We start from the raw sequence: 86,821 nt of genomic DNA on the forward strand, positions 1-86,821 counted from the left end.
GCTGCACTCCGCAACCAGTTATCAAACATCGCTTCAGACATAACATGTGCTTCAGATTTTTGTTTATCAGGTGTCTTACGATCGGTGGGATTATTAAAAGGTGGATTCATAATCGCAAAATCAAAGCTATTATCTATCAAACCTGCTCTTATACGGGCATTCCCTTTGAAGGTAACATCTGCTTCTAGCAAACAAATTCGGCTAGCAAATTGTTTATTTTGTTTTAGCATAAGCGTTTTTTGAGCGTAAGATACCATAAAAGCTGAACGTTCAACTAAGGTAACATGAACTTTCAGACAACGCGAAGCAACAGCCAACCCTGCAGCTCCAGCACCTGCCCCTAAATCAACAACCTTGCCCTTTAAATCACTTGGAACCAAACTAGCTAATAACATCGCATCCATTCCAGAACGATGACCATATTTATGGGGTTGAACCAAATAAAATTTTCCGCGGTGAAAACTGTCAATTGTTTCACCAATTTGATTCGCTGCTTTATTCATTTAAAAGCCTAATGTTCATCTTTATAAACTGCATTTTTGCCATTCAGCTGCTATTTTAAATTTTTTATTATTTCATAACAATAAGATTACACTCGCTAAAGAACATTTCTTGCCAATAACATTCCAAGCTAACACTTTTAAACGACATCAAAAGCTTGAGTAAAAACCAAACCCCCTTTATGCTAATGAATAAAGTAATTTTTATATATGTCCATTGCAATACTCTAGGAGTAAACACATTGAGTGCAGCTATCAAACTAAAACAAATAAGAAATAATCAAATTTCTCTTCAATCTCTTGTCAATCTTACTCAAAAAGATATGGATTGCGTAAATCAATTTATTCTCTCTATGGCAAAATCAGAGGTTGAGATGATCCCTGAAATTTCTAACCATCTTATTTCATCAGGTGGAAAGCGATTACGCCCAATGATTACGCTCGCTTCTGCTCATATGTTCGGTTATCAAAGTGACGGGCATATAAAACTCGCAACAGCTGTTGAATTTATGCATACAGCAACATTACTACACGATGATGTGATTGACGAAAGTAATTTACGACGTGGAAAATCTACAGCACGGATGATTTGGGGGAATCAAGCAAGTGTACTTGTTGGTGATTTCCTATTGGGCCAGGCCTTTAAAATGATGGTCGATGTCGGTTCCATAGAAGCGCTCTCTGTCCTAGCCAACGCTGCTGCAATTATTGCTGAAGGAGAAGTTATGCAACTTTCTGCCGCAAAAAATATAAAAACCAGCCCTTCAGAATATCTCAAAATCATCAATGCAAAAACAGCAGCACTTTTTTCAGCAGCCGCTGAAGTAGGACCCATTATTGCTGGCTATGGAAATAACGAGCGTTCTTCATTACGTGAATATGGAACATCCTTAGGTTTAGCTTTCCAATTAATTGATGATGCACTTGACTATAGCGGTAGTGCTCAAAACTTAGGAAAAAATATAGGGGATGATTTTAGAGAAGGAAAAATCACAATGCCTGTTATTCTCGCATATGAGCGTGGGAATATGGCAGAAAAAGATTTCTGGAAAAAAGCGCTTGAAGATGGCAATAATAATGATGAATCCTTTGCACACGCGCAACACTTAATGGAAAAGTATGATAGTATCATAGATACAATAGAACAAGCACGCATCTATGGAAAATATGCAATTGATGCTCTTGTTCCCATGAATGAAAATCTTGCTTACAATGCTCTCGTTGAGACTGTTGAATTTTGTATTTCACGCGTAAACTGAATTCTTTGCAAGAATCGCAGTATTTCTCAACAAAGTAATGAGATATGATTTATAAACAACACCATCAATTGATTATCTTGAAAAGGATTAGCTCCATGTGCTCTGCAACGGTATCTCGACTTTTTGCCCTTTTTATCGTGGGTATCATGCTGATGCCATCCCCCACCTACAGTAAAATAAGTGCAGCAACTCATACAAGCTCATTTACAGGTGCTTATTTAGCTGGAAGGGTTGCAAATCATGAAAATAAAACAGAACTTGCTATCAATTATTTTAAACAAGCACTGGTTTATCAACCTGATAACATTGAAACACAAAAAGAGCTCCTTGAAGCTATGCTCTCGGTCGGAAACTTTAAAGAAGCTGTCCAACAAGCCCAAAAACTCAAAGAGAACGATGTTATAACTCCCTTTGTTTCCTTAACTTTGTCAGTAGAAAGTCTCATCAAAAAAGACTATAAGAATGCCAAGACTCTTCTCCAATTAAAAGAACTTCCTACGTCCAATAATCCAATACCTGAACTCATCGGCGCTTGGATTACATTTGGATCTGGACAAAAATCTCAAGCAATCGCTGATCTTAAGAAACTCAAAGGTCCTGTCTGGTATGACCTTTTTATATCTTATCATCTAGCACTTATGAGCGACCTTGCAGAACGGCCAAAGGATGCAAAAAAATATTTCATTAAAGCACTGAGTAACAAACAGGGAACTCTTATCGCTCCTAATACTTATGAGCGTATTATCATAGCCTATGCCTCATTCCAATTGCGCCATAGTATGCGCAACCAAGCTCTTCAAACAATCCAGCATGGCGAACAAATGTTGTCAGGTCGCGAAGTCCTTAAAAACTTTCGAGAAAAAATTGAAAAAAATGCTTTCTTAGAGAGAGTTATTAAAACACCTCAACAAGGAGCAGCCGAGGTATTATATAATTTTGGAACAGCCCTCAACTACAAAAACTCAGGGCGAATTGCACGTATTTTTAAGCAATTATCTTTCGCATTATACCCTCAAAATGACGCAACACTGTTTCAGCTCGCACACATTTCTGCTAAATTGAACGATCCACATCAAGCAATTAAACTTTATCGCGCTTTATCCCCTAAATCTCCTTATTATAAAGATGGACAACTTCATCTTGCATTCCTTCTTGCCAATAACAACAATTACAAAGAAGCAATAAAATTACTCACATTGTTAAATAAAAAATTTCCCAATGATCGTAATATTTTGATAACGCTCGTTGCTTTTTATATGCAGGACAATAAATTTCTTGAGGCCATTAAAACTCTAGACTACGCTATTACAAAGATAAAAAACTTTCAGCAGGACGATTGGAAACTCTTTTATCAACGTGGTATTGCTTTTGAACGTTTAAAGCAATGGCCAAAAGCAGAAATTGACTTGCGAAAATCACTTGAATTTTTCCCAAACCAACCGCAAGTTCTTAATTATTTAGCCTATTCCCTTGTGGAACGTGGTGAGAAGCTTGAAGAATCGCTCCGTATGCTGCAAAAAGCTTCTGCTTTGCAAGCTCACAACAGTCATATTCTCGATTCTTTAGGATGGGCTTATTATAAACTAAAAGAATATAATAAAGCAGTGCAAATATTAGAAAATGCTGTCAGATTACAACCTGAGGACCCAACACTGAATGATCATTTAGGGGATGCCTATTGGAAAGTTGGACGTAAACGTGAAGCAATCTTTCAATGGAACCACGCAATTGACGGAAAACCAGAAAATTCTGAACAAATTCAAGAAAAGTTGAAATTTGGTTTGCAATAAATGATGCTTAACCATAAACCACATGAAATAATAAATAGAGAAACTAAAATTACTTTGGTTTTTTGTTTAGTCCAATATAAAGAGTATAAAGCGTGAAACTGCCTGAACATCTTAACCCCAAACGTTCTTTTCAGGGACTAATCTTAACTTTGCAAAATTATTGGGCACACTATGGATGTGCAATTTTGCAACCTTACGATATGGAAGTCGGAGCTGGGACTTTTCATCCAGCAACAACATTACGCTCTCTAGGTCCACGCCCTTGGAAAGTTGCTTATGTCCAACCCTCTCGACGTCCAACAGATGGCCGATATGGTAAGAATCCAAATCGTTTACAACACTATTATCAATTCCAAGTGCTTCTCAAACCCTCTCCGCTCAATCTACAAGAACTTTATATAAAGTCGCTACAAGCTATCGGGCTTGATACAAAACTGCATGATATTCGCTTTGTTGAAGATGATTGGGAAAGTCCCACTCTTGGTGCTTGGGGGCTCGGATGGGAATGCTGGTGCGATGGAATGGAAGTCTCTCAGTTTACTTATTTTCAACAAGTGTGCGGCATTGAATGCGCTCCAGTTTCAGGGGAACTCACATACGGTCTTGAGCGTCTAGCGATGTATATCCAAGGGGTTGATAACGTCTATGACCTTAACTTTAATGGTTTGGAGGGAGACAACAAAATAAGTTATAGAGATATTTTTTTACAGGCAGAACAGGAATACTCATATTATAATTTTGAATTTGCTGATACAAAACTGCTCCATCAGCACTTTATCGATGCAGAACGCGAATGCAGCGCACTTCTTGATGCTGGAAAACCAAATAAAGAAAATGTATTCCATCGCTGTGTTTTTCCTGCCTATGATCAATGTATTAAAGCGAGCCATATCTTTAACCTTTTGCAAGCACGTGGCGTTATTTCTGTAACCGAACGACAAAATTACATTCTTCGCGTTCGTAATCTCGCGCGCCGTTGTGGGGAAGCCTTCTTACTCACAGAAGCTGGACAAATATACACTGGAGAAGCCTAATGTCTGATCTTCTTCTTGAACTTTTCAGTGAAGAAATCCCCGCACGTATGCAACGAAAAGCTGCTGCTGATCTTAAAAAATCTGTTACAGATCAACTTGTGAATGCTGGATTGATCTATGAAGCTGCTCGTGAATATTGGACACCTCGTCGGCTAACATTGGACATACGCGGACTTTCCACACGCTCAAAAGATATCCATGAAGAACGCAAAGGTCCCAGTATAAAATCACCACAGCATGTAATTGATGGTTTTCTACGTGCAACAGGATTAAACGATATTTCTGAAGCGCATATTGGACATGATGATAAAAAAGGTCATTTTTATATTGCTAAAATTGTTAAAAAAGGTCGAGCAGCAGAAGAAATTATTGCCGATATTTTACCGGATATTATCCGCAACTTTCCGTGGCCGAAATCTATGCGTTGGGGAAAAGATTCAGCACAAAGTGGTACTTTGAAGTGGATTCGACCTTTACAAAACATTCTTTGTATTTTCGGACCAGAAATTGGTGAAACACATGTTATTCCATTTACAATTGGTTCTCTTAAAAGCAATAATTTAACTTATGGTCATCGTTTCTTAAGTGATGGAAAGCCATTTCAAGTGCGCCGCTTTGATGATTATGTTACTCAACTTGAAACTCATAAAGTCATTCTGGATGCCGAGAGACGAAAGAATATTATTTTAGCTGATGCCCAAAATCTCTGCTTTGCAAACGGTTTAGAACTGGTTCAAGATAATCCTCTCCTAGAAGAAGTTGCTGCTCTTGTTGAATGGCCTGTTATCCTGATGGGTGATTTTGAAAAATCATTCCTTGATATTCCTCCAGAAATTATTCGCTTGACCATTCGAGCCAATCAAAAATGTTTTGTCACCCGTAAACAAGGAGAAAACGTAAAACTTTCTCATCATTTTATTCTCGTTTCTAATATTCTTGCAAATGATGAAGGCAAAGAAATTTCGAAAGGAAATAGTAAGGTTGTCCGTGCCCGTCTTTCCGATGCACTTCATTTTTGGCAAACTGATCAGCGTGATTTGCCTGATCTTCAACAATTGGAATCTTCTATAAAAAAATTTGAACTTGATATAAAAAAACCTCTCGATCAAAGAATGGCGCGACTTGATCATTTGAATGTAACTTTTCATGCTAAATTGGGTACGCAAGGTGCAAGGGTAGAACGCATTGCTACACTCGCACAAGAAATTGCCCCTTTGATACAAACAGATCCTCTTTTAGCAAAACGTGCAGCCATCCTTGCAAAAGCTGATTTGCAAACAGAAATTGTCGGAGAATTTCCTGAACTACAAGGTGTTATGGGGAAAAAATACGCCCTTCTTCAAGGGGAAAATCCTCGCGTAGCTGTAGCAATCGAAGACCATTATAAACCTCAAGGTCCAACAGATCGTCTTCCACAAGAACCACTTGCTATAACCGTTATGCTCGCCGACAAAATTGACATGCTCGTTGGCTTTTGGCTCATTAATGAAAAACCAACCGGCTCAAAAGATCCCTATGCGTTAAGACGAGCAGCATTGGGAATTATTAGGCTTGTACTTTCGCGAGATTGGAAAATCAATCTTATGCCACTGTTTCAGTTAGCAACGAATCTTTTCTTACAACAAAAAAACAAACATGAAATCTCTCAAAGAGAAAATTCACAATTGCAGAATCTGCTTCCAGAAAAAACAGAATATATTTTATCAGATCTGTTATTCTTTTTTCATGACCGTTTGAAAATCTATCTAAAAGAGGAAGGCGCTCGTTACGATGCCCTTGAAGCCGTTTTAAATAAAGATTCTGATGATTTTTTATTGGTTGCACGTCGTGTCGAATCGCTTATCGCTTTTATCAATACCCATGATGGAATGAACTTTGTAGCCTCTGTAAAACGTACTGCCAATATTCTTGAAAATGAATTTCAAAAAAGCACAACAATAGCGAATGAAATTAATCCTGAGCTCTTTATCGAGAAAGAAGAAAAGCAGCTCTATCATGCAATCTGTGAAGTAGAAAGAAAGGTTCTTGCTCCCATCAATGCAACAAATTTATCATTTGCACTCAGTGTGCTAGCGCCACTTGGAAAATTGATTGATATATTTTTTGAAAAAGTATTGGTGAATGATAAAAAACCTGATGTTCGTGCTAACCGTCTTGCTCTTCTCAAACGCACTCACATTGTTACACAATCAGTTGCAGACTTCTCAAAACTTGTCATTTAAAATCAAAGAGCCTATTAACTGGTAAAAACAATAAAGATAAATTTTTCTTTTTTATGACTTTTATTAATTAATACTGAGAAAATTATGCAACCAAAGAGAGTGTTCTTTATCTCTCAAATATCATTAATTAAGATATGTTTTCATTTTGATAAACGATTCTTTCTCAAGAGACTCTTTAATAAGTTCATCTGCCTTGTTAGAATCTATTTCCCTTGCAATAAGGGTACGTGCTGTAGAAATTGCCAAATCAATAGCCGATGAAGAAACCATGCGTATTGCATCCGCTTCTGCTTGAGCGATTTTTTGTTCTGCCAATTTATTACGGTTTTTTACATATTCTTCTGCTTTTGCACGGGCCTCAGCAATAATAGATTCAACTTCATGCTTTGCTGCTGCAACAATTTCTTGCGCATCTTTTTCTGCTTCTGCATGTTTGCGTTGATATTCAGCTAATATTTCCTGTGCCTCTTCACGAAGACGCAGAGCCTCATCCAGTTCATCTTTGATACGCTTCGCACGCGCATCAAGATGGTGTATAACCCTTTGTGGAATTTGGAAATAGACTAAAAGAGCCAAAAAAAGAACTAACCCAACAAATGCCCAAAAAGTATCAGTCATCTTTGTCTTCCTCAATAATCCGCAGTTTTAACAACTGAACGAACAGCCTCTTTGCTAATATCAACGTCAATCAATTTTTTCACAATTTCAAGAGCTACTTCTTCAGCGATAGAACCAACATTTTGCATCGCTTTATCCCGAATTTTTGCTATCTGTTTTTCAGCATCTGCGAGTTTTTTCTCTAAACTCTCTTCAATTTCTTTCCGTTCAAGCTCTGCCTTTTCTTTTAATTCTTCACTAGCTACCTGCGCTATAGCCTGCGCATTCAAACGCGCTTCTGCTAATTTCCGCTCATAAGTTTCAACGACAATGTCTGCTTCCTGCTTCATGCGCATTGCCTGATCTAAATCAGATGCGATTCGATCTCGCCGTGTTTCAATAACACCACCAATACGTGGTACAATTACACGAGAGATAAAAAGATAAAAAAGACCGAAAGAAATTGCCAACCAGAAAAAATGCGAACCAAAATGCACAAAATCAAAAGGCGGAAACACACGATTTGCATGCTCTGCCACCTTTTTAATATGTTCTATCGACGTTTCAGTGTTCTGTGCATAAGCGCTTGAAACAAACATCTTCTTTCATCCTTTAAATAGCTTAGTTAAAGCCCTCTATAACCGATGATAACTGACTGACATCTCTCTGGCATCTCTCTGGTTAAGAGCTAAAAGGGTAAATCTTTCCTCATGCAAGAACAGATATACCCTTTTGATGATGATCAAACCCCAAAAAGAAGTAATAAAGCAATGAGCAATGAAAAAATTCCCAAAGCTTCTGTTACAGCAAAACCAAAGACGAGACGTCCAAACTGACTATCTGCTGCTGATGGATTTCGTAATGCACCAGAAAGATAGCTACCAAAAATATTACCAAGTCCTAAAGCTGTTCCAGCCATACCAAAGCAAGCAAGACCAGCGCCAATATATTTTGCTGCAAGCACCATTTCCATGTTATTCTCCTTTAAAGCGAAATTGCATTATTCGACGGAATAACCGCCAGTTTTATTAATGTCCTGGATGAATTGCATCATTAAGATACATACAAGTTAAAACCGTAAAGACGTAAGCCTGAAGGAATGCGACCAAAAACTCAAGTGCAGTAATTGCTACAGTCATAATAAGCGGTAAAACCGAACCACCCACACCTACGAGTCCTACCCCAATCATTGAAACAACAAACCCAGAAAACACTTTAAGCGTAATATGACCAGCAAGCATATTCGCAAAAAGACGAAGAGAAAGACTAATTGGACGGGAGAGAAAAGAAATAACCTCAATCATTGTCACCAGAGGCAAAACCACAACAGGAACTCCACTGGGAACGAACAGTTTCAAAAAACTGACCCCATGCTTATAAAAGCCATAACCAATCACCGTCAAAATCACCACCATTGCTAACGAAAACGTGATCATGATTTGAGATGTAACCGTATAAAAATAAGGAAAGAGACCAATAAAGTTAGCAACTAAAATAAAAGTAAACAGAGAAAAAACTAAAGGGAAAAACTGCATCCCCTGCACACCAGATGATTCCCGCAGAGTCGATGCTACAAATTCATATGCCATTTCCGAAAGAGACTGCATCCGCGTTGGAACCAATCCACGACTCGATGACGAAATGAAGAGAAAAATAGAAGTTACAACAACCGTAAGGACTGTAAACAATGATACATTTGTAAACGATAAATCCATATTTCCTATGGAAATCTTAATCAGCCTTGAAACCTCAAACTGATGAATAGGATCTGGAGCGTGCGTTGTCACTTCAACCTCATTTATCGGACCTCTCATTGGCCCCTTTATCTTGTTTTTGGCGCAATGCGCCTTTTTTTCCTAATTGACTGGAGGAAACATACCCCACAGACCGAAGAATACTCAATACACCAGCAGCAAACCCAAAGAAGAGAAAAAATACTAATCCCCAAGGCCATGAACCTGCTAACTTATCAAACCCCAACCCCAAAACAATACCAACTATAACACTTGCCAGAAACTCACTGGAAAGCTTAATTGCGCCTGCCATCCTTCCTTGTGATTTTTCCCGCTTATTCTTATGCTCCCGCTTCTTTAATGCTTGCTTGCGCACTAAAGCTACGCTTAAATTCCTACTACGACATTCCAAATCCTCTGAATGAAGACACTCTCCTTGCTTTTCCTCTTCAGCCTCCTTACGGCTCATAACGGGTTTCTCGCCCATCGCCATCATTGGCTCCTTAATTAAAAAGCAACGTAAGAATACATTTCATAAAACCGTGTGCATCATATTGTTCCCGAATTTATTCGTCAAGATACTAAAAAAATCTATCACAAGTTATCGTATAAATTTTATTGCAGAAATAACGTATTTTTCAATTTACATGCTTTCTTTAAAAGATATTCTGAGCACCTAAATCGATTTCACGACAGCACCCGTGAATGTATAACAAAAGTTCCCGTGAATAATATAAAACTCATAGAACAACCATTTTTACGCTTAACGAAAGGTGTCAACTGATACCATCTTATTTTCCGGCTCCCAATGTTATATCAATCCTAGTTTTGAAAGAGAACATAGAAAGCTAAAAAACAGTATGAGAGCGTTAGTTTACACCTTTTATTCAAATAAACTTGCACTTTTTATTTTATGAAAATAATAATCAATGGTTTCTATATGATCCTATTCGCAAAGTATTTTACATATGCCATTACAGGCCCCATCACGAAATGAGCTTGAGGGTATTAAGAGAAGTTCCTTTAAATACAAGATATTAATAAATCTAAAATTTCAAATAGATTAAGCCAATAGAACACAATAAAATTTAAATACGATTACCATACCACTTTATACAATTTTAATCCACTTTTATGAACTTCGCTCTTTACAATTGAATATCGGTAGATTTAGCAAGTATTTTTGCTTTTTATTCAGACAAAACTATCGTAAGCAAAAGCGCTTATTCATAATCTTTATTTTTATGAAACGATAATCTAATACTGCTTTTCACACAAGCATCATAATTATATTCCCCTACCCTCATATTGCATCTATTCTTGCACTTAAATAACCCATTAAGAGGATTATGTACTCTTTCTTAAATACTCCCTATCACACTCTTCTCATGACATGCAAATAAATGATCATCAATAAAATTAAAACTTTAGCAAATAAAATTTTAATTTTATGAAAAGAAAGATCATTGAAAAAACTTACTTTTAAGATTCTTAAGTATAGATTTCATTCACTCAAAAAATTAAAGAGTTATCATTTCTTCTTGGAACGTGTCGCAAAAGGATTATCAGAGGCTCGTAATGATATGCGAACGGGTATACCAGACATATCAAATGTTTCACGTAACCCATTGACAAGATAACGCAAATACGACTGTGGCATACTTTTGGGACGCGAGCAAGAAATCATAAATCCAGGAGGACGCGTCTTAACCTGTGTGATGTATTTAACCTTAAGTCGACGTCCAGAAACCGCAGGAGGTGGATGATGTGCCACAACAGTTCCAAGCCATTGGTTCAATTTAGCCGTCGAAATGCGACGATTCCATACACGGTGCATCATCATGACATTTTCCATCAGTTTATCAATCCCTTGACCATATTGTCCTGATAAAGGAACGGCTCTCAAACCACGAACTTGAGGAAGAAATCGAGCACATTTTTCATGCAAATCAATCAATGTAGTCTGACTGTTTTCAATAAGGTCCCACTTATTGAAAGCAATAACTGGAACACGCCCTTCACGAATCACAAGATCAGCAATTTGTAAATCCTGCTTTTCAAAAGGTATCGTTGCATCAAAAACAATGACCACCACTTCTGCAAAACGAATAGCACGCAAAGTATCTGCAACAGATAGTTTTTCTAATTTTTCTTGAATTCTCGATTTTCGACGTAAACCCGCAGTATCAAAAAGTTTAATATGACGACCACGCCATTCCCAATCTACAGAAATAGAATCACGCGTGAGTCCTGCTTCTGGTCCTGTTAACAATCGCTCTTGTTTCAACATACTATTAATAAGAGTGGATTTTCCTGTATTGGGACGCCCCGCAATCGCAATCCTAATGGGCTTACTTTCATCGTAAATAAGCTCCTCTTCTTCCAAATCCTTTACATCATCACCAACAGATGCAGGCTGTATCATCCTATTTTCTTCTTTGTTGTTGCCAAAAGCATGCTCTGACCCAACAGCATCTATAATTGCATCACGCAGATCACTAAGTCCCAAACCATGTTCAGCCGATATTGGGCACGGCTCTCCCAAACCTAATGACCACGCCTCATACTCTCCTCCTGTTGCCGCTCTTGACTCAGACTTATTGGCAACAAGCACAATTGGCTTTCCTGATTTGCGAACCAATGAAGAAAAATTTAAATCACTTGGTGTTATTCCGCTCTTTGCATCAAATACAAATAAAATAAGATCCGCTTCATCAATTGCAACTTTTGTATGAGAACGCATACGCCCCTCGAGTGTATGATCACCTGCTTCTTCCAGCCCAGCCGTATCAATCACATCAAAACGTAGATCTTGAAGTTTTGCCGCATGAATACGCCGATCACGTGTTACACCAGGCTTATCATCAACCAAAGCCAATTTTTGCCCAACCAAACGATTAAATAGTGTCGACTTCCCAACATTGGGACGACCAATGATAGCAATGGTAAGGCTCATCGATTTATTCCTTATTTGCCTTGCCCTCAGCTTGTATAAGCTCAAGCATCATTCGAGCCCGATCTGTTATTTTTGAACCCAAAGCACCTTCTTCAGAATTTTTTTTAAAATAATAAACCGCCTCATCCATTTTATCCGCCTTATAGGCAGCTAAGCCTAAAGCTTCTCTTGCAGACATACGCATAGGATCGGTATCACTTGCCATATCTTTGATGCGCTTTTCAACATCAGCTAATGTCCCTGTATCAACCAGAATATAAGCCGCCCGAATTTTTGCAACTTTCTGCAAAATCTGCGGTGCTTTCTCATCCGCTGCAATAGAATCAAAGATCTCCACTGACTTAATAATATCACCTTTCTCCATGAGTAAAGAAGCCTCACGTAAACGAGCAAGAAAAGGATACCCCCCAAAATGAGAGGTTTTAACAGTTTCTAATTGCTTTATCGCTTTATCGAAATCACGTGTATTCGCAAGATCAAGACTCTTTACAAATGCATCACCAATATAACCAGCTTTCTTTATTTGCGTATGATGATAAACTTGATAAGCAACTATCATGAATATAAAAAGAATAACTGCTCCAATAATTGAAAAACCATACCGTCTCCAAAAAGCAAGCGCCTTTTCCTGACGAAATTCTGCATTCACTTCAGCAATAAAACTATCATACGACATATATCATACCTTGAAAAAAGTTACTTTATCTGTGCTTTTACGCATAAATGGATAAAGATGGTAGTCCTAATTAACTAAAAATCTTTAAATTGCTCGTTTATTTATTTTAAATCAACATGTAGCCAATTCAATCGGATTTTTGCAACAGTCTTAATCGAAAATGATATAAGCACCCTGTTTGTACATATTACAGCTTTTACATATATTGAGTCTTATGAAAAATTCACTGCCTTAATATTTATCATGATTGCCTATCATCTCAAGCAGATTTTCTCCCCATTATATAGAGAGATAATCTTTTAAAGTCTTCAACCGCAATCGTTGGTTGTATTGGATTATAGAATTATAATAGAAAAACCACTTCTTGAAAAAAGGTAAATTTCCATGAAAGTCCCTTAAAACCCAATAAATAAATTTTTATCTGTATCAAAAATACCGAAGCGCCATGATTAAAGTGTGGTATAATTCCAAATCTTCAGTTAAAGCTCTTTATATAAAGTGTATCCCTTCAACTTATCTTCATACGATTAACAACCTTTTGTAATTGATCCTTAAAGTTTCTAAAAATATCCTATTGTAAGGGCCAAACCCACATAAGCATTGGAACAGCAATAATAACGATCAACACCGCCAATGGAGCACCCAAACGTGGATAATCACTAAAACGATATCCTCCTGGCGCCATCACGAGCATATTACTTTGATGTCCAATAGGTGTAAGAAACTCACATCCCGCACCAATTGCAACAGCCATCAAAAAAGCTTCAGGCTTATAATGAAGGGAATGAGCAAAACTTGACGCAATTGGTGCTACCATCATCACTGTTGCTGCATTATTCAAAAATGGCGTAACCAACATAGCTGTCACCAACATAAGCGCTAAAGCACCAGATGGCGGGAAAAATATTGCCAATTGGCTCAGCCATTGACCAATGAGATCCGTACATCCTGTTTTCTCTAACGCTTCACTCACTGGAATAAGAGCCGCTAATAGTACGAGTATTGGACCATCTAATGTCTGATACAGATCACGCGCGGGCAAAACACGAAAGATCACCATTGCTGCAGCAGCAGAAAAGAAAGAAAAAGCAACTGGAACAATATGAAAAGCTGTAAAAATAATTGCTATAAATAAAACAGCTAAAGAGATGAAACCATGTCGTAAATTTCCAAACACAATATTTCGTTTTGCTAGGGGCAAGCATTTCAATTCTCTTAATAAATTGGGAATAATTGCATCCTGTCCTTGCAAAACAATCACATCTCCAAGATGGAAAATAATATCATCAAGTCTTCCCCGCACCCTTTCATGTTGACGACTTAACGCAAGTAAATTTACATTATAGCGATCAAATAGGGAAAACTCTTTCGCACTAATACCAATAAGAGGTGAATTATGGGTAATGACTGCTTCAATAATATCAATGTCACTGTCCTTATCACCTGCAGCAATAGTTCGCCCCTTAGAAAACTCTAAACGAGCAGAGTTCATCACGCTATCTAACCCTGTATGTGACCCTTCCAGCAAAATAATATCATTTTCAGACAAAACAAAATCTGGTAATGGTGAAATAGATACTTTGTTTCTGATAATTTGAATTACCATAACATCACCACTTGATGGCTTAACCAAATCAACAATATTTTTCCCCACAATCGGTGAATTTATTGGAATATGCGCTTCTGCAACATAATTACGGATATCAATGGCATCATCAAATGATACACCTGAACGCACACGCACAGGCAAAAGCCAATAAAAACAGACCAAATATACAACACCAGCCGTCGCAATAACCGCACCAACTGGTGTAAAATCAAACATAGTAAAAGGTGTTCCTGCTAAACGCTCTTGCATCGCTGAAATAACAACATTAGGAGATGTTCCTATCTGTGTCATAAGCCCTCCCAACAAAGAACCAAAGGCCATGGGCATCAAAAAGACAGAAGGAGAAACCTGAGAACGACGTGCAAACTGAAAAGCTATCGGAAGCATAATCGCCAAAGCACCAATGTTTTTAACAAACATTGATAATACGACAACAGAAAGAACCAAAAAAGCTAATTGAAGACGCACCGATTTCACATCGGGCCATATCCGTTGAATAATAAATTCCATTATACCAGAGCGAGATACAGCAGTACTGACAACAAACACACTCCCCACGATAATAACGATATCATTACTAAAACCGCTAAACGCTTCCTTCGGGCTAACAAGACCAAGGACACAAGCTATTAATAATGTACAAATAGCAACAAGATCATAACGAAATCGATCCCAAATAAAAACAACCATCATGAGACCAATGATCGAAAAGGCCATTATTTGATTTTCTGTCATAACACTCACTTCTCCCCATTAAATTATAATGAACAAAAACATATCTTTTATGTTTTAAATATTCCTATAAACAGCAGCAAGATAAAAGCAGACATCGGAATATTTTAGGATAATTTTAAAGTGATAAAAAATTATGATGCGCATAAACTCACCTCTCCTTATTATGCGTGCTTTTCTATAAAGTGCTGAACCCAAAGAAAATTGATAAAAGTTGATAAAGCTATATTGCAAAAAAGATGAGAATAACTCTAATATAGAGCGTAGATAATTGTTGAAACTGGTACACGCTATATTTAAACCTTTGTCGTTGCTTAAAAGAATTTATCTTCACTCTCAATTCACAGAGTGATAAAAATGAAAGAAGAAAGAATGGTCAATCTTAATAGTGGGTATCAAAGTAACCTCAGATATTGGCTCACTTGCATTATTGGATTTGTTGCTATCTTGGCAATTATAATTGTTGGTGGATTTTATATCGCAAAACCCTATCTTGACAGTTTTGTAAGACAAGAAATAGCCCGTCGTGCCATAAAAGCCGAAACATCTGAAGTAAGCATTCTAGGTAAAGTCAACTTGAAGAATGTGACATTACCCGTTCCAGCTGGTACATCACTTAAAATTGGTGCCATTTCTGCCCGTCCTCCTCTTTCCTTTATTCCCGGAACTTTTACATTTTATAATGTTGATTTAAAGCATAATAATATTCATGTGCAAATTCCCCAAATTTCTCTTCGGAGTGTATCCCTAAAAGAAAAAGATAGAACGATAACATCACGTCTTTTACAATCAATGATGCGTATTGAGCTTTCCTCAATTATTGCTCCCAATATACAACTTTCTATAGAAAATAAAAATAACCAAACAGAAACGGTTGAGATCAAGAATTTCCAGCTTTCTGATTTTAGAAATAACCATATCCGTTCAGTTAGTATCAAAAATATGGATCTTAAAACGGTCGTAGCAAATGGTGCCAAACAGATGCAACTTATGGCTAAAAGTGATACAATAAAAGCCCATGATATCGACATCAACTATGCCTATTCTATCATTTTTGGAAAAAACAATGCTCTCAATCAAGGTAAAACCGTTACTGGCCCCATTTCTCTGAATAATATAAGTGTTGATATTTTTGAAGAAGCAGAAAAAAATAGCTCTTTCTTCCTTGGGCAGTTTAAAACATCTGGTTTAAAGATGAAACCGCTTGAACAAACTCCTGAAAAATTAATCAAAGCTTATCTTAATGCAAGAAAAGAGAATAATAAAATCGCTGAAAAAGTTGCACAAAATGGTCTTCTTCTAAACATACTGCTCGCCATTACCTCAGCGGATGCCAAAGTTGATAATATCACCGTTGATATACCGCAGTTGAAAGCAACGCTCGAATCATTCCAATTCAAACCAAGTTTGTGGAAACAACCTATCCCTAAAAAGCTTTTTCTTTCTCTCAACAACCTTTCCATTCTACCTAAAAAAATGAATGAAAAAGACTTAGAGTTTTTCAAAAATCTGAACTTTGAGCGCTTTAATGTTTCAGGAAAAATTGATATTTCTTACGATGAAAAAAAACGTATGCTCTTTCTTGATACAATGTCTTTCAATATGAAAAACGTTGGATCTGGGAACATCTCGGCTAAGGTTATTGATGTTGATGAAAAGCTTTTTTCTGGTCAGAAAAATATAATGATTGCTGCGTCTCAAGATCTTGGCATTAATGAAATTGATATACAATATACTGATGCAGGTTTCATTGATAAGCTTTTTTCTTATCTTGCGCAAAATCTTAATGACAGCCAACATGATCTTAAAAAGGAACTTTATGACGATTTCTATCTAATGATGACGCAGACCCCAAAAATTCTGCTAAAAAATCATGACGAAGCAGAAAAAATTTCAAAATCCTTAGGAGAATTTGCTAAAAATCCACAAACATTGATCGTGAAAATTAAAGCAAAAGATAATAAAGGTCTCGCAATAGTTGATCTCGAATCTGCTCTACAAAATGATCTATCCAAGGCTTTAAGTAAAGTACATCTTACTATTAAAAATGAAGCATCGCCTTAAACATTTTGTGCTTTAAACATGATGATCTTGTCTATAAATTAAGAACTTTATTCCTCTTTTTTCTTTTATATGATACAGAAGGTATCATACAGAGTTATTTATACAGAGAATATAGAATCTAAAATTGTCGATGCTTGGAGTTGTTCATGTCTGGTTTATCTTCAAATCGCCTGCCTAATCGCGCTTCTCGTGTCACCAATCAAGCGCTTTCTGCTATCGAGCGTTTTCTCCATATTGAAGCTCTTAGTGGTGTTGTTCTTTTATTAGCTGCTGCTTCTGCACTTATTTTTGCCAATTCTAAATATGCAGCTTTCTATGAATCTTTTTGGCATACACCTCTTGGCTTTAATTTGGGTCATTTCACTCTTTCATGGGATTTACATTTCTGGGTTAATGATGCCCTTATGACTATTTTCTTTCTCGTCGCAGGAATGGAAATTCGACGAGAAATTCATGAAGGTGCTCTTGCCGATTTTAAACAAGCAATCTTACCAATTGTTGCTGCAATAGGGGGCGTTTGTGTTCCTGCAATTATTTACTTTATCTTCAATTTTAACGAGGGACATATGCGCGGTTGGGCTGTGCCAACAGCAACAGATATTGCCTTTGCTCTAGGTATTCTAGCTCTTCTCGGAAAAAAAATTCCTTCTAATCTTCATATTATTCTTCTATCATTAGCGATTATTGACGATATTATCGCTGTTCTTATTATTGCTTTTTTCTACTCAACAAACATTGATCCTAGCGGTTTAATGATTGCAGGAGCGGGTATTGCTTTGGTACTATTTTTTCAGTGGATCGGGCTTGCATCAGCATGGCTTTACATTTTACCTGGTGCAATCATTTGGTGGGGTTTAATGGCAACAGGCGTTCACCCATCGCTTGCTGGCGTAATCTTAGGGATGATGACTCCCGTTCTTCCTACCCGTACTCTTGTAGCGCCACTCACCATGCTCAGTAACGCTATGCAAATTCTTCAAGAAAAAAATACAAAAACAGATCTGCATCATATTTCAACAGCATTAAAAAAGATGCGCAAAGGACAACGGGCCATGATTGCCCCAGTAACTCGTGTTCAAAAAGCATTGCATCCATGGGTTGCATACGTTATCATGCCAGTTTTTGCCTTCGCAAATGCAGGAGTAAGTTTTGCAAACTTTGATCTTTCTTCTGACAAATCATTCTTGATTGTTCTGGGTGTTGTCATTGGTCTTTTCATCGGTAAGCCTCTTGGTATTATCACTGCCAGTTATATAGCTGTAAAATCAGGACTATGCCGCCTACCCCCTCATATGACCTGGACAGGTGTTTTACTCATTGGTTTTTTAGCAGGAATTGGCTTTACAATGTCTATCTTTGTTTCAATGCTCGCTTTTAAAGATATTATTCTGCTTGATGCGGCAAAAATTGGAGTCCTTTGTGGCTCTGGTTTATCTGCCCTTATCGGTCTGGGATATGGATTTATTTATATTAAGCGCAATAAAGGAATTTCTCATAGTTCCTAACAAACTAACTGAAAATACATTTTTATGCAGAAATTCTAAAAAGTAATTTTGCCCATTTGTTCGATTCGGACGATATTTAATGTAAAATCCGTTGTCTCGCCTCATCTTTACACTTATGAAGGAGAAAACTAACGTCATCATACTATTTACTAGCCTCTAATGTTGCAACAACCTTTGACACTCGAGAGGAATCATAAGAGATATTTTTATTCCTTTCTTCAATAATCTTTTACTCATGTACCAGCTCCACTCATGATATACACAGAAATGGTTTTAATTGTTTCAATAAAGGCTTCGTGGTTTCAGAAAAGCTGTTTTTTATTGGGACTATGATTCACTATAAAGAAGAATTTAATTATTATAAATCAATATCTTATGTTTAATAATAAGAAAAAGATAAGAATAAGCAAAGTTCAATAATCAGTTAAGTAATTCCATGGCTTATTTTTCCCAATAAACCACCCTCCTCGTTATTGATTTTATTGCCGGTATTCTAAACAACTTTAATTTTTATCTTCTTAAAAGCACATTATTTTTGGATAAAAATATTCCCGTTTTTTATCATCGACACATCACTTGTCTCACTCCATGAAAGAATTAAACTTGAAGCATGCTTCCATAGGAAGCACTCTAGTTTACGTAATTAACTCGCGGGAAAAAAGAAAACCCTAGTCATTTAGACTATTCTAAAACATATGATTGGTGGAAAAATAGAGCATGTATATCGTTGTTCTCCCCTTTTCCCGCTCTTATTTGATATTTATTTTCTTTTTGTTTAAAGAGCTCGCTCTATATTTCTTGATACCATAAAATACTCTTCACAGATAATTTAAAAAGCAATATTTCCGAGACTTTCGAATTTATACAACGCCACATAAAATACAAAAAGAGTAAAATAATATGGCTATATTTCTCACAAGAAGAGTTTTGCTTACAAAGACCACCATTTGCAAAATATGTAAACACGATAAAGAAACTAGCACGATATACTGAAAAAACGGAAGAATGTATTTCATGCGTGGTTGGCAGTATGACACAGAAAATACTTATAATAGAGTAGTTAAAGGAAGAAAGTTAACCTAAAGAACATATGGAGGTATCAAAAACTTTGAAAATCTTAATTATAATTCAAAAAAGAGAAATAGACATGAAAAAAAATTTAATTAATAAAAGCAACACACTTGTAACATTATCATTAATTTTGATCTATAGTTACATAATTTTATGAAAAGTACTTCTGAAGAAGCTATAAACGCATAAGATATAGTAATTTTATAACGTATAGCGTAAACATAAATATTGTCTATAGAGATAGATTTTTTTATTGCCTCATAATATGGAAAAAATTAAATTTTCAAGATACACATAAAGTCATAACAATCATTTGAAGATAAACTAAACATCTATAGAAAATACATCATCAATTTTATTTTTGGTAATTCCATCACTAATCTAATGAGCTCTAATTTCTCTAAGATTTATAATATTAAATCTGTATTGACGGGGCTGTCCCTCATGCAACATGCATCTTTTGAATAAACACTGTGCACTGCTCCTTATTCCATTAAGGCTTATCGTAAAGACTTCTCCATCCCTCTCTATAGGCTCTAAAACGTTTATAGACGGCATATTTTTTATCCCTTCTTAAACAATTTTTTACCCAAACATCTTTCTCTTGTAATGTATAAGTGACCATTTTTAAATTCATCATGAACAAGTTTAAAATGAGAGAGTTTTGCTGTATTAAATATTCTATTTAAGTTAAAAATATAAATTGTTCTTAACAAAAATTATTAACATATATTAAAGCTTTATGTTATTGAAACTTTGTTGAAACTAAAAAATACTTATCCCTTATCAAGAGCATAAACAGCATGTAATGTTCTAACCGCAAGTTCAGTGTAAGCACTATCAATCAAAATAGAAATTTTAATTTCTGAAGTCGTAATTGCTTGAATGTTAATACCCTTTTCAGCCAAAGCCTTAAATGCTGTAGCGGCAACACCTGCATGGCTACGCATTCCAATACCAATCACAGATACCTTGGCGAGATCGCCTTCAAATTGGAGAACATCAAATCCAATTTCTTTGCGATTCTTCTCAAGAAGTGTAACGGCTTTTTCTACATCTGATGATGGTACAGTAAAAGTCATATCAGTTTTTGAGCCATCTTCAGAAATATTTTGCACAATCATATCAACATTAATGCGTTCTTCAGCCAAGGGACCAAAAATTGCTGCCGAAATCCCTGGACGATCGGCAAGCCGACGAAGGGAAATTTGTGCTTCATCTTTAGCAAAAGCAATACCAGTAACATTTTGTTGTTCCACAATTTCATCCTCATCGCAAATAAGTGTTCCAGAAGAACTCATTGAATCCTCCATGCCTAACGCATCAGGATCCTCAAAACTTGAACGCACAAAGGTACGAACCTTATGAACCATTGCTAATTCAACAGAACGAACCTGTAAAACCTTTGCACCAAGAGAAGCCATTTCTAGCATTTCTTCAAAAGCTACTTTTGGTAAACGACGCGCTTTCGGTTCTATACGTGGATCCGTTGTATAAACACCATCCACATCCGTATAAATATCACAGCGATCAGCTTGTACAGCAGCGGCTATAGCAACAGCACTTGTATCTGATCCCCCACGCCCTAAGGTAGAAATCCGGCTATCCGGAGCTAACCCCTGAAAACCAGCAATAACGGCAACCTGACCTTCCTGAAAACACTCGATTAAAAAAGATCCATCAATATTAGTAATACGTGCACGGCCATGCGCATTGTCTGTATGAATAGGAATTTGCCAACCAAGCCATGAACGTGCATTCACCCCCATTTCTTGAAGTGTCAAAGCCAACAATCCTGAAGTAACCTGTTCACCAGAAGCAACCACAACATCATATTCACGAGCATCTCTATGCATGGAGGAAGCATCACTCGTCCACTGAACAAGTTCATTTGTTTTACCAGCCATCGCAGATACGACAACGGCAACCTCATTGCCTGCATCAACCTCTCTTTTGACATGCCGTGCAACATTATGAATACATTCAATGTTTGCTACAGATGTTCCACCAAATTTCATGACAATGCGCGCCATTAATAACACTCTTACCTTTACATCTCTTATCTCAAACAGTAATGAGAATTAGATGCTGTATCAACTAACCATTTTCTCGACATAGCGAATATCTATCATTTGTGCAAGTTTCATTATGATTATATTAATTTCTCTTGACTTTGTATAAAATCTACTTGACCTGATCATTAAAAATAAAAGGAAGGCAACATGATCGATGAAACACAAACAACTATTGATCAAAGTGAAATTGATCACTTTTCACGTATTGCTACAGAATGGTGGAATCCACAAGGAAAATTTCGACCTCTTCACCAATTTAACCCAACACGCCTTGCTTACATCAGAGAAAAAATCTGTTTAGAGTTTAATCGTGACCCTTCTTCACTTACGCCCTTTCACAATTTGAAAATTCTTGATATTGGCTGTGGAGGAGGCTTGTTATCTGAACCAATGGCACGTCTTGGTGCTATGGTTGTAGGCGTTGATGCTGCACAAACAAATATTGAAGTCGCAAAAACCCATGCTGCTCAAAATGACCTTTCCATTGATTACCGCACGACGACAGCAGAAGTACTTGCCAATGAAGGAGAAAAATTTGATATTATCCTTAATATGGAAGTTGTTGAACATGTCGCTGACGTTAATCTCTTCATAGCAGCTACAGCAAAAATGTTGAAACCACAAGGGTTGATGTTTGTCTCAACACTCAACCGCACATGGAAAGCATGGGGGCTTGCTATTGTAGGCGCTGAATATATTCTACGTTGGCTTCCTAAAGGAACCCACGATTATAAAAAATTCCTAAAACCTCTAGAACTTAAAAATTTCTTATCAAAAAACGCTCTGACTGTCATTGATGAGATAGGTATTACTTATAACCCTTTAAACGACAGCTGGAATCGCTCAAAAGACATGGGTGTTAACTATCTCCTTCTCGCAAAAAGGTCGTAAGGATATGTAATTTACAAATATTATATGCCTTGTAATAAAGAATTCAGCTTTCCCTCAGCCTCTAAAGCATAAAGATCATCACAACCGCCAACGTGATAATCATCTATGAAAATTTGTGGAAATGTATTACGTCCATTTGCACGCTGTACCATTTCTTGGCGAAGGGATGTGGAAGCATCAATATCTGTATACTTTACGCCTTTTTTATTAAGCAAATCACGTGCTTTTGTACAATAAGGACAGTTAGGGCGTGTATAAATTATTATCTCTTTCATAGTATTATCCTCCAATATTTTTTAATAATATTCATTTTAAATTCCTCTTAAGAAGAGGGAAAAATAGAATCTTCTTTGAGAACACGCGAAAATGTTAGCACATCAACCTGTCGTGCACCTGCATCTTTTAATGCAGCAGCTGCTGCTGTAACTGTTGCACCCGTTGTAAATACATCATCAATCAGCAAAACAGAACATCCTTTGAGATATTTTTTAACTTTATGCGAAACCTTAAAAGCATTTTTTACGTTAAGTTTTCTCTCTCTTGAAGAAAGACTAACCTGCGGACGGGTATGCCGACAACGAACAAGCCAACTCGGTTTTAAAAGCTTTTTTTGTGATGCTGCAATATAACGTGCAAGCTCAGCAGATTGATTATAACGCCTCTCCCAAAAACGACGAAAATGCAATGGAATGGGAATAATAACATCACAATCATCAATAACCTCGCGTCCAGCAAACATCATCCAATTGGCCATAAATGATGCCAATTCTATATGATCACCATATTTTAAGCGCGTTACTAAAGTTCGTGCAAGCCCTTTATGAACAATGACTGAGCGAACACGTGAAAAAGGATGAGTATTACGGAGTGCTTCACCACTAAGAAAACCATCCCCCATATCACAAACAAAAGGAGTCCCCATAACAGGACAATAAGGTTTCGTGATAAATTGAAGGTCTTTCCAACATTCGGAGCAAATCGTACCATAAGTAGAAACATTTTGCTTACATCCAGGACAAATTGGTGGATAAAGCATCGTTTTCAAGCGTTCAACGAACTTACTTAGTATATCCCCGCTATTTAACGCCGCTTCTCGAAAATACAACATTATAAATTTAGGCTTTTACAAGTTTCCCTCAGAACAAAAGTTCCTTTGTATTTCCTCAATTTATAATTTTAATTCCTTTAAAAACTCTTACCTTCTATAAATTTATTTTCTTTCATATTATAAACTTGACAGAGCTTGCACAAATAATGAACCTTTTCAAAATATATTCTTTCATAGATCGAAAGTGTTCCACAATATGTCGCATCCTTTAATTTTTGATCATAACCGCATTGAACAATTCCGAAAACGTGCCTTTCAAAAAGCAAAAAAAGGATGTGACTTTTTACTCTCTCACATGGCAGAAGATCTCTATAAACGCCTTAGCACTGTTGATCGCCTCTTTACATTAGCTCTTGATTTACACAGCCATACAGACCTTGCTGCGCAAGCTTTAATGAAATCTGGAAAAGTTTGTTCCATAGAACGCATTGAAACCGATACGCTTTATCAAAGCCATGATAAAAAATTCTATTTACGTCATCGAGAATTTCTTGATTTACCTCAAAGTTACTGTGACCTTATTGTTTCACTTCTTTCATTACAATTGACCAATGATACCCCTGGTGTTCTAAGCCAGATAAAAAATACCCTTAAACCAGATGGCTTATTTCTTGCTGTTATGGCAGGAGCTGGTACATTAAGAGAATTGCGGGAAAGCATGCTGCAAGCTGAAAGTGAAATTTATGGTGGAGCAAGCCCTAGGATCTACCCTTTTGCCGACATTCGTGATGCAGGCGCTCTTTTACAGCGTGTTGGCTTTGCCCTGCCTGTAGCAGACGTTGAAGATATCACAATACGTTATAATACAATGTTTGACCTTATGCACGATCTTAAAGCTATGGGAATGCAAAATGCACTCATCAATCGTTCACGACGCCCTGTATCCAAACGTTTTTTTCTCCGCGCAGCTGAAATCTATGCACAACAATTTAGTGATCCTGATGGACGTATTCGTGCACATTTTTCTTTCATCTGGCTCTCTGGTTGGGCTCCTCATCCCAACCAACAAAAACCCCTACAACCTGGTTCAGCGCAAATATCTCTTACAGATGTTTTACAGCCAAAAAAAATATAACCTAAAATTATTTTTTTAAAATACTTTTATCTGTTGTCCGTAATATTTGACTAGTGACCGTTCCAGCTATCATTGAATCGCTCACGTTTAGAGCAGTCCGTCCCATATCAATTAGCGGTTCAATAGAGATAAGTACAGCAACCAAAGTAACAGGAAGCCCCATAATTGGTAACACAATCAATGCAGCGAAAATAGCACCTCCCCCCACACCAGCAACACCAATAGAACTCAATGTTACAACACCAATAAGCGTAGCAATCCAAGTAGGATCAAGAGGATTAATACCCATAGAGGGTGCAATCATGGTCGCAAGCATCGCTGGATAAAGACCAGCACAACCATTTTGTCCAATTGTTGCCCCAAAAGAAGCTGCAAAACTCGCAATGGATTGTGGTACACCTATCCACTGTGTTTGCGCTTCAATATTCAAAGGAATACTTGCAGCACTTGAACGACTGCTAAAAGCAAATGTTAAAACTGGTAAAACCTTTTTGAAAAAACGAAAGGGATTAATCCCAGAAATACCAAGCAATACACCATGAATTCCAAAAATTAAAATAATACCGACATAAGAAGCAATAATAAAAACCAGTAAATTTAAAATATCTGCAATACGCGATATTGCTCCTACTTTCGTCATAAGTGCAAAAATACCATAAGGCGTCAAAGCAATCACAATACGGACTAACCGCATAATCCAAGCTTGTGCCACTTGAATAAATAAAAGCGCTTTTTCTCCTTTTTCTGGCTCATCTTTCTTTAAAAGAAGAACCGATGCACCTAAAAATGACGCAAAAATAACAACACTGATAATTGACGTACGTTTAGCTCCACTCAACTCAGCAAATGGATTTTTAGGAATCATAGACAAAATCATCTTTGGTATATTCATATCTCCAAGTTTAGAAATATGACCTTCAAGAAGAGCAGAAACATTTTGCCCTTCATGCACCAAACCCTCGGTTGTTAATCCAAAAAAATTAACCACAAGCACACCAACCAATGCTGAAAGAGCCGTTGTAAAAAGCAATATTGAAATTGTTATTATACTCATCTTTCCAACAGCATAAACAGAATGTAAATGAGCAACTGCTGAAACGATAGAAATAAAAACCAGTGGCATAACAATCATTTGCAACAATAAAATATAGCCTTCACCGACAATGTTAAACCATTCAACGGATTTCAATAAAGTGCTTTCACCCTCTCCATAAATAAACTGCAAAACACTTCCAAAAATTAAGCCAAGGATAAGCCATAGCATAACACGTAGTGAAAGACTCCATTGCATTTTCTTACTTTGAGAAACCAATAATAAAAAAATAACAAATAGAAATAAATTGACGAAAAAATTAAATGTCATTGTCTATGCTCACTATTATTATGGTTGACATAAATAATCTGCATAATTCAAAATCAATGCATGATATTTAAAATTAACCTATAAAGCTTACAAGGCTTTTACAAAATCATTATTTTTTTAATTTATAGATTAAAAGAGAATTTTTTATCTACTAATAACTGTTTAAAGAAAATAAATAAAATTATTTTCTTATTCTTTAAATTTATGCTCTTATAAAATAGTTAAATAAGAAAAATATAAACAACATTCATTGCATCTTAATACTGAATAATTCCAGCGTATCTTATCCTATAAATGTCCTTACCACTCTCTTTTGCTATTTGAACTGAAGCGAGCTTTCCAAGAAAAGATGAATTAACAATCGAACATTCATGATTTTTCTAGAAAATACACCAACAAGCTACTTCTGCTCATTTTATGGACTGCACTCTCAATAGCTTTGATCAGCACTTCAAGTATAATTATTTTATTGAAAATACCTTTTATACATTCTTTCTTTGCTCTCAATGAAAGCTTTTTTATTTTTCAAAATTCTTTTTATAGTCATAAAAAGGTTTTGAAAGACAACATGTTGATTTATAGTCATAATTTACTGTTTGCATATTAAATGAGAGTCCCGAATCACATAAGATTCTCTCATTTCAAACCTGTTTATCTTGAATCAATCAAAATCATTTGCTTGCACATCACAAGCAGGGCTGTCCGTATGGGTAAAAATGTATAAGAAAGGAGTAGAAATACCTCTTATGAAACGTCTTAATGCAAGAGTTGTCAAAACATTGAAGGGCGGAGCTTGAGCAGCAAATATAAATAATATGATTGCTTTTTATAATAGCGCAGTAAAACTTTTAACGATACCTATTCATATGCTGATCGAACAACACGTGCACGTGCTGTAGATAATTTTGTCATTTTAGATACAAAAAAGATAAGTTGGAGTTATAATGTTAAGCAAGGACTAATAAGAGGAAGGTTTTTGAATTTGAAGAGGCATGCCTCACGCAAAGTTCGTATCGCCCTTTTACACGACAATGGCTTTATTATAGTTGTATCTTCAATGATGGAGTTTATCAGATACCACATATATTCCCTATGGTGCCAGTAGTAGAAAATAGAGTAATACAAATTATAGGCATAGGAGCACGAAGCGTTTTTTCTGTGTTGATAGCTAAGAATTTGCCTAATCTAGATGCAATAGATACAGGTCAATGCTTTCCACGGTATCTTTATAAAAACGTTGAATCTCTGTAACTGATCGTGATGAGAAACAGTCCCTTTTATTTACAAATTCTACAGAAGAAAACACAACAGCTGGTTTACAGAGGCGTGATGCCATTACGGATGCACTTTAAAGCTGCTTATCCTAGTGAGAGCATAACAAAGGCGGTTACAAATTTCTAGATAATGAAAACAATGGAAAAGACTGAGGGTATATGATTAAAATGAGAGGCTTTAAGCCTACAAATATTATAAATTTTATGAATAGTACAGTTATAAAGCATTAAAAGAAGCTTTAAAGTAAATTTACAATATATGGGAGATAATTAATCGTCTATAATAAATTGCGCTCATACTGATAAAAATTATTCTGCTATAGAAATGTTGTTCTTTTTTGAATTTTTATGCGTATTCAAACACTCATTCGTTACAAGCTCAATCTCTTTATCTCTTTCATCTTTATCAAGAATAATAGTATTTTAATATAATAACCCCTTTGCATACAAATAGTTATTTCTTATCTATGAATAGCTTATAATTTCATATAACCCTATGAAGATAATATTTTTATTTATTAATATTTAATGATGTAATTAACACATTCATTCTATATATTATCATCTTTATTTCTATCTATTTATATAATATATTTCTTTTTTCTATAAAAATAAGCTTGAGTTATACATACATAGATCTATCGGTATTTTTTCTACTGTCTTTTTAGCGCACTGAAAGATTGATATCATAATTTTTGTATAATAAAATGCTCTTTCATATAAGCATCGTATATTGAATTATAATAATTGACTATTAACCGCAAATTATATTTTTTTATCCCTTTTAAAAGTGAAAAATATTATTTTCAGACCTATTCATAAGTAGATGAGCCAAGTGAATAAAAAATGTTTGATAATAAGCTTTATCTCTTATGAACTATCTTTAGTACAAAGGGACAACATTAAGATTACGGAAATATCGTGATATTATTGGGTATAAAAATCACACTGCCCAAGAGATTTTTGTATTGTATCCTTTCTGTTATGAGAAATGTTAAAAGCAAGGTAGGATATGCTCTCTAGAGCAAATGAGTGAATGAACCACCACGGTTATATGCATTTTTAAAAAAGTAGGAAGTATCTTTGCTTCAAATTTAATAGGCACATTCTAAAAATAAAGGTTCTACCGACTCATTCCAAATAGAATAGTAATGGGACAAAAATTTTTCAGCATCTGTTTGTCCCATTGCAACAACCTCTTCTAGAGGATTAAGAAAATTTGTTTCATCAAAACCATTCGTATCATACTGTTTGCGATTTTTTAAGCCTTTGCGAGCAATAGCGAGAGATTGACGTGCTAACTCTAAAAGAATAGTTTGACGAAAAGGAGTTCTTAACCCTTCTTTAGGAACGCGTTGGCGCAACTCTAAAACTTCTTCAAAACACCAATCTTTTGTCAAAGCCTCTGCCTCATTAAGTGCTTCCCTATCATAAAGAAGCCCAACCCAAAAAGCCGACAACGCACAAATGCGCTTCCAAGAACCGCAATCAGCTCCCCTCATTTCTAAAAATCTTTTTAAGCGGACTTCAGGAAATAACGTTGATAAGTGATTAATCCAATCTCCCATGTTTGGAATTGAATTTGCAACTTGTCCTTTTAATGCTCCATTCATAAACTGACGAAACGTTATGTGTGTACAATCATAGTAACGACCATCACGCACAACAAAATACATTGGAACATCAAGGGCCCATTCAACATAATCAACAAAACCAAAACGCTCAGAAAATATAAAGGGAAGAACGCCTGTCCTCTGATTATCCGTATTACGCCAAATTTCAGAACGCCACGACAAAAAGCCATTTGGGCGCCCTTCTGTAAAAGGTGAACTTGCAAATAATGCTGTTGCAATGGACTGTAGCTTCATGGACACTTGCATTTTTCGCCGCATATCACTTTCAGATGAAAAATCAAGATTAACCTGAACTGTTGATGTGCGATACATCATATTAAGACCATTATACCCCACTTTAGGCATATAATCAGTCATAATCTGATAACGTGATTTAGGCATTCGCGGCGTTTCAGCTAAAGTCCACTTTGGACTAGCTCCAAGACCTAGAAAACCTATACCCAATGGTTCTGCAATTTTTTTGAGAAGAGTTAAATGCTCCATCAACTCGTAATATGTATGGCCTACTGATTTTAATGGTGCACCAGATAATTCAAATTGTCCCCCAGGTTCCAAAGAAATGGCTCCCTGATCAACGGATCCTACGAGCCCAATAATATTCTCTTCATCTAAAATAGGTTTCCATCCTAAGGCGCTTTGCATCCTCTCTAAAAGCGCTCGGATTCCCCTCTCTCCTTCATAAGGAACAGGGTGAAAACCATCTCTATAAAACGGAAATTTTTCATGTTCTGTACCAATGCGCCAATCATCTTCTGCTTTATACCCCCCTTGGAAATAGCTAACCAAAGAATCTAAGTTATAAATTTCACTTTCATCAGTTATATCAAGCGCCATAACTCATCGTATCCTATAATTGGTATCATCATCTTAAATGAATTGTTTAGAATGATTTTACAGATTTCTCAATCCATTGCCCAATCCCCCACGGTAGCATTAAGAAGAGCCAAAGCAGCAACAGCGGCAGTGTCAGCGCGTAAAATACGCGGACCTAATGATATTGGAACCACAAAAGGATGTTTTTTTAAAAAGCTCCGCTCTTCTTCACTAAAGCCACCTTCCGGTCCAATAAGAATACCAGGTGTTGTAACGTCACGCTTTTTAAAAGAAGCTAATGGATTATGCGATTTATGCTCTTCATCACAAAAGAATAAAGGCTGTGTCTTATCCCACCGTGCTAAAAGTTCTGCTAATGATAGAGCAGAGACGCATTCAGGAAGAGATAAAATTCCACACTGTTCAGAAGCTTCAATAACATTGGCTTCCATACGCGCCATATTGATACGCGTAACCTGCGTATGATGCGTCATAACAGGCTGCAAAATCGACACCCCCATTTCAACAGCTTTCTGCACCATATAATCCAACCGCGCGTTTTTGAGTGGAGAAAAGCAATAAATAAGATTGGAATGCGTCGTTTGTAATCTTTCTTGATGGATAAGCTGAACCACAACAAATTTTTTCTTAATAGCGATAAGTTTAGCAAGCCACTCACCATCCTGTCCATTAAAAAGTAAAATTTCTGCTCCTTCTTTCATACGCAAAACATGCACAAGATAAGAAGCTTGTGCCCCCTCTATCTTTATTTCTTCATTCAAAGCCAATGTCTGTCTGATAAATAATCTTTTAAGTTTATAATTTATGCGCATAAAAATTTTGCCAATGCTCACTATCGTCATCGAGAAAATGAAGAAAAATATATAGCAAAAAGAAAAAATTATATCTATAGAACTGTAATATATTAAAGAATTATAGAGTTTTTTTAGCTTTATGAGATAATAATAGGAACTTATAGATCCTTAAGTGATTCTGCTTTCATAAAAGTTTAAATAATACACCATTCATCTTTGCATTCAGTCATTGATGCATCCGTGGAGGAAAAATATGTCTGCTAAAAAAGCTACAATTATTACGGTTACAACCCTCTTAGCCTTTATTTTGATTACAGTGGGAATTGGTTCTGTTGGAGCAGACGGGAAGCATACAATTACCAAAGATGGCTATGGTATTTCTTCTGCGATTCAATAAGCACTGGCCAACATCCTCCTTAAAATTTTAATGTTTTTTAGCAACTTTTCTAAGATTTGCATCAATATTATGAATCTCTTGTATTTGAGAGATTCCATAAGAAGGATTTTTATTCTTCTCTTCAGTCATTTATCTATATCAACCACACTTATTATGACGGAGAGGACGGTTTTTACTGCTTCACGACGAACGGACTTAAAATGAGAGAATCTTTCGATAATGGGAGCTCTGATTTAAATTTAAAAGACAATTTTAAGTTGCAAAAAAACGAATTACCATTATAGGATAGAATATTATACAGATGAAAAACGATACTCAATCTGCGTCAATGTCTTTTGTAACCCAAAAATTACCATGATTTTGTCCTTTAGAGCTTAGAGAAAATGTAAAAGGCCATGCAAGGCTATTAGCAAGACATTGGACGTCTTTACATAAAGTTTCTGATCTATAGTTTTTGTCTAGTTGTGCCTGTAATATCAGTTCATTTTGCTTCCCTTGCGCAATAGCAGCTGCAATGGTTCCTTGAATGGATAAGCTCAAGTCTGCTGTACGCATTAATGACTCTGTCACCTTCATCATACCTTCTGAAAAGCTTGTCTGAATATCCCAGTGATCAAATGTTGTTGAAAAAGTATCATTATTCATTAAAAGAAATTGTTGTTTATTTGAAAGTCTTGTTTGTAATTCATTCAGATCATACCCTAATAGCCGACCAGAAGACATCTTCAGTGTTAATTCACCCTGCATTTTCGTGAAAATTTCTGGCCAAGAATCAGCAAGTGTTCGTACCGTTGCAGTAAAATTCGTTTTGCTTTGTATAAATGGAATAAATCCCAAGGTTTCTAAAGTCTCCTGCATATCAATAGAAGCGCCTGAAATATTTCCTCCAATACGCACTCTCTGTCCAGCTGACGTAACTTCAATATTACTTTGCACGGATCCACCAAAAATATTAGCATGTCCAAGATCAAAAATACCATGCCCATCTCTTATTTGTATTGCAGCAGCTAAATTTGTGAGTGAAATATTTCCTATTTTAGCTTGTGGCGCAGAAAGTCGTATATCCACGCCAATACGATCAAAAGTTCTCATGTCAAAGCAGGCATTTTTCTTTTTGCCTGAAAAAAATATTGAACTCAAGAGGCTAAGGTCTAGGTTATCAAAAGCTAAAGAGCCCATGACATTTGGTACATAATCTTGAAAATCGAGTTTTAAAGCTCCTCGCGCATTGGCTTTTCCCATCGTAAATGTAACATTGTTCATTTGGATATGCATTGGCTGCGCTAAAAAATGAGATTCCCATACAATGGGTATTTTTAATTTATGTCCCCAAAACTGATTTCCACCAACCCAAGACAATGTCTGATTCCATCCAGGAGAACGCATCGATACTTTTCCGTCAAAAATATAATATTCAGATAACCGAGCCTTTCCTGTAAAAGTTATTCCCCCACGTACAGAATTGAGACTTGCCCTAATATGACTTTTGCCTCCTGCAAGAAGCAACAATGCTTGAGAAGCATCAATTGATAACTTTGTAAATTCTCCACGCCAACGCGCATCTGCGCGTAACCGTACTTCCTGAGTTGATTTCGGACAATCTAAAGTTGCATTTAATCCTGTTATTTTTTCTGCTGCTCCTGAAAAACTATCGTGATACACAAGAACACCATTTTTAATGACAATCCGCCCAAAAGGTTGTTTTAAAAGTTGCTCTATCTCTGGATGTTCAGGATTATGTTTTAATATTTCACGCGTATTACGTATTGCCAACCCTAATGCACCTTGTGAGCGAGAAAACCGATCAAAAAAATCTGCTATTGTTTTAACAGGCTTTTCCATAACAAATTGAGGACGCATAATCCGCGTCTCTGAAAAAGAAATATGTCCCCAAAGAAGATCGACGACAGAAAGATCAACTTCTATTGATTCAGCTTCCATTAATGGCGCAACATCATCCATTTTTGATGTTAAAGTAACGCCAGAAAGAAATGCTTTAGGATAAGGAAAAAGATGTAATCGCGGTGGATCACGCAATTGCACATTGTAACCCGTCCATGCACTCAAATCCTGCGCTAAACGAATACGAATCGCATCTGTAGAGATAAGATAAGGTAAAACGAGAATCCCCACTCCCAATAAAAAGATAATTGTAATAAAAATTCCGCTCAAAAGTTTTATTATTCTGATGCGCACAATATCCCTCTATACTTATCCCCCTATAACAGATTAAAAACAAACTTAAATGATCATAAAAAGTTTTTATAACCCTATAATTCACTATATCCACTTTGTATCTTCATTATTTTTGTTCTTTATCCAAAATTTATTCAAACAGCAATGTTGCTGCTTCTTTATAAAGCAATTATTTAAAAGTCTTCAAAACTATAAATCCACAACATTATAAAACCATTCTTACTGTTCTCATATGAATATTGCTATAAAACTCTATCGTATTATTAGAAAATGCTTTACAAAAAAAAACAAACAGCCTTACCGAAAGGATCTCTGAATGAATAATATTATCGACGGAAAAAAACTTGCTGAAGAGATTATTGTGAAAGTTAAGGCCGAAACAACAAAGCTCCGCCATCACTATAATATACAACCTAGTATCGCTGTTATTATCGTTGGAGATGATCCTGCAAGTCAAGTATATGTCGCCTCAAAAAATAAAAAAGCCGAAGAATGTGGGTTTCTTTCAATCAAACATGCCGTTTCCAAAGAAACACAAGAAAAAGAACTCCTTCAACTTATTGCAACATTAAATTCTGATCCCAAAATTCATGGTATTTTGGTACAGCTGCCTCTCCCTGCTCATATGAATACAAATCGCATAACACAAGCCGTTGCTTTCCAAAAAGATGTTGATGGTTTTCATTATATTAATGTAGGAAAACTCGCGGCAAATGCACTTGACGATGCAATTATTCCCTGCACTCCAGCTGGTGCCATGATGATGATTGAACAACACTGTGGGCAAGATTTATCTGGACTTGATGCTGTCGTTGTTGGACGCTCTAATATTGTTGGAAAACCTATGGCTGCCCTTTTAACAGCAGCCAATGCCACTGTGACAATTGCCCATAGTCGTACCCGTGACCTTGATGATGTGTGTCGAAGCGCTGATATTCTAGTAGCAGCTGTAGGCCGTCCACAAATGATTAAAAAAGACTGGATAAAAGATGGTGCAATTGTTATTGATGTCGGTATTAACCGCGTTGCTGCACCAGAAAAAGGTATAGGGAAAACACGTCTTGTTGGTGATGTCGATTTTGAAAACGTAAAAGAAAAAGCTGCTGCGATCACCCCTGTTCCAGGAGGCGTTGGACCAATGACAATTGCCATGCTTATGGTTAATACACTCAAAGCTGCTGCGCGATCACACAATCTGCCTATACCAAAATTCTAAGAATTGTAACAATTCCTTGTATATGGTTTCATTGTATATGATTCAGCTTATTATTTTTGCATTTTTCATGTCATAAAAACAGATGCCCCTTGATCTGCACGATTAACGGATTGACGAAAAACATGAAAAAGTTCGCGTCCAACACCATGTTCGTTTTTTGAAAGATCTGGAGGTATGATTTGTCGCGCGTTAAATTTTGCTAAATCCTCCAAAAGAGTTAATTTACCCTCATGAGCATCAAGAAAAACAATATCACCATCCTGCAAACGTGCAATGGGGCCATTATCCACTGCTTCTGGTGTCACATGGAGGGCAGCAGGAATTTTTCCTGACGCTCCTGACATACGCCCATCGGTTATCAATGCTACCTTTTGACCGCGATCTTGTAAAACGCCTAAAATGGTCGTTAATTTATGAAGCTCTGGCATACCATTGGCTTTTGGTCCTTGATAGCGAATAACAGCGATAAAGTCTTTATTATGCAACACTCCAGATTTAAAAGATTTTTGTAGTTCCTCTTGATCATTAAAAACAAAGACTGGTGCTTTAATCTGCCAATACTCTGGTTTAACAGAGGAAACTTTTATAATAGCTGTTCCCAAATCTCCTGATAAAACACGAAGACCACCATCAGACTGAAATGGCTTTCTCCACCCTGCTAACACCTTATGATCACCACTTTCCTTAAGAGCCGCTTCACGCACCACATGACCATCAGTAGAAAGCTTTGCTTCAATTGCATAAGCATTGAGATCTTTACCAAAAACCGTAGAAACATCTTCATGGACCAAGCCTGCCTCGATAAGCTCGCGAATAATAAATCCCATTCCCCCCGCAGCATAAAAATGGTTAATATTTGCTAAACCGTTAGGATAAATGCGCGCTAAAAGAGGCACAACGGATGAAATTTCTGCAATATCATGCCATGTCAATTTAATACCGCAAACAGCAGCCATAGCAATCAAATGAATCGCATGATTGGTAGAACCTCCTGTTGCATTTAATCCTACAATGGCATTCACAAAAGAACGCTCATCAATGATCATACCAAGTGGACTATAATGATCACCAAGATCTGTCATTTCAAGTACACGTTTCGTAGCTTCTTTTGTTAAAGCATCACGCAACGGTGTATTAGCATTAATAAAAGAAGCTCCAGGCATATGAAGCCCCATCATCTCCAGTATCACCTGATTAGAGTTAGCTGTTCCATAAAATGTACATGTTCCTGGCCCATGATAAGAACGTGCTTCTGATGCTAGAAGTGTTTGGCGATCTATTTTATTTTCCGCGTAAAGTTGACGTATCTTCGCTTTTTCATCATTACCTTGACCACTCGTCATGGGACCAGCTGCTATAAAAATTCCTGGTAAATGACCAAATGTTAGTGCACCAATCAATAAACCTGGTACAATTTTATCACACACCCCAAGATACAATGCTGCATCAAAGACATCGTGTGATAAGCTTATAGCTGTCGCCATTGCAATTACTTCACGCGAAAAAAGGGAAAGCTCCATCCCCGCATTTCCCTGCGTAACACCATCGCACATCGCGGGAACACCACCTGCAACCTGTGCAACACCACCAACCATACGGGCCGACTCTTTAATTAAGTGAGGAAATTTTTCAAAAGGTTGATGCGCTGAAAGTATATCGTTATATGCCGTGATAATGCCAATATTCCCAACAATATTTCCCTTCAAACGCTCTTTATCTATTGCACCACAAGCAGCAAAGCCATGCGCCTGATTGGCACATCCTAAAAAACTCCGTTTGGGGCGATGAACTTGTGCTTTTGCAATACGATCTAAGTAAATTTCTCGTGTTGATTGAGACCGTTCATAAATCCTTCGTGTAACTGTGGCAATTGTCTTGGAAAGTGCCATATTTCTCTCCCCCTTTCATTGTTGCTGCCCCTCATTCATTGAGAGAGATTACGTTTTTATTCACCTTGTGTCGCATATTTTGATTCACTTATTTCATTTTCTGCAGGCGACCAATAAACCTGAACGAGATGAGGGGAATTACGCAAAATTGCCCGAATAGGCATTTCTATTTCAGACCCGTCTTGACAAGCCTCTTCAAAACAATCGCGTTTCTGAAAACCTTCAAAATGGAGAATAATACAACGAGATTGCATAATAACTGGCAAAGTTAGTGAGAGTCTTGGCTCAACAGCACTCTTAGCATGAAGGGGTAAAACAAGTGCTTGTGTTCGTAAATCAAGCGCTTGCTTTAAACGATCAGCATCAGGAAAAAAAGAAGCCGTATGTCCATCCTGCCCCATTCCTAAAACAACAACATCAAAGGGTTTAGGCAAAGTATTAACACGACTCGCCGCTGAAAAAGCAGCAAGTTCAGCAGTAATTGCTTTATGATAAAGCCCTACAAAACGTGCTTTTTCGGCAAAATTTTGTAACAAATGACACCGTACCATATGTTCATTTGAACGTTCATCGTGTGTAGGGACAAAACGTTCATCGACCAAAGTGATAATAATATTTTGCCAATCAATATCCGCTTTTGACAAATAATGAAAAAACAATGCTGGTGTTTTACCACCAGACACCGCTAAAACTGCTCTCTTGCGCTCAAGAACAGATACACTAAGCTCTGCGGCTACTCGATCTGCCAATGCCAAGGCTAAAGTCTGAGGGGTTTCAAAATCTAAACGGTCAATATTCATTCTATACATACTTATTGCTCTAAACTAAATTGTTCCATATACGCCCATCACGTTCCATGAGGCTCATCGAAGCAGACGGCCCCCACGAACCAGCATTATAACTGTGAACAGGCTGTTTTATTGCTTCCCACCCCTCAATGATTGGATCAATCCAACGCCAAGCAGCCTCAACTTCATCACGACGCATAAACAGTGTTTGATCTCCACGAATAACATCCATTAATAAACGTTCATAAGCATCAGGATTACGTTCAGAAAATGCGGAAGCAAAACTCATGTCTAATGGAATGTGACGAAACCGCATACCGCCATAACTTGGATCCTTAATCATCAACCATTGTTTTACACCTTCATCAGGTTGGAGACGAATTACAAGCCGATTAGAAAAAATTTCATCTAAATCCACATTAAAAATATTATGAGGAATAGGTTTAAAAACCACAACAATTTCAGACATTCTCGTGAACATGCGCTTACCTGTTCGTAAATAAAAAGGCGTATTAGCCCAACGCCAGTTATCAATCTTAACCTTAAGGGCTACAAATGTTTCGCTCTTACTCACTCTTCCCAAATCATCAAAATAAGACTCTACAGATATACCATTTGATAGACCAGAAAGATACTGCCCACGTACAGTATGCTGCCCTACATTATGGACATCAAGCGGTGTTAAAGAATGTAAAACTTTAAGTTTTTCATCACGTACAGCATTAGCACTGTTGGTAAATGGTATTTCCATCGCAACCAAACAAAGTAATTGTAGCATATGGTTTTGAACCATATCGCGTAAAGCACCAGTGCTTTCATAATATTCTGTACGCCCTTCTAACCCTAAAGATTCAGCAACGGTTATTTGAACATGATCAATATAATTGGAGTTCCATAGCGGTTCATAAAGTGTATTAACAAACCGCAATGCCATTAAATTTTGAACAGTTTCCTTCCCAAGATAATGATCAATACGAAAGATCTGCTCTTCATTAAAGGCGCTTGCAAATACATCATTAAGTGAAACCGCTGTTTTTACATCGCAACCAATTGGTTTTTCAATGATAATCCGTGTTTGTGGTGTCACCAAATCATTTTTTTCCAACTTCATCGCAATATCAGCAAAAAGTGACGAACCAACAGCCAAATAAAAAGCTCGAATATCCGCTGAATCTTGTGACAGAAGGAGAGCTAAATCCTCCCACCCTCGATTTGAGGAAACATCAACAGAAACGTAAGTTAAACGTGCAAGAAAATGATTGAGTTCTGTTGAATTTAGATCTTTTGGATGGATATGTTTTTCTAAAGAAAGACGGATAGAATTTTGATATTCTTCACGACTTAAGGAAGTGCGCGAAACCCCAATAATACGTGTTGGCTCACTGAATTGCCCAGCACACTGACAATGATACAAAGCCGGCAAAAGCTTGCGCAACGCCAGATCACCATTGCCACCAAAAACAATACAATCAAAGGAAGAAACTGGAATAATTTTACGCACCATGAACTTGTTTATTTTTCTATTCGATTATGAAATCCCATATCACTTATAAAAGCTTTCATCATTAAAGCAGACAGATACTAAATAAGCCATTAATTTTCTTCATTTCAAGCAATGTTTCCATTAAAGGCGATCCAATAAAGAAAACCAACGCATTGCTAAAAATATAAGCGGATAACGCAAAACTCTTCCCCCCGGAAAAGATGAAATCTTTAAGTCTTGGAAATAGGAAAAACGTTCATATTTTCCAGTTAACCATTCTGCGTATAATTTTCCCACGAAAGGAGCCAGCATAACGCCATGCCCTGAATAACCACCACAATAAGTCATCCTTGAAAAAATTTGGCGAACATAAGGCATGCGTTCAACTGTGATGGCAACCGTTGCTCCCCACCGATGGCTTAAATTGATAGAATGTAATTGAGGATAAATTTCAACAATTTGCCGTTTTATACGTTCATCTAAATTTAGAGGATGCTTATTATCATAACTTTCTACACCACCAAATAAGAGGCGATTATCAATGCTTTTGCGAAAATAGCGAACCATAAAACGGGAATCATCAACCGATTCCCCCCCTATAAGAATTGAACTATGCTTTGGTAATGGGTCCGTTGCTCCAATATAAGAGCGAATAGAAACAATATTTTTTTCAATAAAACGCTCCAGACCAAGTTTATACCCATTTGTTGCAAGTAAAACATGCTCTGCTGTTACACTGCCTTTTTCTGTTATTACTTTCCAATGTGCTCCCTTGCGCCTTACGGTCGTTACTTGTGACTTCTCATAAAGCTTAGCACCAGCATCTTGTGCTCTTTTTGCCAACCCAATAATCAATTTTAAGGGATTTATATGACCGGTATCCGCATCATAAATACCACCACAATAAAAAGTTGATCCAAGTCGCTCAAATGTTTCAGCCTTATCCATAAAAGTAAGCGCGTGATAGCCATAACGCTGCATCGCCTCAATATGCCGTTGATAAGAGAGAAGCTCACGCCTTTTATGAGTTACAGAAAGCTGTCCTCCTATCAAATCACACGGACAATTAGGCATTGTGCATAAAGCTAAAATATCTCTTTTAGCTTCTTCTGCCAAATCAAACAGAGCCTTACTTCGCTCAAAACCATACTTTTTTTCTAATGTTTCTACCCATTGCCGTTGCCCTGTTCCCAGCTGTCCACCATTGCGCCCTGAAGCACCATCACCAAAACGTGATGCTTCAAATAAAACAACATCTACTCCAGCTTTGGCTAAATGATAAGCAGCCGAAAGACCCGTAAATCCGCCTCCAATAATGACCACATCACACTGTCTGTTTTCACAAAAAGAAGGATACGATGGACGTTCTCTTAAAGCATCTTCATACCAAGAAATTCCTGGAGAAATTGAATTATAATCAATCATCGTCATAAAATTTAAACATTCAGCAGGAGATATTCACGCTCCCACGGACTGATTACTTCCATAAAAGTTTCAAACTCTTGGCGTTTGATTGCAGCATAAGTACTGACAAACACATCCCCTAAAATAGCACGTATCACTGTATCTTGTTCAAACAAATTGACTGCCTCAATGAGTCCACGCGGCAACTCAATATTATCAGCGTTTACATTATTTGTCGCTGGCTCATCCGGCTCAATTTTTTGTTGCAAACCAATAAGACCACACGCTAAAGAAGCTGCAAGGGCTAAATAAGGATTCGCATCTGATGAAGGAAGTCTATTCTCAACACGCCGCGCTTGAGGAGCAGAACGAGGAACTCGAAAAGCTGTAGTACGATTATCATATCCCCATCGCAAATTAACAGGAGCCGAATTATCAGGAACAAGACGTCGATAAGAATTCACATAAGGTGCAAGCATCACAAGTACCCCTGGCATATGTTTTTGCAATCCACCAATAAAATGGCGAAAACAGATACTTTCTTCACCATTTTCCTGTGTAAAAATATTCATACCGGTTTTCTTATCAACAACCGATTGGTGAATATGCATAGCAGAACCCGGCTGCCCTTGAATGGGTTTTGCCATAAAAGTTGCATACATATTATGTTTTAGTGCTGCTTCACGAATTGTTCGTTTAAACATAAAAACTTGATCCGCTAATTCAATAGGATCACCATGACGTAAATTAATTTCAAACTGTCCTGCTCCTTCTTCATGAATGAGGGTATCAATTTCCAATCCTTGTGCCTCTGAAAATTGATAAATATCATCAATCAAATCATCAAATTCATTCACACCAGCAATGGAATACCCCTGTCCACCACCAATTGAACGTCCAGAACGACCAACCGGTGGAACTAACGGATAATCAGGATCGGGATTTTTTTGTACCAAATAAAACTCAATTTCTGGTGAAACAACAGGGCTTAAACCCATTTTTGTGTAAAAGTGAACCACCGTTCGTAAAACATTGCGTGGTGTGTAATCCACAACCTGACCATTTTGATACACAAGATCACAAATCACCTGTGCCGTAGGAGCATCTTCCCATGGAACAATGCTTAACGTAGAAAGATCAGGCTCAAGGCGTAAATCACCATCTGCTTTAGGATATTCAAAACCATGACCATCTTCCGGATAATCCCCTGAAATTGTTGCCATAAAAACTGCTGAAGGCAATGCCAATGATGTTTCCGATGTAAATTTTTTAGAAAGCATCATCTTGCCCCGTGGTACCCCTGCTTGATCAGGCGTAATACATTCAATATCCTCTACCTTACGGAAAGCAAGCCATTGTGAAACTTGTTCCCAATTGTGCACACCACGTAAACTTTTGAGAAAACGAGAAACAGGTTTAAAATTCTTACTTTTCGTTTGTTTACCATTTTTTACATCCATAACATACCAACTTTAAAAACAATCAAGTCCTATTCTTATTGTATCAGCCCATGCATAAACGACACGAAAAAAATTTATCAACTGATATTTTGAATAATACTATAAGATCCATCAAGGTAAAAGAACTTTACGCTCAACAAGCTATCCTATCACCATAGTGAAAAAAATGATATTGCACGCGATACATCGGTGCTAACCTTCTCCTTATATAAAACAGCGAGAAATACCATATTGTACGTAATCTAATTCCGATTCAAATAATCATATATAAGCAAACATTGGTGAGAATAATAAAGGCGAGATATTTAATTTCCTTTTGGTTGTCGCAATGCTTAATTAAAAGAAAGGAAACTTTTCTTTTAATATGAAGCAAGTTTTGTAACTCTATTGTTATCCACATAGAAGTAAACACCCTAGGCATGGTGAGTAGCCTTTACAGCTGTGCTTACAAACACTCACCCCGCCATAATATGCGTAAATGTATTTTCAGGATAAGACATACGCTCAACATTTCCGACATGAAACTTAACCATCGCCTGCATAACAGAGCTATCAACCTTGTTCTGAGCGAATGGTACAAACTCTGCACTTATATCAATTTCCACCGCTTGACATTGCACTTCGCACACAATATTTAGAGCTGAGAATCCAGTAGAGCATACCAAATCCAATAGATAGGAATTTTTGCTAATTGCGCCATGCGTGATCCAACATTTGATAGTCTCCAGCCCACTAGGAGGTGTGTTATTTATATCTAAAAAGCCAAAAAATCAGGATATGAGAACACAATAATATCAATTTCCTTTGAACTAAAGTCCTTCATCGTCGATCTTCCACCATCGTAAAATCTTTTTTGTATCAGTTGCTTTCACATACTTTGACTTATGACCTAGTGATACTGTGCAGATTGAGTACACATCCCCAGAGCCCAGATTGTAATTAAGTTCGTACCACTCTGCTCTTTTATAGAAAATAAATAACCATAATCTTCAGATATAATACGCCTAGATTCAATAATTACCGTAAGCTTATGTAAATCACAACCCAATTGTGATAATGCCTCATAAATTTTACGAGGGTATTCGTCATTGATCGTCACGGCATCGCAGAACGCTGTGGAAGTCGGATATCCCCCGCCTAGACTGATAAAACTTTTTTGATCCTTCAATGCGTAAATATCCTTTCCAGCCTTAGTTAAGGTGGATACTATTAACTCAGTCGAATTCAAATTAGAGCCCACATGCAAAGGCGCCCCATTAAGCCTAATCCTATTGGATTCTAGCAAAGATAATGCGGCACGTAACTCCGCCGCAGTCATACCAAAACGCAATCTATCCCCGTTTGCCAGTACATGGCACAATCTCAATGAGATTTTAGGCAATATGTCAAAATGGCGGGCAAGAGCGATGATGTCATGTAATTCGATAATATTATCACACTGGACATTTATATGTTTTCTAATAGATAATTCTATCTCTTCTCGAAGTTTTACAGGGATATCAAAAAATATATATCTACCTTTAAAATCATCTTTTTGCACTAATGATATTTCATAACCAGACGCAAATTCCAAGTCCCAGCAACATAACAATGATGCCCCGCACGTCCATTAAAATACCCTGCTTTTTCTCGCCCTAGGCATTCATAGCCCGACCACGTAAAACAGGATACCAATTACAATATCAGACCATAAGGCTGCAAGAGAAAGTTCTTTTATATTTTTATCTTTACATTGCCTCTTAAACAAGCTCGCCTGTTCATATAAGAAGTTATATGTATAATACATATAACTTCTACAAAAGGAGGATTCATTATGTTCCGTAAAAATCTTTGGTAATACACTAGGGTGATTGGGTCACCAGTCGCCCGTCAATAATATAGTGCGAGTTAAGAAATTGGGGGAGGTAAGTTATGCAACTCGTGGATCATCCTTTTGTGAAGTTCGACCAACTCAAGACGATTTACAACTTCACATATCCGTTATTTCGCACTATTTCAAATGAATTTTACGATTACCTAGACTTTAATAAACTAGCGCACAGTAAGAAAATTCCATAAGCGCGTACCATTTCTCTTTATTTGCATATTCCCTTTTGCGAAACCATCTGTTCCTTCTGTCCCTTTCAGAAAGGAGCCTACAAGCACGTTAAGCAAATCGAATCTTATATGTCAGCGCTTACCACAGAGATCAGAAACAAAGGAAATTTCATTCGCTCGCTTAGAGGGCACATCCGCAGCATCTATATAGGGGGCGGCACACCGTCGCTTTTGTCCGCAGATAATATCCGACACATCGGAAAAGTATTGCATGCCGAATTTGAGCTCTCTTCCTTAGCCGAATTTACACTGGAAAGCGAACCGAAGAGCGTCACACGTGATAAACTTTATGCTGCCCGTGAGATCGGCGTTAACCGGATCAGCTTCGGTATACAGAGTTTCATTGAGCGTTTCCGATCATTGTTTAACCTCACCTCAACACGTGAACAAATCAACAATACCGTGGCTTGGTCACAAGAGATAATTGGACATGTCGGTTTCGACCTACTATATGGCATGCACAGCCAGCAAGCCGAAGAACTATTATACGATTTGAAGCAAGCCAGCGAGCTTCACCCTGAAACCATCAACCTCTATGCAATCAACAATCTGGCTATCACGTCGCAACTGCATAAGTCTTACGCACAAAAAGGGCTAAAGCCATCCAGCCTACAGCATCGACAGATGCTTCGCTTATTTAGCGACATCGTTATGCGCAGCTGCGGCTATGCGCCGTGTAATGGGCATTCCTATATCAAAATTGCCAACAACACTCCTCTAACGCTCGCTAAAACGAGTTCAGCTAATTATTTCCGCTATCACAAATATTTGCATGGTTATCATGACGATTATGTGGTTGGCTTCGGGGCGTCAGCAATGTCGATTCTCGGCTCACTCGTCACACGAGCCAATCCCAGTCGAAGCGGATACATTACCGACATACAACTTAAAGGCAAATCCAAAGTATACTACAATTGGGTATCAGCGGAGCAACAAGCCTCCAAGGCTTTGTGTATGAGGCTACCTTATAACGGTTATGCCAAAAAAGAAAGAATTGACTGGACCGCACCCCCCTCTTTCGTATACAATAACCTACAACAGCTCATAGGTGCAGGTCTCATCGTAGAAAGTGATAACGATCTCCAGCTGACTCAGCGTGGTTGGCAATGGTATTCCAACCTTATGTATTTTCTTCTACCTCAGGCAGATAGGAATATCTTGGACGGCTATGTCGCAAACATGCTGAATACAACCGCCGTACTTGATGGAACAGCGGAAACCTGTATGGCATCTTAAGGAGAAAAGAATGTTCACGCTTTTTGCCAACAGGAACATACGCTATTTTTGCCTAACCGTTAGTCTGCTCGCCTTACTCAGCGGTGCTTTGCGCACTGCCATCCCGCTATTAGCAAGACAATCTGGATATGGCGTAGTCGGAGTAAGTTGGGCGCAAGGTCTCTTCTCATTAGCGTGGCCAATTTTCGGCATCCTTGCAGGCGCTTTACTTGATCGCTGCGACAAAATAAAACTTGCCACCACAGCTCTCCTCATCTTCATGCTACTGCATATTGTCCTGTTCATACTGCTCATGATACAGATTGCTCCAGCCGAACAAATTTTCTTCTATGCAACCATTGCTGGATTCATCGTCGTTTCTGCCGAAGCTTATATAATGACGATTCCACCACTTATCATGGAGGGAGAGCGATTGATGACCTTCTACTCAATTGTCTTGTTTTTAGATTTCGGGGTCTCCTATTTTCTTGCCCCTGTCATAACAAGCAGCATTTTAGGGCATGGCACACTGCTATTTCTTGGCTTGTTAATCGTGCTTTTTATCACATTGATTTTTACCGCTCGCCGTGCTGTTCCGACATCGCCAACACTTGATAAAGAAAACATCACTTTCCGTTATATTATTGCCGGCTTTCGTTTCATTTTTTCAAATCGGCATCTTACCTCCCTTACATTACTCACATTCTTTCTATCGGTGGTATTTGGAGCATTCCTAACCTCGTTCATCTTCTTCGTTACCGACAGTCGGTATCTGGGCCTACATAGCAGCCAATATGGCGTGATGTTTGCGGCCTACGCGCTTGGAACAATGGCAGGTGCCCTATTTGCGCCGCGTATACGTTATGCACCGGTGCGCCTAGCTGTTCTCACTGACGGTTTAGGAACGGTTGTCTTGCTGCTGATTCCAGCCTTTTCAAAAAGTGCTGTCGTCGTATGGGGCGTCACCTTTATCGCTGGCGTTGGAGCAAGTTTATGGTTTATTGGTGTTACCGCCTTCAGGCAGCGCCTCACACCAAAGCAACTTCTCGGGCGAGCTAATTCTGCTTTTCGGGTGATAGGCTATGCTGGAATGCCGGTCGGAAGCTTTTTGGTCGGCGTCCTTGGTTCTTTTATATCATTGCAGTTTGCTGCCGCCTTTATCGCTGGACTACTATTGGTGGCTATCGCGATAACGCTTCCATTTCTTTGGCAGGCTGATCATATAAACACACCCAATCCTGCCACGAGGTAACAGCTGCTTTTTAAAAAAGACACGGTCAAAAAAGGCACACATACCCTATTACGCAATCGATTGATCTGTTCTTTGGACGAGGAAATTATAACCATAATGGCTGATAGAGCCAGCGGCACTATAGAAGCAGCCAAACAAGCGCTAAAGACAAAACAGCCCCTTTACGTTGCATTGGGCGATGATCCAACGCCTATATGAAGGATGCAGAGAGCTTATAGCGCACAGAGCGCAATTCTTAACTAAAAACTCCGCCCTAGCAATGCCTACTTATACTCCAGTTAATCCGTCACCCGCTGGACATCAAATGCCTCACCCCTTTACCGCTCCTCAAAATACATTTTGTTGCACTTACGCGCCGTATTCTTCCTTTGTAATTAAAAGACCAGCCCTCCTTTCCTAATTTAGGATCTCTGCCTACACAACGAGCAACAGATGCGACCATATATGCAATCACGCCTTAGGGCCTGCATAATAGGAAGCTTAGTTCGAGAGATTCATAAAGCCTATATCCCAATAAATTTTCCACCCAATCCACCTTTTAAAAGGGCGGATTTATATAAACCGTTAGAGCAAGCTATGAAATCCTTAGGTGTATTAGAAATAATTGGCTGTTTTTACCTCAGACCAATGTTGATTGACTTTTACTCGTGCATATACGCAAGCGGTGCTACTCTTTTCTCAGATAGAAAGGACATAATCGTTACCATCTGACCTATTATTGTTTGAAAATAAAGAACAAGTATCAGTGCGACTGATGATATTGAAGAGCTATCTCATTTGTGGCTGTACTTAATTACGGCATTGGGAAGCTAGACACGCAATCCCCCATTTCTGCGCGCCTTCTGCATGATATTCATAAGATTTTACGCGGTACGTCCAAAAGCCTTGGCTAATTTCGCAAAGCACAAAATTAGCTTGGCGGTACGCAATTAAAGACAGCGTCATTCGTGCCGCCCACTCCTACCACAGCCCCCCACTCTTTCTACCACCATCCCCCGCTTAGAATCGCGCCAACTCATCACCGGTGCCTCGTTAAACACCACACCAGTCTCAAGGGCGGTAAAATGCGCCTTGCCACATTTAATCTTCAGCATTTCTTTAAGGCGCAAATCAAACTCGCTATTCGTTCCTTTTGTTTCCAGTACAAAATAAAGCTTTTGCGCGCCATCTCACTCTAAAACACCCCCAAATCCGGCGTGTAAGAGCCTATGAGCGCCACGATTTTAAAGCTCCTTGGCAATTTAAAAAATAATTTTACTTCGGAGGCATTATCATTAATTTTGCGCAAATTCTTTCTCAATATTACTCTTATAAACCCCACATGATCATATACACTCTTCTCATTGACCACCGCCGGCCATATGATCGCCTTTTCCGACCTAATTTTACAGATATGGGATCAATCTCATTGTGATGCGCACATCCAGAGATTATTTTATCCTCTGCATTAGAACCAAAAACATGAACAATACGCAGAGGCTTCGGTAAGAAGGCCAACCGCTCAATCTCAACCTACACGAAAATGCATGTGCAAGCGAATGCCCCCCCATAATATGCAATATTTCAAGCCTGTCCAGAGGGGTACCCCTTTTAAAAATTGTGCCTATGGCTTATAATAATCTCCAAAATATACATTTAGCCCTTGTCTGAAATAACTCAATTTTGGATTGATGAGAACGAAAACGCGCTGCGATAATCACGTTGTTCAGCCCTAATAACCGGCGAAGGGAGCCAATATTCCTGCACCACCAATGACTAAATAACGGTATTTCCTATCATTTTTGATCATATCCTCCACCCTTATTGTACATTTTATCAGCAAGATGTGCGCAGCAAGCCCGTACATTTACGCTGCTAAGTCTCCGTGTGCGGTTTTCATTCTCAAACGCAAAATCATCTTTAGCCGAAGCAACTTGATATTGCAGCGCCTGTCCATAAAGCGTATGCACAATTGGTACCAAATATACACAGGGCAGTGCGCATTTTGGGTTATATTGTCATGAGAGAGATGACCAAAAACTTTATCCCAAAAGCATTATACTCTAAATTATCAAGAGCATTCTTCAATCCCCCTGAATAAGACCCGTGATAAACAGGGCTTGCAAGAATAACATCGTTAGCGTCTGCGATTGTTTTGACAAATGCATGCGTTTTAGCATCACAATGGTAATGACTTATAAAAACAACAACTTTTTTAAATGCCTCCTCAACGGCGTATGAATATAAGCACGTTTTTTCTCGTCATTTTTTAAGGTATTAAACTCTTCCAATCTACCGAACTTACTCTTAAATTGTAGCCGAATGATTTTAATAAACCCATATTATTTTAAAAACTCAACAAATAATATTGAGGCTACAATCAAAGACACTTCTTTTCAATATTAAGCAAGTTTTGTAACCTATATTGTTATCTCCATAGAAGTAAAAACAGCCTCTATGGATGGTGAGTAGCTAAGCCTTCACAGCTAGTGCTTTACAAGCGCTTTTATAACACTCACTCTGCCCCAAACATAGGATTGCATTTTATTAAATAACCCACGCGCATATAATTAAAGAGAGAAACGATTAAGCTTGCACCAATCATGCCAAGCCAATAGCCAATAAAGTCATATTCAAAAAAATTTGCCATTAGCGCTCCCCCAAATAGGCCTAACCCCCAATAACTTATTGCTACAACAATTGTTGACCAAAACGTATCAAGCAAACCCACAAGTATGCCATTGAGCATAGCTCCTAAAGTGCCAAAAGCAAAAGACAATAAGATGAACGGAAGCAACTTCCAAGAGAAAACAACAACGCTGTCTTCAGAAATATTAAAGATGGTTGTAAGGATAAATTCATAAGAGAGATAAACAACCACTGATAAAAATAAGACATAAGCTACAGCAAAAACTGTGACACTCATACGCAGCTGTTTTAGAGCCATATTATTCCTATCTGCTCTATACCACGCTGCTATTGTCGCGGCTGCGCTGGAAATCCCCAAAGCCACCACAGAAATAAGCATATCGAGTCGCATCCCTATCGTATGTGCGGCCAAAGATTCGATCCCATAAGCCGTAATCATGAATGCAATAACCGAAGGAAAGCCCTCCGCAATAAGAATACGTATACCAATAGGTAGCCCTACTCGCAGCAATTTTATTATTCGTGAAATCTCTAACTTTGGTCTCAAATAATTAAAGCAAAAAGAATGAAAAGCAGAATTGCGGGACAAAATTATTGCTGCTGCAATAACAATTAAAATACGGATCAAACTGCTCGCAATTCCTGCACCAAAGACACCTAATCCGCTTGCAGAACCTATACCAAAAATAAGCAGCCAAGAGATAAAAAAGTTCACGATGATAGCCGCAAGCATAACCCAGGTTAAGGGCTTTGGATTACCAATTGCTGACAGTAATCCCCGGCTATTCACATAAAGATAAAAAAACACCACTCCTATAGCAGCACCACTATTATATTCCTGCGCTATATTGGCAATTGTCCCATCTTGGCCGAGAAAACACAAAATATTCCTCGTGTTGAGTAAAATGATCGCACTCATCATTCCAATCACAAGGGAAAGCCATATTCCTTGATCAAACCATGCCTTTAATGCATATCTATCTTGTCTACGAAAACTTTCCGCAAGTTTTGGTGCAACCGCGGTAATAATACCTAGCCCAAACAACATAACAAAACTAAATATACTCAGAGCTAACATTGTACCACTCAAGGCTTGCACGCCTAAATGCGCTACAAGCGCTGCATCTGTGAAGGAAATCATCATCTGAAAGATAAACCCAACAGCCAGAGGCATGCCAAGAGAGAGCAATTGCTTCATCACAACAAACATTGTGAAATATCTTTCCATATTGAAGGGCATATTAAGCTCGGATCTTTTAAACAAAACACATTGATTTTTTCCGTAAAGTCTTTCCATCGCAAGTCTTGTGTAAAGGATGCATAATGAGAACGCATTAAGGTAAGAGGAGATGCCCAGTTCTTAAAAAAGAAGCGCAATGCACCTTTATTGGTTTTTTGGACTTTATGCCATGCGTTTTTTTGTACAATATTATGCCCCCAAGCAACTACAGTCATTGATAAAAGATCCTCAGCGAGCCGTTTGTTCGTCTTGTATATCCATTTTTAGTATTTTTAATCAAACTTTTTGGTACTGCAAGTAATACACCTGTGCTAACCTTTGCTTACTCGCTGCTTACATACGTAAAAAAACAAAGCCGACCAAGTTGTCAAAAAACACAGGCATTAGCATTTTTACAATCCATTGTGCCTATACACCAATTAAAAAAGAGCATTTATGATACATAAGGCACCTCGATGCCCCACCGCTTTACGATCTAAAATTATGAAACTTTATTTCAACAACCAACGCACAATATTTTACGGACGCAAAAGCACCATCTAGCACTCACTAGGAGAGCATTCTATAACTATACGCACCATGTCCACATCACAAAACTATAGAGACTTCATATGAATGATTGCCCTCTCCAAAAATAATAATTTTGTCCACCTCCGAATCCAATCTGAAGTATTCATTTAACAACACATCAATATCATATCCTCTTGATATGCTCGTTCGCGATATTTCTGGCTAATAGCCGCACAATCATTTGATGTATTCAAATCGGTAAGCATCTCTACTAAAAACGATGGACAGCTATTAATTTCGACTCAATCCATATAAGATGACCCACACACTATTCTTTCCTGTGTCTTTATGTAAGTCACAGGCAAGGCCCTATTCAACTGTATCTTCACTCTCAGACCTCTTCGTTTTTTATTAACTTTTTATCAGTATAAAGCCAGGCCAAATTAAGCGGGATAATTGAACATATACACACCAAGGCAAAACAAAAAGCTGCTTCTATACAAACATTATTTGCCAACCAACCAATCAGCACAAGCGCTAAAATACCCAAAATACGCGCAAGAAAACTAACAATGGATAAAACCGTATTTGCATTCTTTTGTTGAATATGTTTAAAAAACTCTGCTTCAAACTGCGTCATAGGAACAGAAAAAAAACTATGAAATACGGTGAATAAAATAATAGGAGCCCAACTGTTTGCAACGAGGAGCAGAGCAAGCATAATAACAGCACTCAGGACGAGTGAGCACAAAGTTATCGCCATAGGAGCGTATTTTTGCATAAGATATTTAATTACAAAGCGATTAAATAAGTATTTTACGAGAGTATAAGACACAAAGCACAGGCCAAGAATAAGAATTTTAGTCTTTCCTGTTGCATTGTCTAATACTCCTGTCTGTCCCAAAATAAAAGGTTGCCAAAAATGAAATATTGGCTGCAATGCAGCAACAATAAAACCACATATCAATATATAATATAACCCGATTTTTGAGGTAACTAAATAAGTAAAAGCTTCTGTTGCATGCAACAAAGAACCCGATTTTATTGGCTGACTACCCGAAACGGATGCAATAGCTATCCCCGTCACCCGACTAAACAAGAATACAAGCACGAGAAACCCGAAAGAACAAAAATAATATGCCGACTGATAATTATCCATACACAAAACAATAAGAACACCTAGCGCACCAGCAACCATATTCATGAATGCCGTTAGTTCCCGTTTATAGGCATTTACTTGGTGGTAGATCAAACTACCCTTGTATCCACCGCCGTCGATTAAGCCTTTAATCCATGTGCTATCAGCGCCAGAGCATAAAGCAAAGCCTAAAGCATAAATAATTTCTGCCGGAATTAAGACAGAAAGATTAGGCGCGTAAATACATAAAAAGAAGAAGAGCGAAAAAAAGAAACATGATAAGATAACATTTTTTTTAACGCCAATTTTATCTCCTAAAATTCCACAAGGCACTTCAAAAATACAAATAGCCGCGCTAAATACAATTTGTAATAAGGCTAACTGTGCTATACTAACGCCCATAGACAAGAAAAAAAAAGCATGGAAGGAACCTGTAATCAGCCGAACCCCGCTCATTGCCCCACAGCCATAGAGCAACTTTTTAACTTCATAATCTATCGTCATTAATATATCCAAAAGCTATAAAGCTGGCAGCTTTTTTGCCGCCAGCTTTGTATATTTTAAAACTTCAATTCATAGAAGCGCCTCAAGCAGCCATTTTCTGCTCACTTGCTCGGGCTTTGAGCGCAGCAACATCAACCCGTTTAATTTTTTTTCAGGGGTTTATACATATCTTTAGTTTTCATAACTTTACCTCCTGTATTAAATGAAAACAATTAAATTCAACATGAAGTGTACATTATAACTACCTTTTATCAATTTATTATTTTGATATAAAAAGCTTTTCTCCCCTCCCCCTTAAGTATTTCATGCTCCAATCATTCTGTAACAACCACCGCAGCACTTGGAAACTCATGCGCCCCTTCGGGCAAAGTACGCTTATATTCACGCCAATTTATCACCGGCTGGTCGTTAAACGCAACGCTCGTTTGCAGTGCAGCAAAATGCGCTTTGCCGCATTTAATCTTCAGTATTTCTTTAAGTCGCAAATCAAACTCGCTATTTGCCCCTTTTGTCTCCAGCACAAAGTAAAGCTTTTGTTCGCCATCTCGCTCTAAAAAAACTGCCCAATCAGGCGTATAAGAACCAATGGGAGTGGCTATTTTAAAACTTCTTGGTAGTTTAAAAAACAATCTGACTTCAGGATCATTTTCAAGACTTTGTGCAAACTCTTTCTCCACACTGCTTTCATAAACCACATGATCATACACACTCTTCTCACTCACAACAGCTGTACGCTCTAAATTTGCCACAAGCTCTTCACTGGTAAAAAGCTCTTGCACACTATATTCTTGCCCGACCAGCTTTAAATATTTAATGCCATCAATTGTAAGATTAACATGGGTTTTATTGAGTATTTCTTCTATGCGCTCTAAAAAAGCTTGTGGATTTTTTACAAACTCATGCTCACGGCCACTCTTGGTCAAAATACCAATAATTGTCTTTGTGGTTAATTTCAGCTTTAAGGTCAAATAATGTACAATGTTCGGCAGTGCACAAAAACTATAATCAAGCGCACTCTGCTTTAATAACTGCTCTTCATAGGTCACACCAGCACTATCCAGTTCTATCTCTGCTGTCTGATAAACCAAATGCGCGGGCGCAACTGGCGCCATTTTTTCCACTGCATCCACTGCTTTGGCAACAAACTCTGTGCGATCAAGCTTTGCACGATAAGTGGTCTTTTTATTGATCTTTTCCCACAAGGCCAAAAACTCTGGTGAAGCCACTGTTTGCTTTTTAAGCTTAACCCGCACCTCGCGCGTAGCATTACGAATAATCGGCATGGCTTGGCTCGCTTCTAGCGCCTGCAGCACAGCCTGCTTCTGCCCTTTACTAAAACGTTCACTTAAATCTAACGTCCCAGTCGCCCATTGCGCTTTTAATGTATCTGTGATTTTTCCTGCTGATGTAAGCAAGGCTTTTTCACGCAACTCAACCAATATATCAGCAGCCTCTTGCGAAGACAGAATTTTTGTTTCTGTCACAGTTGTCATATAAATCAGATCTTGCAGCGTCTCAACATTAATAAGCGCGCCCGCATCAGTTTTTTTCACAATTTCTTGACGCAATTCGCGTGGCATTTCCTCCGCCCCTATAGCATCAAATTCGCTCGCTACTAAATCTTGATCTACTTTAACGACACCTGCCTCATCAATAAAATCTTTTGCAACAAGTATTTTAACAATTTTTTGTGCTTGCGATACTTCCACTTTAGCGGCCACATATTTTACATCTTCATAAATACGGCCAACCAAATGCTCCATCTGCAATGTACCAAGTTTATAACCAATATCCGCCTCTAATTCTTTTTGCAATGTACTCACAAACTCAGCAAAGCTTTCATTCACCATGACATGCAGCACATTTATATCTTTATCTTCTACCTGTTCACCGTGTTGGTTTACGCACAAGCGCAAACCGCGGCCAATCTTTTGCCGTACGGTAAAATTCGATTTTTGCTCAATCAACATACACACTTGAAACACATTCGGATTATCCCAGCCTTCTCTCAAGGCCGAATGCGAAAAGATAAAACGCAAGGGGCATGCAAAAGATAATAACCACTCCTTATCACGCATAATCGTGTTATAAGTGTCATCATCAGCTTGGCTGTCACCCTTTGTATCCTTATAGACGCCTTTTTTGTCTTGCGAGAAATAACCGCCGTGCACGTTTCGAACATTTTGTGCAAACTTAGTTCGCAAGGAGGCATATTTCTTTTTCGCCAACAGCTCTTCATAACATTCTTCAAACATACGCTCATAAAGTGCTGGCTCTTCATCAGAGCTACGATATTTAGCCACCTCATCAATAAAAAAAAGTGATAAAACTTTAATCCCTAAAGGCGCAAGCCGCAATTCTTTATCTAAATGTGTTTCTATAGTGCGATAAATTTGCGCGCGTTTAAGCTCTATTGTATTCACATCACCAAGGGCGTGGCCAAATTTGACAATTTCAGTATCAGAAAACTCAACAGCTTCATCCCCCGCCATGCAATTGATACCCGAAACAATATAACCCCTATAAAGCTCACGCCCGCCCGTAACGCGATACAGATCATCGCCTTGTCTCACTGTAACTGTTTTGCGGCTCACAGTGCCATTCTTTCCCGCAATATCCAACTCTAAGCGCGCCTTAAAGCCATGTTTGTGAGATACGGATTTCAAGGCAATATAGGGACGGTTAAAATTTTGCTCTATCTGATTAGAAGAAACACAAATTTGCTTTACCAGTCCTTTTTTATAAGCATCAACAGGTGTTAAACGATATAAAAGATTAATCTCATCTTTATGCGTGGCACTATAGCGGAAAACACAAAGCGGATTAAGGCTCGCAATAGCCTCCTTCGCTTTTGCTGTATTATCCACCGATTGCGGTTCATCTATGATCACAATCGGATTTGTATCTTGGATATAGCGCATAGCACTTTCGCCATTCAGTCTATCTTGCGGAAGGTTGATAATATTTTCTGCTTTTTTAAATGCATCAATATTGATAATCATAATTTCAATATTGGTAGAGCTTGCAAATTGGCGAATTTGCGAAAGATCTTTTGAATTATAAATAAAATAACGATAGGGCAGATTATCAAACTCTGCTTGAAAATGCTCCCTTGTTACCTGAAGTGATTTATACACCCCTTCGCGAATAGCAACACTTGGTACGACAATAATAAATTTGGTAAAGCCATAGCGTTGATTTAACTCAAAAATCGTCTTGCTATAAACATAAGTTTTGCCTGTTCCCGTTTCCATCTCAATAGAAAACTGCTTTTGCTCTAGCGTCTTACTCGCCAAGAGTTTATTGTTCTGTTGCACCTCTTGTAAATTTGCTAATATGCTTTCATCACTGATCAATAATTGATTACCATAACCAAATTCATTTAACGCTAATTGTCCTTGTTCTGAATGCAAGAAAATAGAAGAATTCCGTCGTGGTTGGCCTTTAAATAAATCAATGACGCTTTTAACCGCATCATTTTGAAATTCTTGTTGTTTAAATTTAAGTTTCATATCGCCGCCCCAATCGTCTCTCTATAGTTTAAATTTTATCAAAACTTACTTCATTGTCTTTAAAGATAAAGTCGCAATTAATAAGCGCCTCATCACTTTTAAAGGCCGCATCAAGCGCTACGATTTTTACGGGCAAATACTTTATCATCTCTTCCGCATCTTCGGGTTCAAAGGGCGGGTCTATGGCTATAATTACCAAGACATCGCCTTCGCTCTCGCCTATATAATAGAATTTTTTGCCATTGATTGGTAAAGGGTAAATTTTTAAATCCAGTGGCCAACCATATTTAAGTATGATTTCGAAGATAATATCTTGATGAGAGCGCTCGGGATTCACCCCCTGCAAAATATGATCCAAGCGCATTTGCAATTGTTCTTTAACATCAAGTGCATTCGGATCAATCGGGCTATCGTCCCATATGGAAAAGTTGGAACTATCGAGCTCTAGAACGCGAAATCCGGTGTCTAGAGGCTGCTCACTTGTGAGTTCTGCTTCATGCTTTTGCTTGATTTGTGCACCAGCGCGGCGAATACGTTCAATACCTATATCGCAGATAGTTTTATAACCAGTTTTATAGGCTTCGCTCTTTTCATCACATAATTCAGGCAATTGCACCATGATGAATTTGCGATTACCACCATCTTCGGCATTCAAAGCCATCACTGCATGCGCTGTTGTACTAGAGCCAGCGAAAAAATCGAGAATGATGTCGTTGTTTTGAGAATCAGTTGCAAGAAGCAACATTTTTTTTAACAAATCTACTGGCTTCGGGCTATCAAAATAAGCCCCCCCTAATAAAGCTTTTAAAGCTTTTGTTGCCTCTGCTGTATAAAATTTTTCATCCCACCAAGATGTAGCTACTCTCCGCGATTGCAATGCTTTTTCTTTATAATATTTTTGTTGGAGACCATTTGCTGTTTTTACAATCAACCCTTGATTGTATTTTTCTTGCATTGTTTCTTGGGAATAGCGCCAATAACCCGTTACCCCCTCAAACGTATAATACGGATTCCCCTTAGCTGCCCCACCAGGTCCATCTACGGGAATCAGCTTATATTCGCCAGTAGCGTCTTTCTGGTTGAAGCCTTCCGTTATAGGAGGTAGACCAAACTTATGTCGTTGAGAAAAAAGCGTAGCTATGTTTTTTGCGTATACTAAAATAAAATTGTGACTAGACGATATTATTTTATCATTAGATATAGACGCTCGGGACTTATGGCAAATTTGAATAACAAAATTCTCTTCGCCAAAAACCTCGTCGCACACTTTGCGCAAATTGTGCACCTCGTGATCATCTATTGAGATAAATATCACCCCATCGTCACGCAATAAGGTCTGTGCCAAACGCAAGCGCGGATAAATCATATTGAGCCAAGCCGTGTGAAACCGGCCCATTGTCTCAGGGTTCGATTTTGTCGTTTGGCTCGTCACTTCCTTATATCGCGCCAATGGGTCTTTAAAATCATCACCATAGATAAAATCATTACCCGTATTATAGGGCGGGTCTATATAGATCATCTTCACTTGGCCAAAATAAGCCCGCTGGATAAGTTTTAACACTTCAAGATTATCGCCCTTAATATAAAGATTATGTGTATTATCAAAGTTTACGCTCTCCTCGCGCTTCGGGCGCAATGTCGCAAATGAAGGCTTTTGAGCAAGCTTTAAACTTGCTCCTTTGCCCTTCCATTCAAATTTGAACTTCTCAAAATCATTATCAATATATTCGCCGCATAGATTAAGAAGCTGATCTATATTGAGCTTTCCCTCAGAAAAACATTGCGGAAAGGCTGCTTTTAACTTTTCTATGTCTGGATTAACTGGACTTTGACTCATGCCCTCTATTTTATCTTCACCTGCTATTATACTCATCTTTGCGCTTCTCCGTTACGCTTAGTATAAAATATGTCTATGAATATTTCTTTTGTACGTCGCAATTCCTTTTATCCTATTTATTTCTGTATCCTCTGCAAATTTACTTTCATGAAAAGTGTCGTATAAGCTGTTCTCTTTATTTTTTAAAGTTTCTTGTGCTTGTTTTATTTCTTTTTGCTTACGCAAGTCAGCTAAATAAATTCGCATTACCACATTTTGATCATTTTGCTTTTCTTTGATTTACTTTGCAAAAGCAATAATTTCGCGCTCTAAATTAGCCGCTGTTTGGCATAATAAAGACAGCGATTTTATATTTTTTCTTGTGTGCTATTATGGCACTTACAAATATTATCAATAAGCTTATCAATTGGCACAAGCACATCCAAGTACTATCACTGCCAACGAAAACATAAATTTCTTCATCATTTATTTCGACGCAATAAAAACCATTTCACAAGGGATTATGTCAGCATCCACTTCTAGTTTTCCCTTGTCCGCACAAGCAAGATTTGCTAAAATACCTTTTACGGAAGGTAAAATAAAAACACCCTCAAACGCCCACCAGCAGGCTGAAAATCCTTCCCATGCCATAAAACGCTTTGCCTTTATAGGTTTTATACTGTGTGTCAGATTCATAATAAAATATAGCTCTTATCATTTTGTCCCTGAGTGATTTGTATTGCCTTATCAATCATATAATTAGGCTCATGTACAAACCATGCTTTTACAATCTGCCATAGGAATGTATTAATCTCTTGCACTCGCTCCTTAAATATATTGCGGCATGATTTTTACATTATCAGCAACGTTGGTATTAATTGCCAACCTTCATGACGGTAAGCTTTAACAAAGCTTTCGTCTGCTTCTTTTTGTCGTCCCGTTAGTTAAACTCTTGCTTTAAACCTTCTTCGGTTTTACGTCTATATATAGCGCCGCGTATTGGTTTTATCGCTTGTTTAAGCACCTTTCTTGTCCCCTGTCATCCTCTCATCCCCGCCTTACAAGGCCAAAAAACAAATGGCTATTCCAATTGATGCCGGTAATATGCTTGGCAATAACTTTCAAGCTTTTGTAAATCTTGCCCTCATTGATAGCCTTTTGGCACCACAAGCACATGCTGGGTTTGTCCTAAATAATCGTCACTGAAATAAGTGTGCCATAAGGCTTTGGGCTCCTACATTGACGTATACTTTACTGTGGCTATTTCTTGCTCTAATTGTTTACAACTCATTGTCTAATCCTCTCAAACACATGAATGTTCTATTTCCTCGATTAGTCCAGAAAATAGTGTGTGTTCACAAAGTCAGACAAAAGTGCAATTTATTCTTTTGCATTGGATAGCTCAACTCCCTCCACGCTTAGAACCAATAAACCTAAGCTTATTGCTGCTATAAGTTTACCGCGCACCCAAAACGAGAAATTTATATCCTATTGAAAAAATAAATTTAGAAGATCCCTTCTTAAACAAAGTCTCGACTAAATAAGATGGTTTGGGCATTTTTAGCAAAAGAGATAAAAATTCACTATCTCAAGGATCTTAACTACGTTATCGATCATACGCAAAAAAGGTGAGAAGTGCAGATTTCTAAAAGAAATGATAATAGTCTTATAAAGAGAAATGGTACTGCAAGCGATACATCGGTTCGAACGTTCTCTTTAAAAACACACCGTAATTACAAGCGGCTTCAAAAAACAGCCTTACTAATATAATATTAGCTAGAGGGTTACATGTATATCGCAATAATAATGCACTCATTCCCGCAAGAGTGCTCCACATATTATGGCGTAGACTGTACAAACTCTGCCGCTCTTGCATACTCAGGCGTAAGGCCACTTAGTCGTATAGCAGCCGCAGTTTCAACGTAAAATAGCGGACGCTTCTGTATCATAATACTTGACAGAAGCATCAACAGCTAAGGATATAGGAACTAATTTGGATTCTTTCGAAATGCTATATATAAATTTAATGTGCCGCCCCACAACACACCACCAGTAAACCCACTTAAAAGACCAAAAAGAAGGTTAAAATCAAATGCATATTTCAAATCAGGTACAACCTTGAGAAAAACAATCAATGTGAATTTGATGACAAAAGCGATAAGAATAAATGTCAGCGTCAACGGCGTACCAGGCAGAATAATGAAATCCGTTCCCTCTTTGATTTTTAAACGCGCAGTAGCACGCCAGAGCAACCAGCCAACGCCAAAGCCGATCATCAGCCCTGCCAACATTGCGATTGCTCCCCAGCGTGGGAAAGCCAGCTGGTTAATCACATCGCTTGCGCCCAAAAAAAGAAAGACTAACGGCAAGAGAAAAAGGCGGTAAACCTTCGTTTCCCTATCTTTCAATGCGATTATTCCCCTCGCAATGAGAAAAATAAGCAAAATCCAAGCCCATAAAGGGGTTCCGGTCAGAATGTTAAACAATGACATATTATGCTCCATGATGTTTGATGCGATAAAAATATTGCATGATGTTAGGAAGATATTTAGAAAAAAGAATACCAGTACAAATTAAACCCATAGTGACCAACCAAATCTGCGGGGTCCATGTAAAAAAAGCCACTAGAAGGCCATTGGCAAAAAAGATGATTACCCAAATCCATGTAATATATTTATTGATGAGATAAAATAGGATATGTTTGCGTTTTTCTTCAGAAACACCAGCACTGGCATAAAAAATGGTAAAGGGTTTCTTTACCAGCAAGCTAATCAATGAAACCAGAGCAAGTGACAGATAGCAAAAAACTGTGGGGTAGTTCAGTAAAAGTGTAGACCATCCAGCGAAATAATTAACAAACAGGACAATAACTGTCAGAATGTTAGTAATCATCACGGGTTCTCCCTGCCGGACAATTTTAATATTCACAGCAATAATGAACAATGAAATCACAGTTAAGATGAGAGAGCGTTCGACCAGAGTTAAAAAGTTTCCATTGATAACCCAGGAGTAAATACTCCACGGAATAAAAGAGATTATTATGTTAAACATGGCGCATCCTCCTTTTTATATTTGATAGAAAACTTACCGCAAGTGCTTCGTTTTTTAGTTTCCGTATGAATATAAAAAACGCCACCCGGTTCATACTCTGTATCCTGTTTAATGGTCAACTGATAGGTATCTCCCGGATAAACTGCTTCAATGAACTTTACTTTTTTCAGCGCAACAGATGCGATATTTTTTGTCCTACCCTGCGTGGCTAAAGCCAGAACCATCTCAATCAATAGTGAACCAGGACATACGGCGCGGGAGGGGAAATGTTCCTCAAAAAGCGGGTGATGCGCATTAAAGGAAAAAGTACAAGAATCTCCGGTTACGGAGGAAATCTTACATAAATCGCCTAGTAATGGAAGAGCGGCTTTCTCAGAACACGAGCTAGGGAAGCAGACCTTACTGACAATGATGATTGCCTGCGCAATAACGGCCCTGCCATTGTCGCATGGGCTGGACTTACAGTGAATACGGTAGGCCTCATTAATGCGTTCAATATGTCCTTCAACGCATAACCGATCGCTATCAAAATGGGTGGTAGAGAAAAACTGTTCAACCATAACAGGGAGATAGCGATAAGTGAGATCCGAGTTTTTAGCCACCACGGTGGCGAATCGAACTGAAAACTGATGCAAGGCTTCGAGTAACAAGCCCTGTTTCAAATAGTTATGGGCTAAATTCCAGTGAGAAATATCGATTTGCCCGCAAGCACGCATCGGTGCGGTTAAGGTAATACTCTGACATATACCCAAGAAATTTGGCTCGGTGTGATGCTTTATAGCCATAATTGGGAGACCTTTTTATATTTTTCTCTTAAATCCTTTGATGATAAACTGAAGGAATGAGTGCTAAACCGCGCTTGATAGTGCGCGAGAAGTATCGGCATACGACAAACGAAAAAAGCCAACAATCCCAGCTCAGGAGCAGCCCGATGTTTGCTCATGATGCTTGCAATTAGAAAATCGACATTGGGTTGCTGTCCTGTATTGTCCGAAATAGATCGCGCAAGCGAACTGAAGGGGCGCATAGGCGCCTGAAAGCGTAAAAAAAAAGAAATCAACCCAGACATCCCGTTGCATAATCGGATGACCAAACCCTAGCCAGGGTTTGTCTTTGCAATAATGCGTTACCGCCACCTCAAGATTCTCGATTTCAATCTCATGGAGGACACTAGAAAGTCGCATGGCAGCATATTTGCAGGCTCCTATATGCGCGAGACCAGTAGCACAAAATCCACCGATTAGTGCAGAAATGACGTCTCTCTTGGTACGGTTGGTGGGATTTGAACCTACGACCTCTGGTGCCACAAACCAGCGCTCTAACCAACTGAGCTACAACCGCATAAAAAGAAAATGTATCATAAATGTTCACGATTTCGTAAACATTTATTCTTACGCTTATGTGACATAAGGAAAATCAACAAAGTTTGCAAGCCCCTTTAAAAAAATCTCGCAATTTTTTGTGAAGAAAAAAGCGTTTTTTTACAAAGGAAATTTTGCCCAATGTTCAAGACTATGATCACGATAGCTTTTTATGTTATCAACTCCATCTTGTTGCATCATCTGCAAAATCTCTTGCAGAATAGTTATGACAAGATCTGGACCTTCATAAACCATCCCACTATATAATTGAATTAAATCTGCACCAGCTTTTACTTTTTCCAAAGCGGTTTGTGCGTCCTTTACACCGCCAACACCAATAATTGCAATCTCCTTCCCTAATTTTTGACGCATTTTTGCAAGCACAATAGTAGAACGCTCAAAAAGTGGACGTCCAGAAAGCCCACCCTGTTCATTACTGAAGTGACTATTGCTAAGCCCCTGGCGTGAAAGAGTTGTGTTAGAAACAATCAGTCCATTAAAATCAGAAAGTTTTATTTCTTCAGCAACATCATCTAATTCTTTCTCTGATAAATCGGGAGCAATTTTTAAAAAAATAGGAATGGAGAATCCATGCTTGTTCTCTTGCTCATTTCGCGCTTTCGAAACTGCACTCAACAAAAGATGCAAACTGTCACGGGCCTGTAAATCACGTAAACCTGGTGTATTAGGAGAAGAAATATTAACCGTAAAATAATCAGCAACATCATAAAAATGAACAATACCAACAGTATAATCATCAATCTTATCGACCGTATCCTTATTGGCTCCAATGTTGACTCCTATAACACCAGTTTTTTTACACGCACGCAATCTATTGTAAACAACTTGATGTCCGTCATTATTAAAGCCCATTCTATTAATAATCGCTTCATCTTCTTTTAAACGGAAAAGCCGTGGTTTAGGATTTCCAATCTGAGGCTTTGGTGTCACTGTCCCAATTTCAGTAAAACCAAATCCTAAACGAAAAATACCATCTACAACCTCTGCATTTTTATCAAACCCCGCTGCAAGACCAATAAAATTTTCAAACTCAAGACCAGCAACAGTTACACACAAACGTTTGTCGATAACCTTTTGATAACCATTTAATCCACTTTTCAGCCCGAGAATCGCTAAACCGTGTGCTTGCTCTGGATCCAACATAAATAAGGCAGAACGGCCAATACAACGAAAAAAACTCATTAATCCTTCTCCACAACATAAAAATGATCCATCGCACCTCACCTATATCTTTTAACACAAAAGATTTCCAATCAAAGAGAGCATATTATCCAAATAATATTCCCCTTCTAGAAGAAAAATCATCATATAATAGCCATACATGTTTATATTGATATATACTGTGTAAAGAACTTTTTATTCTTTAAAAATGTTTCTCTTTTTCGACATTTTTTAAAGATTAAAATATGAATCCTAATCTTATAAAATGCAGCATGAATTGAAACATCAATGGCTCTTTACCATAGTCATGGTTTTGTGGCATCTTATGCAGGCAAGCTCATAATTCTCTTAAATATGCATGCAAATGCCCTCTATTCCCAAAGTTCCTCTGTGTAATATTGTTTTCAACAGAAACAAAGCTTGTTCTATAAAGCTATTTTTTTCCTAGCATTTATAGGATACATGGTTCATAAAAACATCTAAATTCATACTATTGTTGCACCATTTATTAGCAACAGAATGTTCAATCAATTTGTACTCTATTAATAGAATTTTGAAGAATCTGCGTTGTTTCCTTTGCCATTTCTGATGCGTTAAATACAATTTTGCATCTATTAAGTGCTCTGTCTAACATATATTTTAAGTAATGACAGTTGATTGTTGAACTCACACCTATCATACCAACGACTTCCAAACCAAAATGATCTTGCAAACCCTAGAGCTCTGCTATTTATAAACTGATACAATCTTCCAGCAGATGAAATGTCTTTCTTCCATCGGAATTATCTCCATTTTAGCTCATGCAACCCAGTACAAATAGCTTTTAGATAAGCCATAATGCCCTCCTAATTTCTATTATCGCTTACTAAATTAAGAGGAATTAAATTATAAGTTTTACTGTGGTATTGTGTAAAAATCTCTCTTTTTAATGTTAACATAAAAATCTTGAGGCAATTATATAAATTAAGCTACAGTTTTCTACTTTCTGTTGAAAAAGCAGATATAGTTTTTATTAAAAAAGCTTTTTTCTAGGAAAGGTTCTATGTAAATTCAAATAGAGCCCTAAAATCCAAATAGAACCCTAAAGCTCTTTATTAAACCTTATAAAGTCTTTGAAAATAATATTAATATTGTAATATAATCATAAAAACAAAATCTGCCCTTTCCTTTTTCATCAAAAGCGGTAAGTAGATTACCGTATATCACTTACATAAAGGGGAAAATGCAATGCTTAAAGAATTCAAAGAATTTGCCCTAAAAGGTAATATGATTGATCTTGCTATCGGTGTGATTATAGGGGGTGCTTTTGGTAGCTTGGTCAACTCAATTGTCAATGATATTTTTATGCCAATCATTGGATTGATTACAGGTGGAATTGATTTTTCTAATATGTTTATTCAACTTGCTGGCGAAAAACAAGCAACATTGAGTGCCGCCAAAGCAACTGGAGCAACCATTAGCTATGGACACTTTATTACTTTACTTATCAATTTTCTCATTATTGCTTGGGTGCTTTTTTTATTCGTTAAAGCTATGAACAAAATCCGTAGAAAAGAAGAAGAAAGCCCCCAAAAAACGTCTTCAGAAGAACAACTGTTAACAGAAATTAGAGATCTTTTGGCTAAGAAAAAATAATTTTATGCAAGATTTACATCATGGAACACGAGGAAAAAACATTTCCACAGTTGTTCCGTAATTGGGTTTGGAGAACAGTAAAAATTGTCCCCCTCTTTCTTCCACCATTGCTTTACACATTGGGAGCCCTAAACCTGTTCCCATAAAAGCGCTATCACCAGATCGGCCATCCTTGCGCTCTACTTGACCATAAGGTTGCAGTGCCTGTATAATCTCTTCTTCGTTCATCCCTATACCATTATCACTCACTGAAATTTTTACACGTTCTTTTCTATAAGAAACGTGAACAATAATCTGTCCACCCAAAGGTGTAAAACGAATAGCATTGGAAAGAAGATTCCATATAATCTGGCGAAACACTTGTTGTGATACAGGAATAAATGGAACATGAGGTGGAGCAACAATACGCATGATAATGCCGTTCTGATTGGCTTGTGTCTCAAGAAAAGCTATCGTCGCACGTAAACAAGATATCACATCAAATGTTTCAGAAATAAGGGAAGAATCAATCTGGTTATCGGAACCAGAATAATTTATCTTCGAGCACTCTAGTAATTGATTAATCAGCAATAATATATGTTTTCCAGAGGAAATAATATCGCGTAAATATCCATGATAGCGCTCATTTTCTATCGAACCAAAACGACCTTCTCTCATAATTTCTGCAAAACCAATAAGAGCATTCAAAGGTGTTCGTATTTCATGAACAACTCCAACGATTTTATCCTCTTCTGCTTTTTTTTCTCCTGATGGAACTGTTTGTGTCCTATCACGCAACATAACAGCATAATTTCCTTGCTTTGCCAAAAATACAATCGTTATCAAAACGGTTATATTTTTATGATTTTTCGTCATTAAATCAGCTGTTTCTCTGCGATTTAAAACCTGATTTTTTCCCTCCATGCGGATTGATTTAAAATATTTTTCAACCAAAAGTCGGCTTTGAAAAGTAAATAATGAAGAGAGTGGCTGTCCTCGCAGTTCATTTATTTCATAACCCATTAATGCTAAGGCTGCCCTACTCGCTGATTGAATAAAGCCTTCTTCATCCAACCATAAAACACCATCTGTTGCTGTATCCAACAATGATAAAACTGCAGCGGGCTCTTTTACGAGAGCTTGTTCTATAGCATTTACCGGCAATGTTTGTGCATATGGTAACTGAATAGCTGTTTCTTCAACTAAATTTTCTTCTTTTACCGATGAATTCAATTCATCACGCAATTGCTCTGCAATTTCATGAAAAGCTGAGCGTTCTATCTCCGTAAGACATGGTATTTCTGTTGCTAGCTTTTCATTTCTTTTTTCTTGGACTTTTTTTTGTATTTTTAAAACACCAAAGCCACGAAACCCTTTAAGCTGCTTTGTAACATCAAAAATTGGCAAAGCCGACAATTCAACATCAAGCCATTGTAAGCAACCATCAACAGGCCATTGAACAATCTCTTTACTCCAAGGCATAGCCGCTTCAATAAAACGACTGAGAACCAGATATCGATCATCATTAAATTGATGAGCAAGTTCATGAAAACTACACCCTAAAATAGAGGAAGAGAGAGGGCCAACAACTTCAGCTAGCTCTTTTGAGACTTCACAAAACAAACCATTGTGATCGATTTCCCACGTAAAAGGCCGTGGCAAAAGCTCTGGTGTAAAACGAAAAGCTTCTTGCTGAGATTTTAATTCATTTGTATTTAACTTTAACTCATCTGCTTTTAATGGCATAACTAAAACTAAAAAGTGTTGGATTTACTCTCAAATGAATAATGCTAATTTGTTTACAATTATCTGTTCTGGTTAAAATAACTTGATATCTCATATAAATTGTCTGTAGCAAAATTTTGACTGTTTCATCAACAAAACAAGAATAAAAAGAAGCTTCCAGCTCTTGTTGCTTATTCACCCATTATGTAATAAATCTTGTTACAATAATGGTAACATCTCCCTCGCATAAATAGTACTCAAAAAGAATACACTTATTTTACACATTCATGCGCCTTTTTTGAAAAGATATCGCCCAAGATCCCCAAGCTTATTTTACGACGTCATCTGTAAATGGTGTAATGTAAAAGTCCCTATAGAGGATATCAAGGCATTGTGCATTACCATTTTTATACTTATAAAAGAGCTGGTTAGCACCATCATTATACTAATTTCAGCCCCTAATGTTACCAATAGTTCTTGGCATTTGAAGGCATTCATACAAAGATCTTTCTTTCATTAGAATCGCTACAAAAGAAAAAATATACCACCGCACTATTTTATTAAAAATTTTCTCTGTAAAAAAGAGAACACAAATTATCTTTCTTCATATAAAGATTTGTTTAATTTCTTTATATTCCAGATCATTTAGAAATGTTAAAATATCTCATAATCTCCTTTGATATCAGCTTGTTTACCTCATCAGAAGTCTTAATACAAAAGATCGCTTTTGCTTTATTACTCTCCATTTAAATTTTTAATATTATATAAAAAAATAAAACAAGCACATTTAAATAATAACTGTCAGATATTTTAAAAATTGCATATTTTTAAATGCGTTTGTTTATTTTCCTTCATTGAGTAAAATTTCACGTTTTCCAACATGATTAGCGGCTCCAACAATGCCTTTTTCTTCCATCCGCTCGACGAGAGAAGCTGCTTTATTATAGCCGATTGAAAGTCGGCGCTGAATATAAGATGTTGAACATTTTTTATCACGCATAACAATTTTTACAGCTTGGTTATAAAGTTCCTCACCCTCTTCATCAAAATTTTCTTCCTCAGAAATTTCAGCCGCTGAATCAACAGAAGTATCCTCTTTGTTATCGTCTTCATTATCCGTTACCGTTGCCAAATAATCAGGTTTTCCTTGCATTTTAAGATGTGCAACGATGGATTCAACTTCTTCATCTGAGACAAAAGGTCCATGAACGCGCACAATGCGTCCACCACCAGCCATATGAAGCATATCCCCCTGACCTAAAAGCGTTTCAGCACCTTGTTCACCCAAGATCGTACGACTATCAATTTTTGACGTTACTTGAAAAGAAATGCGGGTAGGAAAGTTTGCTTTAATTGTACCGGTGATAACATCAACAGAAGGACGTTGCGTTGCCATAATAAGATGAATACCTGCCGCACGCGCCATTTGCGCTAAACGCTGAATGGCATTCTCTATCTCTTTCCCTGCCACCATCATAAGATCAGCCATCTCATCAACAATCACAACAATATAAGGAAGCTGCGTGAGATCCATGGCTTCTTCATGATAAAGCATTTCCCCTGTTTCCTTATCAAAACCCGACTGAACAGTACACATGATCGTTTCGCCTTTTTGAGCTGCAAGTGCAACGCGTGCATTAAAACCATCAATATTACGCACACCCAACTTAGCCATTTTGCGATAACGCTCTTCCATTTCACGAACCGCCCATTTTAAAGCTGTTACTGCTTTTTTGGGATCTGTGACAACGGGTGTTAAAAGATGTGGAATGCCATCATAAACAGAAAGCTCTAACATTTTAGGATCAACCATGATCAAACGACACTGCTTTGGTGTCATACGATAAAGAATCGACAAAATCATTGTATTAATTGCAACAGACTTGCCTGATCCTGTTGTTCCTGCAACCAATAAATGAGGCATTTTTGCTAATTCTGCAATGACCGGTTCACCATTAATCCCCTTCCCCAAAGCAAGAGCAAGTTTAAATTCACTTTCACGAAAAGAACGTGTTTGGATTAATTCCCGTAAATAAACGGTTTCACGAACCGCATTGGGTAACTCAATCCCGATAACATTACGTCCAGGAATTACAGCAACGCGTGTAGAAATAGCAGACATAGAACGCGCAATATCATCAGAAAGATTAATAACGCGCGATGACTTTACGCCCGCGGCGGGTTCAAATTCATACATTGTTACCACTGGCCCTGGATGAACATGGATAACTTCACCCTTAATGCCAAAATCTTCCAAAACACTTTCCAAAAGTCCAGCACCACGTTCTAATGTTTCTTGAGGAATCATCGTACCTTCATGAAAAACAGGTTCCTGTAATAAGTTGATCGGAGGAAATTCATAAACATCACAGTCAATAGATTGAATATTTTGCATAAAAGCAGAATCATAATTACCTAATGGCATACGAGTAGATTGTAATGTTTTAGTTTTACTGTTTGCTTGCATCACAGAAAAATCTTTTGAATTCTTTGTGACGGCTTTGTTTATACAATCAACAGTATTATTGGCGACAGTATTATTGCTATTTTCAGTCTCTATACTCGCCCCTGCATCGCTTAACGCCCCTGTATTACTTAACGTATGAGCAGAATCTTCAACAGAAAGCTTAGAATGACTCTCTTTAGTAGTATCATTATTTGTATGCATTAAATCAGAAATTTTCTCAACGCCTCGCATCCTTTCCGCTGGAGATTCTGATGTAATTGAATCATAGAGTTGTGGAAAGCGGTATTCAAGAACACGGTAAAGAGCCGTTATTGACTCATCAAAGGCTGTGGGAATATCCGGTGTAATTTCATTTGTCGTATCAATTGATATTCCATCCTCTTTTGACGTTTGAGTCTCCACATGTTCAAATATCAAAGATTCACACTCAAAAAATGCATCATCGGAAAGATGCAAAGCAGGTTTTATTTTTTGTAGCACATTTTCCACTTGTAATTTACGTTCTTGTTCATCCTCCTCAAGTGGAATATTTGCTGACGGCATATGAATAGCTTGTCGTGACAACTGCTTCAGAACCGTTGAATGACAAACTGATGTTTTATTCTCTATTGATTGAGGATTAATGACTTTTTTTGTCGAAAGAATATTGGTTGTTTTCTTGTTACAACGTACAATATCTGTATCTGTAATTTTTTTTTGATCTTGCTTCGTAAAAATTTTAAACTGTTTTGCAAAAACTGGATCTGTTTCTATACGACGACGCAAAATCTCAACTTCTGGGGTTCTCGTGAAACGGACGTTTTTTCCGAGGGCAAATGCCTTTTTCCACACTTCCGGATAAGGAAATATCTCAGTAATCTTAACAGATAAATCTTCTCTTGATGCACCTTCCGTACTATCATCAGAAAAAGAAGACGTAGAAATAGATTTTGTTTTCGAATTATGCATGGCACCCAACAAATTTATAGCAATGAGAAAAATAACCTTTTCAAAAAGAATTCGTAGAAACTATCATACGAAGGTTAATAACCTTTTGCTGATGGTTACTTTTTAATGAAAAAAATAATGCCATAATGCATATTCATAATCTGCCTTTTGCATATTTACGATATAAATTGCTCAGTTTATGGTGTCATAGAGCTCGTATTTCATTTGTTTTGAAGAAAACTTCATGATAAAAAAGCTTCAAGAAAATTGTCTATGCCTCTCTTTCTCTCCCTTTTCATAAAAGAAACTAGTCTCAATAATACAATAAGCATTGCTCTATTGAATTCTCCATGCTCAATTATCACGATATAATCTAATTTCTCGCGTTTTTATAAGATAACCCTTGTTATCCTCGTTTAAAAAGGCTTAGACTAAGACAATCATAATTACATAAATACAAATAGAAAAAAGGGAGTGAATTATGTTTAATAAACGGAAATTTTATATCAATGGTCTATGGGATGAGCCAAGCATTCCTCACGATTTTGACGTCATTAATCCATCAACAGAGGAGGCTTGTGCTGTCATTAGCCTTGGAAGTACAAAAGATGCCGATAAAGCAATTAATGCGGCTAAAGAAGCGTTTCAAAAATGGAAAACAACGTCACCAAATGAGCGTCTTGGATTTGTTGAAAAAATTCTAGAGATCTACGAAAAACGTTCCAAAGACATGGCAAAAACCATTTCAATGGAAATGGGAGCACCGATTGATATGGCGCTTAATGCGCAAACTGCAACCGGAAGTTCCCATATTCGCAATTTTATCGAAGCTTATAAAGAGTTTTCGTTCCAAGAAACTTTAATAAAGGGAAATGAGCAAGCAATCCTTCACTACGATCCTATCGGCGTCGTAGGATTAATTACGCCATGGAATTGGCCCATGAATCAAGTAACTCTTAAAGTTATTCCTGCTCTCTTGGCTGGCTGTACCATGGTGTTAAAGCCCTCTGAAATTGCGCCTCTTTCTGCTATGCTTTTTGCTGAATTTTTAGATGAAGCCGCACTTCCAGCCGGTGTTTTTAATTTAATCAATGGTGATGGTGCGACTGTCGGCTCTTACCTCTCTGCACATCCAGATTTAGAAATGATCAGCTTTACTGGTTCAACTAGAGCAGGAAAAGATATTTCTAAAAATGCCAGCGCTACTTTAAAAAGAGTCTGTCTGGAACTTGGTGGAAAAGGAGCGAATATTATCTTTGCTGATGCCGACTCAGATGCTATTCAACGTGGTGCACGACATTGCTTTTATAATAGTGGACAAAGTTGTAATGCACCGACTCGTATGCTTGTGGAACAGAGCATCTATGACAAAGCCATAAAAATAGCCAAAGATATTGCAGAAACAACAAAAGTAGGACCAAACTGCCAAGAAGGAAATCATATTGGACCTGTCGTTTCAAAAAAACAATATGATAAAATTCAAGATCTTATCCAATCGGGAATTGATGAAGGTGCAACTCTTGTTGCAGGCGGGACTGGTTTACCAAAAGGAATGGAACGCGGTTATTATGTCCGTCCAACAGTCTTTGCTGATGTAAAACCTCATATGCGTATTTTTAAAGAAGAAATCTTTGGTCCAGTTCTCTCGATTCTTTCTTTTAGTACAGAAGAAGAAGCCGTCGCTTTAGCGAATGAGACTGAGTATGGTCTTACAAACTATATTCAATCGCAAGATCGCAACAAATGTCGTCGTATTGCGGCACAAGTACGCTCTGGTATGGTAGAAGTTAATGGACATGGATTACCCAGTGGAAGCTACTTTGGAGGTGTAAAATTTTCTGGGCGCGCTCGTGAAGGAGGACATTGGGGAATTAAAGAATTTCTCGATAGTAAAGCAATTTCGTACTGGTGAAATCTTATTAAAAACTTAATAGGAATCGTATGGTAATACAGAAAATAACGGATGAAGGTGCTCTTGGGCAACGTCTTGATCAGTGGCTCGCAAAACAATATCATGATGTGCTCTCGCGTTCGCGTTTGCAAACCCTCATCCGTGAAGGCTGTCTTAAAATTGATGGTCAATTCATAAAGGAACCAAAAACAAAATTAAAACCTAACCAAATAATTGAATTGGAAATGCCTGACCTTCGTGATGCAGAACCTAGCGCTGAAGCCATTGCATTGGACATTCTTTTTGAAGATGATCATGTCATTGTTATTAACAAACCAGCTGGTCTTGTTGTTCATCCTGGGAATGGCAATTGGACCGGTACATTGGTTAATGCCCTTATTTACCACTGTGGGAATAGTTTATCTGGTATAGGTGGTGTTAAACGCCCTGGCATTGTCCATCGTCTTGATAAAAATACAAGCGGTGTTATGGTTGTTGCAAAAAATGATCTAGCTCATAAAAGTCTCAGTGCTCAATTTTCTGATCATGGACGTACCTGCGCATTAGATCGACGCTACCATGCCTTGATTTGGGGAACACCTCAGCGCAATGTCTGGACAATTGATGCATCACTTGGCCGTTCGCCCCATAACCGAACAAAGCAAGCTGTCATCCATAACCAAAACCCTTATGCTCGTCATGCTGTTACACATGTTTCTCTGCTTGAAAAATATGGCTCTCATGCAGACTCAACATCTTTTGCTAGCCTTCTGGAATGTCGCTTGGAAACTGGACGCACCCATCAAATCCGTGTTCATATGACTCATATGGGGCATCCACTCATAGGCGATACAGTTTATGGAAACGCTTTTAAAACAAAATCAAACATATTCAACCCCACTATTAGAAATGCAATCGATCAATTCAACCGACATGCACTCCATGCTGCAAGTCTTACTTTTGAACATCCTTCTACCGGTAAAGTTATGTCGTTTTCCGCACCACTGCCTCAAGATATGGCTAAACTTATTAAACTTTTTAAAAAAATGAATTGAAACTTTTCCCCTTCTCAAGATTTCACAATAAAATATCTTTTTTTGAACAAAATTGAAAAATATGCTAGAGTGAGATTATGAGGATAGTTAGCTATCTAAAACATAGAATTTGCCTTATCAGGGAATTCAAACAAAAGGAGGGTGCTATATGGCCCATATGAATTTATTATCAGTAATGACAGGTGATGGTGGTTTAAACCGTTACTTGGAAGAAGTGCGTCGTTTTCCAATGCTTGAGCCAAAAGAAGAATATATGTTAGCTCAGCGTTACCGTGAGCATAATGATCTAAAAGCTGCGCATAGGCTAGTAACCAGCCATTTGCGTCTCGTAGCTAAAATCGCGATGGGATATCGGGGCTACGGACTTCCCATTGGGGAAGTCATTTCAGAAGGCAATGTTGGACTCATGCAAGCTGTTAAACGTTTCGAACCAGAGCGGGGTTTTCGTCTTGCAACCTATGCAATATGGTGGATTAAAGCATCAATCCAAGAATATGTATTGCGCTCTTGGAGTTTGGTGAAAATGGGGACAACAGCTAATCAAAAGCGTTTGTTTTTCAACCTTCGTAAGTTAAAAAGTAAACTTCAAGCACTTGATAGTGGCGATCTCAATGCAGAACAAGTGAAAAAAATTGCAATCCAGTTGAATGTCACAGAAGATGAAGTTGTATCAATGAATCGTAGGCTTGGTGGTGATACTTCACTCAACGCACCAATTCGAACAAAAGAAGGGGAAAACAGTGAGTTGCAAGATTGGTTGGTGGATGAATCTAACGATCAAGAACAAATTTTAATTGAAAAAAGTGAATTAGAAAATCGCCGTTCCATGCTCATAAATGCCATGGACAATCTCAATGAACGCGAAAAGCGTATATTTAAAGCGCGTCGTTTAAACGATGTACCACTAACCCTAGAAGAACTCTCTGGTGAATTTAATATTAGTCGAGAACGAGTAAGACAAATTGAAATGCGTGCATTTGAAAAAGTGCAAAACTCTATCAAAGATTCTACTTTATCTCAAAGTCAAGTATAAAACCTAGATTTAAGTATAAAGCCAATGGTTTGCACATTCTTTAAATGTGAAAATGAAAAAAAGCATGCCTTGGCTTTATACTTGTAAATTAGCCTATCGAATTCTTTAAGTTATTGATATGTAAAGCTTTATTGAATATATTTGGTATATAATTGATAAAGACGGTCGTAGAAAATTCTTCACAGCCGTTTATTTTTTTGCATCTATGTTTTATTTTTTTGACCAAGAACTGTTAACTTATCTTGTTGTGCAAGCCATTGTCCAATAACTTCATTAAAAATAGACTTACCTGTTGGTCCTTTTGCAAAGGTTAATTCACTTATACGCCCGTTTTTATCCGTTAACACCAAACGCATCCAATCTAATTCTCGCATCAATTGTAAATTTCGATCAAGAAATGGATGATTACCACTCAATGCGACAAGAAAAAAGTCATCGTTAATCTTTGCAGCAATGGTTCTTGTTAAAGCCTGTCCAATGGATTGTTCACTTGCTTTAAAGGTTAATGCTTGAACATTGCTTATAGCTTTACCTGAAAATTTATCAGAAAGAATAAAAACAAGGTCCATAATATATGCAGCAGGAAATGACTGATCGGTATTACGACGTAAAATTAACCGTAATGATACCCCTTCATCAGGAATTGTTATATCACCTTGTATAGTTGTTTCTTCTGGAGCCCCCTTCACTTGAGATTCTTTTATAAGCGTCCAGCGAGCACTTCCCGTTGCTATCTTTTCTGCATCATAATTTGTACGTGCTTGATAGAAAACAGCTTCACCTGATTTTTCAAGCGATTGCAAATTGCTATCAACAACTGTTGAGAGTACTTCTTCATCCGAAGAATCTATCGCTTGTTTTAAACCAACATCAATTTCACTTCCATCCTCTAATAAGCGTTGTGTTAACTTTCTCTTAATTGGAAATGCCTTTGGTACTCTGTGAGAAGCTTGAAGATTCTCTTCTAAAAACTGATGATCATTTGATACAAATACACGCTCACCAACAAAAAAAATACCAACAATTAAAACAACAAAACTAACAACAGAAACAGCACTTATTACAATACGCCTTTGCACTAACGATTTATTAGCACGACGTAAAGCCTGAGAAAAAATGTGCGAAACAATATGCGGATTATCTTCCTGCGAAGGAGAAATCTTTAACACACTGCTATTAACATGCTGAGAAGGCACATCAGCCTCCATATTAACAGGCTCTGCATCTGGTATATCTGATACACAAAGCTCATCAAATACCTTGTTATCCTTTGAACGCGTAACAAAATCCTGTTTTCTTTTTATATTTACCTCTGAAAATTCATTATTCTTTGGTAATATAGTTTTTTTTGTATATTTCTTATCTTCATTTATATTTGTGGGATTCCACCCAATAACTGAAGAAAGCCGCTTCTTTTCAACTGCTAAATATTCTCCTTCAACAGTTGCAATAGAACTTTGAAGAATCTTTCTCTGTTCATCCGCTATTGCTTGTGGTATTTCTGCTGTTAAAAATTGATGTTCTAGTGTTTCGGTAGCACGCTTATAAATCCGCTTACGCACTTGTGGTGTAATATTATTTTGTGCATTAATTGTCTTTTTTAAGATTCCAACGAAATCTACCATTTCCTCTATAATCTCTCTTAAATTGAGAAAAAATCAATAGTAAAGCCAAAAAACTTTATTTTAGCCTTCTAAATTGATTGCCATTTAATATTGGTACAACTATCGCAATAATGTAAAATGAATATGAAAAATAAACAATGCTATTTTGCACCTTTCTCTCACGTGCTCTTAAAAACTTTTTTTGTAAAAAGAGACAAAAACGCACAGAGAACATATATAGAAATCTAAAAATAATAATCAATTAACAAAGGGATCCGTAATAAGAATAGTATCTTCACGCTCTGGACTTGTGGATAATAAAGCCACTTTTGTATTAATCAGTTCTTCAATATAGCGTATATATTTAATAGCCTGCACTGGTAAATCTTCCCACCTCAATGCATGTGCTGTTTCTTCCTTCCAACCTTCTAATGTTGCATAAACAGGCTTCACCCGATCCTGAGCTCCCATGGAAGAAGGTAAATAATCAATTCTTTTACCATCAAGCTCATAACCAATACAAATTTTTATTTCATCCAAACCATCTAAAACATCAAGTTTTGTCAATGCTATACCTTGAACACCGCAAATTGTTACCATCTGACGTACTAAGACAGCATCAAACCAACCACATCGACGCTTTCGACCCGTTACAACACCAAATTCATGTCCACGCACTCCCAGAAATTCACCAATATCATTTATCTGCTCTGTCGGGAACGGCCCTTCTCCAACGCGTGTAGTATAAGCTTTTGCAATACCCAAAACATAATGAATTGCATCAGGTCCCATCCCCGAACCTGTACATGCTTGCCCAGCAACTGTATTAGATGACGTTACATAAGGATAAGTTCCAAAATCATTATCTAATAAAGCACCTTGCGCACCTTCAAAAAGAATGTGTTTCCCTCCTCGATAACCTTCATCTAAAAGACGCCACGTACAATCCATAAAGGGCAAAATTTTATCCGCAACTTGCATCAATTCATCATAAAGTGCTCGAGAATCAATCTCTGCAACACCCATCCCACGACGCAAAGCATTATGATGCCTCAAAAGCCGCTCAATCTTAGCCATAAGTGTATCTTTTTCTGCTAAATCCATCACTCGGATAGCACGACGTCCCACCTTATCTTCATAAGCCGGTCCAATACCACGCTTTGTTGTACCAATTTTTAAACCAGATAAACCGCTTTCTCGAATTGCATCAAGATCACGATGCAAAGAAAGAATCAAAGGAGCATTTTCAGCAATACGCAAAATTTCTGGTGTGATTTTTACACCCTGATCACATAGTTTTTTTACTTCTGCAACAAAATGATGAGGGTCAACAACAACACCATTGCCTATAATTGATAACTTGCCACGCACTAAACCAGACGGTAAAAGTGATAATTTATAACTAACTCCATCAACAACCAATGTGTGGCCAGCATTATGCCCCCCCTGATACCTCACCACTATATCTGCTCGCTCAGATAACCAATCTACAATTTTACCTTTGCCTTCATCACCCCATTGTGTACCGACAACAACTACATTGGCCATAACTTTCTCCGTCGTGTTTGGTTAAAAAAACCAGCATTCAAAAACAAACACTTCTTTATAACGAAACCTTAGAGCAAGTGCGACTCCTCATTTCAGATTTTTCTCAATCTTCAAGTGATTCAATTTTCAAATTTATGATAATAAAGATAAGCAAATACCAAAATATTTTAAATCTGTTATTTTTGCTACAACAAAGTAAAAAAAATAGAGATTTTAATTTGTGCGTATCCAACACCTGACAGAGCATTCATTCTCTCTCTTAATCTTTTACAATTCACGTAATATTTAGATGCTGTCTGTCTGATACAAGAATACGAAAGATCATCATAATCTCTCGTATCCTTTTTTGTTTAAAAATACGTTGTGAAAATCACCAGTAATTATTTAAAGCTGTGCTTTTTCAACTTGGAACGCCCACTCAAGCCATTGTGTCAAAATTTCAAGATCGGAAGCCTCAATTGTTATACCCGCCCAAATTCGAAGCCCAGGAGGAGCATCGCGATACGAACCGATATCATAAGCAACCCCTTCTTCATCAAGACGTTTCACAACCGCTTTTATAAAAGATACTCGCTTTTCCGTATCCAAAGCAGTAATCACTGGATCCACAATATCTAAACAAATAGCGGTGTTAGAACGCACTTCAGGATCTTTTGCCAAATATTCTAACCATGGCGTTTTGCGAACAAAAGCATCAAGTACAGAAAAGTTTTTCTCAACCCGTGCTCTTAATGCCGCTGCACCTCCTAGAGACTTTGCCCACTTCAACCCATCAAGAAAATCCTCAACACAAAGCATAGAAGGTGTATTGATTATCTTTCCTTTAAAAATATCTTCGTTCAATTTTCCATTTTTTGTCATATAGAAAAGTTGAGGCATAGGCCAAGCTGGAACATGATTCTCAAGCCTCTCAACAGCACGAGGACTTAAAATCACCATACCATGTGCAGCCTCACCTCCCAAAACTTTCTGCCATGAAAAAGTAACAACATCTAATTTTGAAAAATCAAGATATTGCGCAAAAGCTGCCGATGTTGCATCACAAATGGTCAATCCAGCCCGTTTATGCGGAATGAAATCCGCATTAGGAATACGCACACCAGAAGTTGTCCCATTCCATGTAAAAACAACATCCCGATCAAAGTCAAGTTGTGTTAAATCTGGTATTTCACCATAAGGAGCTTCAAAACGACGCACATCAGAAAGCTTTAATTGCTCGACAACATCTTTATTCCACCCAAATCCAAAACTTTCCCACGCCGCCATATCAATGCCACGCTCACCTAATAGAGACCATAGAGCAGCCTCAACAGCACCGGTATCTGAACCGGGCATAATTCCTATACGATGATCAGAAGGAACCTCAAGAATCTCACGGGTTAAATTAACAACTTCAGCAAGTTTTAATTCTGCTTCTCTAGATCTATGTGAACGCCCAACTACTGCATTTTTAAGAACATCAAGAGTCCAACCAGGCCGTTTACTACAAGGGCCTGAAGAAAAATTAGTATTATTGGGACGACTACTTGGTTTTTGTAACATTATCATTATTTCTCCCCTTTTAGATGTTTTTTTCTTTATAAAGAAAAACAAATTATTATAAAGACTAATCAACAATCTTTTTAGAAAAAGTCAAAAATGTTGTCTATTATTTCGTATGCTTAAAATTCACGGAAACTTTATAAAAAAATCTTTCTTGATCATGCTTCTCGATTGATTCTTTTAATTTTTTTTCGTATCACCACCACGATAAGACAGCATTCTAATAACAATACACTAAAGTGTCCAATATACCTATCAAATTTATTTTATGATAAAGATTCATTGATAACGCTCTAGAATAGGGAGATAAACTTATTAAAAAATCAATTATTTTTCTTTTGATGACTGGACAGAGAAAATTTTAATGTTATAACCGCAAACGCTTTATGTTTTTTATGAAGCATGCCCAGATAGCTCAGTTGGTAGAGCAGCGGACTGAAAATCCGCGTGTCCGTGGTTCGAATCCGCGTCTGGGCACCACTTTTTGTTTTTAACATATTGAAATATATAGATTTTTTCTTTAAATAGCTATTTTCAGACCACCTTTTAGACCACCTTCTACAGTTTATATAATTTTACCTAATTTGTTCTTATTTGCTCCTTATTTTTCTTTGGAGTGAAGTCTAAGATCTCTTTTTTTCTCCATCTCACTGCTCTCCCTAGCTTATATGGCTCCGGAAACAACCCCTGAAGCACCCAATTGCGAATCGTTGTTGTGGATACACTAAAAAGCTGTGCACACTCACGTGTCGTTACATATCTATCTCCATCATCAAATATCATCTCATTACCTTTCTCTTTTTTATGTTAATTAAATGGGTGGGGGGCTGGAAGGCATGTGAAGCACTCCAACTTTTAAAAATTTGCAAGTTTATTTTTTAGATGTGCTTAATTTCATATTCCCAATCAGGCAATTGAGTAAGAGCTAATGCGAGTTGTCCTCTATGACACATGCATACATTGGCTTCAAAACAGGTGATTGCAACGCGCTTTTTGTTTAAAAACATTTGATATAATTTGTTTATTGCACAAGAATTATTCTTGAGAGTTGTATTTTGATAATCTTCAAAAAGGCGGTCATAATCTTTTTGTGTTTTCAAATTTCTTCGTTTTTCAGAAGCAATTCCAAGTTCAGGCATATGCATATATTCAATATCAATATTGCTCACAGCTTTCTCTAATTGTCTTTTCGAAAATCCGTGTTTTCTACTTATTGGATTTTTACGAACATCACATAAAGTTTTGATATTGTTTTCTATGAGACAACTAAGATAATTCTCAAGGGACTTACCTTCATAGCCAATGGTAAAAAAACAAAATTCCTCATCTTTAGCAGGCTGTATGATAATATGTTTGGTGTTACACACGTTTAATTTCCTTAGTAAATGGGTGGGGGTGCTGGGAGGAGAGCACCCCCATAGGTTTAAGCAGCTTTTGTCAAAATCTTTTGCATCTCTTGTTCTATTTCCCCTAAAAATATTTCGACAGCTTTATTAATCTCTTCAATGTGTTCCTCATCGCGGAGGATGCGTTTGATTTTCATTCTCAAACCAGTAGATTTGCCTACAAAGTTTGAATTATAGCTCATGAAATCACACCACTTTCGTCCAGTGCATGCCATTTGGAATTGCATTTGTGCGTGATATTCTGGTTTGATTTCGTCATACATAAAAAAACGCAAATGCGTGGTTGATTGTGGACATTTGACTTCGATTAAACCGTCCTCTCCAATCAACCCATCAGGACTAGCCCCCGCCATTTCCATTTTTGGGTGGGGGATAAACCCACATCTTGTGACATTGGTGTCATAAATGAATTCATATTCTCTCAAGGCATTCTCTTCATGTTCAATGCCCCATTGCATAGCAGGTGTTGTATAAGATTGGCTTATTTCCCCTATTAAGCGTTCTGTCATGAGTTTCGTTTTGTAATCTTCATATTTGCTTGTAGGCAAACCTTTAGCTGTCTTACTGAGTACGTTGTAAACATTAGATGCGGTGACTTTTCCTAAGCGCGCTTGAAACCATTCTGCTGTTCTTTGTTCCATCTCACACCGCCGTTTGTTGCTCTTGTGGTGGTAAGGATTGTTGTGCTTTATTCATTTGTGAACGTTGCTTTTTTTTCAAAGAAAACAAAGCGATTTGTGCGTGTTTATAAGACATATCTGTTAGATTTTTTGCTCCTACGAAAGAGATAAGCTTACTTTCTTCAGATTGTATTTTTTTAATTAATTCTTTGATTTCATTCATTTGTTCAGGAGATATACCTGCAAGAAGCGTGTTGCCATCTGTATCGTCTTCTTTTCTTGCAACATTAAGAAGCATGCCTAAGAGATATCTACGTGCGTAGGTGAGAGTAGAACCACCCGCTTGTATGTTATTTTTGCTCCCTGTAGCATCAAAAGGAAATGTTCCTTCTGTTGATATTTCATTGCCCGATATATGCTTTAAAGTCATTTCTACAGTTATGTCATTTGAACTCTGGTCTTTGATACGAGAAAACAAGGCAAAGTGATGTGTTGCAAGAGGTCCTTTGATAGCATCAATATATTTATCAAGCGTGGTACAGAGGCTTTTAGTATGTGTATTAATGGCGTTTTGTTCGATATTTTTGTATTCCATTTGCATAGCCGAAAGATCACGGACAAAGTTTTGGCGCTCTTGTCGTTTTATCTCTTGTTCTCGCAATTCAAGAAGACGCTTGAGACGATCCATATCGACATCATTTTCTAAAGCTCTTTCTAAAAGAAGCTCCATAGCTGTAGGTTTGATTTCACAATCGTTCGTTGTTTCCACTAATTCCGTTTGTGTGGTACTTAGTTCACTCATCTTGATTTCCTCCTATTTGAGCGCAATTCTCCTGTGGCGTGAATCACGCATGTTTTAAAAAGTTGTTTGTGTGGTTAGAAACGGCTTATAGAGACACTATAAGATTAGTAGTCGGTATTTTTTCATCTGGTTTGTTCTCTAGTTGAGGTGAGGTCAATATTATCAACATACCCATAAGCACCTGCATCATTGGCAATGTATATAGCATCGCAGTTACCAAAAACACGTACATCGCCGTAAACTTCTATATATCCATAAAAATGTATACCCTCGTAAACTTCTGCATTACCAAAAACTTGAACATTATCAGAAATTTGTGCATCATCATAAACACTGGCACCTTCATAAACCCATGCATTATCACCAACCCAGCAATCCCCTTCGTGACTTAAATTGCCCTCATGCTCTATACCCCCCCCTAAATCGCCTTTCTCGACGTTTCCAAAGTCTCGTAAGGCGCGAATGCGGTGGAGAGTTCTGCCATTAACTTCGATTGTTGCGTCTGTCAGTTCGTATTTCTTTTTTATCATAATAACCTCCTCTTAATGCATGCTTTGTCTTTTAAGCTCTTGAGACAGCACACCAATTCCTTTTGCTGTGATTTTTGCGCAAGGAATGACTTTTTCTATTCCACTTGCGGTTTGAAGTGTGATGGTTGGACAATCCATAAGTTTCTTTTGGATTTTGTCTTGATACGGTAGCAAATTTCCACCTACTGCTCGTCTGTAAACCCAACCTTTTTGCTGTAAGAAGAGAATGAACTGTTTTGGTTGCATCTCGAGTATTTTAGCGGCTTCTGTAAGACCGAAGAGTCCGTTGTGACGTTGCAAACTTTCAAGAGCAGCTGCTTTTGGTTTAAGGATACTCACTTCACTTTTTAAGGTCTCTAATTGTGTGACGCTTTCTAAAAGAAGTTTCTTAACAAAGAGAGGATCTTCTAAAGCATTTGCAAGGTCTAAAGGTTTCTTTGCACGCCGTTCACATTCAATAAAATATTGACGGGCTTGTTTACCTTTTTCATTACGCTCTACCATGGCGAGCTCTTTTGCCATGTCTAATGTGAGGTGATAGTCTATAGCTGTAACAGCTCTAGATTTTGCGCTCCCCAATTTTGGGGACCGCAAATCTTGTTTTTTTACAAAGTCTTGTCCTTCTATAAAATTGTATCTGGTAATACGGTCCTTAATCCAATTGGAAAAGTCACGTTTTGCCTCTAAGAATGCATGCAGATCACGTGCATTTACTGTCTGAACAGTTTCCTTATCAATGGTTTTTTCTTTAATCTCTATGAGAGTATTTATGATGAACTCCTTTCAAAAAGTTCATATTTTTCAGATGTTATAATAAGGCTTTTCATCATCACCCCCTTAATTAATGAAAACACAAGTTTTGGTATAATATTCTGCCATAGTTTCTATGGCGCTCTGCTTTAGCGATTTTACTTGCTGCGTGAATTTTGAAGTAATGATTATCGGTTTTATCTGTTTCTATTTCAGATTTTGGACAAATCTTCTGTCTGTTCCATTCTTGTTTTGTAAAAACCAAATCCACGCCTTCTTTTAGATCAAGCTTTTCAACACAATCATTAAACCAAGTGGAAAAATCTTGTTTCAAGTGTAAATGCCTATGCATTACATGGGCATTGACCATTTGGACATAATCGATTTTGTCTTCTACCTCGTTTTCAGGTATGAGATATCCTTCACTATCTTTATTAGTGTCATGTGTGTTCATGAGTTTACTCTAATTAATTATTGATGGATTAAAGGGGGCGCTTTTAAATGCGCCCTTCAGAATTTAAAGCACATCACAAGGACGCAAACGGTGTTGTTGTTCGTAAGTACCGTAAATCTCATCATTATATTTTTCGTCTGCGATCTCGTCTAAAAGTCTATTGTAAACATCACTTTCACGTATAAAGTAATGAACCTCACTATCTTCATCGAGACGTTCAATATTTTCTTTTACATATGCCTCTGCGATCTCTTCAGAAATATCTTCACAGTTCTTTTCAGAAGGATTGATGCGAAAGATTTGGATTGCATCATCTGCCTCATCAACAATGCTTAGAATTTGGCTTTTATCCAGTGGTCCAGACCGACCAATGTTTTGATCATCATCATAGACAACTAATAAAATTTCATTGGAATTTATAAGAATTGGCTTATCCATAATTTTTCCTCCCTAACGCCTCTTGGCGATTGTTTGTGCGTGGTTTATGGATATATTAGTACACTATGCACGAAATACAGTCAAGTACATAATGTACTATTTTTTTTAAAAAATAAAAAAATGACGAATCACGGCATAATTTAGAGAATCAAAAGTTTGCTGTTTACTGATAAAAATCAATCAAACTTGCTTCAATCTGTTGATGGCAATCTAATTGATAACGTGAACAGAGAATCGTATTATGTTTACATATCAAGAATAGTGCGCCGTACACGACCTATTATAGAGATAGCGCCTTCAAGTTTTGGAGCCTTTATTGTTTTGTCGTATGAAGCAGGCTGAAAAGGAGGATCATCATTAGGTCTATATCGTTTATATGTCGCTTGTCCAGATTCATCTGCAATTACATAGCAGGCATTAGGTACAAGTTTTTTGTCTCGCATATTTACAAATATTATAGAATCTGGAGGGCTAATTTTATTCATAGATGCGCCATCTACACGTAAAGCAATCCATTCACCGGCAGGAAGATTAACAGCCTCTGTCATAGGATAATCTGAAAAATCCATTATCCCATCTTGCTCACTTAGTTCTCCAGCGCTAATCCATGAAACGAGAGGAATACTTATATTGAGGTTAGGATTTTCTTGAGGAGACTCGCCATACAAAATCCACCCCGGATCTACATTAAATACTTGTCCATAGAGTTCGGCTATTTGGCGCGAAATACCACGATTTCCATTTTCGTGACTAATTAGGGTATTTTGATTAAGAGCTGGTATAGCGCGCGCAGCTTCGCTTGGTGTCGCATATCCAGCATTCTTACGCGCTATTTTAAGTCTATCTTTTGGCAAATAAGTCATTTGTACATTATCCACTATTTTTTTAATTCATTGTGTACGATTTTATCTTGATTTAAAATTGTACGTAATGTACTGCATGTGTCATGGTTAATGATTTTTATGTCAAAAGTTTGATTGAGTCTTTGGGATCTATACGCCAATTTGCAAAGGAAATTGGTTGTAGCTATGAGGCTGCGCGTAAAATGCGTGATCGCAATAGTATTTCTCCAAAATACTGGAATATAATTATTCAGTTGTCTAAAGTCAAAGGTCTATCTTGGGTTACGCTAGATTGGTTCCTACATAATTATGGGAGTAAATCCCATAGAGTTATTCGTCCAATGACAAAACGAAGAAAAGATACGCTTCATCTGGTGGAGAAAGTTAGTACACCAAATACATCACAAACAGTAATATCTTCTCAGAGTGCCGCCTCTACAGATAATAATGAACAGCAACAGCAGCATACACACTCTTAAAGAAGAAAGATTAGAGATGATAGATGTCCCACAGATCACTATAAGCAAAGTCCAGTTGATTGACCTTGTTAATAAGATTGGACAGAAAAACATATATTATGGTGTCGTTTCGACTCAAGATGCATATTTTGAAATAAGCATAGACCCCTCATCAACAGGTTGTCTTGTCTATATGCTGCATAGTGTCTTTGCGCGTGATGATAGAAAATATTTTCCGTTATTGCCGTACGATGATTTTAATCAATGGTTTTTATCTGTGTTTACGCAAGCTTTTACAACTTGGTTTGATAATTATTTTTCTCAAGAGTTGTCTTCTTTTTATCGCTTAAATGAGCTGATCTTGTTTATAGCCTTAGTCAAAAATAGGCTTGATTTCTTAAGGGATAAACTCATCGAAAAAAGAAAAGAAGAAATCGAATTAATAAATGATGTGTGCAGTGTGTGTCTGAATTGAGTTAATCCAATTTTTTAAAACTTATAACTACGCGCTCTGTCATAGCGCACATATAAATACGTAGAGCCTTAAGGGGGGATTATGATCACTAACGCACAAACCATTTTATGTCTTGATCTAGGGACCAAGACAGGCTGGGCGATACGTGGTGCGGATGGTTTTATCACAAGCGATACAGAAGATTTTCAACCACGCCGTTTTGAAGGCGGTAGTATGCGTTATTTACGCTTTAAACGGTGGCTTACTGAACTAAAGAGGTCTGTTGATGAAATTGACGCAGTGTATTTTGAAGAGGTGCGCCGGCATGTGGATACAGACGCTTCTCATATTTACGGAGGCTTTCTAGCAACCTTAACAGCGTGGTGTGAACATCATCAGATACCATATGAAGGCATTCCTGTTGGCACAATTAAGAAGGCAACAACAGGAAAAGGCAATGCCTCAAAAGAAGAAATGATTAAGGCGGTATGTGCAAAAGGACATACGCCTAAAGACGACAACGAAGCAGATGCTTTAGCAATTTTATATTTAATGAAAGAAGGGAGGACACATGTCCAGTAAATTACCGTGGACGAGGCTGTTTGCAGATAGGTGGATTCTTGATCTTGCTTGTTTATCTCCCATTGAATGCAATGTTTATATAAAGTTGCGTTTGCAAATGCTTTATACTGGAGAACCGCTTTTAAATAACACGAAGGTCTGGGCTAATTACACTGGCTGTTCAGTAAAAATGTTTATTAAAGCGTTAGAAGTTTTAATAAGCATAGGTCATATCGAAAGTTTAGACGATGGATGTTTATGGAGTTTAAAAGTTGAAGAAGAACTCAATAACTCTAATGAAAGCTTAGATAAGGTATCGAAGACATCTCGGTCAAAGAAGTTCTCAGAGAGAGCAAAGAAAGCAGCGCAGGCAAGATGGGATAAACATACAAATGATGCTTGTGATGATGCTAAAGCCATGCTTAATGATGCTAAATCTGTTAAGTATGATGCTAAGAGTATGCTTAAGGATGCTAAGCATGATGCTTACGACATGCTTAATGATGCCTATATATATAACATAAACAATAACATTAACAGTTATAATAAAAAAACTAAAACTATCGTTTTAGCAAAAAAAGAAATTGGTTCTGAAGATTTAGAAACAATCGATTTGGTTGACGAGCCAACAGAGGTTGCTGCTGTTGAGAGCACATCAGAGCAAATCACAACGGGTGTAGAAAACCAACCTCCCTTTCACGAGCAAGAGAACGTTTCCCAAAAAGCAAAACGAGCGCAAGCTAATCGCGGCTGTCGATTGCCTACGGATTTTGAACCCGATTACGATTTTGCCATTGCAAAGGGCTTGCCTCCAGAGCGCGTGAAAGTCGAAATCGCAAAGTTTAGAGATTATTGGCGTTCAAAAGCCGGAGCAAATGCAACCAAAACCGATTGGCAAGCAACATGGCGTAACTGGGTGCGAAAGGCTATCGAGGATTTAGAAAAAACGAAAAACACGAATAACA

73 protein-coding genes, 2 tRNA genes and 1 pseudogene (1 of these 76 running past the window's edge) are annotated in these 86,821 nt (G+C 37.6%); 22 read left to right on the forward strand and 54 right to left on the reverse strand.

Annotated elements, in window-relative coordinates:
• Positions 1–503, reverse strand: partial view of a tRNA1(Val) (adenine(37)-N6)-methyltransferase gene (locus ACFILL_RS04290; RefSeq protein ID WP_375631021.1) — the 5' portion only. The gene continues 286 nt to the left of window position 1, outside the view; 503 of the gene's 789 nt are visible here — the first part of the coding sequence; the start codon lies at positions 501–503; the stop codon falls past the left edge of the window.
• Between the two features lie 179 nt (positions 504–682).
• On the opposite strand from ACFILL_RS04290, the gene ACFILL_RS04295 reads away from it, so the two are divergent.
• The 4 genes from ACFILL_RS04295 (at position 683) to glyS (ending at position 6,805) form a co-directional block, all read left to right on the forward strand.
• The gene (locus ACFILL_RS04295; RefSeq protein WP_375643346.1) at positions 683–1,759 is read left to right on the forward strand and encodes a polyprenyl synthetase family protein; all 1,077 of its coding nucleotides are present in this window, start codon (positions 683–685) and stop codon (positions 1,757–1,759) included.
• Positions 1,760–1,854: 95 nt separating this feature from the next.
• Positions 1,855–3,549: a tetratricopeptide repeat protein gene (locus ACFILL_RS04300; protein ID WP_273790402.1), complete on the forward strand. Its 1,695-nt coding sequence runs from the start codon at positions 1,855–1,857 to the stop codon at positions 3,547–3,549.
• 92 nt (positions 3,550–3,641) lie between these two features.
• Entirely contained in the window at positions 3,642–4,583 is a 942-nt protein-coding gene (locus ACFILL_RS04305; RefSeq protein ID WP_375631019.1) for a glycine--tRNA ligase subunit alpha, read from the forward strand.
• Positions 4,583–6,805: a glycine--tRNA ligase subunit beta gene (gene glyS / locus ACFILL_RS04310; RefSeq protein ID WP_375643345.1), complete on the forward strand. Its 2,223-nt coding sequence runs from the start codon at positions 4,583–4,585 to the stop codon at positions 6,803–6,805. Before ACFILL_RS04305 ends, glyS begins: the two co-directional genes overlap by 1 nt.
• Positions 6,806–6,928: 123 nt before the next feature.
• Here glyS and ACFILL_RS04315 read toward each other — a convergent pair whose 3' ends face one another.
• The 8 genes from ACFILL_RS04315 to ACFILL_RS04350 all read right to left on the reverse strand — a co-directional run bounded on the left by ACFILL_RS04315 (position 6,929) and on the right by ACFILL_RS04350 (position 15,111).
• Positions 6,929–7,423 carry a F0F1 ATP synthase subunit B gene (locus ACFILL_RS04315; protein WP_273790399.1) on the reverse strand — a complete coding sequence of 165 codons (495 nt, stop codon included), beginning with the start codon at positions 7,421–7,423 and terminating at the stop codon, positions 6,929–6,931.
• Between the two features lie 11 nt (positions 7,424–7,434).
• Positions 7,435–8,001, reverse strand: coding sequence for a F0F1 ATP synthase subunit B (locus tag ACFILL_RS04320; RefSeq protein ID WP_273790398.1), 567 nt, complete (start codon positions 7,999–8,001; stop codon positions 7,435–7,437).
• Positions 8,002–8,144: 143 nt separating this feature from the next.
• Complete coding sequence (locus ACFILL_RS04325) at positions 8,145–8,375, reverse strand: F0F1 ATP synthase subunit C (protein ID WP_005773968.1); 231 nt, start codon at positions 8,373–8,375, stop codon at positions 8,145–8,147.
• A gap of 55 nt (positions 8,376–8,430) precedes the next feature.
• Positions 8,431–9,189: a F0F1 ATP synthase subunit A gene (locus tag ACFILL_RS04330; protein ID WP_273790444.1), complete on the reverse strand. Its 759-nt coding sequence runs from the start codon at positions 9,187–9,189 to the stop codon at positions 8,431–8,433.
• Positions 9,190–9,196: 7 nt separating this feature from the next.
• Positions 9,197–9,628, reverse strand: a complete 432-nt coding sequence (locus tag ACFILL_RS04335; protein WP_375631017.1) for an AtpZ/AtpI family protein — start codon at positions 9,626–9,628, stop codon at positions 9,197–9,199.
• A 1,038-nt stretch (positions 9,629–10,666) separates the two neighbouring features.
• Positions 10,667–12,091, reverse strand: a complete 1,425-nt coding sequence (der, locus tag ACFILL_RS04340) for a ribosome biogenesis GTPase Der (RefSeq protein WP_273790396.1) — start codon at positions 12,089–12,091, stop codon at positions 10,667–10,669.
• A gap of 4 nt (positions 12,092–12,095) precedes the next feature.
• The gene (locus tag ACFILL_RS04345) at positions 12,096–12,767 is read right to left on the reverse strand and encodes a tetratricopeptide repeat protein (RefSeq protein ID WP_273790395.1); all 672 of its coding nucleotides are present in this window, start codon (positions 12,765–12,767) and stop codon (positions 12,096–12,098) included.
• A 571-nt stretch (positions 12,768–13,338) separates the two neighbouring features.
• Positions 13,339–15,111, reverse strand: coding sequence for an SLC13 family permease (locus tag ACFILL_RS04350; RefSeq protein ID WP_375643343.1), 1,773 nt, complete (start codon positions 15,109–15,111; stop codon positions 13,339–13,341).
• Between the two features lie 354 nt (positions 15,112–15,465).
• Between ACFILL_RS04350 and ACFILL_RS04355 the strand changes: the two genes are divergently transcribed.
• Positions 15,466–17,172, forward strand: a complete 1,707-nt coding sequence (locus ACFILL_RS04355) for a hypothetical protein (RefSeq protein ID WP_375643342.1) — start codon at positions 15,466–15,468, stop codon at positions 17,170–17,172.
• Between the two features lie 146 nt (positions 17,173–17,318).
• On the forward strand, positions 17,319–18,677 hold the full coding sequence (gene nhaA, locus ACFILL_RS04360) for a Na+/H+ antiporter NhaA (protein ID WP_273790392.1): 1,359 nt from the start codon (positions 17,319–17,321) through the stop codon (positions 18,675–18,677).
• A gap of 1,847 nt (positions 18,678–20,524) precedes the next feature.
• Here nhaA and ACFILL_RS04365 read toward each other — a convergent pair.
• On the reverse strand, positions 20,525–21,781 hold the full coding sequence (locus ACFILL_RS04365) for an aspartate kinase (RefSeq protein WP_273790391.1): 1,257 nt from the start codon (positions 21,779–21,781) through the stop codon (positions 20,525–20,527).
• Between the two features lie 189 nt (positions 21,782–21,970).
• On the opposite strand from ACFILL_RS04365, the gene ubiG reads away from it, so the two are divergent.
• Positions 21,971–22,714 carry a bifunctional 2-polyprenyl-6-hydroxyphenol methylase/3-demethylubiquinol 3-O-methyltransferase UbiG gene (gene ubiG / locus ACFILL_RS04370; RefSeq protein WP_273790390.1) on the forward strand — a complete coding sequence of 248 codons (744 nt, stop codon included), beginning with the start codon at positions 21,971–21,973 and terminating at the stop codon, positions 22,712–22,714.
• 20 nt (positions 22,715–22,734) lie between these two features.
• On the opposite strand, the gene grxC is transcribed toward ubiG, so the two are convergent.
• Together grxC and ACFILL_RS04380 are read right to left on the reverse strand one after the other, a co-directional pair.
• Positions 22,735–22,989, reverse strand: coding sequence for a glutaredoxin 3 (grxC, locus tag ACFILL_RS04375; protein ID WP_273790389.1), 255 nt, complete (start codon positions 22,987–22,989; stop codon positions 22,735–22,737).
• Between the two features lie 47 nt (positions 22,990–23,036).
• Positions 23,037–23,822 carry a ComF family protein gene (locus ACFILL_RS04380; RefSeq protein WP_273790388.1) on the reverse strand — a complete coding sequence of 262 codons (786 nt, stop codon included), beginning with the start codon at positions 23,820–23,822 and terminating at the stop codon, positions 23,037–23,039.
• 196 nt (positions 23,823–24,018) lie between these two features.
• On the opposite strand from ACFILL_RS04380, the gene ACFILL_RS04385 reads away from it, so the two are divergent.
• Positions 24,019–24,897 carry a methyltransferase gene (locus ACFILL_RS04385; protein WP_375643341.1) on the forward strand — a complete coding sequence of 293 codons (879 nt, stop codon included), beginning with the start codon at positions 24,019–24,021 and terminating at the stop codon, positions 24,895–24,897.
• Positions 24,898–24,904: 7 nt separating this feature from the next.
• Here ACFILL_RS04385 and ACFILL_RS04390 read toward each other — a convergent pair whose 3' ends face one another.
• Positions 24,905–26,260 carry an L-cystine transporter gene (locus ACFILL_RS04390; protein WP_375637515.1) on the reverse strand — a complete coding sequence of 452 codons (1,356 nt, stop codon included), beginning with the start codon at positions 26,258–26,260 and terminating at the stop codon, positions 24,905–24,907.
• A gap of 797 nt (positions 26,261–27,057) precedes the next feature.
• Between ACFILL_RS04390 and ACFILL_RS04395 the strand changes: the two are divergent.
• Positions 27,058–27,643 (forward strand): annotated as a pseudogene (locus ACFILL_RS04395) (type ISP restriction/modification enzyme); the annotation flags it as partial.
• 985 nt (positions 27,644–28,628) lie between these two features.
• Here ACFILL_RS04395 and ACFILL_RS04400 read toward each other — a convergent pair.
• Both ACFILL_RS04400 and ACFILL_RS04405 read right to left on the reverse strand, forming a co-directional pair.
• Positions 28,629–30,002, reverse strand: a complete 1,374-nt coding sequence (locus ACFILL_RS04400) for a glutamate--cysteine ligase (RefSeq protein WP_273790385.1) — start codon at positions 30,000–30,002, stop codon at positions 28,629–28,631.
• A 68-nt stretch (positions 30,003–30,070) separates the two neighbouring features.
• Positions 30,071–30,814, reverse strand: coding sequence for a 16S rRNA (uracil(1498)-N(3))-methyltransferase (locus ACFILL_RS04405; RefSeq protein WP_375631008.1), 744 nt, complete (start codon positions 30,812–30,814; stop codon positions 30,071–30,073).
• Between the two features lie 235 nt (positions 30,815–31,049).
• Between ACFILL_RS04405 and ACFILL_RS04410 the strand changes: the two genes are divergently transcribed.
• Positions 31,050–31,193: a hypothetical protein gene (locus tag ACFILL_RS04410; protein WP_375643339.1), complete on the forward strand. Its 144-nt coding sequence runs from the start codon at positions 31,050–31,052 to the stop codon at positions 31,191–31,193.
• A gap of 315 nt (positions 31,194–31,508) precedes the next feature.
• Here ACFILL_RS04410 and ACFILL_RS04415 read toward each other — a convergent pair whose 3' ends face one another.
• Entirely contained in the window at positions 31,509–33,389 is a 1,881-nt protein-coding gene (locus ACFILL_RS04415; RefSeq protein ID WP_375637517.1) for an AsmA family protein, read from the reverse strand.
• Between the two features lie 316 nt (positions 33,390–33,705).
• Here ACFILL_RS04415 and folD point away from each other — a divergent pair, with 316 nt between their 5' ends.
• Entirely contained in the window at positions 33,706–34,605 is a 900-nt protein-coding gene (folD, locus tag ACFILL_RS04420; protein ID WP_375643338.1) for a bifunctional methylenetetrahydrofolate dehydrogenase/methenyltetrahydrofolate cyclohydrolase FolD, read from the forward strand.
• Positions 34,606–34,670: 65 nt separating this feature from the next.
• On the opposite strand, the gene edd is transcribed toward folD, so the two are convergent.
• The 7 genes from edd to ACFILL_RS04455 all read right to left on the reverse strand — a co-directional run bounded on the left by edd (position 34,671) and on the right by ACFILL_RS04455 (position 43,220).
• Positions 34,671–36,494, reverse strand: a complete 1,824-nt coding sequence (gene edd / locus ACFILL_RS04425; protein ID WP_375643337.1) for a phosphogluconate dehydratase — start codon at positions 36,492–36,494, stop codon at positions 34,671–34,673.
• Between the two features lie 56 nt (positions 36,495–36,550).
• On the reverse strand, positions 36,551–37,303 hold the full coding sequence (gene pgl / locus ACFILL_RS04430; protein ID WP_273790379.1) for a 6-phosphogluconolactonase: 753 nt from the start codon (positions 37,301–37,303) through the stop codon (positions 36,551–36,553).
• 10 nt (positions 37,304–37,313) lie between these two features.
• On the reverse strand, positions 37,314–38,786 hold the full coding sequence (gene zwf / locus ACFILL_RS04435; RefSeq protein WP_375643335.1) for a glucose-6-phosphate dehydrogenase: 1,473 nt from the start codon (positions 38,784–38,786) through the stop codon (positions 37,314–37,316).
• 120 nt (positions 38,787–38,906) lie between these two features.
• Positions 38,907–40,190 carry an NAD(P)/FAD-dependent oxidoreductase gene (locus tag ACFILL_RS04440; protein WP_375643369.1) on the reverse strand — a complete coding sequence of 428 codons (1,284 nt, stop codon included), beginning with the start codon at positions 40,188–40,190 and terminating at the stop codon, positions 38,907–38,909.
• Positions 40,191–40,201: 11 nt separating this feature from the next.
• Entirely contained in the window at positions 40,202–41,629 is a 1,428-nt protein-coding gene (locus ACFILL_RS04445; RefSeq protein ID WP_273790377.1) for a glutamine synthetase family protein, read from the reverse strand.
• 455 nt (positions 41,630–42,084) lie between these two features.
• Positions 42,085–42,300 (reverse strand): class I SAM-dependent methyltransferase, encoded by a 216-nt coding sequence (locus ACFILL_RS04450; protein ID WP_375663704.1) that lies wholly within the window; start codon positions 42,298–42,300, stop codon positions 42,085–42,087.
• 218 nt (positions 42,301–42,518) lie between these two features.
• Entirely contained in the window at positions 42,519–43,220 is a 702-nt protein-coding gene (locus ACFILL_RS04455) for a hypothetical protein (protein ID WP_375657467.1), read from the reverse strand.
• A gap of 488 nt (positions 43,221–43,708) precedes the next feature.
• Between ACFILL_RS04455 and ACFILL_RS04460 the strand changes: the two genes are divergently transcribed.
• A complete protein-coding gene (locus ACFILL_RS04460; RefSeq protein ID WP_375643333.1) occupies positions 43,709–44,962 on the forward strand; it encodes a coproporphyrinogen-III oxidase family protein in 1,254 nt (417 codons plus the stop codon).
• Between the two features lie 10 nt (positions 44,963–44,972).
• Complete coding sequence (locus ACFILL_RS04465; RefSeq protein WP_375643332.1) at positions 44,973–46,193, forward strand: MFS transporter; 1,221 nt, start codon at positions 44,973–44,975, stop codon at positions 46,191–46,193.
• 789 nt (positions 46,194–46,982) lie between these two features.
• On the opposite strand, the gene ACFILL_RS04470 is transcribed toward ACFILL_RS04465, so the two are convergent.
• The 17 genes from ACFILL_RS04470 to ACFILL_RS04550 all read right to left on the reverse strand — a co-directional run bounded on the left by ACFILL_RS04470 (position 46,983) and on the right by ACFILL_RS04550 (position 63,156).
• On the reverse strand, positions 46,983–47,138 hold the full coding sequence (locus tag ACFILL_RS04470; protein WP_375643330.1) for a hypothetical protein: 156 nt from the start codon (positions 47,136–47,138) through the stop codon (positions 46,983–46,985).
• A complete protein-coding gene (locus ACFILL_RS04475; RefSeq protein ID WP_375637524.1) occupies positions 47,135–47,302 on the reverse strand; it encodes a hypothetical protein in 168 nt (55 codons plus the stop codon). The genes ACFILL_RS04470 and ACFILL_RS04475 overlap by 4 nt, the downstream gene beginning before the upstream one ends.
• Before the next feature lie 65 nt (positions 47,303–47,367).
• Positions 47,368–47,544: a hypothetical protein gene (locus ACFILL_RS04480; protein ID WP_375637525.1), complete on the reverse strand. Its 177-nt coding sequence runs from the start codon at positions 47,542–47,544 to the stop codon at positions 47,368–47,370.
• Between the two features lie 424 nt (positions 47,545–47,968).
• A complete protein-coding gene (locus ACFILL_RS04485; RefSeq protein ID WP_273790372.1) occupies positions 47,969–48,142 on the reverse strand; it encodes a hypothetical protein in 174 nt (57 codons plus the stop codon).
• A 40-nt stretch (positions 48,143–48,182) separates the two neighbouring features.
• Positions 48,183–48,371 (reverse strand): NADPH-dependent FMN reductase, encoded by a 189-nt coding sequence (locus ACFILL_RS04490; RefSeq protein WP_375612108.1) that lies wholly within the window; start codon positions 48,369–48,371, stop codon positions 48,183–48,185.
• Positions 48,372–48,687: 316 nt separating this feature from the next.
• A complete protein-coding gene (locus ACFILL_RS04495; protein ID WP_375643329.1) occupies positions 48,688–50,031 on the reverse strand; it encodes an MATE family efflux transporter in 1,344 nt (447 codons plus the stop codon).
• A gap of 931 nt (positions 50,032–50,962) precedes the next feature.
• A complete protein-coding gene (locus ACFILL_RS04500; protein WP_375643328.1) occupies positions 50,963–52,213 on the reverse strand; it encodes an MFS transporter in 1,251 nt (416 codons plus the stop codon).
• 314 nt (positions 52,214–52,527) lie between these two features.
• Positions 52,528–55,725: a DEAD/DEAH box helicase family protein gene (locus tag ACFILL_RS04505; protein ID WP_375630996.1), complete on the reverse strand. Its 3,198-nt coding sequence runs from the start codon at positions 55,723–55,725 to the stop codon at positions 52,528–52,530.
• A gap of 28 nt (positions 55,726–55,753) precedes the next feature.
• Positions 55,754–57,598: a site-specific DNA-methyltransferase gene (locus ACFILL_RS04510; RefSeq protein WP_375643327.1), complete on the reverse strand. Its 1,845-nt coding sequence runs from the start codon at positions 57,596–57,598 to the stop codon at positions 55,754–55,756.
• A gap of 429 nt (positions 57,599–58,027) precedes the next feature.
• The gene (locus tag ACFILL_RS04515) at positions 58,028–58,237 is read right to left on the reverse strand and encodes a hypothetical protein (RefSeq protein WP_273790367.1); all 210 of its coding nucleotides are present in this window, start codon (positions 58,235–58,237) and stop codon (positions 58,028–58,030) included.
• 351 nt (positions 58,238–58,588) lie between these two features.
• Entirely contained in the window at positions 58,589–58,717 is a 129-nt protein-coding gene (locus ACFILL_RS04520; RefSeq protein ID WP_375630993.1) for a DUF2924 domain-containing protein, read from the reverse strand.
• 812 nt (positions 58,718–59,529) lie between these two features.
• A complete protein-coding gene (locus ACFILL_RS04525; protein ID WP_074380593.1) occupies positions 59,530–60,033 on the reverse strand; it encodes a DUF6622 family protein in 504 nt (167 codons plus the stop codon).
• A 1-nt stretch (position 60,034) separates the two neighbouring features.
• Positions 60,035–60,592: a hypothetical protein gene (locus tag ACFILL_RS04530; RefSeq protein ID WP_375637529.1), complete on the reverse strand. Its 558-nt coding sequence runs from the start codon at positions 60,590–60,592 to the stop codon at positions 60,035–60,037.
• Positions 60,580–61,377 (reverse strand): beta-hydroxyacyl-ACP dehydratase, encoded by a 798-nt coding sequence (locus ACFILL_RS04535; RefSeq protein WP_375643326.1) that lies wholly within the window; start codon positions 61,375–61,377, stop codon positions 60,580–60,582. The genes ACFILL_RS04530 and ACFILL_RS04535 overlap by 13 nt, the downstream gene beginning before the upstream one ends.
• Positions 61,368–61,661: a hypothetical protein gene (locus tag ACFILL_RS04540; RefSeq protein ID WP_375630989.1), complete on the reverse strand. Its 294-nt coding sequence runs from the start codon at positions 61,659–61,661 to the stop codon at positions 61,368–61,370. The genes ACFILL_RS04535 and ACFILL_RS04540 overlap by 10 nt, the downstream gene beginning before the upstream one ends.
• Positions 61,662–61,856: 195 nt before the next feature.
• A tRNA-His gene (locus ACFILL_RS04545) sits at positions 61,857–61,933 on the reverse strand.
• A 140-nt stretch (positions 61,934–62,073) separates the two neighbouring features.
• Complete coding sequence (locus ACFILL_RS04550) at positions 62,074–63,156, reverse strand: quinone-dependent dihydroorotate dehydrogenase (protein WP_375643325.1); 1,083 nt, start codon at positions 63,154–63,156, stop codon at positions 62,074–62,076.
• 1,206 nt (positions 63,157–64,362) lie between these two features.
• Here ACFILL_RS04550 and mscL point away from each other — a divergent pair.
• A complete protein-coding gene (gene mscL, locus ACFILL_RS04555) occupies positions 64,363–64,770 on the forward strand; it encodes a large conductance mechanosensitive channel protein MscL (protein WP_273790360.1) in 408 nt (135 codons plus the stop codon).
• Positions 64,771–64,788: 18 nt separating this feature from the next.
• On the opposite strand, the gene ACFILL_RS04560 is transcribed toward mscL, so the two are convergent.
• Positions 64,789–66,495 (reverse strand): ATP-binding protein, encoded by a 1,707-nt coding sequence (locus tag ACFILL_RS04560; protein WP_375630987.1) that lies wholly within the window; start codon positions 66,493–66,495, stop codon positions 64,789–64,791.
• A gap of 820 nt (positions 66,496–67,315) precedes the next feature.
• Positions 67,316–69,889, reverse strand: coding sequence for a DNA translocase FtsK (locus ACFILL_RS04565; protein ID WP_375643324.1), 2,574 nt, complete (start codon positions 69,887–69,889; stop codon positions 67,316–67,318).
• A gap of 460 nt (positions 69,890–70,349) precedes the next feature.
• Between ACFILL_RS04565 and ACFILL_RS04570 the strand changes: the two genes are divergently transcribed.
• From ACFILL_RS04570 to rpoH, 3 genes are all read left to right on the forward strand, one after another.
• Positions 70,350–71,780 carry an aldehyde dehydrogenase family protein gene (locus ACFILL_RS04570; protein ID WP_273790357.1) on the forward strand — a complete coding sequence of 477 codons (1,431 nt, stop codon included), beginning with the start codon at positions 70,350–70,352 and terminating at the stop codon, positions 71,778–71,780.
• A 29-nt stretch (positions 71,781–71,809) separates the two neighbouring features.
• The gene (locus ACFILL_RS04575) at positions 71,810–72,814 is read left to right on the forward strand and encodes an RluA family pseudouridine synthase (RefSeq protein WP_375643322.1); all 1,005 of its coding nucleotides are present in this window, start codon (positions 71,810–71,812) and stop codon (positions 72,812–72,814) included.
• 148 nt (positions 72,815–72,962) lie between these two features.
• On the forward strand, positions 72,963–73,847 hold the full coding sequence (gene rpoH / locus ACFILL_RS04580) for an RNA polymerase sigma factor RpoH (RefSeq protein ID WP_273790355.1): 885 nt from the start codon (positions 72,963–72,965) through the stop codon (positions 73,845–73,847).
• Positions 73,848–74,050: 203 nt separating this feature from the next.
• On the opposite strand, the gene ACFILL_RS04585 is transcribed toward rpoH, so the two are convergent.
• From ACFILL_RS04585 to ACFILL_RS04595, 3 genes are all read right to left on the reverse strand, one after another.
• Positions 74,051–75,472: a hypothetical protein gene (locus ACFILL_RS04585; protein WP_375643320.1), complete on the reverse strand. Its 1,422-nt coding sequence runs from the start codon at positions 75,470–75,472 to the stop codon at positions 74,051–74,053.
• Between the two features lie 237 nt (positions 75,473–75,709).
• Positions 75,710–76,999: an adenylosuccinate synthase gene (locus tag ACFILL_RS04590; protein WP_273790353.1), complete on the reverse strand. Its 1,290-nt coding sequence runs from the start codon at positions 76,997–76,999 to the stop codon at positions 75,710–75,712.
• A gap of 384 nt (positions 77,000–77,383) precedes the next feature.
• Positions 77,384–78,547: a phosphoserine transaminase gene (locus ACFILL_RS04595; RefSeq protein WP_273790352.1), complete on the reverse strand. Its 1,164-nt coding sequence runs from the start codon at positions 78,545–78,547 to the stop codon at positions 77,384–77,386.
• A gap of 398 nt (positions 78,548–78,945) precedes the next feature.
• On the opposite strand from ACFILL_RS04595, the gene ACFILL_RS04600 reads away from it, so the two are divergent.
• A tRNA-Phe gene (locus ACFILL_RS04600) sits at positions 78,946–79,021 on the forward strand.
• Between the two features lie 99 nt (positions 79,022–79,120).
• On the opposite strand, the gene ACFILL_RS04605 is transcribed toward ACFILL_RS04600, so the two are convergent.
• The 9 genes from ACFILL_RS04605 to ACFILL_RS04645 form a co-directional block, all read right to left on the reverse strand.
• A complete protein-coding gene (locus tag ACFILL_RS04605) occupies positions 79,121–79,324 on the reverse strand; it encodes an AlpA family transcriptional regulator (RefSeq protein ID WP_273790351.1) in 204 nt (67 codons plus the stop codon).
• Between the two features lie 95 nt (positions 79,325–79,419).
• Positions 79,420–79,908 (reverse strand): DUF488 family protein, encoded by a 489-nt coding sequence (locus tag ACFILL_RS04610; protein WP_375681084.1) that lies wholly within the window; start codon positions 79,906–79,908, stop codon positions 79,420–79,422.
• A gap of 56 nt (positions 79,909–79,964) precedes the next feature.
• On the reverse strand, positions 79,965–80,588 hold the full coding sequence (locus tag ACFILL_RS04615; protein ID WP_375643733.1) for a lambda exonuclease family protein: 624 nt from the start codon (positions 80,586–80,588) through the stop codon (positions 79,965–79,967).
• Between the two features lies 1 nt (position 80,589).
• Positions 80,590–81,369, reverse strand: coding sequence for an ERF family protein (locus ACFILL_RS04620; RefSeq protein ID WP_375631107.1), 780 nt, complete (start codon positions 81,367–81,369; stop codon positions 80,590–80,592).
• Positions 81,370–81,491: 122 nt separating this feature from the next.
• Positions 81,492–81,899: a hypothetical protein gene (locus ACFILL_RS04625; RefSeq protein ID WP_375643734.1), complete on the reverse strand. Its 408-nt coding sequence runs from the start codon at positions 81,897–81,899 to the stop codon at positions 81,492–81,494.
• Between the two features lie 12 nt (positions 81,900–81,911).
• Positions 81,912–82,670, reverse strand: coding sequence for an antA/AntB antirepressor family protein (locus ACFILL_RS04630; protein WP_375643739.1), 759 nt, complete (start codon positions 82,668–82,670; stop codon positions 81,912–81,914).
• 70 nt (positions 82,671–82,740) lie between these two features.
• On the reverse strand, positions 82,741–83,103 hold the full coding sequence (locus tag ACFILL_RS04635; RefSeq protein ID WP_273791004.1) for an antA/AntB antirepressor family protein: 363 nt from the start codon (positions 83,101–83,103) through the stop codon (positions 82,741–82,743).
• A gap of 63 nt (positions 83,104–83,166) precedes the next feature.
• Complete coding sequence (locus tag ACFILL_RS04640; protein ID WP_375643736.1) at positions 83,167–83,541, reverse strand: hypothetical protein; 375 nt, start codon at positions 83,539–83,541, stop codon at positions 83,167–83,169.
• Positions 83,542–83,786: 245 nt separating this feature from the next.
• Positions 83,787–84,404, reverse strand: coding sequence for a S24 family peptidase (locus tag ACFILL_RS04645; protein ID WP_273791002.1), 618 nt, complete (start codon positions 84,402–84,404; stop codon positions 83,787–83,789).
• A gap of 83 nt (positions 84,405–84,487) precedes the next feature.
• Here ACFILL_RS04645 and ACFILL_RS04650 point away from each other — a divergent pair, with 83 nt between their 5' ends.
• The 4 genes from ACFILL_RS04650 to ACFILL_RS04665 all read left to right on the forward strand — a co-directional run.
• Positions 84,488–84,862, forward strand: a complete 375-nt coding sequence (locus ACFILL_RS04650; protein WP_273791001.1) for a hypothetical protein — start codon at positions 84,488–84,490, stop codon at positions 84,860–84,862.
• A 16-nt stretch (positions 84,863–84,878) separates the two neighbouring features.
• A complete protein-coding gene (locus ACFILL_RS04655; RefSeq protein ID WP_375643737.1) occupies positions 84,879–85,316 on the forward strand; it encodes a hypothetical protein in 438 nt (145 codons plus the stop codon).
• Positions 85,317–85,397: 81 nt separating this feature from the next.
• A complete protein-coding gene (locus ACFILL_RS04660) occupies positions 85,398–85,877 on the forward strand; it encodes a crossover junction endodeoxyribonuclease RuvC (protein ID WP_273790999.1) in 480 nt (159 codons plus the stop codon).
• A partial coding sequence (locus ACFILL_RS04665) for a hypothetical protein (protein WP_375643738.1) occupies positions 85,867–86,821 on the forward strand: 955 nt, incomplete at its 3' end. The genes ACFILL_RS04660 and ACFILL_RS04665, both read left to right, overlap by 11 nt.

The organism is Bartonella sp. AP20NXHL (genome assembly GCF_042196165.1).
In the GTDB taxonomy this organism is placed as follows: Bacteria; Pseudomonadota; Alphaproteobacteria; order Rhizobiales; family Rhizobiaceae; genus Bartonella.

What these genes read in the sequence shown, in the direction of transcription:
- ACFILL_RS04295 (WP_375643346.1), top strand. Translation starts at nt 683, where the DNA reads ATGCTAATGAATAAAGTAATTTTTATATATGTCCATTGCAATACTCTA.
- ACFILL_RS04300 (WP_273790402.1), top strand. Translation starts at nt 1,855, where the DNA reads ATGTGCTCTGCAACGGTATCTCGACTTTTTGCCCTTTTTATCGTGGGT.
- glyS (WP_375643345.1), top strand. Translation starts at nt 4,583, where the DNA reads ATGTCTGATCTTCTTCTTGAACTTTTCAGTGAAGAAATCCCCGCACGT.
- ACFILL_RS04315 (WP_273790399.1), bottom strand. Translation starts at nt 7,423, where the DNA reads ATGACTGATACTTTTTGGGCATTTGTTGGGTTAGTTCTTTTTTTGGCT.
- ACFILL_RS04320 (WP_273790398.1), bottom strand. Translation starts at nt 8,001, where the DNA reads ATGTTTGTTTCAAGCGCTTATGCACAGAACACTGAAACGTCGATAGAA.
- ACFILL_RS04325 (WP_005773968.1), bottom strand. Translation starts at nt 8,375, where the DNA reads ATGGAAATGGTGCTTGCAGCAAAATATATTGGCGCTGGTCTTGCTTGC.
- ACFILL_RS04335 (WP_375631017.1), bottom strand. Translation starts at nt 9,628, where the DNA reads ATGGCGATGGGCGAGAAACCCGTTATGAGCCGTAAGGAGGCTGAAGAG.
- der (WP_273790396.1), bottom strand. Translation starts at nt 12,091, where the DNA reads ATGAGCCTTACCATTGCTATCATTGGTCGTCCCAATGTTGGGAAGTCG.
- ACFILL_RS04345 (WP_273790395.1), bottom strand. Translation starts at nt 12,767, where the DNA reads ATGTCGTATGATAGTTTTATTGCTGAAGTGAATGCAGAATTTCGTCAG.
- ACFILL_RS04350 (WP_375643343.1), bottom strand. Translation starts at nt 15,111, where the DNA reads ATGACAGAAAATCAAATAATGGCCTTTTCGATCATTGGTCTCATGATG.
- ACFILL_RS04355 (WP_375643342.1), top strand. Translation starts at nt 15,466, where the DNA reads ATGAAAGAAGAAAGAATGGTCAATCTTAATAGTGGGTATCAAAGTAAC.
- nhaA (WP_273790392.1), top strand. Translation starts at nt 17,319, where the DNA reads ATGTCTGGTTTATCTTCAAATCGCCTGCCTAATCGCGCTTCTCGTGTC.
- ACFILL_RS04365 (WP_273790391.1), bottom strand. Translation starts at nt 21,781, where the DNA reads ATGGCGCGCATTGTCATGAAATTTGGTGGAACATCTGTAGCAAACATT.
- ubiG (WP_273790390.1), top strand. Translation starts at nt 21,971, where the DNA reads ATGATCGATGAAACACAAACAACTATTGATCAAAGTGAAATTGATCAC.
- grxC (WP_273790389.1), bottom strand. Translation starts at nt 22,989, where the DNA reads ATGAAAGAGATAATAATTTATACACGCCCTAACTGTCCTTATTGTACA.
- ACFILL_RS04380 (WP_273790388.1), bottom strand. Translation starts at nt 23,822, where the DNA reads ATGTTGTATTTTCGAGAAGCGGCGTTAAATAGCGGGGATATACTAAGT.
- ACFILL_RS04385 (WP_375643341.1), top strand. Translation starts at nt 24,019, where the DNA reads ATGTCGCATCCTTTAATTTTTGATCATAACCGCATTGAACAATTCCGA.
- ACFILL_RS04390 (WP_375637515.1), bottom strand. Translation starts at nt 26,260, where the DNA reads ATGACATTTAATTTTTTCGTCAATTTATTTCTATTTGTTATTTTTTTA.
- ACFILL_RS04400 (WP_273790385.1), bottom strand. Translation starts at nt 30,002, where the DNA reads ATGGCGCTTGATATAACTGATGAAAGTGAAATTTATAACTTAGATTCT.
- ACFILL_RS04405 (WP_375631008.1), bottom strand. Translation starts at nt 30,814, where the DNA reads ATGCGCATAAATTATAAACTTAAAAGATTATTTATCAGACAGACATTG.
- ACFILL_RS04410 (WP_375643339.1), top strand. Translation starts at nt 31,050, where the DNA reads ATGTCTGCTAAAAAAGCTACAATTATTACGGTTACAACCCTCTTAGCC.
- folD (WP_375643338.1), top strand. Translation starts at nt 33,706, where the DNA reads ATGAATAATATTATCGACGGAAAAAAACTTGCTGAAGAGATTATTGTG.
- edd (WP_375643337.1), bottom strand. Translation starts at nt 36,494, where the DNA reads ATGGCACTTTCCAAGACAATTGCCACAGTTACACGAAGGATTTATGAA.
- pgl (WP_273790379.1), bottom strand. Translation starts at nt 37,303, where the DNA reads ATGTATAGAATGAATATTGACCGTTTAGATTTTGAAACCCCTCAGACT.
- zwf (WP_375643335.1), bottom strand. Translation starts at nt 38,786, where the DNA reads ATGGTGCGTAAAATTATTCCAGTTTCTTCCTTTGATTGTATTGTTTTT.
- ACFILL_RS04440 (WP_375643369.1), bottom strand. Translation starts at nt 40,190, where the DNA reads ATGATTGATTATAATTCAATTTCTCCAGGAATTTCTTGGTATGAAGAT.
- ACFILL_RS04445 (WP_273790377.1), bottom strand. Translation starts at nt 41,629, where the DNA reads ATGGATGTAAAAAATGGTAAACAAACGAAAAGTAAGAATTTTAAACCT.
- ACFILL_RS04465 (WP_375643332.1), top strand. Translation starts at nt 44,973, where the DNA reads ATGTTCACGCTTTTTGCCAACAGGAACATACGCTATTTTTGCCTAACC.
- ACFILL_RS04470 (WP_375643330.1), bottom strand. Translation starts at nt 47,138, where the DNA reads ATGACGCTGTCTTTAATTGCGTACCGCCAAGCTAATTTTGTGCTTTGC.
- ACFILL_RS04495 (WP_375643329.1), bottom strand. Translation starts at nt 50,031, where the DNA reads ATGTTTGTTGTGATGAAGCAATTGCTCTCTCTTGGCATGCCTCTGGCT.
- ACFILL_RS04500 (WP_375643328.1), bottom strand. Translation starts at nt 52,213, where the DNA reads ATGACGATAGATTATGAAGTTAAAAAGTTGCTCTATGGCTGTGGGGCA.
- ACFILL_RS04505 (WP_375630996.1), bottom strand. Translation starts at nt 55,725, where the DNA reads ATGAAACTTAAATTTAAACAACAAGAATTTCAAAATGATGCGGTTAAA.
- ACFILL_RS04510 (WP_375643327.1), bottom strand. Translation starts at nt 57,598, where the DNA reads ATGAGTATAATAGCAGGTGAAGATAAAATAGAGGGCATGAGTCAAAGT.
- ACFILL_RS04515 (WP_273790367.1), bottom strand. Translation starts at nt 58,237, where the DNA reads ATGAATCTGACACACAGTATAAAACCTATAAAGGCAAAGCGTTTTATG.
- ACFILL_RS04520 (WP_375630993.1), bottom strand. Translation starts at nt 58,717, where the DNA reads ATGTGCTTGTGGTGCCAAAAGGCTATCAATGAGGGCAAGATTTACAAA.
- ACFILL_RS04525 (WP_074380593.1), bottom strand. Translation starts at nt 60,033, where the DNA reads ATGTCATTGTTTAACATTCTGACCGGAACCCCTTTATGGGCTTGGATT.
- ACFILL_RS04530 (WP_375637529.1), bottom strand. Translation starts at nt 60,592, where the DNA reads ATGTTTAACATAATAATCTCTTTTATTCCGTGGAGTATTTACTCCTGG.
- ACFILL_RS04535 (WP_375643326.1), bottom strand. Translation starts at nt 61,377, where the DNA reads ATGGCTATAAAGCATCACACCGAGCCAAATTTCTTGGGTATATGTCAG.
- ACFILL_RS04540 (WP_375630989.1), bottom strand. Translation starts at nt 61,661, where the DNA reads ATGTCTGGGTTGATTTCTTTTTTTTTACGCTTTCAGGCGCCTATGCGC.
- ACFILL_RS04550 (WP_375643325.1), bottom strand. Translation starts at nt 63,156, where the DNA reads ATGAGTTTTTTTCGTTGTATTGGCCGTTCTGCCTTATTTATGTTGGAT.
- mscL (WP_273790360.1), top strand. Translation starts at nt 64,363, where the DNA reads ATGCTTAAAGAATTCAAAGAATTTGCCCTAAAAGGTAATATGATTGAT.
- ACFILL_RS04560 (WP_375630987.1), bottom strand. Translation starts at nt 66,495, where the DNA reads ATGCCATTAAAAGCAGATGAGTTAAAGTTAAATACAAATGAATTAAAA.
- ACFILL_RS04565 (WP_375643324.1), bottom strand. Translation starts at nt 69,889, where the DNA reads ATGCATAATTCGAAAACAAAATCTATTTCTACGTCTTCTTTTTCTGAT.
- ACFILL_RS04570 (WP_273790357.1), top strand. Translation starts at nt 70,350, where the DNA reads ATGTTTAATAAACGGAAATTTTATATCAATGGTCTATGGGATGAGCCA.
- ACFILL_RS04575 (WP_375643322.1), top strand. Translation starts at nt 71,810, where the DNA reads ATGGTAATACAGAAAATAACGGATGAAGGTGCTCTTGGGCAACGTCTT.
- rpoH (WP_273790355.1), top strand. Translation starts at nt 72,963, where the DNA reads ATGGCCCATATGAATTTATTATCAGTAATGACAGGTGATGGTGGTTTA.
- ACFILL_RS04585 (WP_375643320.1), bottom strand. Translation starts at nt 75,472, where the DNA reads ATGGTAGATTTCGTTGGAATCTTAAAAAAGACAATTAATGCACAAAAT.
- ACFILL_RS04590 (WP_273790353.1), bottom strand. Translation starts at nt 76,999, where the DNA reads ATGGCCAATGTAGTTGTTGTCGGTACACAATGGGGTGATGAAGGCAAA.
- ACFILL_RS04595 (WP_273790352.1), bottom strand. Translation starts at nt 78,547, where the DNA reads ATGATAATGTTACAAAAACCAAGTAGTCGTCCCAATAATACTAATTTT.
- ACFILL_RS04605 (WP_273790351.1), bottom strand. Translation starts at nt 79,324, where the DNA reads ATGATATTTGATGATGGAGATAGATATGTAACGACACGTGAGTGTGCA.
- ACFILL_RS04615 (WP_375643733.1), bottom strand. Translation starts at nt 80,588, where the DNA reads ATGGAACAAAGAACAGCAGAATGGTTTCAAGCGCGCTTAGGAAAAGTC.
- ACFILL_RS04620 (WP_375631107.1), bottom strand. Translation starts at nt 81,369, where the DNA reads ATGAGTGAACTAAGTACCACACAAACGGAATTAGTGGAAACAACGAAC.
- ACFILL_RS04625 (WP_375643734.1), bottom strand. Translation starts at nt 81,899, where the DNA reads ATGATAAAAAAGAAATACGAACTGACAGACGCAACAATCGAAGTTAAT.
- ACFILL_RS04635 (WP_273791004.1), bottom strand. Translation starts at nt 83,103, where the DNA reads ATGAACACACATGACACTAATAAAGATAGTGAAGGATATCTCATACCT.
- ACFILL_RS04640 (WP_375643736.1), bottom strand. Translation starts at nt 83,541, where the DNA reads ATGGATAAGCCAATTCTTATAAATTCCAATGAAATTTTATTAGTTGTC.
- ACFILL_RS04645 (WP_273791002.1), bottom strand. Translation starts at nt 84,404, where the DNA reads ATGACTTATTTGCCAAAAGATAGACTTAAAATAGCGCGTAAGAATGCT.
- ACFILL_RS04650 (WP_273791001.1), top strand. Translation starts at nt 84,488, where the DNA reads ATGGTTAATGATTTTTATGTCAAAAGTTTGATTGAGTCTTTGGGATCT.
- ACFILL_RS04655 (WP_375643737.1), top strand. Translation starts at nt 84,879, where the DNA reads ATGATAGATGTCCCACAGATCACTATAAGCAAAGTCCAGTTGATTGAC.
- ACFILL_RS04660 (WP_273790999.1), top strand. Translation starts at nt 85,398, where the DNA reads ATGATCACTAACGCACAAACCATTTTATGTCTTGATCTAGGGACCAAG.